The organism is Opitutia bacterium ISCC 52, assembly GCA_014529675.2.
In the GTDB taxonomy this organism is placed as follows: domain Bacteria; phylum Verrucomicrobiota; class Verrucomicrobiia; order Opitutales; family UBA2995; genus UBA2995.
In genome coordinates this window covers 3,517,959-3,633,301 of the sequence record CP076040.1, presented here as the reverse complement: position 1 = coordinate 3,633,301, position 115,343 = coordinate 3,517,959, and the positions used below count along the sequence as shown (strand labels likewise).

Annotated in this window: 87 protein-coding genes (2 of these 87 cut by a window edge); 51 read left to right on the top strand and 36 right to left on the bottom strand. The window is 49.7% G+C overall.

Annotated features, from left to right (window positions below; translation table 11 throughout):
* The 7 genes from GA003_15405 to GA003_15375 form a co-directional block, all read left to right on the top strand.
* Nucleotides 1-701, top strand: the 3' portion of a protein-coding gene (locus tag GA003_15405) for a DUF1501 domain-containing protein (protein QXD27391.1). The gene continues 793 nt to the left of window position 1, outside the view; the window shows 701 of its 1,494 coding nt (coding positions 794-1,494); its start codon lies off the left edge, out of view; it ends in the stop codon at nucleotides 699-701.
* Between the two features lie 231 nt (nucleotides 702-932).
* Entirely contained in the window at nucleotides 933-1,877 is a 945-nt protein-coding gene (locus GA003_15400) for an esterase family protein (GenBank protein ID QXD27390.1), read from the top strand.
* 446 nt (nucleotides 1,878-2,323) lie between these two features.
* Complete coding sequence (locus GA003_15395; protein QXD27389.1) at nucleotides 2,324-3,421, top strand: hypothetical protein; 1,098 nt, start codon at nucleotides 2,324-2,326, stop codon at nucleotides 3,419-3,421.
* 189 nt (nucleotides 3,422-3,610) lie between these two features.
* Entirely contained in the window at nucleotides 3,611-5,041 is a 1,431-nt protein-coding gene (locus tag GA003_15390) for a sulfatase (GenBank protein ID QXD27388.1), read from the top strand.
* Nucleotides 5,042-5,357: 316 nt separating this feature from the next.
* Nucleotides 5,358-6,608 (top strand): beta-lactamase family protein, encoded by a 1,251-nt coding sequence (locus GA003_15385; protein QXD27387.1) that lies wholly within the window; start codon nucleotides 5,358-5,360, stop codon nucleotides 6,606-6,608.
* Nucleotides 6,609-6,628: 20 nt separating this feature from the next.
* Entirely contained in the window at nucleotides 6,629-8,029 is a 1,401-nt protein-coding gene (locus GA003_15380; protein ID QXD27386.1) for a sulfatase, read from the top strand.
* A 238-nt stretch (nucleotides 8,030-8,267) separates the two neighbouring features.
* On the top strand, nucleotides 8,268-9,842 hold the full coding sequence (locus GA003_15375; GenBank protein ID QXD27385.1) for a sulfatase: 1,575 nt from the start codon (nucleotides 8,268-8,270) through the stop codon (nucleotides 9,840-9,842).
* A gap of 130 nt (nucleotides 9,843-9,972) precedes the next feature.
* Here the strand turns inward: GA003_15375 and GA003_15370 are convergent, their stop codons facing one another.
* Nucleotides 9,973-10,890, bottom strand: coding sequence for an alpha/beta hydrolase (locus tag GA003_15370; GenBank protein QXD27384.1), 918 nt, complete (start codon nucleotides 10,888-10,890; stop codon nucleotides 9,973-9,975).
* 131 nt (nucleotides 10,891-11,021) lie between these two features.
* Between GA003_15370 and GA003_15365 the strand changes: the two genes are divergently transcribed.
* The 6 genes from GA003_15365 to GA003_15340 are packed head-to-tail and all read left to right on the top strand — an operon-like array spanning nucleotide 11,022 to nucleotide 17,635.
* Nucleotides 11,022-12,434, top strand: a complete 1,413-nt coding sequence (locus GA003_15365) for an anion permease (GenBank protein QXD27383.1) — start codon at nucleotides 11,022-11,024, stop codon at nucleotides 12,432-12,434.
* 56 nt (nucleotides 12,435-12,490) lie between these two features.
* Complete coding sequence (locus GA003_15360; protein QXD27382.1) at nucleotides 12,491-13,462, top strand: VOC family protein; 972 nt, start codon at nucleotides 12,491-12,493, stop codon at nucleotides 13,460-13,462.
* Between the two features lie 21 nt (nucleotides 13,463-13,483).
* A complete protein-coding gene (locus tag GA003_15355; GenBank protein ID QXD27381.1) occupies nucleotides 13,484-14,227 on the top strand; it encodes a PIG-L family deacetylase in 744 nt (247 codons plus the stop codon).
* A gap of 4 nt (nucleotides 14,228-14,231) precedes the next feature.
* Entirely contained in the window at nucleotides 14,232-14,858 is a 627-nt protein-coding gene (locus GA003_15350; GenBank protein ID QXD27380.1) for a 4-carboxy-4-hydroxy-2-oxoadipate aldolase/oxaloacetate decarboxylase, read from the top strand.
* Between the two features lies 1 nt (nucleotide 14,859).
* Complete coding sequence (locus GA003_15345) at nucleotides 14,860-15,933, top strand: 4-oxalomesaconate tautomerase (protein QXD27379.1); 1,074 nt, start codon at nucleotides 14,860-14,862, stop codon at nucleotides 15,931-15,933.
* A 58-nt stretch (nucleotides 15,934-15,991) separates the two neighbouring features.
* Nucleotides 15,992-17,635, top strand: coding sequence for an arylsulfatase (locus GA003_15340; GenBank protein ID QXD27378.1), 1,644 nt, complete (start codon nucleotides 15,992-15,994; stop codon nucleotides 17,633-17,635).
* 80 nt (nucleotides 17,636-17,715) lie between these two features.
* Here the strand turns inward: GA003_15340 and GA003_15335 are convergent, their stop codons facing one another.
* Nucleotides 17,716-18,564, bottom strand: a complete 849-nt coding sequence (locus GA003_15335) for a hypothetical protein (GenBank protein ID QXD27377.1) — start codon at nucleotides 18,562-18,564, stop codon at nucleotides 17,716-17,718.
* A gap of 268 nt (nucleotides 18,565-18,832) precedes the next feature.
* Between GA003_15335 and GA003_15330 the strand changes: the two genes are divergently transcribed.
* Both GA003_15330 and GA003_15325 read left to right on the top strand, forming a co-directional pair.
* Complete coding sequence (locus GA003_15330; protein QXD27376.1) at nucleotides 18,833-20,230, top strand: sulfatase; 1,398 nt, start codon at nucleotides 18,833-18,835, stop codon at nucleotides 20,228-20,230.
* 189 nt (nucleotides 20,231-20,419) lie between these two features.
* Entirely contained in the window at nucleotides 20,420-22,060 is a 1,641-nt protein-coding gene (locus GA003_15325) for an aryl-sulfate sulfotransferase (GenBank protein QXD27375.1), read from the top strand.
* 79 nt (nucleotides 22,061-22,139) lie between these two features.
* Here the strand turns inward: GA003_15325 and GA003_15320 are convergent, their stop codons facing one another.
* A complete protein-coding gene (locus tag GA003_15320) occupies nucleotides 22,140-23,048 on the bottom strand; it encodes an alpha/beta hydrolase (protein QXD27374.1) in 909 nt (302 codons plus the stop codon).
* Between the two features lie 242 nt (nucleotides 23,049-23,290).
* Here GA003_15320 and GA003_15315 point away from each other — a divergent pair, with 242 nt between their 5' ends.
* Nucleotides 23,291-23,506 carry a hypothetical protein gene (locus GA003_15315; GenBank protein ID QXD27373.1) on the top strand — a complete coding sequence of 72 codons (216 nt, stop codon included), beginning with the start codon at nucleotides 23,291-23,293 and terminating at the stop codon, nucleotides 23,504-23,506.
* Between the two features lie 35 nt (nucleotides 23,507-23,541).
* Here GA003_15315 and GA003_15310 read toward each other — a convergent pair whose 3' ends face one another.
* The 3 genes from GA003_15310 to GA003_15300 all read right to left on the bottom strand — a co-directional run bounded on the left by GA003_15310 (nucleotide 23,542) and on the right by GA003_15300 (nucleotide 28,083).
* Nucleotides 23,542-25,185 (bottom strand): aryl-sulfate sulfotransferase, encoded by a 1,644-nt coding sequence (locus tag GA003_15310; GenBank protein QXD27372.1) that lies wholly within the window; start codon nucleotides 25,183-25,185, stop codon nucleotides 23,542-23,544.
* 229 nt (nucleotides 25,186-25,414) lie between these two features.
* Nucleotides 25,415-26,902, bottom strand: a complete 1,488-nt coding sequence (locus GA003_15305; protein QXD27371.1) for a sulfatase — start codon at nucleotides 26,900-26,902, stop codon at nucleotides 25,415-25,417.
* Between the two features lie 119 nt (nucleotides 26,903-27,021).
* A complete protein-coding gene (locus GA003_15300) occupies nucleotides 27,022-28,083 on the bottom strand; it encodes a hypothetical protein (protein ID QXD27370.1) in 1,062 nt (353 codons plus the stop codon).
* Nucleotides 28,084-28,356: 273 nt separating this feature from the next.
* On the opposite strand from GA003_15300, the gene GA003_15295 reads away from it, so the two are divergent.
* Entirely contained in the window at nucleotides 28,357-29,205 is an 849-nt protein-coding gene (locus GA003_15295) for an AhpC/TSA family protein (GenBank protein QXD27369.1), read from the top strand.
* A 98-nt stretch (nucleotides 29,206-29,303) separates the two neighbouring features.
* On the opposite strand, the gene GA003_15290 is transcribed toward GA003_15295, so the two are convergent.
* Entirely contained in the window at nucleotides 29,304-29,753 is a 450-nt protein-coding gene (locus tag GA003_15290; protein ID QXD27368.1) for a BLUF domain-containing protein, read from the bottom strand.
* 265 nt (nucleotides 29,754-30,018) lie between these two features.
* Here GA003_15290 and GA003_15285 point away from each other — a divergent pair, with 265 nt between their 5' ends.
* Nucleotides 30,019-30,351: a hypothetical protein gene (locus GA003_15285; GenBank protein ID QXD27367.1), complete on the top strand. Its 333-nt coding sequence runs from the start codon at nucleotides 30,019-30,021 to the stop codon at nucleotides 30,349-30,351.
* Nucleotides 30,332-31,027, top strand: a complete 696-nt coding sequence (locus GA003_15280) for a DUF1501 domain-containing protein (GenBank protein QXD30456.1) — start codon at nucleotides 30,332-30,334, stop codon at nucleotides 31,025-31,027. Before GA003_15285 ends, GA003_15280 begins: the two co-directional genes overlap by 20 nt.
* A gap of 30 nt (nucleotides 31,028-31,057) precedes the next feature.
* Here the strand turns inward: GA003_15280 and GA003_15275 are convergent, their stop codons facing one another.
* Nucleotides 31,058-32,017, bottom strand: a complete 960-nt coding sequence (locus tag GA003_15275; protein QXD27366.1) for a glycoside hydrolase family 43 protein — start codon at nucleotides 32,015-32,017, stop codon at nucleotides 31,058-31,060.
* Nucleotides 32,018-32,023: 6 nt separating this feature from the next.
* The gene (locus GA003_15270) at nucleotides 32,024-33,760 is read right to left on the bottom strand and encodes a sulfatase (GenBank protein QXD27365.1); all 1,737 of its coding nucleotides are present in this window, start codon (nucleotides 33,758-33,760) and stop codon (nucleotides 32,024-32,026) included.
* A 236-nt stretch (nucleotides 33,761-33,996) separates the two neighbouring features.
* On the opposite strand from GA003_15270, the gene GA003_15265 reads away from it, so the two are divergent.
* Genes GA003_15265 through GA003_15255 form a run of 3 tightly spaced genes read left to right on the top strand, consistent with a single transcriptional unit; the run spans nucleotide 33,997 to nucleotide 37,076 of the window.
* Nucleotides 33,997-35,301 (top strand): amidohydrolase/deacetylase family metallohydrolase, encoded by a 1,305-nt coding sequence (locus GA003_15265; protein ID QXD27364.1) that lies wholly within the window; start codon nucleotides 33,997-33,999, stop codon nucleotides 35,299-35,301.
* Nucleotides 35,298-35,843 carry a RidA family protein gene (locus GA003_15260; GenBank protein ID QXD27363.1) on the top strand — a complete coding sequence of 182 codons (546 nt, stop codon included), beginning with the start codon at nucleotides 35,298-35,300 and terminating at the stop codon, nucleotides 35,841-35,843. The genes GA003_15265 and GA003_15260 overlap by 4 nt, the downstream gene beginning before the upstream one ends.
* An 18-nt stretch (nucleotides 35,844-35,861) precedes the next feature.
* Nucleotides 35,862-37,076 carry an aminotransferase class V-fold PLP-dependent enzyme gene (locus GA003_15255; GenBank protein QXD27362.1) on the top strand — a complete coding sequence of 405 codons (1,215 nt, stop codon included), beginning with the start codon at nucleotides 35,862-35,864 and terminating at the stop codon, nucleotides 37,074-37,076.
* 165 nt (nucleotides 37,077-37,241) lie between these two features.
* Here the strand turns inward: GA003_15255 and GA003_15250 are convergent, their stop codons facing one another.
* The 3 genes from GA003_15250 to GA003_15240 form a co-directional block, all read right to left on the bottom strand.
* Nucleotides 37,242-38,480 carry a PQQ-like beta-propeller repeat protein gene (locus tag GA003_15250; protein QXD27361.1) on the bottom strand — a complete coding sequence of 413 codons (1,239 nt, stop codon included), beginning with the start codon at nucleotides 38,478-38,480 and terminating at the stop codon, nucleotides 37,242-37,244.
* A 101-nt stretch (nucleotides 38,481-38,581) separates the two neighbouring features.
* Nucleotides 38,582-39,406, bottom strand: a complete 825-nt coding sequence (locus GA003_15245; GenBank protein QXD27360.1) for a hypothetical protein — start codon at nucleotides 39,404-39,406, stop codon at nucleotides 38,582-38,584.
* 7 nt (nucleotides 39,407-39,413) lie between these two features.
* Nucleotides 39,414-39,845, bottom strand: a complete 432-nt coding sequence (locus GA003_15240; GenBank protein QXD27359.1) for a hypothetical protein — start codon at nucleotides 39,843-39,845, stop codon at nucleotides 39,414-39,416.
* A gap of 201 nt (nucleotides 39,846-40,046) precedes the next feature.
* Between GA003_15240 and GA003_15235 the strand changes: the two genes are divergently transcribed.
* Nucleotides 40,047-40,325 carry a hypothetical protein gene (locus GA003_15235; protein ID QXD27358.1) on the top strand — a complete coding sequence of 93 codons (279 nt, stop codon included), beginning with the start codon at nucleotides 40,047-40,049 and terminating at the stop codon, nucleotides 40,323-40,325.
* A gap of 231 nt (nucleotides 40,326-40,556) precedes the next feature.
* Here GA003_15235 and GA003_15230 read toward each other — a convergent pair whose 3' ends face one another.
* The gene (locus GA003_15230) at nucleotides 40,557-42,197 is read right to left on the bottom strand and encodes a glycoside hydrolase (protein QXD27357.1); all 1,641 of its coding nucleotides are present in this window, start codon (nucleotides 42,195-42,197) and stop codon (nucleotides 40,557-40,559) included.
* A 177-nt stretch (nucleotides 42,198-42,374) separates the two neighbouring features.
* On the opposite strand from GA003_15230, the gene GA003_15225 reads away from it, so the two are divergent.
* Entirely contained in the window at nucleotides 42,375-44,339 is a 1,965-nt protein-coding gene (locus GA003_15225; GenBank protein ID QXD27356.1) for a VCBS repeat-containing protein, read from the top strand.
* 23 nt (nucleotides 44,340-44,362) lie between these two features.
* On the opposite strand, the gene GA003_15220 is transcribed toward GA003_15225, so the two are convergent.
* The gene (locus GA003_15220) at nucleotides 44,363-46,462 is read right to left on the bottom strand and encodes a sulfatase-like hydrolase/transferase (GenBank protein ID QXD27355.1); all 2,100 of its coding nucleotides are present in this window, start codon (nucleotides 46,460-46,462) and stop codon (nucleotides 44,363-44,365) included.
* Nucleotides 46,463-46,672: 210 nt separating this feature from the next.
* Between GA003_15220 and GA003_15215 the strand changes: the two genes are divergently transcribed.
* The 3 genes from GA003_15215 (at nucleotide 46,673) to GA003_15205 (ending at nucleotide 49,982) form a co-directional block, all read left to right on the top strand.
* Nucleotides 46,673-47,698 carry an aldo/keto reductase gene (locus tag GA003_15215; protein ID QXD27354.1) on the top strand — a complete coding sequence of 342 codons (1,026 nt, stop codon included), beginning with the start codon at nucleotides 46,673-46,675 and terminating at the stop codon, nucleotides 47,696-47,698.
* Nucleotides 47,699-47,700: 2 nt separating this feature from the next.
* Nucleotides 47,701-48,684: an NAD-dependent epimerase/dehydratase family protein gene (locus GA003_15210; protein ID QXD27353.1), complete on the top strand. Its 984-nt coding sequence runs from the start codon at nucleotides 47,701-47,703 to the stop codon at nucleotides 48,682-48,684.
* A gap of 254 nt (nucleotides 48,685-48,938) precedes the next feature.
* Nucleotides 48,939-49,982: a hypothetical protein gene (locus GA003_15205; GenBank protein ID QXD27352.1), complete on the top strand. Its 1,044-nt coding sequence runs from the start codon at nucleotides 48,939-48,941 to the stop codon at nucleotides 49,980-49,982.
* Between the two features lie 214 nt (nucleotides 49,983-50,196).
* Here GA003_15205 and GA003_15200 read toward each other — a convergent pair whose 3' ends face one another.
* The 3 genes from GA003_15200 to GA003_15190 are packed head-to-tail and all read right to left on the bottom strand — an operon-like array spanning nucleotide 50,197 to nucleotide 54,117.
* Entirely contained in the window at nucleotides 50,197-51,762 is a 1,566-nt protein-coding gene (locus GA003_15200) for a PQQ-binding-like beta-propeller repeat protein (GenBank protein ID QXD27351.1), read from the bottom strand.
* Between the two features lie 12 nt (nucleotides 51,763-51,774).
* Nucleotides 51,775-53,124, bottom strand: coding sequence for a PQQ-binding-like beta-propeller repeat protein (locus GA003_15195; GenBank protein QXD27350.1), 1,350 nt, complete (start codon nucleotides 53,122-53,124; stop codon nucleotides 51,775-51,777).
* Between the two features lie 3 nt (nucleotides 53,125-53,127).
* A complete protein-coding gene (locus tag GA003_15190; GenBank protein ID QXD30455.1) occupies nucleotides 53,128-54,117 on the bottom strand; it encodes a VCBS repeat-containing protein in 990 nt (329 codons plus the stop codon).
* Nucleotides 54,118-54,453: 336 nt separating this feature from the next.
* On the opposite strand from GA003_15190, the gene GA003_15185 reads away from it, so the two are divergent.
* The 7 genes from GA003_15185 (at nucleotide 54,454) to GA003_15155 (ending at nucleotide 62,991) form a co-directional block, all read left to right on the top strand.
* Complete coding sequence (locus GA003_15185; GenBank protein QXD27349.1) at nucleotides 54,454-55,743, top strand: DUF1552 domain-containing protein; 1,290 nt, start codon at nucleotides 54,454-54,456, stop codon at nucleotides 55,741-55,743.
* Between the two features lie 52 nt (nucleotides 55,744-55,795).
* Nucleotides 55,796-58,513 (top strand): DUF1592 domain-containing protein, encoded by a 2,718-nt coding sequence (locus GA003_15180; protein ID QXD27348.1) that lies wholly within the window; start codon nucleotides 55,796-55,798, stop codon nucleotides 58,511-58,513.
* Nucleotides 58,514-58,686: 173 nt separating this feature from the next.
* On the top strand, nucleotides 58,687-58,992 hold the full coding sequence (locus GA003_15175) for a winged helix-turn-helix domain-containing protein (GenBank protein ID QXD27347.1): 306 nt from the start codon (nucleotides 58,687-58,689) through the stop codon (nucleotides 58,990-58,992).
* Between the two features lie 132 nt (nucleotides 58,993-59,124).
* The gene (locus GA003_15170) at nucleotides 59,125-59,952 is read left to right on the top strand and encodes a hypothetical protein (protein QXD27346.1); all 828 of its coding nucleotides are present in this window, start codon (nucleotides 59,125-59,127) and stop codon (nucleotides 59,950-59,952) included.
* Nucleotides 59,953-59,955: 3 nt separating this feature from the next.
* Nucleotides 59,956-60,954 (top strand): hypothetical protein, encoded by a 999-nt coding sequence (locus GA003_15165; GenBank protein QXD27345.1) that lies wholly within the window; start codon nucleotides 59,956-59,958, stop codon nucleotides 60,952-60,954.
* 165 nt (nucleotides 60,955-61,119) lie between these two features.
* A complete protein-coding gene (locus GA003_15160) occupies nucleotides 61,120-61,986 on the top strand; it encodes a DUF1295 domain-containing protein (protein ID QXD27344.1) in 867 nt (288 codons plus the stop codon).
* 171 nt (nucleotides 61,987-62,157) lie between these two features.
* Nucleotides 62,158-62,991: an amidohydrolase family protein gene (locus GA003_15155; protein ID QXD27343.1), complete on the top strand. Its 834-nt coding sequence runs from the start codon at nucleotides 62,158-62,160 to the stop codon at nucleotides 62,989-62,991.
* 4 nt (nucleotides 62,992-62,995) lie between these two features.
* On the opposite strand, the gene GA003_15150 is transcribed toward GA003_15155, so the two are convergent.
* From GA003_15150 to GA003_15120, 7 genes are all read right to left on the bottom strand, one after another.
* On the bottom strand, nucleotides 62,996-63,706 hold the full coding sequence (locus GA003_15150; GenBank protein QXD27342.1) for a LamG domain-containing protein: 711 nt from the start codon (nucleotides 63,704-63,706) through the stop codon (nucleotides 62,996-62,998).
* A gap of 106 nt (nucleotides 63,707-63,812) precedes the next feature.
* The gene (locus GA003_15145) at nucleotides 63,813-66,431 is read right to left on the bottom strand and encodes a DUF1588 domain-containing protein (GenBank protein ID QXD27341.1); all 2,619 of its coding nucleotides are present in this window, start codon (nucleotides 66,429-66,431) and stop codon (nucleotides 63,813-63,815) included.
* The gene (locus GA003_15140; protein ID QXD27340.1) at nucleotides 66,431-67,720 is read right to left on the bottom strand and encodes a DUF1552 domain-containing protein; all 1,290 of its coding nucleotides are present in this window, start codon (nucleotides 67,718-67,720) and stop codon (nucleotides 66,431-66,433) included. Before GA003_15140 ends, GA003_15145 begins: the two co-directional genes overlap by 1 nt.
* A gap of 295 nt (nucleotides 67,721-68,015) precedes the next feature.
* Nucleotides 68,016-69,707, bottom strand: a complete 1,692-nt coding sequence (locus tag GA003_15135; GenBank protein ID QXD27339.1) for a sodium:solute symporter family protein — start codon at nucleotides 69,705-69,707, stop codon at nucleotides 68,016-68,018.
* Nucleotides 69,704-69,946, bottom strand: a complete 243-nt coding sequence (locus tag GA003_15130; protein ID QXD27338.1) for a hypothetical protein — start codon at nucleotides 69,944-69,946, stop codon at nucleotides 69,704-69,706. Before GA003_15130 ends, GA003_15135 begins: the two co-directional genes overlap by 4 nt.
* 157 nt (nucleotides 69,947-70,103) lie before the next feature.
* Entirely contained in the window at nucleotides 70,104-71,129 is a 1,026-nt protein-coding gene (locus tag GA003_15125) for a cobalamin-independent methionine synthase II family protein (GenBank protein ID QXD27337.1), read from the bottom strand.
* Nucleotides 71,130-71,430: 301 nt separating this feature from the next.
* A complete protein-coding gene (locus tag GA003_15120) occupies nucleotides 71,431-72,822 on the bottom strand; it encodes a hypothetical protein (GenBank protein QXD27336.1) in 1,392 nt (463 codons plus the stop codon).
* A gap of 138 nt (nucleotides 72,823-72,960) precedes the next feature.
* Here GA003_15120 and GA003_15115 point away from each other — a divergent pair, with 138 nt between their 5' ends.
* Complete coding sequence (locus GA003_15115) at nucleotides 72,961-73,230, top strand: hypothetical protein (GenBank protein QXD27335.1); 270 nt, start codon at nucleotides 72,961-72,963, stop codon at nucleotides 73,228-73,230.
* On the opposite strand, the gene GA003_15110 is transcribed toward GA003_15115, so the two are convergent.
* Complete coding sequence (locus GA003_15110) at nucleotides 73,216-74,550, bottom strand: hypothetical protein (GenBank protein ID QXD27334.1); 1,335 nt, start codon at nucleotides 74,548-74,550, stop codon at nucleotides 73,216-73,218. The two genes, GA003_15115 and GA003_15110, sit on opposite strands and share 15 nt — an antisense overlap.
* Before the next feature lie 55 nt (nucleotides 74,551-74,605).
* Nucleotides 74,606-75,799, bottom strand: coding sequence for a ferritin-like domain-containing protein (locus GA003_15105; protein ID QXD27333.1), 1,194 nt, complete (start codon nucleotides 75,797-75,799; stop codon nucleotides 74,606-74,608).
* Nucleotides 75,800-75,919: 120 nt separating this feature from the next.
* On the opposite strand from GA003_15105, the gene GA003_15100 reads away from it, so the two are divergent.
* Nucleotides 75,920-76,738 carry a helix-turn-helix transcriptional regulator gene (locus GA003_15100; GenBank protein ID QXD27332.1) on the top strand — a complete coding sequence of 273 codons (819 nt, stop codon included), beginning with the start codon at nucleotides 75,920-75,922 and terminating at the stop codon, nucleotides 76,736-76,738.
* A gap of 188 nt (nucleotides 76,739-76,926) precedes the next feature.
* Here GA003_15100 and GA003_15095 read toward each other — a convergent pair whose 3' ends face one another.
* From GA003_15095 to GA003_15085, 3 genes are read right to left on the bottom strand one after another with little or no spacing between them, the layout of a single operon-like run.
* Nucleotides 76,927-78,216, bottom strand: a complete 1,290-nt coding sequence (locus GA003_15095; protein QXD27331.1) for a DUF1552 domain-containing protein — start codon at nucleotides 78,214-78,216, stop codon at nucleotides 76,927-76,929.
* Between the two features lie 54 nt (nucleotides 78,217-78,270).
* On the bottom strand, nucleotides 78,271-80,622 hold the full coding sequence (locus GA003_15090; protein ID QXD27330.1) for a DUF1592 domain-containing protein: 2,352 nt from the start codon (nucleotides 80,620-80,622) through the stop codon (nucleotides 78,271-78,273).
* Between the two features lie 2 nt (nucleotides 80,623-80,624).
* Nucleotides 80,625-81,359, bottom strand: a complete 735-nt coding sequence (locus GA003_15085) for a hypothetical protein (protein QXD27329.1) — start codon at nucleotides 81,357-81,359, stop codon at nucleotides 80,625-80,627.
* A gap of 272 nt (nucleotides 81,360-81,631) precedes the next feature.
* On the opposite strand from GA003_15085, the gene GA003_15080 reads away from it, so the two are divergent.
* The 9 genes from GA003_15080 (at nucleotide 81,632) to GA003_15040 (ending at nucleotide 94,927) form a co-directional block, all read left to right on the top strand.
* A complete protein-coding gene (locus GA003_15080) occupies nucleotides 81,632-83,101 on the top strand; it encodes a Gfo/Idh/MocA family oxidoreductase (protein QXD27328.1) in 1,470 nt (489 codons plus the stop codon).
* A 281-nt stretch (nucleotides 83,102-83,382) separates the two neighbouring features.
* Nucleotides 83,383-84,060 (top strand): RraA family protein, encoded by a 678-nt coding sequence (locus tag GA003_15075; protein QXD27327.1) that lies wholly within the window; start codon nucleotides 83,383-83,385, stop codon nucleotides 84,058-84,060.
* Nucleotides 84,061-84,183: 123 nt separating this feature from the next.
* The gene (locus GA003_15070; GenBank protein ID QXD27326.1) at nucleotides 84,184-84,711 is read left to right on the top strand and encodes a sigma-70 family RNA polymerase sigma factor; all 528 of its coding nucleotides are present in this window, start codon (nucleotides 84,184-84,186) and stop codon (nucleotides 84,709-84,711) included.
* Nucleotides 84,708-85,787 carry a FecR domain-containing protein gene (locus GA003_15065; protein ID QXD27325.1) on the top strand — a complete coding sequence of 360 codons (1,080 nt, stop codon included), beginning with the start codon at nucleotides 84,708-84,710 and terminating at the stop codon, nucleotides 85,785-85,787. Before GA003_15070 ends, GA003_15065 begins: the two co-directional genes overlap by 4 nt.
* 232 nt (nucleotides 85,788-86,019) lie before the next feature.
* Complete coding sequence (locus GA003_15060; GenBank protein ID QXD27324.1) at nucleotides 86,020-89,466, top strand: TonB-dependent receptor; 3,447 nt, start codon at nucleotides 86,020-86,022, stop codon at nucleotides 89,464-89,466.
* A 98-nt stretch (nucleotides 89,467-89,564) separates the two neighbouring features.
* Nucleotides 89,565-91,415, top strand: a complete 1,851-nt coding sequence (locus GA003_15055) for a beta galactosidase jelly roll domain-containing protein (GenBank protein QXD27323.1) — start codon at nucleotides 89,565-89,567, stop codon at nucleotides 91,413-91,415.
* Nucleotides 91,416-91,513: 98 nt separating this feature from the next.
* Nucleotides 91,514-91,975: a DUF3016 domain-containing protein gene (locus tag GA003_15050; GenBank protein ID QXD27322.1), complete on the top strand. Its 462-nt coding sequence runs from the start codon at nucleotides 91,514-91,516 to the stop codon at nucleotides 91,973-91,975.
* Between the two features lie 56 nt (nucleotides 91,976-92,031).
* On the top strand, nucleotides 92,032-93,513 hold the full coding sequence (locus GA003_15045; protein QXD27321.1) for a glycoside hydrolase family 28 protein: 1,482 nt from the start codon (nucleotides 92,032-92,034) through the stop codon (nucleotides 93,511-93,513).
* A 28-nt stretch (nucleotides 93,514-93,541) separates the two neighbouring features.
* Complete coding sequence (locus GA003_15040; protein ID QXD27320.1) at nucleotides 93,542-94,927, top strand: arylsulfatase; 1,386 nt, start codon at nucleotides 93,542-93,544, stop codon at nucleotides 94,925-94,927.
* A gap of 119 nt (nucleotides 94,928-95,046) precedes the next feature.
* On the opposite strand, the gene GA003_15035 is transcribed toward GA003_15040, so the two are convergent.
* Nucleotides 95,047-96,486 (bottom strand): phosphoesterase, encoded by a 1,440-nt coding sequence (locus GA003_15035; GenBank protein QXD27319.1) that lies wholly within the window; start codon nucleotides 96,484-96,486, stop codon nucleotides 95,047-95,049.
* A 137-nt stretch (nucleotides 96,487-96,623) separates the two neighbouring features.
* Between GA003_15035 and GA003_15030 the strand changes: the two genes are divergently transcribed.
* Together GA003_15030 and GA003_15025 are read left to right on the top strand one after the other, a co-directional pair.
* Nucleotides 96,624-98,090, top strand: a complete 1,467-nt coding sequence (locus GA003_15030) for a sulfatase (GenBank protein ID QXD27318.1) — start codon at nucleotides 96,624-96,626, stop codon at nucleotides 98,088-98,090.
* 123 nt (nucleotides 98,091-98,213) lie between these two features.
* Nucleotides 98,214-99,884 carry a sulfatase gene (locus GA003_15025; protein ID QXD27317.1) on the top strand — a complete coding sequence of 557 codons (1,671 nt, stop codon included), beginning with the start codon at nucleotides 98,214-98,216 and terminating at the stop codon, nucleotides 99,882-99,884.
* 88 nt (nucleotides 99,885-99,972) lie between these two features.
* Here GA003_15025 and GA003_15020 read toward each other — a convergent pair whose 3' ends face one another.
* From GA003_15020 to GA003_15010, 3 genes are all read right to left on the bottom strand, one after another.
* The gene (locus GA003_15020; protein QXD27316.1) at nucleotides 99,973-100,959 is read right to left on the bottom strand and encodes an aldolase catalytic domain-containing protein; all 987 of its coding nucleotides are present in this window, start codon (nucleotides 100,957-100,959) and stop codon (nucleotides 99,973-99,975) included.
* A gap of 95 nt (nucleotides 100,960-101,054) precedes the next feature.
* Nucleotides 101,055-102,614, bottom strand: a complete 1,560-nt coding sequence (locus GA003_15015; GenBank protein QXD27315.1) for a sulfatase — start codon at nucleotides 102,612-102,614, stop codon at nucleotides 101,055-101,057.
* A 118-nt stretch (nucleotides 102,615-102,732) separates the two neighbouring features.
* Nucleotides 102,733-104,196 (bottom strand): Do family serine endopeptidase, encoded by a 1,464-nt coding sequence (locus tag GA003_15010; protein QXD27314.1) that lies wholly within the window; start codon nucleotides 104,194-104,196, stop codon nucleotides 102,733-102,735.
* A 346-nt stretch (nucleotides 104,197-104,542) separates the two neighbouring features.
* Between GA003_15010 and GA003_15005 the strand changes: the two genes are divergently transcribed.
* From GA003_15005 to GA003_14990, 4 genes are all read left to right on the top strand, one after another.
* The gene (locus GA003_15005; GenBank protein ID QXD27313.1) at nucleotides 104,543-105,238 is read left to right on the top strand and encodes a hypothetical protein; all 696 of its coding nucleotides are present in this window, start codon (nucleotides 104,543-104,545) and stop codon (nucleotides 105,236-105,238) included.
* A gap of 106 nt (nucleotides 105,239-105,344) precedes the next feature.
* A complete protein-coding gene (locus GA003_15000) occupies nucleotides 105,345-106,562 on the top strand; it encodes an SGNH/GDSL hydrolase family protein (protein QXD27312.1) in 1,218 nt (405 codons plus the stop codon).
* 2 nt (nucleotides 106,563-106,564) lie between these two features.
* Entirely contained in the window at nucleotides 106,565-110,020 is a 3,456-nt protein-coding gene (locus GA003_14995) for a HEAT repeat domain-containing protein (protein ID QXD27311.1), read from the top strand.
* 17 nt (nucleotides 110,021-110,037) lie between these two features.
* Entirely contained in the window at nucleotides 110,038-111,165 is a 1,128-nt protein-coding gene (locus tag GA003_14990) for a beta-lactamase family protein (protein QXD27310.1), read from the top strand.
* 3 nt (nucleotides 111,166-111,168) lie between these two features.
* Here GA003_14990 and GA003_14985 read toward each other — a convergent pair whose 3' ends face one another.
* The 3 genes from GA003_14985 to GA003_14975 form a co-directional block, all read right to left on the bottom strand.
* Nucleotides 111,169-112,215, bottom strand: a complete 1,047-nt coding sequence (locus GA003_14985) for a purine nucleoside permease (protein QXD27309.1) — start codon at nucleotides 112,213-112,215, stop codon at nucleotides 111,169-111,171.
* Nucleotides 112,216-112,434: 219 nt separating this feature from the next.
* A complete protein-coding gene (locus GA003_14980) occupies nucleotides 112,435-113,868 on the bottom strand; it encodes a sulfatase (GenBank protein ID QXD27308.1) in 1,434 nt (477 codons plus the stop codon).
* A 132-nt stretch (nucleotides 113,869-114,000) separates the two neighbouring features.
* Nucleotides 114,001-115,343, bottom strand: the 3' end of a protein-coding gene (locus GA003_14975; protein QXD30454.1) for a DUF1080 domain-containing protein. Its footprint extends 1,846 nt past the window's final position; the window shows 1,343 of its 3,189 coding nt (coding positions 1,847-3,189); the start codon falls outside the window, past its right edge; the stop codon is at nucleotides 114,001-114,003.

Genomic DNA, 115,343 nt, shown 5'->3' with positions numbered 1-115,343 from the left:
GCATACTGGCTCGTCTGGAACAGCATGAAATGGCCTACCGCATGCAGGCTGCCGTTCCAGAACTAATGGACATCAGCCAGGAGCCCGATTCGACATGGAAGCTCTACGGCGAGAAAGGAAAGATTCCGGGGACATTCGAAGCTTGTTGCCTCAATGCGCGCAGATTGGCTGAACGAGGCGTCAGAAATATTCAAATATTCCACCGCGGTTGGGATCAGCACGATAACCTTCGCACAGAATTGCCCGCCCAGTGCGAAGATGTCGACCGCGGTTGCATGGCGCTTATAACCGACCTGAAGCGTCGCGGCTTGCTCGAAGATACCCTGGTTATTTGGGGAGGAGAATTCGGGCGTACGGCTTATTCTCAGGGAGAATACGGTTCCGATGCCTACGGTCGCGATCATCATCCCCGTTGCTTTACTATGTGGATGGCTGGCGGTGGAGTTAGAGCTGGCATTACCTATGGTCAGACCGATGACCTTGGATACAATATTACGGATGCTGATGGAAACCCGTTGGTAGGAAAGCACCAGCCGTCTAAGCATCACTTTACGCCAGGAGCCGTTCACATTCACGATCTGAACGCCACCTTATTACATTTACTGGGAATGGACCACACCAAGCTGACTTACCGGTATCAAGGACGCGATTTTCGTCTAACTGATGTGCATGGGCATGTCGTCCATGATCTCATTGCATGAGAGCTCAATGATGGCACAACCTATCCTGATCTATGTGAATGGAACAGAACGGAATTGGCCGAGAGAGGGGTGAGTGCCATTCACGTCAGATCAGTACTTTTGACAAGAGGAGGACATCTAAAGGAGTGGGTCTTAAACCTTGAGCTGTATTTCCCTTTGGCCAAAATTAAGTATCAAAGATCAACTCCTGGTCTCTTGATCCTGCCTTACATTGAATACTTAGCCAAGCCCATGAATTCATTTCTACCTATTTCAATTTATATAATGCTGGTTGTGTCGTCCTCATTGGCAGCTCAAACAGCACGTGAACAAACTAAATTCGAGTGGATTAACAAAGATACTAAAAACGCCACCGAGGCTCAGCACCACACCTTGTATTCGGATGCCAACGATGCGGAAGTCGGTTTTTACATATACCTGCCAGAGCACTACGAGCATAACCCGAAAAGCCGCTATCCTGTTATTTATTCACTGCACGGTGGCGGAGGAGATGAATCCAGGAATCTGCGCCGCATTGAAGGTCTTAAAAAGGCGATCCAAAATAAACTGATTCCACCGACGATTATGGTCCTGCCCAATGGAGCAAAGGGCTCAGGCTATCAGGATTCATTTGATGGAAGCCTGATGATAAAAACCATGATCATAAAAGAGCTCATTCCTCATATAGACCAGAAATTCCGAACGATTCCTGAATCGCGCGCCCGGGCCATTCAGGGTTTTTCGATGGGTGGAGCCGGAGCTACGCAATTGGGCTTTCTGCACCCGAATATGTTCAGCTCAATCACCAACTTTGCAAGCGGCGGCATTTTGAAAGTTGATTTTGACCCGACCAGCGAAGAAGCCCGTAAAACGATCCCCTATTTCGGCAATAAATATAAAATGATGGGAAATGACCCCCAGTATTGGAAAGACAATTTAGGCTACTCGATAGTTGAGAAAAACCATGAATTGATCCGCAGAAATCTTGGCATCAGAATCGTCTTCGGCAAAAAAGACAAAGGCCTTGAGGGCGCACAAAATCTAAGCCGCTTCCTGGTTTCCCTGAATATTGAGCACGACTTCATCCTTCACGAAGGCGGACACTCCTGGGGTGAAGAAGTCCATGCCCTCGATTCCTATGCGTTTCACAACCGCCACTTCACGCTCAGCGCAGACGAACTTAAGCTTCTTAAATAAATACGCAGCAGGAAGGTCGAAGCGATTGGAGCATTTTATGATGAAAACCCACTGCTGGTAGCGCTGACGTTCGCGCTCGCCACATCGCTCCATGCCGCCGAGAAATCCCTCTTCTGTACCGAAGAGATTCTTGATGAAAGCACGCTGGATATAAAGATTCTGGAGGACTGGCATCCCATAGGCGCCACGCGACAGAAGCTGATCGAGATCAATGTCGCGGAGATCAAGCCGAGTAAAGATGGGATAGATGCGATGGAGTTGGCGTGGTTCTGGGAGTATTTGAGGCAGGCATTTTCTTTATCCAAATAATACGTGTCCGGCTCTCTGCGCCGCAAAATTCAAAATTGCGTTGGTTGACTTGCTCCTGAAGCATAGGACGCATGATGTTCAAACTATCAATGAGGCACACTCTATTGACATGCTTGTTTGGTCTTATCTTTTTGCCTATGTCCTCAGTGGCTCACCATGGTGTGACCGGGCAGTTTGATCTGGAGCAAGTGTTGACTGTGTCTGGCACTGTGAACCGCGTTCGCTTTGTCAACCCACATGCTTACGTCTACTTCAAGGTTAAGAACAATTCAGGTAAAGAAGAGCAATGGCGCTGCGAGTTGCGTTCAGGTAGTTTGCTCAAGCGCAAGGGTTGGACCGTCGATATGTTTAAGCCGGGAACCACCATTACCGTGTTTGGTTCGCCCGACCGTCGTGACCCGAAAACCTGCTATACCGAAACCATTACCTTAGAAGATGGGACGGTCGTCGCACGGTACGACACGCTGGATACCTCCGGCAATATCGTCGTTGGAGAGCGGGAATTAGTTCGGGAAGACGGAAACCCAAATTTGGCCGGAAATTGGACGGAGCCGATAAAGAATGCTCCTAATCCTTGGGGCCCAAGTCCAAGGTCGGATGGCCCACCAGCCGGAGTTGATTTTGGTAAGGACGGGTCACCTCAAAAAGTTGCTGCACCGCAGGCCGTGGGTTGGGGACAGGAAGCGAGCCAAAACCGGCCACCGTCTTATGAGCTTACAGATCTTGCGCGTGAAGAAGCAGACGACTTTACCCAAGATCAAAATCCTCGTTTTCAATGCGAGCCGACTAACATCATCCTCGACTATGCCTTTGACCAGATGATGAATAAGATCGAACAAACGGGATCCGCTTTGGTCATCACTTACGGGTTTATGGATATGGTTCGTGTCATTCATCTAGTTGGAGATTTTCCTGATGAAATCGAACCCAGCGTCACTGGCTATTCTTTGGGAAAATGGGAGGGTGACACGCTGGTCGTCCACACCAAAGGCTTCAAGCCTGGCTTCCTTATAGCTATTGGTGGACGTGCCACTTCATCCATTCGGCACAGTGACCAGATGGAAATCACCGAACGGTTCACCATGAGCAAGGATGGCACTGAATTGACCCGCGAATATACCATTGTAGATCCCCTTTATTTGGCCGAACCCTACTCGCACTCGAATTCATCTATGTATTCTACAGACAAATTTATTCCATATGAGTGTGAAGAGCTCAAGGACGGTAGTCAGTAGGGTAGGGTTATTTACGAGCTTATGCATTTCTTCAGGATTGGTTTTGCGGTCGTAGAGTTCGATAGATTTGGTCGATTGGATGCTAGGGTTTTCGAAGGGAGAGTAAACAGGTATCGTGCCTTCGAACTGCAGAGAATTTGTCGGAAAAATATTCCGAGGATTAAAGGGACCACAGTAAACTAGTAGCTCATGAAACGATTCGTCATCTTTTGTTTTCTTCTGACTGTGAATGTCGGTGCACTTCTCTTCGCCGATCATCACACAAGCGATCGCCCCAATATCTTTTTTGCCATTGCCGATGATTGGGGTTGGCCTCATGCAAGTGCTTACGGAGATGCGGTGATCAAGACACCTGCTTTCGACAGCATTGCGGCCAATGGTGTGCTGTTTACCAACGCCTATGTTTCCACGCCAACCTGTACCGCATCACGGAATGCGATCCTTACTGGACAGCATTTCTGGAGACTTAAATCAGGCAGCGCCTTGTTTGGTAATTATCCGGAAGGATTTCCGACTTATGTGCAGGTGTTGAAGGAGGCCGGCTATTTTGTGGGGCATTATCGCAAAGGATTCGGCCCGGGTTCGGATGGTGGGAAAGAAGTAGCAGGTAAAAAGTTTAGGAGCCTGGAGGCGTTCCTGAAGGAACGTCCGAAAGATCAACCCTTTTGTTTCTGGTTTGGAGCTTCGGATCCTCATAGACCCTATATTTTGGATTCAGGAATCCGAGCAGGAATGAAGCCGGAGGATGTTGATGTGCCTCCCTTCTTTCCAGATGTAGATGCCGTTCGCAGAGACATTCTTGACTATTACTGGGAGGTGGAACGCTTCGACCGTCAGGTGGGTGAAGCGCTGGCTCTCCTGGAGGCGCAGGGACTTTCCGATAATACCATTTTTGTCATGACGGGGGACCATGGATTTCCGTTTCCTCGTGGAAAAGCCAGCCTCTACGATCACGGTGCACGCGTTCCCCTGGCCATTAAGTGGCATACCCAAGTGCCACAGAACCGAGTCGTAACTGACTTTGTGAGCACCACGGATCTTGCTCCCACTTTTCTGGAAGCAACCGGAGTCGACTACCTGCCTGGCACCACCGGTCGTTCTCTGCTGCCTGTTTTGCGCTCCGAAAAAGAAGGGCGTGTGTCATCGAATCGTGAATACGTCTTGGCCGGGAAGGAACGTCATACCCTGGCTCAATTGGACCATCGGGGAGGTACTCCCATGCGCGCCATTCGCACCGACCATTTTTTATATATTAACAACTTCAAGCCCGAGAGATGGCCATCCGGTCATCCCAATGGAAGTGTTTATGGCCCCACTTATTCGGAAGTTAACGAGAGTCCCACGAAGAGTTATATTATTGAGCATAAGGACGAGCCGGATATGCAGATCTATTGGCAGCTATCCTTTGGGCTTCGACCGACTGACGAGCTATACGACCTTCGGCTAGATCCTTATCAGGTGCATAATGTCGCAGGCCGTACCGAATACGCGGGTACGTTACATCGCTTGAAAGAAAAACTATTTGCCGAGCTAGAGAAATACGAGGATCCTCGAGTCATTGGCGGCGGAGAAGCATTTGATCAGTATGAGTATCTCGGGCGCTTGCGAGGGCAGCCTTAGCTGAATCGGATAAACCTTCTCGCAGAAGCTGGCAAAGAATTGTAGTAATGGTGAGTCTGGCCTGCGAAGTGCAGTTTGACCCTGACCTGGACTACAGGAGCACTTTGGATGCAGTGTTGAGTGCGCGAAAATGTTATTTTGGTTCCGCTATGTTCGGTATATCAATTGAGTTGCCCGTATCTAATAACCAGCCCCGAACATCCAGGTCCCAGCATCCAGTATTTCGGCCCTGTAAGAATTCAGAGTTGGATTACCTTGCTCACTACTTTAGACCCTAAGATCGATCATTTGATACACTGCCCAACTTTTCTCGATCATGAAACGTTTTATACTCTTAGTTCTTGCGCTGGCCTTTGGCGCCTTCGGCTCCTCTTCGGCCCAACCCATGCATACGCCGACGAAAATGCCCATGGCCAAGGCTGAGTCGGTCGGGGTGTCAACCGGGGGCTTAAAACGCATCGACGAAGTTATGCAGGGGCACATTGAGGCGGGGACTATTCAAGGAGCGATCACGGCTGTGGCACGACGCGGCAAGGTAGTTCATTTCTCAACCCATGGAGAAATGGATGTCTTAAAAGGGCGCGAGATGGAACGCGACGCTATTTTCATCATGGCCTCTTCGGCCAAACCTGTGGTTGGTGTTGCCGCAATGATGCTGATTGAAAAAGGGCTAATAAGTCCGAGTGATCCGGTTTCGAAATACATCCCCGAATTTGCCAACATGAAAGTGGCTGTTCTGGCAGATCCAACAGCCAGCATGTCTAAATTCAAAACCCAAGGTAAGAGAAAGATCCCAGAGCACCGTCTTGTACCGGTTGAAACACCTATGACGATTCATCATTTGCTCACTCACACGTCCGGACTTGTTAGCGGCGGCCTAGGGGCGAAAGTCGGTCCGGTGCCTCGACGAAAAGACGACGATACACGCGCAAGCTATACTCTTAGATTGGCAAAGACGCCCTTGGATTTTCAACCGGGCACGCAGTGGAGCTACAGTGCTGGAGCGGGGCTCCATGTGATGTCACGCATCATCGAAATCGCTTCAGGTACCCCATTTGAGGAGTACGTTCAGAAACGGATCTTTGATCCACTGGAGATGAATCATTCGTATTTCCGAGTACCGAGCGACAAGCAATCAAAACGGGTCGTGATCAAAGGTGTTGATCTCTCAAAGAAGAAAGAGGGGTGGGGGGTTTTCAGTTCGACGGAAGACTATCTCCACTTCGAACAGATGCTGCTCAACGGTGGAGAACTTTTTGATCACCGCCTACTCAGCCCAGCCAGCGTGAAGATGATGGGGAGCAACCAGGTGAACGACCTCTATGCAACCAGTAACAAGAAGGGACAAGCCGGGATGGGTTTCGGATACACGGTTGCCGTCACACTGGATCCAGATACTGCAATGAACCATCGAGGGAAAGGTGCCTCTGGATGGGGCGGTGCTGCTGGCACGATGTCATGGACTGATCCTGAAAACGAACTGGTCGCAGTAATCATGTTGCAACAACCGCGTGGCTCGATGCGGAGCGACTTTGCAAAAGCCATTTATCAGGCCATTATTGAATAACACCATTACGACCCATGTTCATGTTCCACCTATTCCGACAATTCCCTCTTTTTGTTGCTCTGGCCTTCATCTCAATGCTCGGCCTTGTGGCTGAGGAAAGGCCAAATTTTCTGATCATCGCCATCGATGATTTGAATGACTACGTGGGAAGTCTGGATGGACATCCGAACGCCTCCACTCCTAATTTAGATCGCTTGGCCAAGCAGGGCGTTTTGTTCACCAACGCGCATTGCGTGTCCCCGGTTTGCAATCCTTCACGCACGGCGATCTGGACAGGGCTGAGACCCACCACGACCGGAATCCACTCCAATCCGATGGGCTGGTTTCGCGAGCAGGAATCGACGCAGGACATTGTCACCCTTTCACAAACTATGCTGCAGAACGGGTATTCGAGCCATGGGTACGGAAAGCTTTATCACCAGGTAAGAAGCTCGGACGACGAGTGGGAGCAATCGGAAGCTTTCTTTTACGGGCCCTTGCAATCTCCTAAGGTGAACTATGATGCAGGCTGGACGTTAACCGATTGGGGCGTTCCTCCGGTAAAGGATGCTGCCAGTCACGATGCGGAGATTGCCCAACATACCATCGACACCCTGCTAGGTAGCCATGACCGTCCCCTGTTTATCGGTTGTGGTTTTTACCGGCCTCATACTCCGATGTATGCCGAGCAAGTCTGGTTCGATCGCCATCCGCTGAACGGAATAGAACTACCCATCGGAGCAGTGGAAAACGATACCGAAGATCTGGTCTATTTTGGAAAACGGGAGCGACGACCACAGGATGTGGAAGCCCCTGGGCTTTGGACGCACGATTGGGTCGAGGACAACGGCAAATGGAAATCCATTGTGCAAGCCTACCTGGCGAGCACCTCGGCCATGGATCACGAATTGGGCCGGGTATTGGATGCCCTGGAAGAAAGCCCACTTGGAGACAATACCTACGTTCTTTGTTTTTCCGATCATGGTTATCACCTGGGGGAGAAACGTCATTGGGGAAAAGCCACTCTGTGGGAGCTGGCTACGCGCGTGCCATTCATCATCGTCGGCCCAGGAATCCCTTCTGGTGTCGTGTGCGACAAACCCGTGGAGCTTCTCAGTATCTATCCAACGGTGATGGACTATGCCGACCTGGATCCACCGCACGAACTCGAAGGTCGTTCCCTCCTTCCTCTCCTGGAAAACGTGAATGCCGATTGGGACCACCCCGCCTGGACCACCTTCGTCGACCATCATGCCTTGCGAACCGAACGCTGGCGCTACATACGCTATGCTTCAGGTGAAGAAGAGCTCTATGACACCCAGAACGATCCCCATGAGCTGAAGAACTTGGCTTACCGCCAGCCAGACAAGCTGCTCATCGGCCAAACGCTCACCCAGTTGCGAACGCAACTAGACGAATTGTTGGCAACGCAAACCAACTGAATAACGGCTTCTAACATGATAACCGCTTGGCCAAGTTCTAATAAGAAATGGCCAGCGATTACTATATCCAGGGCCTATTTTGGTGTATTTTCTTAGTCTGCTTCTTTCTTCGATTCCAATTTTGCCAAGGCATAATAAAATCGTACTTTCTTATTACCCTGCAAATCTGATTCACCAGATAGGACAAAACGACACTGAGAGCCTACTTCGGCTATCTGAACCGCATAGGAGATATACCATGAAACAATTACTCTTTCCAATTCTCGCAATCTTCCTCCTCTGTAGTGTGCGAGGACTAGCCAAGTCACCGAACGTTGTTTTCTTTTTGGTGGACGATCTGGGTTGGTCTGACGTCGCCTGTAACGGCAGTCCCTTCTACGACACGCCTCATATCGATCAACTCGCGGAAGAAGGCATGCGTTTTACAAATGCCTATGCGGCCTGCCATGTGTGTTCGCCGACCAGAGCCAGCATCCTTACAGGAAAGTACCCTGCAACCCTGACCCTGACGGATTGGCTCAATGGAAGAAGTGATCGACCCTATCAGGTCTTGAAGAATCCCGACAAGGCCATGGCTCTCGATCCCGATGAGACCACCCTGGCCGAAGTCTTGAAGAAGGAAGGCTATGCCACCGCCCTGTTTGGTAAGTGGCACTTGGGAAGAAACACCACTCCGACCGGGCATGGCTTTGACTTACATGTTCCCTATTCCGTGAACTCCAACCTTGGTCGACTCGGATTTTATAACCCGAAGGATATTCCCGGGCTCGATGGAGGAGAGTACGTGACCGATCGCCTGGCGGAGCTGGCCGCCAAGTATATTGATGTGAACAAGGACAGGCCCTTCCTTTTGTATATGTCTCACTTCTCGGTGCATGACCCCATTCATGGTCGGCCCGACCTGGTCGAAAAGTATAAGAAGAAACTGGCCGCCATGCCGCCCCAGCCCGGACCGGATTTCATACTCGAAGGCAACCCGGACAGCCCGACCAACCCGAGCAGGGCCGAGCTCGATGAATTGATAAAGCAGCCGGAGTACAGGGATACCTACACCTCCTACGCCAACGACCTTGTGAAGGTGAAACAGAAGCAAGATAATGTTGAGTTCGCCGGCATGGTTGAAAGCGTCGATCAAAGCCTGGGGACACTCATGGCAAAGTTGAAGGAACATGGCCTCGAAGATAACACCATCGTCATTTTCATGTCAGACAATGGCGGCATGTCCGTGATGAATGGCACGCCTCATTTCAAAACCACTCGCGACAAAATTGATACCCGTGCTTCCACATCCAATCTGCCACTCCGTGGTGCCAAGGGCTGGCTCTACGAAGGCGGAATCAGAGTCCCCATGATTGTTAAATGGCCACATCAGGGAAAGGCAGGAGCAGTCAGCGATGAACCGGTTATAAGTACCGACTTTTTCCCTACCATTCTTGAAATGATCGGCGTAGACCATGACACAAGCGGCCTTGATGGGAAGAGTTTCACCCGCTTGGTGCGTGGCGAAAAAATGGAACGAGGACCTATCTATTGGCACTTTCCACACTACAGCAATCATGGGATGCAAAGCCCGGGTGGAGCCATTCGTGACGGTGATTACAAGCTGCTCGAATACTTCGAAAACGGAACCGTTCAGCTTTTTAATCTGACCAAGGACATTGGAGAGCAGAACGATCTTTCAAAAATTGAAACCCGCAAAACCAAAGAGCTCACCGCGAAACTGCATCAATGGCGTAAAGATGTGAATGCGCAGATGATGACACCCAACCCGAATTATGATCCTGCAACAGACCTGTGGTCAGGTGGGGAATAAGGCTCTAACTCTGCAAGGCTTATGGGAAATGAAGAAAGGGCATGCGTAGATGTGGGTGTATGGATCAATGAATCCATTTACCGGATACGCATACGCTAAGGCCAGAGGATACGGTAATTCCTCTGGAGCCCTATTTCCCGAATTTGTCTATAAAGAAGTCTGCTTCTGATTTATACTTTGAATCGGCATTAGGATAGTTGAGGTGATTCTCGACCCCCAGGGCGTCTAGCTTCTCCTTCAAAGTGACTCCAAAAATAACATGGTGAACTTTCCAGGAGGTAGCACGATCACCTTCAGGAATCGAATCTCCAGGCGCCATTCCATAATTCATGTAGGTAGGTGGGTCGTCTGCCGTTACATGATTAATTACCGAAACCTTCTCCGCTATGGGCGCTATTTTTTCTTTATCATTCGTTCCGAAAATTTCGGCTTTATCCCGATGGAGCTCATCGTAGCCAGGTAGATTATTCAGCCACCAATCGAAATCGTTAGTTATCTGACCGTTCAGCGGGGCCACAAAGGCTAATCGTGTCGATTCGCGGGCAATGGGGTCGCTGTTTTTCGGATCAGCCTGATCGTCCTGGTATGCCAACCACATGCACAACTGCGCCCCTGAGGAACCACCAAAGGCACCCATCTGAGTTTTGTCGAAGTTCCACTTGTCTGCATTAGCACGCAAACTCTGAACCGCCCGTTGAGCGTCTTCATGGGCTGCTGGAAGCGGCACTTCACCAGCCAGGCGGTAGTGGATAGCAGCCACCGAAATGCCAGCCTTCAGGAGTTGTTTGAGCGTTTCTTGATTTATGGTGTCTTTGTTTCCTCTCACGAAACCACCCCCGTGGATGTATAAAACCAAAGGTGTGGGCGATGAGGACTCCGCCTTGTAAAAGTCGAACACGTGTCGCTCGTGTTCACCATAGGGCACATCTGAAACCGTGGGTTCGATTCGTGGACGCTGATCGGCAGCCCTGCGCTGGGCGAAGGCTTCCGTTGTGATTGAGGTAAGGCCGAAAAAGTAAATGGTGATATAAATGAGTGTACGGATCATAGTGGTTGCGCTCTAAAGCTTAATAAGACGATTTTGAAAGGTGCTTGTCAACTAGTCACAATTGTTACTATCTCTTGTATCCGAATCAGCCTGCCACAGCCTTTCCGCTCTTCTCTCCATACAAAATTATAATGACTGATGCTACGTTTCTCCAAAAATCTACCAGCCCGGTTAAAGCTTGTATGGTTGCTCTTGCAGCCTTCCTGCTAGTCTTTTTTCTGCCGGTATCTGACTCTCTCAGTGTTGAAGGGCATCGACTAATGGCCCTCTCGATCGCTTGTCTCATTCTGTGGGTAACTGAAGCCATACCGATTCCTGTCACATCGATATTGGCCATAGGCGGTCAGGCATTGGTCGGATCGGCAACCTTGCGTCAGGCTGCTGGCAACTTTATCAGTCCAGTATTTTTCTTTGTCCTGGCCATGTTTTTGTTCGCGGCGGTAGTGAGGGAAACCAAGCTGGACAGTCGATTTGCCCATTGGCTCCTATCCAAGTCTGGTACGGATACGCGAAAAATTCTGCTGGCTTTCATGATTGGAACCGCGGTCGTATCGTCGGTTATGTCAGACGTGCCGGCCTGCGCACTATGGATGGCTCTCGGCTTAGGGATCCTTCAACAGGAGAATTTGCAACCCGGGTCCTCCAATTTCGGAAAAGTATTGATGCTGGGAATCACAATCGCCGCGTTTATTGGTGGAATCGCTACTCCCGCAGGAAGTTCGATCAACATCATGGGGTTGGTCATGCTTTCTGATTTAGGCGGAGGAGAAGTCCCATTTCTAAAGTGGATGGCTATTGGGATCCCCATGGTTGTGTTGCTCATACCCATCTCCTGGTTGGTGCTCTTAAAATTCTTTCCACCTGAAATTTCGAACATCTCTGAAAATCCGGAAGAAAGAGAGGTGTCGAAGGAACCCCTTAGTACCGCCCAAATAAAGGTGATGGCTATTTTTGGTATAGTAATTTTTTTATGGATACTAAGTAACTGGTATCCTAAGGCGCTCGATGTAACCATGATCGCGCTTATCGGCTCGGTTGTCTTTTTTCTTCCAGGAATTGGTGTCTCGACCTGGGATAAGGCGTCGAAAGGTATTGGCTGGGATATTCTATTAATGATCGGAGCGGTTACTTCCATCGGCTTGGCTAGCCGCGATACCGGACTCGCAACTTGGGTAGTATCCGCGATTTTCGATGGAGCTGGAGGGATAAGTGTTCTCTGGCTGATCGTTGCGATCAGTACTTTTACCGTCCTAATTCATTTTGTGGTACCGATAGGGCCTGTGGTAAATGCGGTAATGATTCCGCCCATCGTGGCCCTTTCAATCGCTATTGGCCAACCGCCCATGCTCTTGGCCCTTCCCGTTATATTTACGGCCTCGTGCGCATTTCTGATTCCGTTGGATGCGGTAGCATTGATCACCTATTCAAAAGGTTATTATCGAATGACCGACATGCTTTGGCCAGGACTGGTGATCAGTGTCTTTTGGGTGATCGTTCTTACCGCATTGATGCTATGGGTAGTACCTTGGCTTGGTTTGATTTGATTCCCTAAGAATTATCTAAATCTAACATCAAACAATTAAGAGACTGAATTAAAATAATGGATACGATCCAATGGGATATTGCCCACATGGCGCATGTGGAATTGCTGACACCAAAACTGGAAGAAAGCGTTCAGTTTTTTTCGGAAGTGATGGGGATGTCCATTAGCGATGAAAAAGGTGATTCTGTTTATCTGCGTGCCTACGACGATTACGAGCATCATACCTTGAAGTTGACGGCGCACACCCATGCGGATCTCGGACACTACGCCTGGCGCTTAAGAAGTAACGAAATTCTGGAACACAAAGCGAAGGCAATAGAGGCAAGTGGGCATGGCCTAGGTTGGACAGACGGGGATTTGGGCCAGGGCCGTACCTACCAGTTCAGAATGCCAAGCGGTCAGTTGACGGAAATCTATTTTGAATCAGAGAAATACCGATCCAGCACGGATGACGCTTCGGCTCTTAAAAACACCGCTTCCAAATTTCCCGGCCGGGGTATGAATGTACGGCGTCTCGATCACATTAACTTGTTGGCTCCCGATGTGGGTGCCTTTCAAGACTTTCAGCTCAACACCTTGGGGGGTCGATTGACGGAAACCATTATATCCGACGAAGACCGAGTCCTGGGCGCCTGGTTTTCCGTCAATTCAAAGTCTTACGATTTGGCTGTCACAGAAGATCACCTACAAGGAGCGCGAGGCCGGTTTCATCATGTGACTTACGCAGTCAACAGTCGGGAGGAAGTATTGATTGCTGCGGATATCGCTTTGGAAAACGGAATCACCATCGAAACTGGGCCCCACAAGCATGCTATTCAGCAGACCTTTTTTCTATACCTCTATGAACCGGGAGGCCACCGGGTGGAGATAGCAAACAGTACCGCTCGTCTTGTGTTGGACCCCGATTACAAGCCGATTGTGTGGTCTCTGGACGAACGCAAAAAAGGACAGGCCTGGGGTCTGCAAACCGTTAAGAGTTTTCACACCCGTGGTTCTCCCATGCCGGATGAAACAGAGGATAATGCCTGAATCGGTAGCCTGATCAATTTTATGGAAACCAAAAGAAAGCTATTGGTAGTCGGAGCGCATGCTGCGGATTTTGTCTGGCGAGCGGGTGGCACCATTGCCAAAACAGTGGAACAAGACGGAGAAGTATTAAACCTGACTCTTTCCTACGGCGAGCGAGGTGAGTCGGGCGTGCTCTGGAAGGAAGACCCCAATCGTTCGGTTGAAGATGTGAAGCAACTGAGGCATGAAATGTCGGCCGAGGCTTCCGAAATATTGGGTTGTGAATTCCGCTGCCTCGATTGGGGCGACTACCCTATGGTTGTGAGCGACGAACGTGTCCAGCAGTTGGCGGCCATCATTCTCGAATTTGAACCGAACGTTATCCTGACGCATTCCGCTAAAGATCCTTTTAACCCCGATCATCCGCTAACGTATCAAACCGTAGAAAAAGCGCGCTTGCTTTCAGCGGGTGCCGGTGTCGATGCAGCCTTCAAAGCCATCACGCCTCCACTCTGGTATAGCTTTGAGCCGCATCAACCGGAACTGTCCGGCTTCATTCCCGACACGTTCGTTGATATCACCTCGGTATTCGAAAAAAAGAAAGCAGCGATGGCATGCATGCGAGCTCAAACGTATTTGCAAAGCTACTACACCGAACTGGGTGGAAGGCGTGGTAATCATGCCCGAAGGATTTCCGGGAAGAAACAAGTTGAATTCGCGGAGGCCTTTCAAAGTAGAGTTCCTGTTGTTTTGGACTCCATCGCACCTGACGTTCATTTCGATTAAAGCGATGATCACCGACGAGCAACTAAAAGCCCTCTCGCAGTTTGGAGCCGCCACCCTCCATGAAGCCTTGGGACAAATAGGTGACCTGCCTTACCAGATCAAACCACTGAATCCTGCGATGCGTATTTGTGGCCCAGCCTACACGGTGAAGTGTAAGGCCTATATGAATGTGAATCTGCACCGCGCTTACGCCTATGCGAAGCCAGGAGACGTAATTGTGGCGGACTGCTCGAGCGCCTATGATGCTGGCTACTGGGGAGACTTGCTCACATCAGGGGCCATGGAGCAAGGCGTGGCTGGCCTGGTTATTGATGCGTGTATCCGAGATTCGGACACGATTGAAGAATTGGGTTTCCCGATCTTCTTTCGTGGACTGTGTATCAAGGGAACCGGAAAGGATCCCGAAGGTAGTTTAAACCAAACGATTACGATCGGAGGCATAGTTATTCAGCCCGGAGATATCGTGGTCGGCGACCGAGACGGCGTGGTGATTGTCCCGCAGGACAGAGTTGAAGAAGCGATTGAAAAGGCTGATGCCCGCGAAAAGAAAGAGGCTGCTGTAAGAGCCCGTCTTGAGGCCGGAGAAACATCTTTGAAGATATACGAGTGGGATAAGAAGTTTGGGTACTAGAATGGCCTCGCGAATTCCATACATGCAAATTCGGGGCGGTAGCTCCAAGGGCATCTTTTTCAATACGGCCGATCTCCCAGATTCTGTAGAGGAGAGAGATAGGCTCATACTTGCAGCGATGGAAGGGGTTGGTCCTGGAGACACGCGACAGATCGATGGTCTGGGCGGTGGCGATCCTCTCACTGCCAAAGTCGCGTTGGTGAGTCCTTCGAAGCGCGAGGACGCTGATCTAGACTATTTGTTTTTACAGGTGATCATTGGAGAGGGACGTCTTTCGGCTGCGCAAGGATGTGGCAACATTCTCTCTGGCGTGGTACATTTTACGATCGAGAGCGGAATGCTTGCGCCAACCGATCCCACTACCAAAGCAGTCATTCACATGGTTAATAATGGCGCTTTGTGCGAGGTCACTGTGCAGACGCCCCATTCTCAAATTGCATTGGAGGGCTCTGCGAAAGTAGACGGCGTTCCCGGAACGGGTGCTCCTGTGATTTGCAAGTACCTCGAGACCGTTGGTATCAACTGCGGAAAGTTACTACCGACCGGGAACGTGTTAGACGAAGTCGATAATGTGCAAGTGACCTGTATCGATAACGGCATGCCAGTCATAGCGCTTCGAGCATCAGATTTCGCGATAAGTGGCAATGAAAGCAAGGAGGAGCTGGATACAAATGAAGACCTTAAGAAACGCCTCGAGTCCATCCGCTTGCAAATGGGTCCGAAGATGAACTTAGGCGATGTATCATCACTCTCCGTGCCCAAGATGTGTTTGCTTTCACCTCCACGGTCCGGTGGCCTGATGAACACACGCACATTTATACCACATCAATGTCATGTTGCCATTGGAGTTATGGGTGCATTTTCAGTCGCAGCCGTTGGTTTACTCCCGGGATCAATTGCAGAAGGCATTGCCGAGGAAGCAAGCGACTCTAGCTCTTTTTCCCTGGAACATCCATCCGGGCAATTTGCAGTGACTCTGAAGACCTCCCCGAAAGAGTCTGGTTTGGAGATTCATGAGTCCGGAGCCATTCGCACGGCTCGTATTATTGGTAAAGGAGAGGTATTTATTCCGTGAGCTGATTCACCCAGGATCATTTCCTTTCGATTCGTGCTTACTAAATTATTATATGAATATGCAGACTGTTAAATTATTTCTGATTCTAGTTGTTTGGTGCATTGCGAATTATGCCAACGCAGACGATCAACGTTCGAACCTTTTACTCATCGTAGCCGATGACATGGGCTTCACCGATATTGGATCATTCGGTGGCGAAATTAAAACCCCTCATCTGGATGACCTCGCAGCTTCGGGTATACGTCTTGCAAACTTTCATGCGGCACCGGTGTGTGCGCCCACCCGGGCGATGCTCATGTCGGGAATGGATCACCATGAAGCCGGACTGGGATCGATGCACCTTATGCGTGTATTTGATAATGGCTTAGCACCGAATAAGGAAGCCATTGGTTACGGCACACCGGAGTACGCCGGCTACTTGAGTCAGCGGGTGGCGGCTCTTCCCGAAATCCTTCAGGATGCGGGTTACCATACTTATATGACGGGCAAGTGGGACCTGGGTCGGGCATTGGTTCAAGAGCACATTCCGGCAGGCCGTGGGTTCGAACAATCCTTTGCTCAGTTGACGGGAACAGCCTTGCATCTAATTCCGCCAGACGGAGGTGCCCATGGCGGAATAGCTCGTGCAGAACCCTTTATTTACCGGGAGAATTGGGATGTGGTGAAGGAGCTACCTAAGGACTATTTTTCAACGAAAACATTTACGGACAAAATAATCGAATACATCGATGGCAACAAGGACAGTGAACAGCCGTTCTTTGCCTACCTTGCTTTTTCGGCACCCCATTTCCCATTACAAGTTCCTCTGGATTGGCGTGAGCGTTACAAGAATCACTATGATGAAGGCTATGATTTTTTGCGCGCCCAACGTATTGAGCGGGCTATGAAACAAGGGGTGCTTCCGGATAATGTAAACATGGACCGTTTCGATACCGGGACCGATTCCTGGAATAGTCTCCTAGAGAGTGAGAAACTCTTACTTAGTCGAAAGATGGAGATCTATGCGGCTATGGTAGAGAACATGGACTTTCACATCGGTCGAGTGCTGGATTATCTTGTAACGATTGGTGAGCGAGAGAATACCTTCGTTCTGTTCATGTCAGACAACGGTGCAGCGCAGACTTTCCCTCCTCCGCTCGCCAGAGGCTACGATCAATCCCTGGAAAGCCTCGGTCAGAACAACTCGTTTACAGTCTACGGTCGTGGGTGGGCATCAGCGAGTATGGCTCCCTTTCGAGATGTCAAAAATTCTCTTTACGAAGGAGGCACTCGTGCCGCCGCTATTGTAAATGCTTTTTCATTGAACGACCACGGTAGGGTCAGCCAAGAATACCTGACGGTCCAAGATGTATTACCGACTTTGCTCGACGTCGCAGGTGTCAGTCATCCCGGTAGCAAGCACCGAGGAAAGACTGTTAACCCCGTTCGCGGTAAATCATTTTTTCCTCATTTGAAAAACAGTAATATAGATGTCCGCGGTGACGAAGCGGTTGGCTGGGAATTACACAGCCAACGTGCATTAGTAAAAGGTGACTGGAAGATTTATTATTCCGGAGCAGAGACTGCTGACTGGGAACTGTATAACCTGATTAAAGATCCGGGGGAACAAGAAGACCTCTCAAATCGATATCCGGATCTGAAAAAAGACCTGATAAAGCAATGGTTCAACTATGCGGACGAAGTCGGAGTCGCATTTGAGTAATTGAATAACCAGCAGGAGAGTTGAGTCATGCCTAGGTGCCGAGCCAACGGCAACATGATCCCTGCCCGGCGAAGCGCTTTCTATCTTAATTTGTGCCTGAATAGGAAATCCAATGCTTTCACGTCCGTTGCGTCTCGGAGATCCCTTCTTATGTGATGTTCCTCATCTTTAACTTTTCCAAAGATTATTTCTAGGCCGTCCGGATTCGTATAGGTATACCAAATTATGGATTCCCCTTGTTTCTCAACTTTCGGTTTGGAGTTGGAGTTGTTGAAAGTATTCCAGATGCGGATACGCTCTTCTGCTGAATACATCGTTATCTTGGGGTTTGTGGATCCATGATAGCTCTTATCCTGATCCCCGATTACCTGCATGAGTGAAACGGGTGTTGTTTGGTCGTCGGGCTCGTGAGCATCTTTCGCCATTCCACAACTCATAGGGGCCACGGCAGCAAAGATATGGGTTTCTTTAGCCAATCGATAGCAAAATAATCCCCCGCTTGAATGTCCGGTCGCATAGATGGTTTTGGGATCCGCGATCTTCTGGGCGATCAAGGTTTTGACTACTTGGGAAATAAAACCGACGTCATCATAATTCACAGAATGGAAGTCCTGCTTAAAATTCCATTTTGCGAGTGGTCGAATCGCTTCTGCACTGATGAGAATGAGGCCCCGTTTATCGACGTGCGGACTAAACCGCATGCTGGGTCCGTCCGCTTTCCCTCCTGCACCATGGAAGCAAAAGAGAATCGGGTAGCTTTTATCCGGGGAATAGTTTTTGGGGCTAGTAACAATGAGCCTCCTACTGAAACCATCATGTTCGACCTGAATCTCATTGGTTCCTGCAATAAGTGAAGAAAAATCAGAAGCAAAAGCTCCAAAGGGTGACAAGGCCAGTAGCGAGGACAGGAGAAATAGGTTGAATTTCATATTCCCCAAATTGGTGACGAAATTATTAAACTGCGAGCTATTAACCTGGGGTACTACAACGCTTGTTAAGCTTCTTTTGTTGCTCTTTTTATCAATGTAACTCTTTCGGCTGACTTTGCTATCCGATTTACACCTTGATACCCCTATGCCACCCCTTCAATCTAGCTACTCGAACTTAATCAGAATCTCTTAACTACCCATCCCATTGAGAATAAAACACTTCATACTCCTTGCTACTATTCTACACCTTGGCTGTTTCTGTTCTTTAATGGGTGCAGGTCATGGTAGCTCATCCGACAAAAAGAATGTGTTGCTCATCTGTGTGGACGATCTTCGCCCAGAACTAAAGTCATTTGGTGTCGATTACATACATTCTCCGAATATTGATCGCCTCGCCAATTCAGGCAGAGCTTTTCATAACCACTACGTAAACGCCCCTACTTGCGGTGCTTCTCGTTATACCATGCTCACTGGGATGTACGGCTCCTATGGTAATGGAGCTCTCTTCGCACGAGCCGAGAAGCTAAAGTCTCTCAATGCATCCGTCTCGCCAAGTATGCCGGAGTGGTTCCGGAAAAATGGATATAAGACGGTATCTGTTGGTAAAGTCTCGCATCACCCAGGTGGGTGGGGCGGTGAGGATTGGTATGACCAAAACGTTCTTGAAATGCCAGGAGCCTGGGATCGTCAACTCATGCCCACTGGCCGATGGAAACACCCGCGAGGGGCGATGCATTCGTTGGTTCATGGGGAGATCAAAAAGATCGGATCCTTTTCGGAAAATAAAATGGAGGTCATGCAAAGCGCTGAAGGCGAAGATACTGACTACCACGATGGCTTGATTGCCGAGGAAGGTCTCGAACAACTCGAAGATTTAGCAAAAGCGCACACCCCTTTCTTTCTGGCTATCGGTTTTATCAAACCTCATCTCCCATTTGGATCGCCGGCCCGATATATGGATCCCTACAAAGGAGTCGACCTGCCTCCGATCCCTCACCCAGAGAAGCCTGATTGGGCCAGCACCTGGCACGCATCGGGAGAATTCACCAATCAGTATTTCCATCATGGGCAGGACCCAAACAAGGACAAAGCCTACGCCGATAAGGTCCGACGTCATTACGCCGCCTGCGTTAGCTACGTAGATCACATGGTCGGACGAATCCTCGACAAACTCAAGGAAACCGGCCGAGACAAAGACACCATTGTCGCTCTTTGGGGAGATCATGGCTGGCACCTGGGTGAGCATGCCATCTGGGGCAAGCACTGTCTCTTCGAAGAAGCACTCCGGTCCCCGCTCATCATCTCCGCTCCTGGTATGAATCATCCTGGCACAAAGTCCAACGCAGTCATTGAGACCGTTGATCTCTTTCCCACCCTGTGCGAACTTACTGGCCTGAATAAACCCGATTTCGTTCATGGCACCTCGGTGGTTCCTCAGCTCACAGAACCTACCACGCCGGGCCATACCGCCTACGCATATACTTCGAGAGCGCAGACTCTCCGCACAGATCGCTACCGCTTTACTCTCCATACGGATGGTAATATGGAATTGTACGACCATAGTTCCTCAGCGAAGGAAACGAAAAACCTCGCCGAGGATAATCCGAAGCTGGTGAGTGAATTGAAAAAGGCGCTTGAACAAAAGATAGCGAAAAGAGGTTCTTAATGCTGGAACCGCGTAACTAGAACTGCTAACCACCCACTCTCCGGTTGCCTCCATTAGATCCCGCTTGGTCAGAGGAAGTACAGCCTTCTGCATATTCTGGTTTAGTTTCGCGTTGTCCCTCTCGGATAGTTGGGTACTGTTTCATTTTTTCAAAACCTACCTCCAAGCTCAATCATAAGACCCATTGCTATGACTCGTGTTCTATTTTCGAAATATTTGCTGACTTTGGCTATCCTGCCAGTGTGGTTCGCCGGCTGCAGCCAATCAGGGCCTTCCATCAGTGAAGTGAGCCTTGTGCCAAATCCGAATCCAACGGTGCCACTTGCAGCCGTGCTTAGCTTGTCGGCTGATCAGCCGGTGACTTTGGCAATCAACATCGACGATGGAGACCGACAATGGACGATTGAGCCGAGTTCGGAGCGTTCTAATCAATTTGAAGTGCCTGTGATTGGGATGCGCGCCGCACGCAGTCATACCATAACCGCGACCGTAACAAATGCAGGAGGCAGCTCTGCCACCTCCGCGGCGATGACCTTCGAAACACCCGCGCTGCCAGATGTTTTTCCGATACCAAAAGTGACCGTCCGTAAGCCAGATGCCATGGAGCCCGGTGTGACTTTGTTTAATGTCAATGGACGTTGGGATGCTGAAGGAAATGCAGTTCCTGCGGTCTTCGCACCGGCTGTTATCGTGGATGATCTGGGCGAAGTTACCTGGTATTATTTGCCCACAGACCACAAAATCCATGACGTTCGGCAGATGCCAGACGGCAACTTCATCTATGAAATCTGGCCGGGAACTGGTGGCATGGTCGAAATAGATGTTCTAGGTAATATTCTGCGCCGTTGGCATTTCACAGGAACCGCGACGAATGTAGCCGAAGGCAGCATCCCAGTGGAAACTGGATCTTTCCACCATGATTTCACCAGTCTTCCGAATGGAAACATCCTGCTGCTCAGTAATGAGAACCGAGTCCTTGAAAATTGGTATACCAGTGAAACGGACGCGGACGCACCGAGAGCGACTGCCAATGTCCTGGGTGATGTCATTATCGAAATGACCCTCGATGGTGACGTGCTAAGAGAATGGAAATTGCATGATATTCTCGATCCTTACCGCATCGGTTACAGTTCGCTCGGTACTGGTTTCTGGAGAACGCACTACGAAGAAAAACTCGGTGGTCCCGGGCATGACTGGACGCACGCGAACGCAATTATCTACGAGGAAGAGGACAACTCGTTTATCTTGTCTGTACCTTATCAAGATGCGGTTATCAAAGTCAGTATGGATAGTGGTGAGCTCGTCTGGATTCTCGGAAACCATGACAATTGGAAAGAGCCTTGGAGTGACAAGCTGCTGACACCTGTCGGTGATCTCGAGTGGTCTTACAAGCACCACGCCATTTCCCATACTGAAAACGGAACCTACCTACTGTTTGATAACGGCGTTGCACGAAGCTCACCGTTCGATGATAAAATGGCGCTGGCGGACAGTTACTCCCGAGCTGTTGAATACTCTGTGGATGAAGAGACGATGGAAGTCTCGCAACTCTGGACTTATGGTCCCAAAGACGAACCATTTTATGCGCGGTACCTGGGCGATGTAGATTGGCAACCGAAGACTGATAATGTTCTGATCACCATTGGTGGACAAGAATCAGATGCTGACGGCAACAATGCCGGACGTGGACCCGATACTCAACGTTGGGCGCGTCTGGTAGAAGTGACTCATGAGCAACCCTCTGAAGTTGTTTGGGATATGCGTCTGCAAGATACAGGATTGGGCTGGGCCATTTATCGGGGTGATCGAATTCCCTCTCTCTATCGCTAACTTCGGTAGCCTTGTCTTAGGTAAGGTATGGCAAGTTGATTGGGCGGTGATTCTGTAGGGCGGCGTAGTCGTTGAGGATTTACTTGCCTCGTAAGTGTTTGTCGAACCAGGCAATTTGCGTTTGGTCAATATCGTCTGGTTTGTGGCCTCCGTAATTGAATCCGTGACCGCCGTTTTTCACGCGTATTAGTTTCGAGGGTACGCCGGTCGACTTCAGCTTGGTATGCATGTGTTCGGATTGAGAAAAGTCTACCGTCGGGTCCGCATCGCCATGAACCAAAAGTATGGGAGCATCGTCTTTGGTCACATGGGTTATGGGTGAGGCTTCCGATGCGATTGTGTGCTCTATGGATCCTTCCACGGTTCTTTCCTTTTCCCTTACACCTAGAAAGTAGTTGGCGTCTTGCCCATTGATAAAGTTCGAAGGTGCCGCTCGCGCAACTACGCATTGAACTTTGGCGTTCACCTGATTGATCGGGCTTTGGTCGAGGCGGTTTTCATCGCCATCCAAGACTCCCAGCATACTGACCAGATGCCCTCCAGAAGATCCGCCCAAGGCTCCGATTTTATCCGGTGTAATTCCAAACCGGTCTGCATGGAAACGGATGTATCGAACCGCCCGTTGAACATCCTCTACTTGCGATGGGTATTGAAACCTTGGAGTGGCGCGGTGACTGATGGCAAAGACCGTATAGCCAGCCGCCAACAAGGGCTCGCCATCATTTTTAACATGAGTCTGATGGCTCAGCGCTCGGGCATCATAACCCATGGGCCGGGTCCAACCGCTTCCAGAAATTTGGATGACCCCGTGGCCGTTTGATTCTTTCGGATAATATACATCCATTACCAATGCCAGGCCGGAGTACATGCCGTATATTACATTTCGATCTACATCTGCTGCGTTCTCGAGATCAGGTTGTGCGCTTGCCGAAAGGTGAGACAGTACTCCAAATAGTATTAACAGTTTGATGGATGGACTTTTGAGCATGGTGGTTTTGTTTAAATTAGTAGGATAGAAGTCGAACTATCCTAGGCGAAGGCGTCATGGATTTCAATAGCAGGCTTTTTTTTCTATGGCGATTATTGAAAGGCAAACAACAGCTGTATGGGTAGGGGCAGATTATTGGCGTATTCGTTGGTGAAAAACTTTTTCGAAAAAGTCTGTCACCTAATGACCACCAGGTGGCACTTATAGACGAAACACATAAAATAAATTCCAAAACTTATACCATGAATCACTCACTTGAAACGAACATCATGAACGAAACCAAAGTACCCAATGCCGCCTATGTAGGCATTGCAGCCATTATTGGAGGTGTCTCCGTAGCCATGGTTGCTCTTGTAGCAATCTTTTCACCACAAAATATATCGGTCGCACCCTGGATTGTGGGTGGACTTTCAATTATGGGGATTGCCCTGGGGTATTTCTCCTCGAATAGAGTGTAGGCAGGTCGTGCTTACTGAAGCGTCAAACAGATGTTTTAGGGGTAGAGGCTCGGTAGCCGTTCTGCTTGGAAGCTGAGCCAACCAGCGGGGCGTTTGTCGCTGATCTTCAGCTCAAAGACTTTCTCGGCCGGTGTGGTCCGCGTCACTTCGACAATGCGGATCCAGTTGAACCTGTTAACTCCGTTGCCAAAATTATCATTCTTGTCATAGGTCAGGCCACCAAAGTTGATGAGCACATTTCCAGTTTGGGGCATCCAATCGGCGTCGCCAACGCGCCAAGCGTAATAGCGCTCGTCACCGGGCTTATCCCCGTAAGACCAAATCTCTTCGACTTCCCGATTCTCTTCGTCAATACGATACTCGACTGCACGACTGCGAGACTCGCTCACGGGTAATTTGGGGTTAAACGGGAGTGCGCGATTCATCCCGTTGTCGAAAAGCAAAATCGTTCCTTCTGGAGTATTCATTGGAGCGTGCTGATCTGCATGCCAGGTCAATTCGCCTTTAGGCTTAAGTAACAGAGGCTGCCAATCTGGTCCCCATCCGGTATGGTCACCCATGATCCAGACAATTTCGTTCGTTTCGAGGTCGAGCTTGAGCACAGCATTTTGATAGCGCATCGAAAACAATGCGAATCGTTCCTCTTCATCTAGCGAAACGCTGTTTGCATGTGACCAGTCCCGAGGGGTTCCACCTACATGCCCATAGAGTCCCTGCCAATAGCGGCCGTTCAGCGAACCGTAGCCAATGCGGTATGGATCAATAATATCCAACAATTTGATTTCTCTTACTATGTTTCCACCACGGTCGAATTCGACGATAACATCGCCAATCACATTATCGGTGGCTTTAGGCGCATCCGGATCCGTTTCACTGGTTGGATAATTGTCGTATTTGCGTACCTCGGTGCTGATAGCGAGGATGTTCCCGGATTTCCTTACAGCGAATTCATGATGCAGGGTATCGGTGTCTACATGAATGCTATCTTCATAGATTTGATCCTCTTTCGCTAGATTGGAGTACCAATGGGAAATGATGTTTCCCAACATATCAATCTCGAAGATGCCGACATTCTTTGCGGTGAAAATAAGGTTTCCGTTCTCCAGGCGCTGGGTATCTGCAACCCCCGGTGGAGTTTTGTAGTACCATACCACTTCACCGTCCTCATCCAATGCGATGATCCAATCATTGGGCCGTTTGCTGTCATCGACGGGCACATAGGTAGGTTCAATGAAGGTAAACCCTGGTTCCATTTTATCTGGTTGGCTAACCTTGATTTCGATCGGAGGGAAATCTTCAGGGAGTGGATCGGTTTTGATTTCAATGGGCTCTGACCTCTCCGTTTGTCCGGCGGAATTACTGACCACAACAGTTACCTTATGCGTTCGACCAGCCCGCATGCCTAGAATCGGAACGACATGCTTGGTATCTACAGGCAGATTCGTATCGACGATCCAACTACGATCACCTTCCACAAACTCAAGCGCAACGGTTGTGGCCTGGCTTGTATTAAAACTTACTTCCGCGCTTAACGGTACGGTATCACTCGGATCGAGATCGACTTCCAGATGCTGAATCGTAGGAGAAGACGAAGAGCAGGAGATAAAGAGAAGAGCCATCAAGGAAATGCTGATGGCTGCATTGTGACCTGCAGCAGGAGAAGAAAAGACAGGGAGCATAAGTGGAGTTATTGGATTGTTAGCCCAGTTATGGAACTGGATTTGAGAAAGATGGGCAGATTGAGTCCTAAGAACACCCAGATAGTCAATGCTGAGGAGATCTTGATGGGGCCATAGTCTTCCTCGAGGCGCTTAATTCTTATCCACTTTCGCATCGAATTTGTTGGGAAAGCTGACAAAGGAATTTGTATGAGCAAAACTGTAAAAGCGACAGGAAATCAGTAAAAGACTACCAACCCTGACTCTTTTGTTGGGTCACCTGTCGTCGCCGGTATGCCTCAGCCTGGAGGGCAGCAACAAATCCGTCCAGGTAGCCCGGATTGTCGCGATTCTGAAAGGCGGTAAAGACTGGGTCCCTGGTCCTCTCCATAAATTGGCCAAGGATTTTTCTGTGGGCTTCGATCTCGTCTTGATATTTGGGGTCGTTGATCAAATTAATCAAATTGTCAGGATCATTCTCGACATCGAAGAATTCTTCCACGACGCGATAATCAAACTGGTTTAGGTGTTTGGACCAAACCGGGTCCGTCTCTGATAGTTCAACCATTTCTTGATAAGTAAGGGTCCCCTGGGCGGCAGCTTGGAACTTTCTTCCCTGAACAGCCCAGGGATTAAAGATATAGTTGAACTTCTTGGTCTGAACTCCGCGCATGGGATGGCGTCGACGCCCTGAGCTCTCATTGTATTCTTTGATGACGTAATCCAATTCTGGCTGTTTCTTTCCCTGCAAAACTTTGTAGAACGAACGTCCTTCGAGTCCGTTCGGATGCTCGATGCCTGCGACATCGAGCAGGGTAGGCAACAGGTCGAGCGCCGAGACCATGTGGTCGGTGTCATGGGTACCTGGCTTGATCTGTCCTGGCCAGCGAACCATCCACGGGGTGCGTGTGCTGTGGTGGTATAGGCAGGTCTTGGCGAAGGGCAAAGGCATGCCGTGATCAGAGAGAAAAACAACAACGGTATTATCGGCCTGACCTGATTCAGCTAACGCACGCAAGCTTTCACCGACGCAATCGTCGGCCCGGCTGACGGACATGTAATAATGCGCCAGTTCTTTCCGCACATTAGGAGTGTCGGGAAGGTAGCCCGGGACGGGAATTTCCTCCGGCGTGTACAATTGGCTGGGTACAAAAGGATCGTCCATTTCCTGACGGCGGTTCCAGCGGTAGAATGGTAAATGGGGATCAGAAATGTTGATCAGTAAACAGAAAGGTTTGTCCGCATCTTTAGCCGCAGCGATACCCTCCGCCGTGGTGCGAAAGTAGGAACCCGCATCCTTGATGTGATTCTTCTCTCCTTTGCGTTCGCCCATTATCAGGTCCCAGTTGTAGGGTGAGTAAGGTGTTGTGTGGCTCACTTTTCCAAAGATTCCCGTGAAGTATCCACCAGCCTTCATCAGATCAGCGAGGTGCGGGTAATGCGGTTCGTTAATCGCATAAAAACCCTCCACCAGATTGCTATGGGAAGAGCGTCCTGAAAACATGACATTCCGCCCAGGATAGCAGTTGCCTACCATGACGTGGGCATACTCGAAGCGGAGTCCTTCGGACGCCAGTTTATCCATATGTGGAGTTATGTTCTTCAAGGGACTGCCATAGACACCGACTGAATCGCAGTTCATATCGTCGACGGATATAAAAAGGATATTGGGCCGTTCGGCGTAGGCGGCTGGAATAAACACAGCAAAGAATAGAAGGCGAAGTATGGTGTTGTTCATAGTAAAAGAGTATTGTGGATTTGGGGTTATTGGCTAGCATATTATCTGACTATCCAAGTCATGTCTGGGAGGAATCTTTCCTTTTTATTTCATGGGCCTTCCAGGCATTCTTTCCTCTATCATTGCTTCGGCGGCCGGATGTTGTTTTTACCGCTGAGCTCCTCGCAATTGTAGGGAGAGTAGGGTATGTCGGATATGGCCATCATGTCGCTGCCAGTGGTTTTTCCTACAATGTATAGAGGGTCATTTACGGTGTATTCGCGAACCAGATACTGGTTTTTCTTGTCAAAGTGGAATCGTTCAATCACACGCATCTGGTCACTGTGCTTTACCCCCCTCTGGTGATTCAGGACACCTGCTTCGAATCCGATGGTGTCGACCACCAGGGTATCTCCTTCCCAGCGTCCAATCGAATGACCGCCTGTGCTCGGCTCGATATCCTCGGGGTGCTCATCCTGATCGAGATGGATCGTACGAACGAAATCCATGAAGCCATACTGCATGGTTATAGTAGTGTCGGTCTGCATGATTTCGTTCACGTGCCGGTCGTGATTCCAACCTGCTAAAATATTAACGATGTGGCATCGCAGGATGGGGTCGTCGAATTCCATTTCATAACCTTCCGCCGCCTTGGATCCTTCCGAAGTCGCTCTATATCTTGCCCGTTGCCCCATGCCTCTGCGGCCAAATGACAATGAAACCCAGGCGCCTTGCAAGTTGGGTTGGCCGTTTTCAAGGTGGGTTAGATAATCGCCATTCGAGTTGCGATTCGAAGGGCGTCCTCGTCTACCACTGGTATTGGTCAAATCGGTTCGACGCTCGATGACTGTTCCGTCTTCAAAGGTCAAGGACGTCATGTAGCAATGGTTATCCTCACGTCTTGCCGGTGCACCGCTAACGGTAACCTTTGCTCCTTTAGGAAATAATTCGGGAGTCCAGCCACGGCGCCTCAATTGCGTCCCTGAGCTGAGTTCGCAACGCCAACTCACTTGCTCACCATTTTCCATAACATCGAAATACAGATAGGCGTGTGGATTCACCAAACGTATCCTCGTAATAACACCACTGACCGTAACTTCTTTGTTCAAGTCAAAGTGGGGAGCCGATGCATGATGCCCGTGCAGGCTGCCAGAAACGGCCAACGTGAGTAAGAAAAAGAGTATTCGTTTCGTTGCAGTCATGTAGTGGAATTTGGAGATTCGTGGAGCATTATGGATGTATTCGGTGAAACGCGTCAACCGTTACCCCATCCGGCGTTCTTTGGGTCTTTTCATTGCCCCTTGCAAAGGCTGATTCAGGATATCAGTCTTCTTCTTCTTACCCATGATGACCATAGTGGTGTTAATGCCAGATGGGATTTCAGCAAATGCAACCCATGGAGAACCAGGATGACTATGATCAGAATGCACTCAAGTAACCTTAGAAGAATATTTATAAGTACTGTTTTCTTTGCAATGTTGGCCTGGTCAACGTCACAGGCGCAGGAGAACAACTCCGAAGAAGGTTCACCTTCTGGTGAGCGCGCCGAACGACCACCACGTGCTGAGCGCGCTCAGAGTGAAAACCGACCTCCCCGTGGTGGCGGACCTCGCGGCGGACCCAGAAGAGCACCACCACCACGGTCAACTGACGGATCGCGTGAAGCTGGCACGCCCAAGTATACCGTGGCTCCGGATGGAGTCGGGGTGACCATGCGCGATGGTGCTTCACCCAATCCCTATACCAAAGACACAGTTACTTACGTTCCTTGGGAAGATGGATCAAAAATGAATCCACTTAAGGTGGGCAGTAAACTTCCAAGCGGTTCGGTTGTCTGGACCAAGGAAGGCGAAAAATTGGACCTCAACAAGGTAGCCATGGAAGCACCCACCTTATTGATTTATTACCGAGGCGGTTGGTGTCCGTATTGCAATATACAGTTACACGAACTGAAAGAGAGTGTCCCCGAACTTGAAAAAATGGGATATCAGTTGCTCGCGATAAGTACCGATACCGTGGAAGCTCTGAACGCCTACGATGACTCCGAGATTAACTACCAATTGCTCGCGGACCCCGATCTCAAATTGGCAACCAACCTTGGAATTAAATACAAAGTGGTAAAACAATACCTCGAGCACGTAAAATCGATGCCTGATGGTCGCGCATTCAGTTTAGAGAAACGCAACGGCGGATTCCTGGTTACGCCTTCAGCTTTTGTTCTGGATACTACTGGCACCGTACGATTTGCCTATGTGAACGACAATTATACGGTTAGAGCCAGTCAGGATTCGCTATTGAAAGCTGCTAAAAAGGCATTGGAATAATCGTGGTGTATTAGGCTACTCACTACGCATGAGTATTATCCGATCGGTGAACTACGCCATAAGTCCTGTGGGATTTACCTTAGTCTCTTTAGATAGTCTTACTCGTTGGCTTTGTCCAGCTCGCTAAATAGATCTCGAGCGTCATGAATGAGCGAATACAGGAGTATTTTTTCTTCAGGAATGACCAGCTGATAATCCTGGTGGGGGTATTTTTTCATGAGGCGATGTCTCAAATCTCCATCCACCTCATCGAGATTCAACAAACGCATGCTCCAATCGTAGAAATATGGAGTGGTGATTAGTTCGTAACTGATCAATTCAACATCCTTGTGGCGTTCGTCCTGTAAGATTTTATTGTAAAGTTGGTTTACGTAGCGAACGGGGCCTTCCAGGATTTGCAAAAACTGATCTCCTGTTAATATGAGCATACCAACGATACCTTTTTCATTATTGTGATCCTTGGCCTTCGAAAGGATGTTCTCCAATTCGGTTTTTCGAGGGAAATCAATTTGGACTTTGCTTCTATAGATAAGTCTACAGCGTTTCATGTTGGTTTTAAGGGTAGAATTTTATGGAAGAATCACGGGGATTTTAGTACCCCATAATACAAAATGGGCCATAATCTATGCCATGAATGAATGTAAAGATGCCAGAAAGCAAAATTTATTCAAAAAATTCTTTTGTCTCCTTCAATATATAGGTTCTCCGTCTGAGAAGGGGCAAAAATAGGGTTTAACCGTAGATCACTTATACTCTACTCTTTCCTTCTTAATGATCTGTTCGATTAGATACCCAATAGCCCTTTTGGCTTTCTTGGCCTCTAGCTTATCCACTTCGGGCCAACCCGATGAGCAGCGTGAAGTGTTATTCAATCGCGACATCCGGCCGATCATGTCGGACACCTGCTTCCTGTGTCATGGTCCCGACGCCAGCCCGCGTGAAGCGGATCTGCGCTTGGATACACCCGAAGGAGCTTATGCCGATCGCGATGGCTCACCGGCAATCATCCCGGGTGATCCGGAAGAGAGCCTGTTGACTTGGATGATCAATGCAGAGGATGAGGAAGACATCATGCCTCCACCTGAGCATCACCGCGCGCTGACGCAGGAAGAGAAGGGTTTATTCTATCAATGGATTCAGGAATGAGCAGAGGTTTCAGCAAGTGGGTGATCCGGAAATTCAAGCCCGCATTTCACAATACGAAATGGCCTTTCGCATGCAGGCATCGGTACCTGACCTGATGGACACCAAGGAGGAACCGGATTACATCCACGACCTCTATGGCCCCGATTCGAGAAAGAAAGGTACCTTCGCTGCCAATTGTATTCTTGCCCGCCGGATGGCTGAGAGCGGTGTCCGCTTTGTGCAACTTTTTCATCGAGGTTGGGATCAACACAACAATCTGCCTAAGGATTTGGCGACCAATTGTAAGTCAGTTGATCAACCGGCAACGGCTTTGATTAACGACCTTGAGGAGCGTGGTTTGTTGGAAGACACCGTCGTCATCTTTGGCGGTGAATTTGGCCGCACTATTTACAGTCAGGGCAAACTCACCAAAGACAATCACGGGCGCGACCACCATGGACGCTGTTTCAGTACCTGGGTTGCCAGAGGTGGATTCGAGCCCGGGGTCGACTATGGCGAGACCGACGACTTCGCCTACAATATCGTCCAGGATCCGGTTCATATTAATGATTTTAATGCTACGGTGTTACACAATCTTGGTATCGACCATGAGCGTTTCACCTATCGTCACCAAGGCCTCGACTCGCGCTTGACCGGGGTCGAACACCGCCGGGTTATCAAAGAGATTTTGAGTTAGGCTCGTTAGATTGTTTCGGAGAAGTCAGAATCAGTTTTGATGAAGGTAGCTTGCCGTATCATAATCGACAAAGATCGTATCGATTCCTGAATCGGTTTCTCGAAATCCTATTTCGACCAGCATAGTATGGCGGGGACGTACCGCTTCGTCGGAGGCATGGGTATGGAAAACATAATACATGTCGTCTCCATCCATGAAGATGTCTCCATGTCCGGTTCCGTTTATGCCAAGAAACTCTTTGCGAAGGATGGGATTGCCACTGTGACGGGTCCAAGGGCCGGTCGGGGAGGGTGCGGTTGCATAGCCGACACCATAGTCAACACTCATGAAGTGGTTTGCTGAATAGATGAGATAATAGGTGCCCTTTCGTTTGATGAGTGTGGGCCCTTCTGCAATTTCTTCGGTCGAGTAATCGGGAGTATTCTCCCATGTTTCATTTTGAACCGAGATACAATGTTTCAAGGTGCCTTCCCTAATTCGGCTGAGGTCGCTCTCCATTTCGGCAACGTAGATGTGGTTTCCTTCATGTTTGCGGACATGATAGAGATAAAGTGTTCCATCATCGTCTTGAAACAGAAAGGGATCGATTTCCTGGTGGTCCTCATTCAGCGCTCGAATCTCTTTCTGGATAAAAGGACCAGTCGGGTGATCTGAAAAGGCGACGGCGATCTGTCGGTTTGCCGTATAAAGCATAGCCACTTTTCCCTGATAATCTAATACCTGAGGTGCCCAAAAACCTTCCGTTCCGAATGCTCGCTCTCCAGCTTTGAGCACGTATCCCTCATCATAGGCAGTTTCGGGAACGTACCAGGTTTTTAGTTCTTTTGACGCATAAATCCGAAAACCAAGCTGTGGTGGCGGTTCAGTTCCAAAGAGGTAGTAAACGCCATCATACTTGTAGAGTGCTGGGTCGGCCAAATAGACTTCTTCAGCTAAGCTAGTTATGTAAGCAGTGGTAAGGAGCACCGCACAGACTATTATCGATTTCATGGGTCTTTACCGTTTGGGTGAAATGGAAAAGGTTTGGTCACTTTCGTCGAAGGTGTTTCCATCAGCTGAACTGATCCGGAGACTTACTGAGTCAGATGCGATCACTGGAACGCGCCAGGCGTAGTGGCCGTTGTGTGGAGTTGATTTTGTAATGACTTTCCAATTACGACCATCTTTGTATTCCAGTTTGACAGTTTGAGTGCCTGCCCAGAAGTTGCTCCAGGCGATGTCTGTGGTTTGCCCGGGATGCAACGTTTCTCCTCCATTGGGGTAGTAGAGCTGAATGGCCGGAGGCAGTGGGTGGTCTGCCAGAAGTCTGGGTGTGCCCGACAGGGACCGGTCGTCCCCGACTTCTTTCATGCGGTCTTTAATCAGCTTGCGCATGGAGGCTAGGACATCCGCATATCTTGGATCGTAAGCGAGGTTGTTTTCTTCGTAAGGGTCTTCCTCGATCATGTACAGCTCTTCTTTGGGTCTGGCATGATAGCGATGCATGAACAGGGCAGCCTCCTGGTTCTTTTGGGCTGCTTGCTCCCAGGCGTTCCAGTCATAAAAATAATGCTGGTTTTCTTGACCGGCTCTGGTGTGTCCTTCTCGGAAGACCTTCACATCCATGTGGGTCGTATTGTAGAACTCTGGGAACAGGTTGAGCATGTATTTCCATTTATCCGTTCTTACCGCTCGGATGGGATATACGTTCACGGTCTTGTCGCCTTTGTGGACCGTGAAGATCTCCTTACGGTGGCTGTCGGTTTCACCCAGCAATACGTTTTTGAAAGACTTGCCATCAATACCCTTTGGGATTGGTGCGCCTGCGATGTCGATAAAGGTCGGGATTAAATCAATCCAGCTAACCATGGCATCGGTTGTGGATTGGGGCTTAATCTTTCCGAGCCATACAGCTATGAGTGGAATACGCACGCCCGTTTCGTAAAGCGACCACTTTCCAAACGCCCAATTCTGCCCATGATCGGACGTGTAAAGGATGAGGGTGTTGTCTTCGTCGAGCTGTCGTTTGACAATTTCGCGTACTTTGCCGACCGCTGTGTCGACGTTTTCAACAGACTGGTTGTAACGGGCCATTAATTGGCGCGCTTCAGGGATATCGAAGGTCTTGGGAGGTAGCACCGCATCTTTTGGATTGAAATGAACCTCGTCCGGCTCGATCGGCCAAATCGTATGAGTGTCAGTTGGCCCAATAAACAGGGCCACGGGTTTGGATTTGTCTTCCCGCTTCTCAAGGTATGCTTCCACGTTTGCTGGATCCAGCAGGTTGTTACTACCTGGGAGTCTTACCACTTCGTTGGGGATGACACCTCTTCCATTGCCGTGAGTGACCTTGCCTCGGAAGACCACCTCATAGCCCGCATCAAGTAGTCGCTGTATCAATCCTTCTGAAGGTGTCAGTTTGTAATTTGAATTCTCGTGATTACCTACGACTCCATTTTTATAAGGCATCAGGCCGGACATCAACGCATGTCGGCTGGGGGCACAGGCTGGCGAAGCAACATACGCACGCGAGAAGGTCATGCCCTCATCCGCTAAGGATTGCATGTGAGGTGTTCTTTGCTCCTTGGAGCCATAGACGGTGGAATGATACACGCCATGATCATCAGCAATAATGGCGACGATGTTTGGTTTATCTGCAGCTAGCAGACTCTGTGTGCCGGTTATAGAGAGTATGAATGCCAGGACAGATTTTAAATAGTCACGCATGTCGTTGTGGATGGAAAAAGTTATCACGGTATAACCAGGAAATTTCTTAAAGCGCACGGAGGCAATCTTCGATGTATAAGTGAGCTGGATTAATTGTCGGAATGATTTGAGACTAAAGCGCCTCTCCATTCCGGATCTCTTTTTGGAAGCATATTAAATCCTTGTTCCTAAAATAATCTTTAGGGCTATGGCGAAGACTTGCCACGCTCGTTAAAATAGGAAAGTTTCCAGTTAAGTCGTTCTCGCTCATCATTCGCCGATCTATGTTTCAAACACGTTTTATTTGTTGCTTGTTTGCTTTGACCTTCCCACTTGGGAGTTTCGGCCAAAACTACGACCTCTTGCTGAAGGGTGGTCATGTCATTGACGCTAAAAATGACCGAAACGGTACCTTCGATGTGGCGATTCAAGGAGACCGAATTGCAGCGGTCGAAACGTCCATCCCTGAAAGCGCAGCCTCGAAAGTGGTGGATGCATCGGGTTTGTATGTGACCCCTGGATTGATTGATATACATGCTCACTTATTTTGGGGAACGTCCGAAGGGGCCTATTTGGCAGATAGTTACAGTGCTTTGCCACCGGATGGATTCACATTTCCTTATGGAGTAACGACCGCTGTCGATGCAGGGGGTCCTGGCTGGCGGAACTTCGAACTATTTAAACGCCAAACCATTGATAAATCCAAGACTCGGGTAAAAGCCTTTCTCAATATCGTCGGTGCGGGTATGCGGGGAGATCCCGACGAGCAGGATCTGAATGATATGGATCCTAAATTAGCAGCCATGATGGCGTATGAGTACCCTGAATACATCGTCGGAATTAAGTTGGCTCATTTCAAGGGCCCGGATTGGACACCGGTTAAAAAAGCGGTCGAAGCTGGCCAGTGGGTGGGCATACCAGTCATGGTTGATTTCGGGCGTGCTCAGCCAACCTTGTCCATTGAGCATCTCTTTCTGAACGAGCTCAATCGCGGAGATATCTTTACTCATTGCTTTGCGGATGCGCTGGGACGGGAATCGATTGTAGATCTTTCCGGTAAGTTGAAGCCATTTGTCATGGAGGCCATTGACCGGGGCATCATTATGGATGTGGGGCATGGCGGAGGCAGCTTTCGTTGGAACGTTGCGACCGTAGCATTGGAGCAGGGAATGCGTCCTCAGACGATCAGCACAGACCTTCACACGGGAAGTATGAATGGTCCCATGAAGAACCAGCTCAATGTGATGTCCAAGTTTCTCAATCTTGGCATGTCCCTGGAAGAAGTTATTGAGGCCTCGAGTTGGAAACCAGCAAAGGTCATTCAGATGGATGAAGAACTCGGACACCTCAGTGTCGGGGCTTTAGCGGATGTCGCAATCCTCCGAAAGCATGAAGGCAATTTTGGGTTCCTGGATGTCGCCAGGACACGTTTTGACGGAAAGTACAAATTGGGCTGCGAATTAACGATCTTGGGAGGTGAAGTCGTCTGGGATCTCAATGGTCTTGCCAGTCCTGCTTGGGACGAAGTTAATGTCCCTCGCTCTCCAGGACGCCCGGAAGTGCAACGCATAATTAATCCACCACAATGATAAATAAAATAATCCCCATTCTCCAAACACTACTCTTGGTCACGGCATGGCCTTTTGCTTCCTTTGCCGCAGAGAGTCTTGGTCCGGAAGCCAAGTTGAAAGAACTCGGAATTGTTCTGAATACCGCTGCGAAACCAAATGATCACTTTGTCCCGGCCGTAACTACTGGCAATCTGGTTTTCTTATCCGGGCACGGTCCCAGGAAACCAGAAGGAGGAGCTGTCCAAGGCAAAGTGGGTAAGGACCTTACCATAGAACAAGGTAAGGACGCCGCTCGCCTGACCATGATCGCATTGTTGTCTTCTCTTAAAAACGAAATCGGAAGTCTTGATCGAGTCACACGGGTTGTTAAAGTGCATGGCATGGTCAATTGTCCGACCGACTTTACTCAGCAACCCGCTGTCATAAACGGGGCGACAGCCGTATTAACTGCCATTTTCGGTGATGCCGGAAAACCAGCTCGGGCGGCTGTGGGTATGGGGTCTTTACCTAACAACATTGCCGTTGAGATTGAGATGATCGTCGAAATTGCTCCGGAGTAACTCAAGCCCATTTCATTCATGCTAAGCCGAAGGAAATTACTCAAACGCCTTTCCAGTTTACCTGTGATTGGCGGTGCAATGGCGGGGGGCGCCTTAACTGCCAAAGCTGCAGAGACCGGTCCTTCACGCGACTACTTTGGCGAACTTGGCATCAAACCCATCATCAATGCGGCAGGTGCTTATACCACCATGACGGCCAGCTTGATGCCGGAGGAAGTGCTTGATGCCTATCGGCAGACTGCGGGTTCCTATGTATCCTTAGATGACCTACACGATGCAGTAGGTGAAAATATTGCGGAGCTTGTGGGCTGTGAAGCGGCTATGGTCACGGCTGGAGCTGCCTCTGCCATGACTCTGGCTACCGCTGGGATCCTTACTGGAATAGATGAGGAAAAAGCCAAACGCATTCCGGTTGATCTAAGCGGGATGAAGAACGAGGTGATCGTTCAGAAAGCTCACATCGTGGGTTATACGCATGCCATCACCAATTGTGGTGTTGATCTCGTGGTCGTAGAAACGAAGCAAGAACTGCTCGATGCCATCAACGACCTTACAGCCATGCTATATTTTACCGATGAGCACAATCTCGATGGCCCCGTCCAACACGAAGAATTTGTAAAGATCGGGAAGGATCATGGTATTCCCACTTTCATCGACGCGGCAGCTGGGATTCCTCCTCGTGAGAATCTTTATCGATATACTAAAATGGGTTATGATCTGGTTGCCATCTCCGGGGGTAAGGCCATACGTGGTCCACAAAGCACTGGATTATTGATGGGAAGAAAAGATCTGGTCGTGGCGGCTCGTTTCAACGGTCCACCCAGTTCGGACCGGATTGGCCGAGGCATGAAAGTGAACAAGGAAGAATTGGTCGCTCTATGGATCGCGGTTGAGCGCTTTACCAAGATTGATTACGAGGCGGAATACAAAGGCTGGAAAAACCAGATCGATTGGATGGCCGAAAAGCTGTCTCCGATCAAAGGTATTGCCCTCGAGAGTTTCATTCCGAGTAGTCCCAATACCGCCCCGACCTTAATGCTTACTTTTTCTCCTGGGGCCTTTACCTTATCGGGATTCGAAGTGAGAGATGCACTCATGGAAGGCACTCCATCTGTTGCCGTTGCCCGACCGCGGGAAGACGGTTTCAATATCACTACCTGGATGCTGCAACCGGAACACCTGGAAACGGTCGTTACTCGGGTGAAGGAAGAACTGCAGAAGGCAAGGGCCTAAGGGCGCATTTACTGGGCGCGCTTCAGTGGTGACCCCTTCGAAGATATGGGCTTTATTGAGGGTCAGCTCCGGCGGATGAATGAGCGACTTGATCCTCCGAATGAAAAGTTGGCCGCGAAGCCTTAAATGGATAGTTCTCTCAAAATCGCAGAATTTTTGAATCCTCTATTCCATTGACCACTTGAAAAGCTTCATCCGGTCTTTGATGAGGAAACCATCTTTGAGTAGAACAGGCGCCGCCCAAGTGGGGCTTTCAGCAACTGTATAAACGGCAACTCTTTCATAGTCTTCTGTGTCTGTTTTGTGAACTTCTAGAGTTGCGTCGTCTTTTAGAACCAAGATGTGTCCGGGAATACTGAGGAAGGTGGCATATTCTCCCATGCGAGCTGGCCCGAGCCAGATCGTTTCACCAGTCATGGGGTTGAGGCGAAAAAATTGTCCCCGTTTGAGGTGTGATTTTCCATAGAGGCTATCGCCGTTGATGATGGCAGAGGCCATGTTGAGCGATACACCTCTTTGGTGCCAATTTTCTGTAACCGACCATTTCCCATTTTCTAATTTTGGCTCCAAGCTACGAATGCCTCGGTTTTCTCCACCGATGAGGAGGCGGCCTTGGTAGTGGACGGGAGTAGGGGAATTCTGGCTCGAACCTCGGTGAGGCATATCATAGTCCCAGAGTCGTTTCCCGGTTTGGCTTTCGATGCCTACTACGGCGTCGTGGTTCCATTCCACGATTTGGCGGATGCCTTCAAGTTCGACGAGGATGGGAGAAGCATGGCAGGCCCCGTCATTGCCTTCGGTCCAGAGTTCTTCTCCGGTAGCAACGTCGAAGGCAGCCAGAATGCCACCGCCTGCGCCCCCAAAGTGCATGATGACTTGCTCACCATCAACCAGGGGTGAGTAAGAGGCACCCCAATCGGGATAAGCGTTTCTGAATCGATCGGAATAATCTTTGCGCCACAACAGTTCACCGGAGTCTGCATCCCAGGCAGAGAAAATATTTGTAACACTCAGCGTAAAGAGTCGGCCATCGGCCCAGGTTGGATTCGAGAGTGGTCCATTCCCGTGTCTTGTGCCGAAGTGCTGTATTTGATATTTTACCGGGTAACTTTTTTGCCAGATCACTTCTCCGGATTTTAAATCTATCGCTCGCACCACTTCCTCTCCATTTTGTCGTGCCTGTTGATAGACTCGGTCCTCGACTACGACAGGCATCCCCGAACCTTCACCGACTACCAGGCTCCAATCGCTCGTTAGCGATTGTGGCCATTCAGCTGGAGGTTTAAAGTAATCTACTTGCCCATCTCGATTGGGTCCCAACCAACCAGGCCAGTAAACCTCTGCGGCCGAGACTGATATACCGAAGGAGAGTGCAAAAAGAAACTGGAAGGCGAATTTCCACATAGCTTATTTAACGTTACACTTGCGAAGAGCGTTACATCAACGAGTTAAAATGTTGAAGCTGAGATGCGTAAATAGTCCAAAGATTATCCTGAACTCCATTTTCAATAGACGAAGGCCAGTCCAAACTTCAAGATTTTGCCATGTCCATGATCGAGGGCGTTTCGTCGGGCATGGACTTCCTTCTTGTACATCACTTGGGCGTGGAATTCATCATTGATTCGCAAATACACGTGAGGTCCCACGAGCAATTTCTCATGTCCATCGTCTTCGAATATGAAATCGGTTTCCCACTTCACATGACCGGAAGTTTTAAATAGGCGAAAGTTCAGACCGAGGTCCATGTGAGCCGAAGCTCGAAAGGGTTCTCCGTCTCCGAAGCTCCAGGCGCTAATTCCGGTAGAAAATAAATAGTTGTAGGTCTCTGTTTCGTAACCCGCCGACAATCCAGCTCCCCAGGCACCGTCGTAGACTTCGTATTCATCATCCCCTGACAGTGGTACTCTCACTTGTGGGGCCAATGTCCAGGAGCCACTGCGGCCGTCCAAATTGAAATACTTTTTAAGCGGAAGAGCGAGGGTGGCATCTCCGATTCCTTCATTCCGTTGGGTCATCATCCCGCCGTTTCCGTCCGGCAGCTCTCGACTGGCATGCATGACGAAGGGAAGTTTCGCGGTCATACGAATGGACTTGTCCCAAGTGTAAACGCCTTCGAGGTGAAGGATGTCGACGTCCTCAGAGTATCCTTCGGCAATGATCTCACTTCCCGACATCAAATCGCTTTCTCGTCGCATTTCCTGCACGAGCTGTACGCCCCAGCCATTGTCCCAACGGGGCATCTCATTAAATACCGGTTGATCCGATAACAATGCCGACGGGAGTCCCAGGGTGAGTGTGACCCCGAGGATTAGAATGAAGCGGGACTTCACGTTTGGACTAGCTGTCTGTAATCAGCGGCTTGGTCAAAAGATTGCCTTCATTAAGGCTGTAGGAGTGCACCGGATCGTAACCGGCATCTACAATGGCTTCGGTGAGAGACTCATAATTCGGGGTCTTTTCTTCTCCAATCGCCACCGTGATCAGTTGAACTTTCGTATCGAGCTCCACGCCTTTGTTGAAACGTTTCCGATCCACAAAATCTAGGCTACTGATCATCTTCCGAACACCAATAGCGCAGGACGGGCAGCATAAACCTTTGGCAAATACAACCAATGCATCCGACTCGGCGCTCAGTTTTGCCTTCGCTGCAACGACGCGAACTTCTTCTGTTGCTTCAGGACTGACTTCCATCGCTCCTGCTGAAAGATTGAACGTGGTCAGTGCGACCAGGCTGGTAACGAGTTGGATAAAGTATTTTATAGATTTCATCTTAGGGACTGGAAATATTCTGGCTCAGAATTCCAGGGTCAATGACAAAGAAGAGACTAGCCCGTCAGAATCCTGTTCCATTTTGCGTCCATTTTACGACCGGCCCATTGAATATCCTGTTTTGGGACTTTTCCAAAAAATCCTTAGTCAATTCAGTTATGTCTGTTGTCAAATTGGTGGATAAGTATACTTTTTTAATAAATGCCTCCCGAAAATTCAGAACAAGGCCATTGGTTTGCTGAGCATTTGCTGCCGCATGAGGACATGTTGCGTTCCTGGCTCAAGAGTCGCTTCCCAAGCGGATTAGATGTGAATGATGTGATTCAGGAAGCTTACTTGCGTGTTCTGAAGGCTCGAGACAAGGGGCAGATTCGTGCCCCCAAAGCCTTTCTATTTGCAACCGCGCGCAATTTTGCCCTCAACGCCTTGAGGGCTGCTGCTGTTCGAGGAGAGAATCGATATATGGAGATCGAAGATTGACTGGAGAGTTCAGCTTAATATCCGCAACGCATTCGGAGATGACGACGATATTCCAGTAGTTACCAATCCGGATGGGCAAGTGTCTGTTATCCGTATTCCCAACCCCAGAACCATTTATTTGAGTAATACGTTTAAGTTTTAGTTTGTTAAGTTTAGTCTATAAAAGCCCGGCAGTGACGTTTGACCCGTTGCTGTCGGGCTTTGTGTTTATAACCTTATCCGTTTACTTCTTTAGGGCTGGGGCTTACTCACCTCAACACGATCCCAATACAACGCCTTGTCGGCCCCATTAACTCGGGCTCGAATGATAAGCTGTAACTGCTGATGACCCGAAACATCTACTTGCTGGTGGCGGACCTGATAGGTTTCGAAGTCCTCCTCTGGATCTGATGAAAAATTTAAAGATTCGACCGTCACTGCATCGGAGTCATCCAGTTGATAAGCAATAGACAACGAGTCAGATCGGTCAAAATTTCCGATCTTGATCGCATCCATTGCGATGGAAACTTTTGAGAGATCGGCAACATCGATCTTCTCTGTTTGCCAGATCGTTTCTACATCTGCATCGCTAACTCGAAACTTGCCCTGACTTATGGCTGCGCCTCCCGGAGTAGAGCCAGCATCCAGCGTCGACCAGGCTGTGCTACCACCGTCGTGAATGACTCCGTCGGACAAGTCGAAGTCTTCGCGCCAGATCGTTTTATGATCCTCATTTATCGAAATCTTTGGCAGTGTTTGCACGGGTTCGTTCACATGTTCTCGCCCGTCTGTGAGCCAGCTTAGATTGAAGCGCACAAAATCAATTCCTTCTTGTCCTGCGTGTCCATGATTGTGTGCCAGAGCGATGTCGTAGTTGTCCATTACGACTACTGAGCTATACCCACCTGCTTCATGAATGACTCGTTTGAACGGCCAGGTCTTGCCTTCATCGTAACTGACAAAGCAGGTCAAGTCCCTGCGTTTTACCACGACTGGATTAAACGCAAAAAGGCGGTTCCCATCCGAAGTTTCCATTCGCGTGATGGATCCATGACCGGATTCCCAGATAAGATCATGAACGGTTTCCAGGCCATACCAGGATTCACCCCCGTTTTTGCTATACATAAAGTTGCGGTAGTCTGGATCCAGTCCAGGGTCCAAATCCCCGTGCGAACGGATGTTCATCAAAACGCGTCCATCGCTCAGTTCGACGATACTCACCTCATCCGAACCCTGGACTGCCGTTTCACTTACTTGCCAGGTTTCTCCATGGTCATCGCTGTACCACACCACTGAGAAATGTCGGTCTTCATGAGTCACGATGTGTCCGGGAATGAGCATGCGATGTTTGTATTTCCCTAATTTAAGTTGAATGCCGGGACCAGGATTATTGCGCCACCGTTTCCATTCGGGCCGAAGCAAACTGTCGGGGATACGGATCGGGTCGGACCAGTTATATCCATTGTCATCGGAGGTCATGTAGAAGAGTCGTTTTTCACTCTCGTTGGTGTTCATGAAGTAGAACAGCCGACCCGTCGTTTCGTCCACCACTGGGGCCGGATCCTTCCAGCCTGCGTGGTCTTCATCCAAATGCCCCCACACTGCTTCGTAAGGCCCCCAGGTGATTCCGCGATCGGTACTCCGTCGCATAAGAACATCCTTCTCACTATGGTCGCTTACCGCATAGCGCGCTTCGACAAAGGCCAACAAGTCGCCATTGGGACATTGAATCAGCCCCACATTTCTAAACCGATAAGTATTTCCCGAATGCTCACCGTTTTCAAATAGAGGACGGACCTCGTAGAGGAAGGGTTCTTGATCCTGTGCAGAAATCGGAGTTGTCACAGCGCCAATGATCGCCGTACTGATGAGTGTGAATGTAATGAGCTTCATAATGCTCAATTTAGGAAGAGAACATGCCTCAAGGCAATAACGACCGTATATTTTTCCTGACACCAGACACAAAAGTGATCAAGTTTGTGTGAGTAAATGACAAGGGGACTCTACAAAGACATTTTCGTTTTGGTTTTCAGATCCACTCTTTTATTTTTTTGGCTGAGCTTACCATCCTTGCTTAGCGCGCAGAATGAGAAGACGGATAGCCTCAATGCTACCTTGGTCAGTGGCCAAAGCATCAAGGTCGGTGGAAACCATGGTGTGGGTCCTATTGCATCCATCGGAATCAGTTCCACTCCGCTGGGCTATGCGTTCGTCTATAGTGGCGAGCGGCCAGATATCTTTGTCAGTTCTGATCGCTGGTATCCAGGCTTTCACTTGTATAAATACATGAAGGATACACCGGAAGGAGTACCGGTTTTTTCTGCACCCATCGAAGTTGAAGTACCGGAGCTTACGAAAATGGAAGACCATTTGCTTCAGGATCATGCAGTGGCCGGATATGTTTTTCAGACAGCGAATGGAGATGTCTTTGGAATCTGGGTACGGCATCAAGAAATAGTCGTCGCACGTTTTGATCGGAATGCCTTGCGCTTTGATGTTGAATCAAGAATCAAGCTGGCGGGATTACCGCGCTTGCCCCGTGCAGCCACGGCTTCCCTTGACGAGGATGGGCAAATGACCCTTTTTCTGAGCGTCTCCAACGACACCCTCTATAAACCAACCCTGGTGCACCACCGCAATGCTGCCTACCGGCCATTCGACGGGTCTGGTATCTGGATGGGCGGTATTCCTCGTGATGCCGTTTACCGGGTGGAACTTTCCTTTTCAGACCAGCCTCAGAATACGAAGGCCGTAGAAATGGTTTCCCACGAGAATGGCGGCCAATTCGGTATTAATGGAATGGCGATTTTGGAAAATAAGGGGGACCCCAGGCTGATCCTCGGCACTATGCTTGGCGGCTTGCATACGCTTTCTGGGTTTATGCCTGGAGATACCATTACGAAACGGCCGATTGTGGATCCGAATGGCATCTCGCTTCGCCATCCGGAAACCTGGACCAACGTCATTGCGTATCCATCCCGTAACCCAAACAGCATGGACATTCTGGCTTCTGGCGAAGGAGGAATGTATTATTACCAACGCTTACGGGATAATGATCTTCTCGATCGCATTTCTTTTAAGCCGATGGGAGAATTACAACAGGTTTCGGCCGAGTTGTTCGGAGGAACTCTGGTGGTTCCCAATATCGTTGATTGGAACGGAGACGGCCGGCTCGACATTGTTGCCGGAAACTCCCAGGGCTTCTTCCTGTTTTTCGAAAACGTATCCAAGACGTCACAACCTTTATTCGCTCCTCCACAACGGATTGCCGCTGCTGGAGAACTCGTGCATATCCAAGGTCAATACAGCAGCATCCAGGGCCCGGGTGAAGCACGCTGGGGTTACACCTGCCCCAATGTATACGATTGGGATGGAGACGGCCTGCTCGACATACTCATGAATGACGTCCGGGGTATGCAAACGGTGTATATAAATGTGGGTACGAAAACCGAGCCTCAACTTGCATCTGGTAAACCTTTATACCTGGAGGATCTGGATATGCATGGCAGCTGGCGTACCCGGCCTGGCATTGACTCGCTGGATGGTCGCAAGGTTTACATCACGCTCAATGATCAGGATCAGTTTCACCTCTACTATCAGGTAGATGCATTCAATCTGGAGGAAGGTGGCAAACTATTACTTGAAGATGGTTCTCCTATTCATGCCAATTTTCTTGATGCTGGTGGACGAGGTCGTACCAAGTTCGAATCCATCGACTGGGATCAAGACGGAGATTTCGATTTAATCGTGGGTACCCCGAGGCACGGCACCGTTCCCGTGGCCGATGAAAGCGGACTTCCCTGGTCGCGCAACAAAGCCGGGGCGGCGGTACTCTTCCTGGAAAACAAAGGCTCCAATCAAAAGCCTGTGTTTGCCTATCCTAAATTACTGCACCATCGCGGAAAACCTGTCCATTTGGGACAACACTCCTGCTCACCTGCAGTCGCTTTTTTCAATGGCAAGCCAGACTTAGTGGTCGGCACTGAAAAAGGACGTTTTATCTACTACCAACACGAGCACATTACCTGGGAGTAATAAATCCGGACCGCGGTGGGAACTTAATCCATTGTTTTTGGAAATCGGGATGGTTGGTTTCCGTTAGGAGCTAGGTTGCGCCAGATCATGTTTCGGTATTCGGCAATGGTGTCGTAGGCTGCCAGGCCGATGGGAGCAGAGCCGATAATGGGGCCGGGGCGTAAATTTACTTTCTTCCCCTGGGTATCAACATCGATGATTTTCTTATCGTCGATCCAGCACTGAATGTGTTCATCCACCACGCGCAATTTACAGCGGTACCAACGCTCCTTCTCAAAGGTCATTTCCACAGTCGTTTCGTTGTCATCTGCGGAACTGCCATTGATGTCCGAAATGCCAACGACCGTACCGCCCCAGCCGCCGACGATCCAAGTGATGTAGCTCTCCTTTACGGGAACAGTCAGTCCCAAGAAAAAATCATTACCGTCTGTGAAGCGCGCTTCCAGCTCGATCTCGAAGTTGGTTCTCGCTGGTGGTTCCTTGTTCCAGGTAACCCCGCTGATGTAGGATCCCCAACCGGTATTCAGAACACCATCCCACATGTAGAGATCGCCTTCATAGGCAAAGGAGGATGCTTTCCAGGGGTCGAGCTCGTTGCCTACGAGCATGTCGATTGAATCGACGACCTCAAAATCGGACTCTGAATTAATTTGTTTCGCTTTGATTCGGTCCCGATCGATTTGACGGACAGGAGTCGGTGACCCTCTTCCTGAAACATCGACGGGCTTACTTGGATCGAAGTCTAGGTTGGTGGGGGGTAGTTGTGCATTCACTTCCTTTCGCCAGGCGTCGAGTTGGGCCAATAGGTCGGCGGCTTTTTGAGGATGTGAGTTTGATAGATCGTTTTTCTCTGAGATATCTTCTTTAAGATGGTATAGTTCGATATGATCGTCGTTGAGGAAGTGGATGAGCTTCCAGTCTCGAGTGCGGATCGCAGAGTGAGGTACAGCCCCTTCGGAATGATAGTGCGGATAATGAAAGAAGACTGCGTCACGGTCGAGTTCAGCATGGGTATCGCTGAGAAGCGGAACCAGTGACTTTCCATCCAATACCTTATCTAGTTCTGTTGAAGGTTTAATATTCGCCAGATCTAACAGAGTGGGAAACACATCCACCGTAATGATCGGTTCATCTGAAATACCTGGCTTGGAAACACCAGGAGCTAGCACGATGCCAGGAACACGAACACCTCCCTCGTAGGATGAACCCTTTCCTTCTCTCAGAGGCGTGTTGTCGGTAGGACGACCGTCGCGGTCGAGACCACCGTTATCACCGGTTAGTATGATGGTGGTATGTTCATCGAGTTTCAGGTCTTTCAACTTTGCCCGGAGACGACCTATCGATTGATCCACTGCTTCCACCATGGCAGCGTATTTGGCGTCTGTGTGAGTCATGCCTGATTTGATCTGCTTTTGAAAATAGGCAGTGCGATCGGCTGGAGCTTGAATGGGCGTGTGGACGTTGTAATAGGGAAAGTAGATAAAGAAGGAATCGTCTCGCCAATTTTCTATGATGGCTAGGGCCCGGTTGGTCAGCTCATGTGTAAGGTACTCACCCTCATCGGCTCCGGGCAGATCCAGGCGGTTGGGAAGAAAGTAGCCGCCAGGGGGAACGCCCCATTGGTTGCCAGCAACATTGATGTCGAATCCATGTTCTTCTGGGTAGTAGGGGCGTGTAACTTCCAAATGCTCGGAACGCGGAGTCAGGTGCCATTTGCCGATATGAGCGGTTTTGTAGCCATGATCTCGCAGAGCCTCAGCGATCGTGGTGTGTTCATACTCTAGGCGTTGAGTCCAATCCGGAATGAGCACAGGTGTATTGTTCACGGTTTTTCCTGGAATGAAATCGGTGACGTTTGTTCGTCCAGGATACTGACCGGTCATCATGGCCGCACGGGTAGGCGAGCAGACCGTGCAAGCTGCATAAGCATTGGTGAATCGTACCCCTTCTTCGGCCAGGGCATCCATGTTGGGGGTTTCATACAGGTCGGATCCGAAAACCCCGCCGTCGGTCCATCCCCAATCGTCTACGAGTAGGACGATGAAATTTTGTCTTTCGGATTGAGCTTTGGCAGACAGCAGATTGAAGAGACAGAGTCCGATGAGGGCGTACACGTTGTTCATGCAAATTCGGGAAAGAAGTGGTGCAGTCGGCATCGTTCTAAATCCTTATCAAAAGTAGGGTTGCCACAAGGCAATTGTGATTGAGGAAAATGGCATGTGAACTTGGTCAACCGTTGAAGCTCAAATCACTTGAAAAATTACAGGTTTGTGAGTTAGTTTTACGCTGACGAAAGTCGGGATTTGATTAGAGATATTTACAGGAGGAATACTATGAAAAGACGCGAATTTATAGAGACGAGCGCTAAGGGGATTCTGGCCGCTAGTTTGATGCGCAATATGAGTCAGGCTGCTTCGATTAAGGCTGGTGGATCAGATAAGCTGGGAGCCATTCTTCCGACGCGCCCACTTGCAGGGACAGATGACGAGCTGACCCTCCTCTCAGTGGGTGGTTACCATGTTGGACTGGTAGAAGAGCGTGCCTCGCAGGCCGTGATTGAAACGGCATTGGAGGAAGGAGTTCGTTTTTTCGATACTGCGCATAGTTACCAGCAAGGTCGGGCCGAAGAGCGGTATGGCAAGTTTCTCTGCCCGAAATACCGTGAGCACGTTTTTCTGATGACCAAGTCCACGGCCAAGACAGCGGATGATTTCCAAGCTGAATTTGATTTGTCGCTCAAACGGATGAAAACCGACTATGTGGACCTGCTCTACATTCACTCACTGTCCACAATCGAAGATGTGGATATTCGGAAACGGAACGGGGTCTTCGACAAGGTCCGTGAGCTGCAGGCGCAGCGACGCGTCCGTCACCTGGGTGTCTCCTGTCATACCCACATGACGGTAGCCCGCTACTTTCTGGAAATTACCCGGGATGATCCATTCGTCTGTTGTTTTCAAACTCCCGTCAATTCGGTGGATGCTGGATCTCCTGGTAACAGCTTTACCACCCAGGTAATTCCTCAGGTCATCCGACAGGGGCTTTCACACATTGGCATGAAGTCCCTAGCTGGAGGAGCTCTCACTGGGCAAAAACTGGCAAGTCGCGATGCGAAGGTAGAGCGTTGGCCGATTCCTGGCGACATCAGCCTGGAGGAAAATTTTCAGTTCATTCTCTCTCAACCGATCACAGCTCTGGTAAGTGGCATGGAGACCCCTGACCACGTTCGGCAGAATGCCAGAATCGCCCGAGAATTTGTTAAATTATCGGATGCGGACAAGCAGAGGATTGTTGAAAAAGTGGCTGCTCTGCAATACTACGAAGATACCCGAACAGAAATCTACAAGACGGTTATTTGAGTATGGAAAAGGTTTTTTTAACTGGTGCCTCAGGTCGGATTGGCGTTCGCCTTGGCCAATTGCTGTTAAATGATGGTTTTGAAGTGATTGGGCTGGACCTTGCTCCCGCTCGGTTGGCTCACGAGCAGTACTCTCATGTGCAAACCAATTATAAGGATGGCGTGGATCTGAATGATTGCCTGCAAGGGGTAGCTTATGTGCTTCATCTGGGAGCGATGATGTCCTGGCATCCACAGGATAACCCACAGATGTTCGAGGCGAATGTTTCGGCCACGCAAAGCCTCTTGAGTGCTGCGAAGGATGTCGGAGTGGGGCGATTTGTGTTTGCCTCTTCGGGAGAAGTTTACCCAGAAACGGCTGCGAAGGTATTCCCCATTACTGAGGACATGCCCATGAACCCCACTTCATTTTATGGACTGACCAAAAAGCTGGGTGAGGAACTGGTCTCTTTTTATCAGAGGCAAGGATTGGAAACGGTGATACTGCGTTTTCCGCATACCCAATCCGCAGACGAGGTGCTGGATCCTGATAGTTTCTTTTCAGGACCGCGGTTTTTCCTTGAGAGCAAAATTAAGCAGATGGAATTTTTTGGAAACACAGTCGTGGCGGAGAAATTGGAAGCCCTTCGTGGGGATGATGGCCCAAAGATGATCATTCAGCATGGCGAGGAGGATGGATTGCCTTACCAGATGCACATCGCGGATGTAAGAGATGTGGCCCATGGTGTCTATCTTGCCATGACTCATCCGAAGGCTGCGAATGAGATCTTTAATCTCGAACCGGACGACGTGGTCGAGTTTGACAAAGCCTTACCCAGGATGGCTGAGATCACAGGATTGCCCTTGGTCAAAGCCTACATGCCCGGCAAAGCCGTTCACTACAGAACGAGCAATGCCAAGATCAAGGAGTTGCTCGGCTTCCAACCGGAACACACGTTCATGGGAATGGTGGAAGAGAATGTCAAAAAGCTGAAGGATGAAGGCTGATTTCTTTTTGTTCAGAAATCGGCGCTCTCGGCGATAGCGCCCTACCCAGAATGAATATATGCGGCTCAATTGGCAGTGTAGGATTGCCGAATAGGTTTTCAGTTTATCCTGCTTAATTGTAGCCACAGTCGTGAGACTGTGGATGGAGCGTTCAATAGTGCTGGAATTGTGAACTTTCTGAAGGAAAATCAGTAGCCCCATTTGACGGTAGAGGATTATTCGGACATGATAGAGCTATCGACCCAAGTCCAAGCATGAACACAAAATCGCGAAGCCCCGTTTACCTAATTCCCTTTCTGCTCCCGCTTGCCATCTGGATGGGGTGTATTCCAGTCGAGGAAAACGATTCAGCCATCCCTTTCGAGACCTTCACGAACTGGGAACGAGTGGAAGGCGCCAGTCCCTTGTTTACCTCACCGCCGGATCAATGGGCGGCTGCCGCCCATGCGATCGTGGTGGAAGAAACGGTGCACTATTTTTGGTCTATGCGGGATCCGAAAAACTTTTGGGATCTGCGGCATAGCTGGGCACCTAAATCTGATCTTCGGCAACTCGTTCATGATCCCGGTAATCCCATCCTGACACCTCCCGCCACGGGTATGGACAGCAAGTCTATTGAGTATCCGAATCCCTTCTTTAATCCTCACGACGGAAGGTATTATATGTATTACCTGGTCAAGGAAGATGCCCCAGGGATCGCTCCAAAGCAGACGGGGTTGTTGTTGAAAGGAGATGACTTCGGAGATTGGAAGCGTGCGCAAAGTACCCCGGTTATTGCGTCCGAGTTCCCACACGAAAAACAGGTGGCTGGGCATACGTCGACGGCCATTGTCGGGGATACGATTCACATCATTTATACGGGCATGGAAAGTTGGAAACACAATCCGACTATTTGTTACGCTACCGCTCCGGTGAGTGACCCAACGAATATTACCAAGGATCCAAACAATCCTGTTTTTGCCGGCAGTGCTGCCTGGGATTCGGAGGGTGTACGTGAAGCGGAGCTCCTTAAAGGCCCCGAGTACTTTCACATCTTTTATGGTGGGAGAGGAGAGGATCGCATTTATCAGGTCGGGCATGTGCGAACCAGAGATTTTAAGACCTTTGAGGCCAATCCCTACAATCCAATCTTCACAACAAATGAAGATCCCAATGCCTGGGACTCAGAGGGCTTGCTAACACCCCAGGTTTTCGAGCTGGGTGACTACTATTATATGCTCTATGCTGGTGTTCACGGGGAGGGCGCTTGGGCGAGTGGCCATTGCCAATCCGGCTTGGCGCGGGTGCCGAAAGAGTGATGCTGCTACCGGTTTTTAGAGACACCCCGCCAGAAGCGTGGATGTAGGCGAGAATATTTTATAGCGTTATTGGGCTTCGTCTGAGTGTGTAGGAAGGGAGCTTGCTCCCGATTTCACTATGTCAGAACAATATTTTTCGGGAGCAAGCTCCCTTCCTACATTGAAATAGATCGGAGAACCGTTCGTGTAATTCACGAGACTGGTTGTCTACAAATTACTCCTGAATACAGATCAACTCTTTGATGGTCAGTGCGTAGAGCTTTCCGTCGGCGAAGGTAATATTGGTACGATTAAAAGCGTCGCCGAGTGGGCCCAGGTCATTGATGGCTTTGATAGCTGATTCATCGAACGTCTTTGCTTCCCAATCGATCGCGTGAACCATGCCATTCATCATGGGCACATAAAGGGTATCTCCTACGGCGGTGGAAATGGCTGCAGCGACATGCCCCCAACCATTGCCGCGTGCGCGAACATCTCCGAGAAGTTTGAAGCCTCTTGAGTTGGTTACATGGTTCGTTTGGAAGGTCCAGTAGGAGGGTTCGGTAGGAACATTAAATGATTTCTCCAGAGGACCATCCAGGTCGGACTCATTCCAGACGAATCGATCGGCTTTGCCGGGCTTGCGAAGCAAGCTGGTGGGTAGTTGAAGGTATTCAACTTTTGCTGTATCCAAATTTACACGACCGAGGTAATTGCTTTGGTAATTGCGAAAGTAGTGAAACTTACCAACCAGGAGATTTGACTGGTTGCTAATCTCATAGGGACGCTCTGAAGACTTGATCGTCTCCTTGGTAGACTTCCACTTACTACCGACGCGTTTGCGCACCGAAACGTTTTTAATGATGGATGTCTTCTTGGTTACTTTCCCAGATTTTAGGTCTACCCACCAATGCTCTTCATCGTGAATGATAGGAATCATACCCTTGTAGACGGGGACTGTTTGCCGGCACTCCCAGAGGTCGATCGGAAGCTTCCAGATCTCGGATCCATCTTTTAGGTCTACCAGGGAAATCCCCAAGGGTTTTTCCGGGGGAGTGTGTCCTCCTCCACGGCCAACCACCATGACGTTCCGGCCGTCGTCGAGTTTCAGTGGTAGCGGTTGGCTACCGATGTTGGCACCACAGGTGGTCGCCCAAATCGGCTTTCCCGTTTCGATGTCAATGGCCTGCATCTGCGTCCATTCAGAAACGTGCAATTCTTCCTCTGGGTGTGGGTAACCGCCCTTTTCGTCTGGGGGCCAATTCATTTGAATATAGACCAGTTTATTGTCTACGAGGAATGGAGATCCTCGGTAAGCTGAGAGCGCTTCTCTTCTCCAGAGTCGATTGCCATAGAGATCAAACCCTTCGATGGCTCCTGCAGCGTTGAAGAAGGCGACGATGTTGCCATTGGTTACTGCGGGTAGTCCCGAAGCATCGCCAAAACTACTTCCGGTTTTTAGCAGGTGGGTGCCTTTGATTTCTTTGGTCCAAATGACGGAGCCATCTTTCGCACTGCAGCAGTAGGCAATGATGTCTTTTGAAAGTTCCGTATCCTCATGAACCGGTTTATTGATCGTGAAGAAGAGTTTGTCCTCCCAAATAGTGACCGAGCTTTGGCCTAGCTCCGGCAGCGTTTGTTTCCAGGCGATGTTTTGGTCCAGCGCTACACTCCATTGATTCGGAGCTGATGCATCCTCAATAACAAAGTTGCCATTGGGTCCGCTTGCCTGGTACCAGTTTGCCAGAAGCGAAGCGGCTGCGGTGAAGAATGTGAAAAGGATTAGGAGGTATCGTTTCATGATTTGATACAATTAGCGAATGGCTATGAGACTTTTGGTGGTTCGGAAATAGAGCGCGCCCTCTGATATAGCGGGAGTGGCGAAACAAGGTTCGCCCATGGGATTACTGGCGAGCAGATTGAATTCTGGACCGGCTTCAAGGACATGGACGGATCCACCTTCAGAGGCGCAATAAATTTTGCCGTCCGAAGCAATGAGCGAGGCTATGATCGAGGCTTTTGGTGGTAACTTTTCTACAAAGACTTCTTCTCCAGTTTTAGCATTGAGACAACGAATGGTGCTGTAGTTGCCAAGGTAGATGTAATCACCATAAACAACCGGCGTCGACATGTAGGAACCTCCTTTGAGGGTGCTCCACACCATGTCTGGGGTGGTGGGACCTTGTTTGGAAGGCGTGATGTCTCCACGGGCTTCTGGCTTTACCACGTAGACGGGTGCCTTGCCTCCATGCGCACTGACCACGTAAATCCAGTCATTCGCGATAAAAGGTGTTGGGATTGGATTGTCACCGCCATCATGAATTTTCCAGAGTTCCTCCCCGGTAAACAGATCGTAGGAAATGACCCAGGGCCAGCCATTGATGACCACTTGCGTAGTATCACCCTCTTCATGGATGAGTGGAGTTCCCCAGCTACGTTCTGAAATGTCTTTACGGGGCACGCGCCAGAGTTCCTCTCCGTCTGATAGTTTCAATGCGACCAGGAAGGGGTTGGCTGGATCGTCACAGGTGAGGACGATGTGATTCTTATGAATAGCAGGTGAACTGGCGTACCCCCAACCGATGCTGTATTTACTGATGTTGATAACGCCGAGGTCCTTGGACCACTTGAGGTTTCCATCGAGATCATAGCAGTGAAGTCCCTCGGAACCAAAAAAGGCTACGATGTTCTCACCGTCTACGGCTACACTCGTGTTGGCCTGGGTGGCTTTGACGTGGCGGGTTGCTCGAGGGGTACCTTTCCAGGCCGTTTTCCTCCAAAGTTCTTTGCCGGTCTTCTTATCATAGCAGAGCACCAGCCAGCTGTGTGTGCGTTCATCGTCTGCTGCAGTGGGTCGTCCTCCGCGACCGAGCATTAATTCCGCCTCGTTGTCCGAAACCGCCGTGCAGAGAAAAATGCGATCACCCCAGACGGTTGGACTCGAGTGGCCAAGACCCGGAACCTCACTGCGCCAAAGCACACCTTCAATGTCGCCTTGTTCGGGGTCCGCATTCCAATGGGTCGGTAGTGGGTAGCCTTCTGTAACTCCGGTTGCGCCCTGGCCTCGAAACATGGGCCAATTTTGAGATGGATCGGAAGCTTGCAGGCAGACTGATAGAAACAGGCTAAATCCGTATGGAGTAAGGCGTTTTAGAATCGTCATGACTTATTTCTTTTGCGGAAGGTTTTGGTAAACTTTGTTTCTCGTGCCGGAGTTGGCAACCGCGATATCTAAGTACCCATCGAGGTTAAGATCGCCCGTGGTTAAATTGTAGGTGCCGTCAGATGCTTCGCCGAAGTGGACGCTTCTGAATGCCTTGCCATTCCCCTGATTAAAATAAACGGCGTTTGCTTCGGATACATTTCCAACAATAATATCTATTGATCCGTCATTATTCATATCCGCTGCTGCAAGGGAATAGGTCTTTGCATCTTTGCTTCCAAAGGAATGGCTTTCGCGGATGCCTCCTGTTCCGTCATTGAGGTATACTATATTGGCTTGCCCAATGTTGCCAGCTACCCAGTCGAGATGGCCGTCTCCATCCAGATCAGCAATTGCCACCGCTCGTGTTTCATCGTGACCACTGCCGAATGGCTTTCTTTCGAATTTCAATTGTCCTTGGTTTATCAATACAACGTTCTGTTGCGAGTCGCGATTAGCGAGGGCAAGGTCCGGCAAATTATCCTGGTTCAAATCTGCCACTTCTACATCGATCGTTGAATCCCTCTGGTTGCCAAAGGTAATGGCTTCCTCAAAACGCGCTGATCCATCATTTAGGAAAAGGCGATTGGGTCGGCCTCGTGCGTTGGCCAGGATATCCACATCACCATCCAAATCCAGATCCGCTAAAGTCAGGCTGCGAATGCTTGACGGTTCTCCAAACGATCCATGGTGTTTGAAATGTCCATCGCCTTCATTGAGGAAAATGGCATTGGGAGCCGTATCATTCCCGACTGCGATATCCAGGTCGCCGTCGTTGTCGAGATCGGCCAGTTCAGTGGCGTAGGAAGTAGCGAGATCGCGACCGAGAGGGCGGGCCAGGTTGAAGCGCCCCTTTCGTTGATTGAAGAACACAAAATTCTGTTGGGGCCAATGCCGGCCATTGGCGACTGCTATATCGGGATCACCGTCACCATCCAGATCCCCAATACGCAGCGATGCACTGAGATTCTCCTCCGTTCCGAGGAACAGACGGCTATGGGTCTCAAAACGCCTCAGCTCGAGATCCTCTGCAACCAACTGTGCGATCGAGCACAAGGATAGAATAACAGCTGCTAGGGTAGAGTTAGGCATTCACGAAAGACAATCTTCAGCTAGCTAGATGGTCAAAGTGCAAATTGAATAAATCCAGCCATAGTGAGGCCTTGCATGGGCCAATGATGGATAGTCAACGGTTTACCTCGTTGCGGTTTGTTCATGGCCTGATTTAGTTGCAAGAATCGACGATTATGGATCTAAATAGATTCCACTTAGCCTAAGAACTACCCTTTGATGAAAAACATTTACTTCAATTTCTCTAAATCCCTTTCTCGCCGTACGTTTCTGAAAGGTGCAGGTGCAGCCATGGCATTACCGTGGCTCGATGCTATGACACCCGCTTTTGCGGCTTCAGTGGCTAACCAACCTCCTCGGCGCTTTGTGGCATTTACTTTGGCCTTAGGCCTTCACGGCCCGAATCTCAATCCGACGGAAGCTGGTCGTAACTATACGCCCTCGCCTTACTTGTCTGAGGTAAAGGATTTGCTCGGAGACATGACTGTCGTCACCGGTTCTTCTCACCCCGGTGTGAGTGGCGGTCACCAGGCAGAAGGCAGTATTTTGACCGGGGCACCTTACTCACGGAATGCGGCCTTTAAGAATTCGATTTCACTGGATCAATACCTTGCTAAACATCAAGGGCATCATACGCGTTTCCCATCGTTGGTTCTAGATCTCAATGGGACGACCAGTACTTCCTACACTGAATCAGGAAGTATGATCCCGGCGCAGCAATCCCCGTCGAAGGTCTTCAACCAGTTGTTTATAGCTGACACTCCCGAAGAGCAGGCGCGACAAGTTGAGCGCCTGAAGGAAGGTCGCAGTATCATGGACGTGGTCGCGTCTGACGTGAAACGCGTTGAGAAAAAACTCAGCAAAGGGGACCGGGAGAAGATGGACCAGTATTTCACTTCGGTTCGGAATTTTGAAAAACGCTTGGGTGAAGCAGAGGATTGGGCAGCTAAGCCCAAACCCCAAGTCAATGCTCAAGCACCGGTCGACATTGAGAATGCCGATGCCATTACCGACCGCAAAAAACTGATGATGGATGTCGTCCTTCTGGCGCTACAGACGGATTCCACTCGTTTTATCACCGTGCATTTGAATGGGGAAGGCGGGGCCGTCCCTCTCGAAGGTGTGGCCGAGGGCTACCATAGTCTTAGCCACCATGGTCTTGATGAAGATAAGCTGGACCAATTGACGACCGTAGAAACCGAATTGGTGCGGAAGTGGGGAGACTTTGTTAGGGGGCTTAAAGGGGCTGAAGAATCTAACAGCTCACTGTTGGACTCCACCAGTGTGCTTATGACCTCCAACCTCGGCAACGGTAGTTCCCACGATAACCGCAATATGCCGGTTGTGCTGGCAGGTGGTGGATTTAAGCACGGTCAACATTTGGCATTTGATAAAGAAAACAATTACCCCTTGCCGAACATGTTCCTGAGCATTTTGCATCGCCATGGTATACACGACGACAAGTTTGCTACCAGCACGGGCACTATGACTGGCCTGGAAATGGTCTAGCTGTTGTGTTCTGTAATCAGTAAGCTGTAATCAGTTTTTAAATACGTTGCTTGTGGACTTTCGAAAAAAGAATTGCGGCGGATCGAGACGGTCTCGCTCTACCATTTTTGAACTGTTGATTAAGGTAGGGCTCGATCGCCGTTTCGAGCGAAGCGACACCAACACGAGCCATCTCAGAAGTGTAGGTTATACGCTTTTGTTGGCGATCGGTATTCAATACCAATCAAATGCCTCAACACCGGCAGAGCTACCCACATCCATCCGGGAGTTTTTCGACCTCAATTGCTATGAGTGTCACAACAGCGTAGACAAAAAGGGCGAACTCGATCTGGAGTCTTTGACTTTTGATCCCACGAATCACTCGACCTTAGACCTCTGGGCGTTTGTGCATGACCGCGTTCGGGACGGAGAGATGCCACCTCCTGAAGATTCCTTGGTGGAGCCGGAAGAGCGACAAGACTTTCTGCGTGAGTTTGAAAAGGTCCTTCACGACGTGTCTCGCGAGCAGATTGTCGCTGAAGGTCGGGTTAAATCTAGGCGCCTCAATCGTATCGAATATGAGAATACGATCCAGGATCTGTTAGGTGTTAAGATTCCTCTGCAGGAAATACTTCCAGAGGACATGACGATCGATGGCTTTGGCAATATAGCCGAGGGACAATCCGTTTCCTATCATTTGCTTCAAAAGTATCTGGAAGTGGTAGACTTGATGCTGGATGAATCGTTCGATCGGGCCGTGGAGCCTCCGCCTGTTGCTAAGGAACCATTGTCAAAGCACCTGCGACTGACCGAGGTGGACCCCTTTGCGAGATCAAAATTGCCAACGATCTTTTTCTATGAGGGATATAAGTGTTTCCTCACCGGTGAAAAAAAGACATATCGCTATGAGAATGGTCAGTTTGTGGATGCGATTCTGGATCTGGACCTACAGGGTACCCTTGAAAAGAATGCGGAAATTGAAGAATTGCTGACCAAAGGGCCTTACAAACGGATTTATCCAGCCAATGAATTGGGAGTCGGGCCGGAGCGAAATGATCCGAACGAACGCCAGGGAATCCATAAAGATGGGTTCGTATATAGTTATCCAACGACTTTTGGTTTTCATGGACGCATGGCAGGAACCCGGGTTCCCTCAACCGGTTGGTACCGAATAACCGTGCGGGCAAAGGCTCACAACCCACCGGAAGGAAGGAATGTCTGGGGACGGATTTACACCGGCATCCTTCGAGCCAAGGCACCGGCGGTTTATTGGGTCGGAAAATTTGAAGCTACTGACGAACTGCAGGATTTCACCTATGACGCCTGGATTCGAAAGGATCACATCATTGGCGTTCAGCCGATTGATAAGACCATCGAGTGGCAATCGTCTAAAAAGATGGCTAGTACGGCTATTATTGATGATGGCTCTACTGGAATAGCCACCCAGAGTATGGTGGTTGAACGGATACATCCAGGGCTCGAAACACCCGAGCTGAGAAAGCGCCTGTTTGGCAAACTCAAGGTTCGGGACGGCGAGTTGCTGAGCCGGAGGCCTGAGTCAGATCTAAAGCGACTGATGACCGAATTCGCTGAGCGTGCCTTTCGTCGTCCCGTGAGCAACTATGAGCTAGAGCCATACTACGCTTTTGCAAAGGATGCACTGGACTCGAACGGTTCATTGCTGAAAGCCCTGAAGGCCGGGTATCGCTCGATTCTTTCTTCTCATCGTTTTGTCCATTTCTCCGAAGATCCGGGACAATTGGATAATTACAATATTGCAACGCGTCTCAGCTATTTTTTGTGGAGCAGTCCGCCGGATGATGAGCTGCTGGAGCAAGCGAAAAGGAAGCGTTTGTCACGTCCCCGGTACCTGGCTGCCCAAGTGGAACGCATGCTGAACGACCCGAAAGCCGATGTCTTTGTAAAGAACTTCACCGATAGTTGGCTCGAACTGCGTGACATCAATTTCACCATTCCCGATGCTAAGCTGTATCCAGAATTTGATAACATTCTGGTACATTCCATGTTGGACGAGACGCGGGCGTTCGTGAAACACATGATAGATGAGAACCTCAGCGTGACGAACGTGATCGATTCGGATTTTGCGATGTTGAACGAACGGTTGGCCAAGCATTATGGTATCGAATTTGGCAAGGATACCGGGCTACGCAAAGTAGCACTCAGTGAAGAGGACCACCGTGGTGGCATCATAACTCAAGCCAGCGTGCTCAAGGTGACGGCGAACGGCACAACGACCTCTCCAATCGTTCGTGGAGTATGGTTGCTGGAACGTATTCTGGGAAAACATGTGCCTCCTCCTCCCGATCAAGTGCCGGCTGTTGAGCCTGATATTCGAGGGGCGGTTTCTATTCGTGACCAGTTAGATAAACACCGGAATACGCCATCGTGTATTTCCTGCCACCAGATGATTGATCCTCCGGGATTTGCCTTGGAAAGCTACGATGTGATTGGCGGCTGGAGAGAAAACTACCGCGCTATTCACGATAAAGGTTCCTGGGCAGACGGCCCCGTTGTGGATGCCAGTTATCACATGCAGGATGGGCGGCCATTTGAGAACGTGGTTGGTTTCAAAAAACTTGCTTTAGAGGACACCGAGCAAATTGCCCGTAACCTGGTAAACCAGGTTGCCATGTATGCCACTGGAGCCGAAATCGAGTTTGCTGACCGTCGGGAAATTGACCAGATCGTCGAAGCGTTAGCGGATGATGGTTATGGATTCCGCTCTCTGATTCATGCAGTGACGCAGAGCGATATCTTCTTATCTAAGTAAGAAGTGAACTCAGTATTGAGCTTGTGTCGTTGTTGAACTACTATTTTAAACCTGTGGTAGGTGTCCGTATGTTTTCATGATTGCTCTATAAGCAACTTTTATTTTATATGCCAAACAAAGCATGAAATTAGTATCATGTAATTTGATTCAGATTAACCCAGCCTAGATTTAATGTGAGCGATACAACAACGGGAATCCAAGTAAACAGCCACTCGGGCTGGACGTTCTTAACTAATCATACCCATGTTCTTGTGTGTTTAAGGAGAGATCCATCGACCACAGTTCGCATCCTAGCACTTCAAGTCGGGATTACCGAGCGATCGGTCCAGCGGATTCTTTCCGACCTTGAAGGCTTAGGTGTTGTTAGCCGAACTAAAGAGGGTCGAAGAAATCGTTACGATCTTAACGAGTCATTCCTGCTAAGGCATCCATTGGAAGCGAATCATACTCTGAAAGAGCTTTTGAAGGCTGTATCGTAGGTTCCTTTCTCAGGTAGAAATCGAGTCGGGAGTCTCATTCAGTGTATGATGGATCTTGATTGAAGGGAAGGTCTGGTTTATCCGATCCCTATATAAATTGACAGCGGATGACCTGAAGATAGTCATAGGTAAATGAGGGTTTTCATGTTCAGTCTATATCCACTTCTTTTTGTTATCGGATGCTCCACTCCAGTTGAAAATCTGAAGGTGTCACTGTCGCATGGCCAAGATGAAACGGCTGGAGATGACATGCCATGTTATATCGTTACTACTGCTTCTGCTACCTTCTACCTGGAGAAGAACGGTGGTGGGTTATCGAGCATGATTGATGCGGATGGTGTCGATTGGCTGGGGTTTCACGATGAAGAAGGGTCTGGCTGGAAAGGCGAATATCGTGGCTTCCCCAATTCTATCCATCGTCAGGACGGTAGTTATTTTCATGCGCTCAACGCAGGAACCGAACCATCAACCTCAGTAGTCGAAATCGAGTCTGATGATCATGTCCGCATCGTATTCACTTCCGGAAATGGTAAGTGGGAGGGACGCTGGGATTTTTACCCTGATCGCTGCGATTTTACGATGAGCCAAGTAAGTCCGGGCTACAAATACTGGGTGCTCTACGAAGGAGTCCCAGGGGGAGCAATGGATGAGACAGATTTCTGGTATTCGTCCGCTGATGAAAATAAACACCTGATCGATGAGAAACAACTAGGTGATTTGCCGGGGCCTGAATGGATTGCATTTGGTGATAAGGAATTTCCTCGAATGGTCTATTTACTTCATCACGAGGACGATGAACATCCGGATGTTTATTTTAACCGGCCCTACATGACCGTGTTTGGATTTGGACGAAGTGATAAAGGAAAGTTTCTGGATACGCCTCAGACGTTCTCAATCGGATTTATAGAGTCCATTAATTACGGGAAAGTAGCAGGCACCATTCAGGACGTACTTCGCTGAGTCATGGCTAAAGGTTCTTCATTCGTTTTGCTGGTTTTATGTGGTATCTGTATTGTTAATACATTGTGCGGAAATGAGTTTGTTTGGAAATCGACCGAGGGAGTAGCAGGGCTTCATTTTAAGACTCGTGACATGGAGGGTGTGCTGGTGGGGCAGGACACGCGCGACCTTGGCAGAGGGTTTGCAAAACATGGTATTCGAGGATTACTATACAAAGGACATGATCTGAGTGCGCCTGAACCTCCTGTGGGTGGAAAGCGCAAGCACCAGGGAGTTTTAAATCTTTATCGAGTCTATTCATCCACGGATTCATTCGGCTCTCTGCGTGACGATCAGGCGCCATTAGAAAGACTTGATGATGGAGTGCGATTAACCTGGCCTGCTTCGGAGGAACGACCCGTAACCATCTCGGGCACTTGGCGAATAACCGGGCCAGCTCAAATCGATCTGCTTGTTGAAGCTACTCCAACTAACCCCATAAGCAATTTTGAGATTTTGCCGGCCGTTTATCTAGCTGTGCATATGGGGAAATTTATATACCTGGATGGAGACAGTGGCCCGATGATTCATGCACTGCATCCAAACAAGGAATGGGGTGATCCATTGAATTATGCCTTTTACCCGCTTGGAGAGAAGGCGAGAGCATCCCAGGAAAATTCTGGGCGCATTCATTCTGACTGGAAATGGAGATCGGTAGTTCCGAACGAGCGTGCTGCGCTGCCGATTGTCTTTGCTGGGGATGACAATGTTCAGGTCGTTTTGATGGGCGAGGCGAATTCAATCAGTGCTGTCTGTGCCACTCCACTGCCCACCATCGGCACACCTGAAGATTGGAACTCCGTAGAGCAGCATAGTGCATTGTACTTCAGTGTCTTTGGACATGATGTTGAGCCGGGTCATACATACATGGCTCGCATGCGTTTGCAGATGATTGATAAACCTGCTGATGTTAAAGAAGCTCACCATCAATTGTACCAGGCATTCCTCGCTGAAACGCTTTAATCGTTTAGTCAACCTAGGTTTTAGGCTCTATCAGGAAGTAGAGACTCCATTCTTCCAGATTACTTTTGAACAGCTTCAGTAACCGTTAGCCTATGCACAATACTTGCTGCTATCTTGATAAATGTAAGTTTCTTTCCCATTGTGTTTGGAGTTCCGACTCATATTATGACCAAAGACGAACGTATCGCTCTCGTATCAATGCCTGTAGTTATCTTGATAGGTGTTGGATTTGCTGTTGCTGGAAGTGTCGGGGGTAACAAGGTATTAGGCCTGCCGCTCTTTGCCTTTGGAGTCTGTGTCGCATTCCTTATCCAGTGGGCAATGTTCATTCCATCCTATCTTGGCAAGACTGAAAAATATTATGATCTGACCGGAGGCATCACCTATCTGACGGTCATTATTATCGGGGTCGTATCTAGCCCGACCATGGATATGCGATCCCTGCTTTTAGCCGCTCTTGTTTCCATCTGGGCCATTCGATTGGCTACCTTTTTATTCAGGCGGATTCACAAGGCCGGAAAGGATGAACGGTTCGATACGATTAAATCATCCTTCTTGAGATTTTTGCTCGCATGGACTCTTCAGGGGTTGTGGGTCACATTTACCCTGGCTACTGCGTTGGCCGCCATAACAAGCCCCATCAAACAATCACTGGGATCGTTTGCTGTCGTTGGGTTAGTTTTGTGGGTAATTGGTTTTGGATTCGAAGCAATCGCCGATGCCCAAAAATCAGCCTTTAAAGCGGATCCGGCCAACCAGGGTATATTTATCCAATCTGGACTCTGGTCCAAATCCCGGCATCCCAACTATTTTGGAGAGATCGTAATCTGGATTGGAGTAGCCATCATCGCGTTCCCTGTCTTACAGGGCTGGCAGTATGCCACACTCATCTCGCCAGTCTTTGTCATGCTCCTGCTGACCAAAATCAGTGGTGTTCCCATGTTGGAGAAACGGGCGGACAAAACCTGGGGAGGTCAGCCCGAGTATGAGGACTACAAAAAACACACGCCAGTGCTGATCCCCAAGTTGTAGTAATAGATTGGTTCGATACTTGGAAGACGAGGAGCAGCATTCCGTTATTGAATAGCGGATGGGCACATCTACGATGCGACCATGATGATGTCCCGCTTAGCTTTAGTTTTTGCCCTCATTTGTGGCTGTGCTTCTATTTCAGGTTGTAGCAAACAAGACAGCCTTCCAATCGTGGATACGCACATTCACCTTTACGATACCACACGTGCTGAGGGAGTTGATTGGCCAGTGGAATCGGACACCGCTCTCTACCGCCCGATTCTTCCTCCCGACTTTGCTAAAGTATGTGATGAGAATGGTATCACAGCTACTTTCATTGTCGAGGCCAGTTCCAGATTGGAAGACAATCAGTGGGTACTTGATTTGGTGAGGGATGAACCGGATCGCTATATTGGATTGGTCGGAAGCCTGGAAATCGGTACGGACGATTTCGCAGCTAATTTGAAACAGCTTTCACAAGACACCCGCTATGTCGGAATTCGTATGCGGGACCGACCCCGAGGAGACAACTATTTCAATGAGGCCGTTTGGCGAGACTTGAACGTCCTAGCTGAAAAGGGAAAGACTCTGGATCTCCTCATGCATAACTTTACGCTTCAGGAGGTAGATCAGATCGCTAAGAAGCTTCCTTCTTTGAAGATTCTGATCAACCACGTGGCTGGGATCAAAATTGACGGAAAACCGGTAGATCTGGATTGGGCACAGGATCTCGCTCAAGCAGCAAGCAATCCTAATGTGCACTGCAAAATATCCGGATTGTTCCAGCAGTCTCAAATGCAACCCTCTCCTGTGGATTTGGCTTTCTATAAACCGGTGCTCGATGAGCTATGGAAAGTCTTCGGCGAAGACCGTTTGATCTACGGAAGCAATTGGCCCGTCACTATGCGCGGTGGAAGTTACGGCGACTACAAAGCCGTCGTGATGGAATTCCTGGAGCCAAAAGGGGAGGCAGCCATGAAGAAGGTGCTGGCCGAGAATGCCTACGAGTTTTACGGATTGGAGTAGACAGCTACTTTTTTCGCCAGATCTTCACGTCGTCCACGTGGGCGTTATAAGGGACCAATAATCTTAGGAGGCCTTTGGTCGGGTGAGCGAATCCTTCCGACTTGAAGGAGCCGACAGCGTTCCCGTTGATGCTACAAATGAGTTCATCGTCAATGACGGTGGCACGGACCGTGTGCCATCTGTTGGTTTCGAGTGTATGGGGGAAGCTGATACTCTTACTGGCGACCATGGCCTCTTGCTTTTTAGTGAGAGTCCCTTTTGCTCGGGCATTGCGAATCGTGAGATCCATCTGGGCGGTCTTCTGATCGATGAGCTGAACGTCCTTGGTGCCGATCGTGACTTTGAAAAGATGGCCGGCCCAGACGGACTTTAATTCCATGTCCGCGAAATTCGCGGTCAGTGCATCACGTTCATCTTCGAACATGAAACGAAGACCAATGGTGCCATCCTGAAATTCGAAGGCCTGGCGGAAGGAGGTCGCGTGATTGGCCTCGGCATGGGTGTAGATGTAGACATGCCCATCCCGCAGGTCGATCTGCTTAAATCCCTTAGCGGTTTTGTCACTGCTGGTGGTCCAGTTGTTGCCAGGCTCGTCTTTTAACTCCTGGTACTCCGAGCGATCAAAGGTGTCGTGGAAAATGAGTTCCCCGTATTCGCCAGCGAGGGCGGAGGAAAGAAACAGAGAGAAGAAAAGAGTTACAATATAGGGATTCATAGAAAATAAGTTGCGGCACTGCGGGGACGCAGTGGCCCTACCTTTAAGTGCTAGAAGAGGTAGGGGATCGCGTCCTCGCGATGCCGATATCATTTTTTAAGCAGAACTATTTGGTCCCAAAAGTCTCGCTCGTAACCAGCGCAAGAAACAAATCCTGAAAACCATTTCCGTTCCTGTGGTTTTCCTTCACGATCTTCTCAATCTCGTGCCGCTCCGCATAGTTGGGAACACGTCCGGTGGCGTAGGTCAGGAGCTTCTCTGAGATGCATTGAGAAAATAGATCGATGTTGTCTACGAGCCAGGCTTTGAAGTCAGTGATATCATTGATTTGAGTTCCATCAGGAAGCACACCCGTTGAGTCGATCGGCACATCAATTTTGGGCCATAGTTCGCGCCAATTGCCCACGGGATCAAAGTTCTCAAGCATGAATCCGATGGGATCGATGAGCTTGTGGCAGGATGCGCAAGAGGTGTCTCCCATATGGGCACCCAACATTTCGCGCGGAGTGGTTGCTCCGCGAGTATCAGGTGTAAGAGCTGGCACACTTTTGGGTGGTTCGGGGGGCGGGGTTCCCATGATGTTCTCAAGAACCCAAACGCCTCTTAGCACGGCCTGGGTATCCACACCATTAGCTGTGGCGGTCAGGATTGCCGATTGGGCTAGGAGTCCGCCAAAGCGCCCGCCACGGTCCAGTGGTAATTTTCGTAAACCGTTTTCAGAATCCATGGAGGAACTGGATTCCTCGTCCCATTCTGATTGGGTGTATTGATAATTATCCTTCGCAAAGGTCGGAGTGGTGTAATGAAAATCCGGATCGATGAAATCGGTCATCGGAAGATTCTTTGTGAGGATCTCTGTAAAGAAATGTTCTACCTCTTCCTCGGCGATGGCGATTTCGGCTTCAGAGAATTCAAACTTCGGATCGGGCATGATCTCGGGCAGCAACTTGGTGTCGAGCCACTGGCCAGTGAAACTCTGGACCATGGCGTTGCCCGGTTCCTTGGGCATGAGGCGAATGGCTTCTGCCCGCAGAGTTTCAGGATCTGACAACTTTCCGGTCTTGGCCAGTTTGAGTAGTTTTTGGTCAGGAGGTGCCTGGGTTAGAAAATAGGATAGACGGCTAGCCAAGTCATAATCATCCAGCTCATCCGGGCTAGCTAACCGATACAGAAAGCGAGGAGAGATTAGAATATTTCGCACGAGCAAATGCATGGTATCGTCAAAGGAATTACCTGCTTCCCAGTGACGCTTCGCAATCCCCAGGTACGTATCGATACTCTGTTGATCCACCGGTCGGCGAAAAGCCTTTGGCAAGAACCTTGTAAGCATGTCTCGTGTAAACGCTTCATCAGACTGGCCAGGTTTGCGTGTTCCGACAAATTGCTTTTGTAGCTTTTGAGCCAACATTTCGCGTGGCCCATCGACCATTTTTAAAGGACCTTCGATGGTTGCGCTATGAAACTCTATGGCTGGACCATTCGTGAAGTAGTAGTGGCACAGTATGTCGGCGAAATTAAACATACCGGTGTTGGAGTCGGCGAGTTCCAGAAATTTGACCGTGAGAGGATCGTCCATGGTCGCGCGACTCATATCGAGGTCTGGATCCTCGAGTGCTTTGGAGAGGAACTCCCATCCACTGCGTCCACGAATAACGGATGTGCGAATCTTGCTGAAATCGCCGTTCGGAAAGACGGTGTGCTGCCAGGCAGCTAACCAACGCTTATCTTTTTCAAACCATTCGCGCATGTGGTTGGCGAATTTGGAATAGTCGTGGGCCATGTCCGCATTCATCCAGCGAAAGAGCAATGTCTGACCTTCGTAGAGCTCTGCTTCGAAGGTAATGGTTGTGGGTTCCGTTGAGGGAACATCAATGACTTTGAGCAGGCGAAAGACATCTGCGCGGGAGCGATCACTGGCACTGAGCTCACGAGCACGGATTTCCAGCTTCATCGGGCCTCCCCAGGTCGGCTTATGCTTGGCTGCGCTCACCGTGACTCGGTAAGTCCCGGATGACATAATTTCCATGCGGCTGGGCCAGGAGCAGCTGCGAAAAATTTCGTGCCCACGCGAAACGAGCAATAAGGCATCGTCTACCACTTTACCGGCGGAGAAACTGAGCACCATATCATTGGGACCGGCGGTCCGTGTCGTAGGGGGCGGTGCCTTGCGGGCGGGTGGGTAAATAGTATCTGCAATCTGCCCAGCTACTTTGGTGTAGGCTTCCATGAGGGGCGGGGAAAGGACCAGGCCTTCACCCACGTTGTTGAAACCGTGGTATTCAGAGTCTTTGGGAAATCCTAGGGGAAGTTCGTAGTCGGGTAGGTCAAAAAGATCCCTGATAGTCGAGCGGTATTCTTCTGCACTGAGCCTTCGGGGTAAGGTGCCGCCGATAGGAGTATGGTGCAGTAGCTTTTCATCTAACCAGGTGAGCATTTGGATGCGCTCTTCCTTCGTAGGCTGATCTTCATCCTCTGGTGGCATGAGGCCATCTTTAACCATTCGAAGCGCACCTTCCCACAGGTCTCGTTGCTCTCTGTCGTTCCAGTCGACCGAGTAGTGGTCAAGGTTGAGATCCCCCTTCATTTCCACTTCGTCATGGCAATTCAGGCAGTAGTTAGAAAGGATGTTGTAATGCGTATCCGAAATAGGGGTACTTTCGTTTGCGCTCAGGGTTACGGCCGCTGAAGTTCCAATCAGCAGACTTATCAAGCTCTTCGATTTCATTAGCTGAAGAGGTGATTCAGATTGCGATTGGCGTTGGAGAACTCATTGGTCTCAACTCCTAGTCGTTGCATCAAAGTGATATATAGGTCACCCAATAGTGGCGCATCTGGTTTGGCAGAATCGATCGCAATGTGGCTGCCATGATTAAATCCACCGCCTGCTACCATGGTTGGAAGATTGGCGTTGGAGTGACGGCTGGCATCACCCATGCCGGTACCGACCAGGATAATGGTTTCGTCTAGTAAAGATTTTCCATCGGGGCGTTTCTTCTCCTTCAGCTGGTCGAGGAATCCGCTTAGGCAATGCATGTGAGTAGATTCGATCGATACCAGGTCACGGATCATCTCCGGATCGTTTCCGTGGTGAGATAGACCGTGGTATCCTGAACGGAGTGGTTGCCCATCGAAAGAAAAGACCTGTCCGAGCCCGTCGATGAAGAAAGAAAGCACTCGGCTTGAGTCGGTCTCGATCGCCAGGGCCATGAGGTCATACATCAATACCTCGGCCTCCATGAGGAGGTTGGGTGTGATGGGATCAGAATCGGGTAACTTGTAATCGGTAGTCGGGAGGGGATCGTTGATCTGTGAGATCTGGCGTTCCATTCGTTTTTCCACTGAGCGCATGGAATCGAAATACTCTTCCAGTTTTTCCCCATCGTTTTTAGGGACGGCCTTCTGTAGGCGCATGGCATCCTCCAGAACAAGGTCGAGAGAACTCTTCCCGCTACGCAGCATGTATTCCATGCGAGCCTTATCGGCTTCTGACATGAATAGCTCTTTATAGAACACGCTCGGGCGTTGAGTCATTGGTAAGCCGATACCCTGTTTCGTGAAACTCATGTTCTTGCTGCCTTCGCCGGTGCCCGCAGTCAGCTGCACAGAGGGAAAGCGCGACTTCTGGCCAATCTGATCAGCCACGATTTGGTCCATTGAGTAGGCCTTCGGAGTGTTTCCGCAAAGAAAGTTACTCCAGGCGCCATGACCATTGGGAGCCCGGTGATCCAGGCCGGAGAAGACCGTAAAGTCGTCCTGGTGGCCTGCCAGCGGTGCCAGGGTGGGCGGTAAGTTATAGCCTTTACCGACTTCTTTCGGGAAAAAGGCATTCTGGTGCCAGCCGAGGTAGGCCCCGATGGAAACCAGGTTTTTAGCGCCCTTGGTGGTAGCAGCAGCTTTTGTGAGCGGTGCAGCAATAGATTCAAGGGATGGCAGGGCGATCATGGCGCCTGCTGCGCGTAGAAATTGTCGTCGACCAATGGTATGGTGACCAAAACGGTTGGGCTTTGTGGTCATTGTAGTTCTTAGGTTATGTAGATACATTCGATTAAGGTCCTACCACATTTAGGTACCGCATGCCAGCTGGAAAAGGCAAGCTGGGGTCGACCGTTGACCTCGATAAATAGTGGGGTTTTTTGACAATTTTGTTACAAGCTTTGGAGCCTACCCAGAGACGCAGTAAAAAGTTGGGATTTAATGGATTCTAATCGTTGAAGGCTACGAACAGGTGCCCATGGCCAATTTCTCGGCTGTGATTACAGCCGACCAGATAGATAAACTGGTGGAGTATCTGAAAGGGCTTTAGCGCTTTTCACCTTGTGGGCCCTAGGTCGGTTTTCAAATCTCTCTGGAAAGATTGGATATGTTCCTTGTCGGGAGGAGTTGTGTATTTACTGACGATGGCAAAGACAATCGAGTTTACTACGATACCGATAAAGCCGATGTCGAAGAGTTTGCCTAATGTTCCGGTGATGCTGCCAAAGGTGTTTCCGAATCCTTCTCCAAAGAGCAGAGTGGGGAATGGGGTGAAAATAAAGACCACCACGATACCACTGATGATACCCCAGATGGCTCCGGTTTGAGTACCTTTCCGAAGGAAGAGGACGTCGATTGCCAAGGGTAGCAACTGCCCCGAGAAAGCGATGGCTACGAACATCAGCTGAGCAATGAGCGCAAGCGGTTGGAAATCAGGATTGTCTTCGCCGACACTTACCAGCCAAAGAGCTAACAATGTGGCCACAACAATAACTCCTCGACCGAACCAGGTCTTTTCCCGATCACTTGCTTTCGGGCGAACGTATTTATCATAGACGTCTCGGGTGAGGACAGCACTCAAGGCATGCAGGTTACTGTCTGCAGTCGACATGGAAGCGGCCATGATGGCGACCATGATTACCGAAACAACCACTCCGCCAATTCCGACTCCGAGTAAGAGCGGTATGTGCTCTTGAAGCATTGCGACCACTGCTTGATCAAACTCCGATGCAGAGGAACCGACTGCCGGGTGGGGCATCAAGGTTCCGGTTTCTGCCGAGGGAGGATACAGGACGCGCGCACCCAGTCCTACGAGCATGACACCAACCAGGAAGCCGGCCGGCAATACGACGGCAAAGATCAGGGCACTTTGCTTCAGTGTTTTCGTCGAACGAGCTGCGTAATATCGCATCCATTGACCGGGCTGGATCATGGTTCCAAGGGAGGCAAATATACAGATCGTCATCAGTTTCCACGGGGTCCAGCCTCCGGAGGTCCCGGGCAACGAACGAGCATCGCTTGGAAGGTCAGCCAGTTGCTGAAAGAAGGATGAAGGTCCACCCATAGCCATAACGGTAGCGATACCTGCAATCATCATGCCCGACAACAAGAGGATTCCTTGCACCACGTCGGTCCAGGCAACGGAACGCATACCGCCAATGAGAACATAGAACATGGTCAGGATGGATAGTGCAATCGTTCCAGCTTCAAAGATACTGTATTGGGTCCCAAGAAGTGTGATGGTCTCGGCATCCGGAAACATGCGCTGAGCCAGATAACCACCAGCCTTGATCTGCATGATGATGTAAGGGATCACATAGAGAAACCCGACTAATGCCACGAGTGACCTTAGCAAGGCCGAGCCACCGTAATAATCTGCTACCAAGTCCGCGGGGGTCACGTAACCACGAATGCGACCCAGTCGCCAGATTCGGGAACCCAGGATATAGATGGCGGCTCCCGATACGGGCAGGTTTAAGGCGAAAAACAGAAATGCCATACCATCCTTGTAGATGACTCCGGGGATGCCGAGCATGGCTGCACTGGAAAAGAAAGTGGCCATGATGGTCAGCACGGTTACGAGAACTCCCTGCCCTCGACCGGCCAGGTAGTAATCCTCCTCGGAAGCCGAGCTCTTCATGTATGCCACGATCCCGAAGGCCAGGAGCATGATCATGTAAAGGATGAGTACAATGATGGGTGTCATGCCCATCTCTGTGGCTGCGAAGTATGGAGTGATAGCCATCATACCGCGCTTTCCTTCCAAATGGTCTTGTATGCAATTAAAACAATTAGCCCTTCAATCGCGCACCAGAACAGAGCCCAAAGATAAAGCGCGGGTAGACCCAGAATGGTTCCGCCTTCCGCAGCGTATCCGTTGATAAGATACAGGCCAGGCCCTGGACCCATAAAGAGGGCAAAGAAAAATGCGATTAGAAGATTGCGAGAGAGCTTGGAGCGAGGTGATTTGGAGTGCTGTTGATCCATGGGGTGTGGTAGGTAACTGTAGGAGGGGCTTTACGCCCCGATTTCTCGAACGGCTTCTGTACGATCGCGGGATCAAACCGCTCCTACAGTTTTGAACAAAAGCTTAATGTAGGATTTTGTTCATCCTCAATCAAACCCTAACTCTTTTGAAAGAGACTTAGAGCCCTAAATACAAATTCCGGCCTTTGACCAACGACTCCATCTTGCGATTGGCGATGGAGCGTTTAAGCATCCAGAAACCACAATCAGGGTGAACCCAACCGATACGGCCTTCGCCGACATAGCTGGTAGCCGTTTCGATGCGCTTGGCCACTTCTTCAGGGGTTTCCACATGGTTGACCTTGATGTCGATGACTCCGATGCCGAGCTTGATGTTTGGATTCACTTCCTTGAGTGCTTCCAAATCATCCTCGGGGCGGTGGGCTAATTCAAGGACCAGGTGATCTGTGTGAAGTCCGTTTAGAAAATCGATCAGTGCTTTCCATCCACCCGCTTGAATGGATTGGCCGCCATAGTTACCAAAACAGAAGTGCACGGCTTTCTGGCCCTGGACCTTATCGAGGATGCGGTTGATTGCCTCTTGCGCGAGCGGCGCATTCTCCGGACTGCCTGGAACATTGGCTTCGTCCACCTGAACACAGGCAGCTGGCAGTTCACTCACTTGGTCAGCCAAAGCATCAGCAATGGCCAAGGTCATGTCTTCCAGATTTCCGTAATGGTTATCAAGCAGTGTGCGAGCCAGCATGTAAGGGCTGGTTAGTGTAAATTTGAGCGGGCCGTTGGCGACTGCTGCTGAACGCAAACAGGCTTCGTGCAGGTCGAGTGTGCCTTCTCCGATGGGGCCACGAACGACGCCGGCTGGCTTAAAACGAAAGGCCATTTCCTGTTTCAAGCGGAATGAACGGGCATCAGTCAGTCCAACAGAAGTATCAATACCACCCAGGCGGGAAATGAAATACTCAATCATCCCGTTGGTATCCGGATGGTTGGTATCAAAGCGGTAGAGCTCCCCGTCGGTGGGCAGATCAATGCCGTAGCGCTGCTGTGTGTGGATCACGGTTGCAGTGGCGTCTTCTACCGCCTGCTCACTCGGTAAAGCCGCCAGCCAATCAATGGGACTGTATGAACCCACGGTGGTAGTCAGGATTTCTGGTTCAGTGGGTAGATCTGTAGATTTGCTCATCGGGTAATCTAGTGTGAAGTGATTTCTGGGTTCTTTGAAAAATGATTAGGTTCGGAGAGCAATTGTCCCAAAAATGCAGCGTTTCTACAATTCACAGATCGGGTAACAAGCATTTGCGGATCGGGCAGGTGAAACGGGGCGGGGGACGAGATGCGCGGGGAGTAGCACAGGCATCTTGCCTGTGTATTGGAACATGGATGTTATTGCTTCAGGTAATTTAACAACTTAGATAAAGACCGATGCTTCAAGGGACGGGAGCCTACTTGGAAAAAAACAGGCAAGATGCCTGTTCTACTTTAGTTTAGAAATGACTCTCGTCGGTTCCAAATGGCATCTCAAGCAATTCACTCACATCCAGCCTTCCATTCTGGATGTTCAAGCGAACGAAATCCTCCTCTCGAGTGTAGAGACGGGGAAAACTAGTCAAAGCGTTTGCTTGTATCTCATCGTTGAATACAGATAAGCCGGTGAAATAATGGTGGCCATTGCGCTCGACACTTTCGATGCCCAGGGTGGCTTGGACGACCAGGTCGAGATGGTTGGCAACTGGGCCGATATTGGCCAGATCTTCTCCGCTCATGAGATATTGTTCTCTTCCTGCCTGTTGGTTTTTGAAATTGATCAAGCAACGGTTCAGAATGCCTTTAAAGACGCCTTTGCAATTTTTGTGACTGGTCCCTTTGTAGCCAAGCTCGAGGGCGCGGGGTGCAGAGTCCAGACTGGCATCGGATTCATCGATGATGATGGGGGGAGCGTATGCCCACGCTTTTAGTGCAGTACCAATGTCGTCAGTAAGTGCCAGATCCCGGTGGAAGGGTTGTTCTACAAATATGAGCTGTTTGAAGAATGACCGCATTCGTTCGGAGGTCTGTAGCTCATTCCAAAAGGTTCGGAAGGAATCTACGTCTTTAAACTGTTCGTTGCCGTCCAATGTGAAGCCGACATCATTGAGTTCCAGTTTTGCAATGAGTGCTTCGATGGCTTCCAGGCGTTCAATGTCTTTATCCAGAATACCGTTCACTTTGATCTTTAGATGCCGGACACCATAGAACTGAATACAGGCTTCGAGTGATTGGGGTAAACCATCGTTCAGGCGTTCGTCTTCTGGGATGTCATCTTCTGCCAGTGGATCAGCCATGCCCACCGTATGCCTTACGATAACGGATTTCAGGGGTGCAGATAAAAGGTCTTTCGGTTGCAGGCTAGCTAGCTCTGGGCGAAGGCTGTCCCATGCTATACCAAACGCATTTTCCTGGAGCAAGGTTGGGAAGGTGCTGTTTTGAAAACGACAAAAGGTATCGATCAAAGCTCGTTCAATTAAGGAAGTACCAAAGTGTGCGAGTAGAGAGGGAATCCCTTCCTGTTTTGCCCATGTGTCTTGTTCTCGGTAGAGCCGTTGCCATATGTTGAATACGGAATCACCGCTGATGGCCCGGGCATGCTCACCCGCTTTTTCAATGACCCTCAGCATGTCATCAATCTCTTCGAGAGGATCTTTGTCTGGTTCTTTAGTAAACCATTTTGGGGGCAAGTGATCTGCGGAAATCCCTTTCTGGCTTACTCCGTCAAAACGGGCCTCGATTCGAACAAAGAGATGAGGCACATGGGTCATGGTCGCGATGCCATATTTGAACGGCATACGGGTGGAGATATCATGCCGCACAAGGTCGACTGACAGGATTTGGATTTCCATGGAGTGATAAACTCTAAGTTATTCGTGAGCTTTACAATTCCAGGATTGGAAAACTTTTGCGGCGATCAAGTTTGGGCCGCCTGAAGGTGATGGGAGCAATCGCAGTTGCTTATACCATTTTAGAATAGAAATGACAAAATGGTGCAGCTCAATCTGGAAGCAGCGCAAGGCGCGTCTGCCGGATTGTATCCAGATACTGCCCGGCAGGCGGAACGCGGCGAGCATCCAGAAGGAGTGCATCCCCTTGGGATAGATGGCATTTTGGCGGGAGCGGCGTTCGCTGTGTTCGCCTGGGCCCAACCAAACACAGCAGCCTTCCCACTACGCCCATTGGGCTTCGAGGGACACGTGCTCATGCCAAAAAATCCATTCTGCCATTACATCATTTCTATTCTAAAGTGGTATTAGTTCTTCTATCGTAGAATCTATTGCCGTGGGTATTTCCGATCGTTGGTGGATGCAGTGGCTTTCGAAACCAAGAAAGGATGCAGCGTATTGAATTCGATTTTCAAAATCCCCGTAGCTCAGGACCAGGTGGGTGCCTAGTAAAGTATTGAGAACTGCTTTGGATGAATCTACGTGCAAGCGAATCTGGGTGTGGCATGCTGGGAGTTTGTCCCGACGTTCGGTAGTGCCGACATGGCAGACCATTTCTCTTTCATTAACACTCAACCGAACGGCGGATGCGATCAGGTTACCTGGCAGTTCGACTTCCGGTGAAACGCCCCGTCCGCTTTCATGATGGCGCATGAGTTTAAAATTCAGTTGGGCACCGCAAGCGCAAGTGGGTGCCGTGCAGTGAGCCAGATCGATGATGTTGTCGGGGTGAATGATAGGATTTCCTATCCAAACGAAATCTGCCTCCATTGCTTTAAGAAGATACAGCGTCAATCCGGCATCCAGGTCACGTTCACAGGCACCGATCTCGGTTGCCGAATCATTCAGTGCGCTCAGGGCCAGACAGCTGGTGGTGTCAATGTCACCGATCATGGCGAAGCAAGCCATGGATAATCCATCAGCTTCATTTGTACCCAACATATGCTTCATGGCCAAGGTGACTCGATTGGCTTTAATAATATCCTTATTCCCAATCCCAATCAGGCCTTTGTTTCGACCTATCCATTGTTTGGCCTCTTGCTTTGCTTCTTCTTCGCTTATCGTTTCGTAGATGCGATAGAGCTGATCTCTCTCGATCGAAATGACCTCGCATCCAACTCTTCTGCGAATGGTATCCGGTGAGCGACAACTGTTGATGACCCAAGGTTCGGTCTCTCCGATTTTTAAAAAGCGAGCATGCTTTAGACGGCTGACTCCCTGCCACGCGGTTGCGTAGTCCAGCATTTCGGCAGGTGAGTTTAACCATTGAATGGATTTCCCAGCCATTCGGCAATGGGCATAAAAGTCGGTGCTCGCTGGATGAGCGTTGGCATGCATCAGAGGTCCTGACAAATCCACTGGAAGCGCTTCTGGTAGATAGGCATTCAGCAGAGCCAGGTGTTGCCGAGATGAGCTTAGTTCCTGCATCCAAGGTTGGACGCCTCCGCTGAGTGCGATTACAATGCAAGGATCAGTGCCCGAATCAGTTGTGTGCTCTTCACTCTCAATTCGTATGACTTTCCAGCGCGTTTGATCACGAAGCTTGAAGGCTTCCTCAATCGCTTGGAACAGCTTCTGCCGATTGTCAGCGTCGGGCCAATAGACAGGAGAAGCTAAAAGTAAGACTTTCATTGGGTAGTTTGTTTCTAACTGCTTTGCCTTCATGATGTCCTCCTGGTTTTTCGTGTTAAAAAGGTGCGCTGATGTCCTCCACTTTTGTGCCTCGAACTTTTGTAAGGTGATCTTTTACTTCGCCAATGATGTCATCGATATCGCGGTAGTCATCTTCGAGTAGAAAGTCGCACCACTTGGATCCGTAGCGCACGTGGTTGATTTCATCGGACCAGTCCTGATCGGCGAAAAGTTGGCTGCGGGGATCTCCGTTTTCTTCGTACTCGATCATGCGCTTTGGCTTGCGTGGCATAAAGTAAGCCTCGAGTCCACGGGTGAGGTAAGCGACTCGGTGTAAGATAGGAAGGCCCTCTGACTCTTCAAAGAGAATCGGATTTACGCGATTCGGATCTACGCCAAGTTCTTTCAAGCGAATGGCCCCGAACTCACTGTGGCGTGCTTCGTCCCAGAAATGACGACTGAAATCTGCATAGAAGTCCCAGGGGTAATCACCATCGGATCCATCAAACAGGATACTGGCGAGCAGGGCTGCTGCGTAGAACTCATTAAAGAACACCCTGAATTGTTCGATCGTTGCCTGACGCGTATCCATCTGCTGGCGGTTTTCATAGCTGGCGAGTTCACCCACCTCGATAGCATCATCGAATACAATCGTTGAAGGGCGTTCGAATCGTGGGCCGGTAAAGACCGATGGCTTAGGATTTTCGGTTGTTTGACTGTGAATACCTCCCTGCTCATTTAGAAGGCTGGTCAAATGGGATGCCCAAGGCGATGATTCCAGATCTAGGTTCAGCGAACTGAACCATTCCATTTGCTCTTCCAGTTTGTGTTTAATTCTTAGAAGTAGACGTACCTCGTTGGCATTGCCTGAAGGATCGAGTTGTTCGATGTCAGCTGACAGTGTCTTCAATAGCGCACGGGTGACGATGCCGTAAAATCCCATCAGGAAATCTTCATCCGTGGGTGCATGAAGTGCCTCATCGAGCAGTCGTTTCAATTGTGGGCGGATGCTGGCACTTGGATTTCCTCCCCGCATTTCTTTAAGTCGAGCCAGTAGCCAGCTTACATGCTCCGAGCAGTCATACAGATGATAGGCCAACTTGTATTTGTGCTCATAGTTTCCAATGCGCAGAAACCAACCAGCCAGAATGCGAAGCCGTGCCTTTTCGACGGCTATGTAATTTCGCAAATGTTCCGCCGACTCGGCAATGTTGAGGCCACTTAGACTATTCGCCGATTCGGAATCCAAAGAAGATGTCTCAGTAGTAAGCATCCAACCAAGATACCTCATACTCCCGAGATTTTCAATTTGAGGAGCAGGCGAATTGTATTTGTAAATCGGGCAATATTTTTTATCTTATCTTAAATTATGCCCATCCAAGGTCAGATAAGCCCGGTCGAGGTACGTTTTCGTGAGTGTGGCTATGCCTTTCTGGAGAGTCACCATGAAGAGGGATTTTTTATGGATTGGCGCAGTGATTCGTTCCCCAAAGTGCTCATGTTTGTGGGTGGTGAAGGGATTTTGGAGATGGAGAATGCCAGCTTTGCTATTCGGGCACCGATGGTCTACGTGATTCCTCAAAAGCAAAAGCACCGGATTGTGGATGCCGCAGGAAAGCCACTGTCTGTCTACGGGATTTGCCTAAAGGAGCCACCATTCCCCAGCGAATCTTTGGTAGAGGCTGTTTGTGGAGCGTTTCGTATGGAAAACGATCCAAGGCGTATGCAGCGTATTGAAGAGTGGTTGCGTCAGTTGATGGCTGAAGAGCGGCAACAGCCGCGGGATTTTGAAGACGCACAACAATGTCTTATTAGCTGGATTCTCTTGGAGCTGGCTCGCGCTCCTAAGAACGAGGCTTTTCAGGTGGCTGATTCTCGGTATCGGGTGGAGACCTACATCGTTGCTTTGGAAACGGAGTTTTGGAAAAATGAAGATATGGATACGGTGGCCCGGACCCTGGGGCTCGGCCGTAGACGGTTTACTCAGCTCTTTCGCGAATTGGCTGGAGAGAGTTGGCAAAAACGTGTATCCGGTTTGCGGATGCGTTATGCGGCGGATTTATTAAAGAGTTCCAGTATCTCCATCCGGTCCATTGCCTTTGAGTGTGGTTATAAAGACCTTTCACATTTCTATCGTGTCTTTAAGCAAGCACATGGTATGAGTCCTGGTCAATTTCGAATCAATTAGCCTTACTTAACGTTTACCCCAAGTATTGTTCTCTATGAAAGCCCCACAATTATTTCTTAGTCTTCCAATGGTTTTGTTAATGCTCGCTCTGTCTGGCCGAGCTCAGGAGGCCCCGAATGTTTTATTTATCGCTGCCGATGATTTGCGGAATGAGTTGAATTGCTTAAAATCAACTGATAGGTCAATTCTTAGGTCATTTCCAGGCTCGTCATAGTGCCGGTACTCGTGGCAAACTTATCGGTCTCCAGGCCTACACGTTGTAGAGCGCTCACGAAAAGATTGGGAAGTGGGTAGTTGTTATCCTGATCAAAAGCGATGTGCTGACCGTGTTTGAAGCCGCCTCCGGCAAACAGAACGGGCATATTCTGGTTATTGTGAGAACTAGCGTTGCCAAGATTGGAAGTCATGAGGACCATGCTGTCATCGAGCAAATTGCCGTCTGCTGAAGGCGTTTCCTTCAGTTTGCGAACGAACCCACCCCAGGCTTTGACCAATTCTGTTTCAACGAGCGTCAACTGGTCGATCTTGGTTTCATCCAGACCGTGGTGACTGAGTGAGTGGTAGCCCTCTTCAACTCCTTCGATGGGAATCGCTCCCCCGTTGCCATTCAGGTGCAAGGTCATGAATCTGGTCGAGTCGGTTTGTAAGGCCAGATACATGATATCCAGCAGCAGTCTCTTTTTGCGAATGACTGCATTATTGTCGGCGATATTGATCGGCCGGGTCATATCGACTTTAGGCTTCGGGCGTCCCGCCCATGCTTCGGCCTCGGAAAGGCGGTTTTCGAAATTGCGGACGGAGGTGAAGTATTGGTCGAGTTTTTCGCGGTCGGCTTTTCCAACATCCCTTTGCAGGCGTTTCGCGTCGTCAGATACAACATCCATGATGCTACGTCCTTGTCGCAGTCGGGACTTCTGCTGTTTGATGGCTGCCGGTGTTTCAGTGACAAACAGCATGTCGAAGAGTTTCTCTACGGAATACTCTGCCGGAATCATACTACCGTTTTCGGTATAGGAGGGACTGTTGTTGGTGTCGACGTTCAGAGCCAAAGATGGATAGCGCGTATAATGTCCCAGATGTTTCGCCATGTATTGATCCACGGATATCGAGTTTCTGAATACACCATTGGGGAAGTAGGGAGCACCAGTAAGAATACTGCCTTCCGCTTTGTGTCCACCGGATACCTGCGGGTGCGAAGAACCGGTTACGATCGTCATATCGTTTTGCAGGTCCTTGATCTTATCCAGGTAAAGGGACGGGGTGTAATCGAATCCCGATTCGACGGGATTGAGGTTCGGAGCGTGAAGGCCAAGAGCGAGGCTTACACTGACGAAGCGTTTCGGTTGGGTCGCGGCGGATGAAGCTGCAAAAGCCGGAAGCATCGAGTCGAGCCAGGGAAGTGCCATGGATACCCCCGCGCCTTTGAGGAAAGTTCGGCGGGATACGTTTTTGGAGAAGCTAAAATGTACGCGTTTCATAGGTTGGGTAGCTGATGTGAATCAAAAAGTTTAGGTGTGATGTATAGCATCAGATTATTTGTTGAGAAAAATGGGGCTCTGCACCACGGCGTGGATGAGTGATCGGAAGCCGTAGCTTTCGTCTGAAATATGATGAATAATATCTTCCATGACTTCACGGTCGGCAAACTCAATACTCGCACCCGTTGAGTAGATAATACACTTCTCTACCAGATTGTGAGCAATCTTTTCCGGATGGTTTAGCAGAATGCGTTTGAATCCCTCGATGGAATGGAAGGCCGTTCCATCCGGCATTTTAAAACTCGGATCCACCACCGGACCATTTTGCCAGCGTCCTTTCTCCTCGATGGCGCGATAGTTTTCCCGCCAGCCTCCGATGACATCGTAGTTTTCCAAAGCAAATCCAGGCGGATCAATTTTCACGTGGCAGGCTGCACAATCCGGAGTGTTCCGGTGTTTGTCGAGTTGCTCGCGAATCGATTGGGCACCGCGTATGTCTGGTTCGATGGCTGGAACATTCGCCGGGGGAGGCAAGGGTTTTTGGCCCATGATTTTTTCCATCATCCAGACTCCGCGTACCACGGGAGAGGTCGTTGTGCCATTAGCCGTGACTTTGTGAACGCTCGCGTGGGTGATGATTCCACCTCGGCGATGTTCGGGCTTCAATTCGACTTTCCGGATTTCAGTTCCACTGACTCCTTCAATTCCGTAGTGGTGGGCGAGTCGTTCATTGAGCATTGTAAAATCCGAATCGACCACATGGGTGACACTTAAATTGTCACGAATCATTTCTTTCAGGAACGCGTGCGTTTCACCGACCATCGCTTCTTGCAGAATGAGATCAAACTCAGGATACAATTTAGAATCGGGAGTTGTGAAATCGATGTCCTTCAGGTTGAGCCATTGATCAGAGAAATGCTTGATGAACACCTGCGATCTCGGGTCATCGAGCAGGCGGTTTACCTGTTGTTTTAAGACCGATGGTTTGCTCAGCTTCTTTTTCTTGGCCAGACTAAGCAGCTTATCGTCTGGAAACGTGCCCCAAAGAAAGTAGCTGAGTCGTGAAGCGATACTATATTCATCGAGCTTCCCAACAGGTTCGTTGAAATACAAAAAGCGGGGTGAGCAAAGTAGAGCACGATAGCCGCTGTAGATGGCCTCTTTTAGAGGAAGTCCTTCATCGAGTGTCTCAAGTGCGAGCCCCAGATAGGGTGCTAATTCCTTTTTGGAAACGGGTCGTCGGAAAGCTTTGACGGCAAACCGTTCCATGAGTCGGGCCAAATCACGTTTTGGATTCGAACTGATCAGTTGCCGGTTTTCTACCTTGAGGTTTCCGAAAAGCTGGCGTCGAAGATCATTCGGTGTAGTGCCTTTGTAAATACGCTCCATCTCGATCCAATCCATCGCGACTTTGGGTATGCTTGGATCGGTGAAAGATTCCTCGCTGAGGCTCCCGGCACCAGGACGTTTCAGGGTATAGTCAAAGGGTCGAATCTCAAGTCTGTGGCCTTCGAGGATCCAGGCAGTGAACTCATACACCTCAGGCTCTAGGTTGGCCTGGAAACTTCCTACCCAAAACATGAGCGGTGCTTTTGCGTAACAGAAACCGCTCCTGACAGATGTCCACACACCTCTTCCTTCTGGCGGATCAATGGCACGGGCACTGACACGGATGCGGTAGTACCCGCTTTCCGGAACGGTGGTTTCATTCATGCGACCCTGGTAGTTGCCCGAATTGGAGAAGGAAACGGCCAGGTCATTCCACAACCATGGTCCTCGGTTCCGGTTAGGAAAAAACGCAATGTCAGTAGCATCCAGTTGGAGACTAAACGGGTTGGCTGGTGCCAGTGCGCGTTTGAAGGCTTCGTCCAATCCTGCATCCGCCGCTGCCAGGTAGGTTTGCAACAGGTGGTAGGACATCTGTTGCGCATCAGCTACATTATTAAACCCCTCCTGTGTGGCATCCTCGGGGATCAGCCCACTCAGCGGAATATCAACACCCAGGAGATCCTGGACCGTCTTTTCGTATTCGGCTCGATTGAGGCGGCGAGATCTTACGCGCCCCACCTCTTGCTGCTGTTTCGTGGATACCTCGTGGAGTGTTTCTCCTAAGGCCGCGATAAAGTCAGATTTCTCATCGGCTGGAGGTTGCATGTCCTCCTCGGGGGGCATCTCGCCATTCAGGACGCGGTCAAACATCAGCGTCCATCGATTCATTGAACCGAGGTCGCTTGGATCGAACTTGGCATTCTCAAGATCGAGCCCGCCTTCCTTATCGACTTCGTTGTGACAGTCGAAGCAGTTCAGGTCGATGAAGTCATAGACTGTTTCAGAAATGAGATGCTCCGATTGAGCAGAGACAACAATCGGTACGAATAGTAAACTAGTGAAAATCAGTGAGCGCATATTTAGCTCTTTGCTTTCTCGGGTTTGAGAGTTTTGTGCGGAGTTGGCTCGATCTGGCGAAGATGACTTGCCCAGTTTAGATTTATGGAATCTTTGATCGACCAAATCTTGATATCGTCGAGTTCAACTCGTCCGCCACGAAATCCGGCTACTCCGAAGCCATCCTTCTTAGAATCCAGGCTCGGATGTTTTCCGTAGAGTGTCGGGCCATGAGAAAAGCGGATCAGAACTTCGTCACCTTTAATTTCGGCTAACGCGTGGTACCAGGTTCCGGGATCCAACTTAAAGTTTGCGTTGTGATCCAATTGTACGGCTTCTCCGTTAGCCAACAACTGCGCTCCCTGTTCACTCCAATAAATACGAGCTTTGTGGTGTCCGAATTCAATAAAAGGACACAAGGGCGTTTGATCCCCTTTAAGAAAGCGGATTGAAAATTGGATGGCATACTCTTGGGGACAATATGGAATCGAGAGACGGGGCTCGAGTCCTTGGTGATGATCCTGGCTGGCTTGAAATGCTTTGGTGGAAGGTTGTCCACGCAACACTCCCTTTTCTATAGACCATCGGGTGTGCTGTCGGGGCTTCCAATTTTCTTTTTCAAGGGGTGTAGATTTTGCGAAATTGGCATCGAGCACCAACTTATCCAATTGGACCAGTTGAGGTGATAGGGATTCAGCAGTAGCTGGTTGCAAAGCAAAGCCAAACAACAAGAAGCCTAGGGTAAATCTGTATCTCATTAGGGTAGGGACGGTAGATTATCAATGAACCTAGACCTGTTTGCTCCTCTTTCGCAAGCGGTGAAATTTGTTCTTTGACGACTCATGAATAGATATTTTGTGCCTTTGTGATTCGTTTTTGTCGGTATGATTTCGTTTAAACTCACTCTGGTTTCAGGGTTTTCCTGCCCTGGATCCCTGATTCTGGCGGGTGAAACCCGTCTTGGAACGATTTCAAGCTGCCCTCAAATCTCCGGCTGGACAAATGAGATTCGATTCCCACACTGGGTAGCATGTCAGAACTACCCACTAATAATACTCCTGAAGAGACTTCTTCAAAAATTTCCCGTCGTAAGTTCGGTAAAGTGTCCGCCACCGCTGCCTCAGCGGCCTTTGGCTTTCAGTTTATTCCAAGTCACGCTTGGGGAAAATTAACTAAACCCACACTGGTTGCCATCGGTGCCGGAGGTAAAGGAAATGCCGATACCCGCGGCTGCCAAGATGCCGGCTTCGATATTATCGGACTCGTGGACGTGGTTGACTCCAAGAAGTTCGACTCTAAGGCGATGAACAATCGTCGCCTGAAGTCTGTCGCCGAAGTGCGCGATCGTTACCCGAAGGCTCAATTTTGGACCGACTACCGTGAAATGATCGCGGAGATGGAAGGCAAAGTAGACGCAGTAACCGTAACACCGCCTGACCACCATCACTTCCACGCGTCTGCGTTGGCGATGCAGGCTGGTATGCACGTCTATTGTCAGAAGCCCTTGACCCACGGCATTTGGGAAGCGCGTAAGCTAGCCGAGATTGCAGCCGAAACCGGTGTGAAAACCCAAATGGGTAACCAAGCGCACGCCGAAGACCACATGCGTCGTTGTGTGGAACTGATCCGTGCTGGAATCATCGGCAAGGTGAGAGATGTCCACATCTGGACCAACCGTCCGATTTGGTCGCAAGGATTTCAAAAGCCACCCGCGAAGCAGCCCGTTCCGGAATGGATCGATTGGAAGCAATGGGTTGGACCCGCTGCACACGTTGATTATAATGAGAACATCGCACCCTTCTCTTGGCGTGGATGGTGGGAATACGGCACCGGTGCTTTGGGTGACATGGCTTGCCACATTATGGATATGCCACACTGGGCATTGATGCCAGGTGCACCCAAGAACGTTACCGCAGAACAATCTGGTGCCACCGATATCTCTCCTCCCATTAATTCGAAGATCACTTGGGAGTTCGAACCTAATCAATACACCCATAGTCGCGGCGTTCGTTTCAATTGGTATGATGGTTACCTCGATGCCAAGTTCGATCGCAAGACATGGAAACTCGTTAAAGGCAGTGAAGAATACAATCACCCATCAGCTGAAGTTTTGGATGGTCGTCCATTTGATGACTACGGTTGCGTAATCATCGGTGAGGAAGGAAAAATGTTCTTCCACCGTCACAACGAAAACTGGGTGATTAATCCAACCACAGCCGTGGACGGATTTACCTGGCCGGCGAATTCGATTCCTCGTGCCACGAACGAAGAGAATTACGACGAGTTCTATGACGCCGTTGTAGGTAAGGTCGTTAAATGCCAATCCAACTTCGATCATGCAGGACCGTTTACTGAAACCATTCTATTAGGTGTAGTCGCTCAGCGTTCTCCGAATGAGAAGCTTCAGTGGAATGCCGAAAAGATGGAAATCAAAGGCAAGCCAGAGCTAAAGAAATACATCCAGCGCAAGTACAGTAAAGGCTGGAAGTGGAAAGCTTAGTTCTCGTTTTAAAATAAACTTTCAAAGGGCAGTCCCAATCGGGGCTGCCCTTTTTTATACCTGTGGGCGACAACTTGTTGGAAATGCTACTGGCACAGCTGTAGGAAGGGAGCTTGCTCCCGATGGAGAGTTTCAAGGGCTGTTCAAATCGGGAGCAGGATTGCCGTTTCGTACGCTAAAGCAACACGAGGTTTTTGTTTTAGGAAAAAGTAATCTGCCCTTAATTCCTGTTTCCCCAATTTTATCTGGAACAGCCCCCGACTTCATGGTCGCATGAGTTCATGTCCTTGTGGGAAAATGACGAAGAACTGTTTCAATTAGCCCGGCGCGAATTATTCACGGCCGTGGTGGGAGACGTGCTGGACAAGATGGGGCTGCTCAAACAGTTCCTACCGCCGTCTATCAAGCCGCTTGATCATTCCATGGTAGTGATCGGTCGGGCCATGACAGTGCTAGAGCAGGACCTAGATCAGCAGGAAGACGAGTCTGGCCAGAATGATTTTGGACTCATGTTCGATGCCCTGGATGGCTTGCAAGCCAACGAAGTTTATATCTGTAGTGGGGCTTCTCCTAGTTACGCTTTGTGGGGAGGTCTCATGAGTACGAGAGCTCTTAAACTCGGCGCTGTAGGAGCCGTCATGAATGGTTACTCACGCGACACCCCTGAAATTCGCGAACTTGAATTTCCTACATTTTCAATGGGAACTTATGCCCAGGACCAGGGGCCACGTGGAAGGGTGGTTGATTATCGGTCGCCGATTGATTTTAGCGGAATCCCAGTTGCCTCAGGTGACATCGTTTATGGGGATTTGGATGGCGTTCTGATTATTCCCGCAAATGCCGTTGAAGAAGCTTTTGCGAGTGCCTTGGAAAAAGCACGGGGTGAAAAGCTCGTTCGAAAGGCGCTGGAAGATGGAATGCCCGCGAAAGAAGCCTTTGAGGAATTTGGTATTATGTAACCGGATACAGTCTTGCCGCGAGGTTGAATGAGTCGATTCTCGTTTATTAGATTGAATACCCAAAAAGTTTTTATGGCCTAACACTCAACCGGTGTGCTAAAGGCTAGGGCTTACATCTTAATCATGCCTCCCGAATTTTCAGAGCAAAGCCATTGGTTTGCAGAGCACCTGCAGCCGCATGAGCCTATGCTGAGGGCCTGGTTGAAAAGCCGTTTTTCCAATTCTGTCGAAGTGGATGACATCATTCAGGAGGCGTTTGTCAAAGTCCTGAAGGCTCGGGAATCCAGTGAATTAAGATCTCCCAAGGCCTTTCTATTTGCCACAGCGCGCAACATGGCGCTCGACGTAGTGAGGCGATCAAAAATTATTCAATTCGATTCTTTACCCGAAAACGAACTTTCGGACGTCATAGATATTGGTGACTCCATTCAGGAGTCTATCGAACACACTCAGGAGTTAGAATTATTAACCAAGGCTATTCAGTCATTACCAACCCGTTGTCGGCAGATTTTTACCTTAAGAAAAGTATATTGCATGTCCCAGCCAGACATTGCCAAAGAATTGGGGCTGACGGTAAATACCGTGGCCACTCAGTTAAAAATTGGCGTCCGTAAATGCAGCGCTTTTATGCACGAGCATGCTAGAAAATGAATAACCACGATCCATCCCCTGAAAACAATCGTTCCGAGGAAGAGGTTCGAATCGACGAGGAAGCACTCGATTGGGTCATTAAACTCGACGGTAACGTCTCGCCTGAGGAGCAGGACGCATTTTTTGAATGGTTGGCGACCGATCCGCTCCAAGGAGAGTGGTTTGCCAATCACCAGCGTGAGTACAAGCAATTTGATTTCTTAGTGGAGTGGCTTCCAGAACATGCCGAACGGCCAAACCCCGATTTGTTGGCTACTCCTTTGATTCGGCGAATCTGGTTTGTGCGAGTTTCTGCCATGGCGGCCGCAGCGGTCCTATTTTTGGGAATACTTTTCTGGGCACTGCCGGACAAGGATGGATCATTTAATGGATTCCTTCCCCAAAAGGGGTTGATGGCTATGGAGTATCAGATCCATAGACTCCTGGACGGATCCATTGTTGAACTCAATAAAGGTGCTCAGATTGGCATCCGCTATTCCTCAGGAGAACGACGGATAGACCTGTTGTCGGGTGAGGCCTACTTTGAAGTAGCTAAAAATCCGAATCGGCCATTCATCGTTAGTGCGCGTGGTATTGATGTTAAGGCGGTTGGTACGGCCTTTAATGTAAAATTGGAGGAAGACTCCCTTGAGGTGATCGTTACACACGGAAAGGTGCTGATGGATTCTTCGGCGCTTGTTGCCACTAGCGACCTTGCGGACACTCTGGAGCCAGTAGAGATTAACCCAGAGTTAGAAGCTGGCCAACGGTCGCTTCTTTCATTCGTAACCGAGACGGTCCTGCCTCAGGTCGAAAAGGTTTCGGAAGAAGAAGTTGATGAGGAGTTGGCCTGGAAGCACCAGGTTCTGGAGTTTGTTGAGAGACCGTTATCAGAAATTGTAGCTGAGTTTAATCACTATAATACGCGGCAAATATCCATCGAAGATCAGGAATTGATGGATGTGGCGATCACTGCCACATTTCGTTCCTATAATCTCGACGGATTTGTTCGCCTGCTCGAATTGATGGTGCCTGTGAAGGCCACTGTGGAAAGTGATGAGTCAATCACCCTGGTCCAACGTTCAAGCGCTCAGTAAGGCAACTTAAGCCCGAAAATTCTATTCCTTACAACTCATTCTCCGTAGAATTGTGACGTCAAGGTTGACCCCCGGAAAATAAAATTTCATTTTCTTCAACAGTTTTTCACCTGAATTGAAAAACGGATCGTCTCTGGAGCAGTAGACTGTTGCTCCATGACTACAAATGAACCGAACTATGCGTTGGTTAATGCCCTGCGGCTTAGGCTATTTTTGCCTATTGCTCGTTTTCTTGGGTACACTTCTTACTTCATTGCATGGTGCGGATCACGTAGCTTTGGAAAAACATGTCTTCGAGATCAAATCCGGGGAGGCTACATCGACCTTACCTCAAGTCGCACATCAGGGCAGCGTAGACGTTATGTTCGCCGTGGGAATTGCGAAAGGGGTGCATACGAACCCGGTCGATGGAACCTATACTCCCTTGGAGGCATTGGAAGTTATGCTGGCGAATACGCCGCTTACAATTGTGGAGGATCGGGAGACCGGCGCCTTTGCGGTTACCCGTGTTTCTGAGGAGGTAAAGTCCATGCCTGAGCCCGACCCGACAACTACACAACTCGATACAGAACCTAGAACTACTCCAGAAATGACCAACAAAAAAGGAATATTTAACTCCCTCCTCAGTGGGGTTGCTGCCGTACTTACCTTTAGTGGTAATGCCGCAAACGCACAGGAGGCGGATGAGGAAATCGTCACGCTTCAAGCCTATGAAATATACGGTGCCGCGCAGGCAGCATCAGTGGAAAGGCAAAAACAATCTGACATCATTGGCAGCTATCTCAGCTCTGATGCACTCAGCGAACTACCGGACGATGATTTGGGTGAGGCTCTGTCACGTCTTGCCGGTGTCAACGTCGTTGGTGGGCAGGGAAATGCTGAGGGAAGTGTGACCATTAGAGGAGCGGATGGGCAGTACAACACCATCCGAATCAATGGTGCTTCGCAAGCCAACGCTCGTCTGGGCTCCCGGAATTTTGATGTTACTCAAATCCCTTCCGAAATGGTATCAGGTGTTGAGATCATTAAGAGTATTACCGCTGAACATCCCGCTGATTCGATTGGAGGATCCGTAAATGTCGAAACGGCCAATGCCTTTGACCTTGGGCGCCGAACCTCCCGTTACAAATTCGAAGTTCGCAATCGCGATCAGGGTGACGAGAACGGCTGGGGTGTGAACTTTGTGCATTCTGACATACTGGATGCTTTTGGAGGAGAGAATAACCTCGGTATCTTGTTCAACGTCAATTATGTCGATGAAGACCTGGTCGAATGGTCTACTCAAAACCGTTTTCTCGACCAAACCAACCGTACGCCAAATGGCTCGGATCCTAACCGGGACAGCTTTCTTGAGCAGACTGTACTGGCTGTGAACCCCAATGCCTCCAATCCCATCTGGGACCGGTTTGATCCGAATGAAGTTCGCACCACACGGGATGAGTTTACCTTCAATGCAAGCATTGATCTACTTCTCTCGGATACGACCTCGCTCTACTTTCGCCCGTGGTATCAGAAAGAACGGGATGTCCGGGACAGCTTTGCCTTTCGGGTTGATCGTTTGGAGCGCGCGTTCCGCGGAAATTACTGGTTCCTGGATGATTCTGGCAATCCCTTGGGTGAATGGATCGAGGATGACGATGACCCTGTATTGGGGAGTGAAGGTGATACCTTTGTTCAGGCCACTGACGGCAGCGGAAATATCATCGTTACTCCGGATTTCGAAGCCAACTGGGATGGCCGAGTGGATCGTATCATCACCGGCAGAAATATCGACAGCGAAACCTACACTTTTGACTTCGGCGGCGAAACACAGTTAGATCGAGGGCTCATCGAATACCGCGTTCTATTTTCCACGGATGAAGGTGACAATTTCCGACGCCAATGGCGTTTTCAGGAGGATTTTCGCAAAACCAATGCTGGAGACCCACTGCGAGCACGTTGGTATGGCGCCACTCCCTTACCCTCCTTTAGCGTATTTGAAGTTACTAAAGGCCGAGGGCATGTCCCTTCCAACGGAGGTGTGAATGTATTTAGTGATGCCAACCGTAGCTTCACCAACACCTCCCCGCGTTTCCTTTATGAAAATGTGACCGAGGATGTACTTCTGGCCAGTTTCGACGTTGAGCAGGAGGTGAGTGACTTCCTGGTCCTGAAAGCGGGTGCACGTTTCCGTAGCGCCAAGCGCGACAACCAGACCACTGAGTTGTTCATCAACCCCGTTGAAGGAAATAATAAAGTATATCCGGCCGGTCAATTTGCCGATCCGGCAGATGGCAACTTTACCCTTTGGGATGGCACTTATTCGGATATCGCTGGTCCATTTGTGAGAGCGGATCCTGCCTATGATTTCTTCTTCAGCGACTATCAGTCCAGTCCTGACAACTGGGAGTGGAACCGCTCGGATCTGCGGGACGCAGCCGACACGGCGGAGTTACAGGAAGACATTACTGCTGCTTACATGCAGGGAACGTTTCGCTGGGACAATTTTACTTTGGTGACCGGCCTTCGTGTGGAGACAACACAATTGGATACGACCTGGAAACCCTCTAATTTCATTATTGATGGCAGTAATATTCCTAACCTCAATTCGGACCAGCAGGGAATTCTTAATGAAATTCTGCAGGAAGGCGTTCAGGATCTCGGATTTGTCGGACCGGATGGTACCTTCTCTTTTGGTGATATCGTAAATGATATTCGTCGCACCAACAGCTATGACAACGCGCTTCCGAGTGCAGTACTATCCTATCGAGCCGGAGACAGTGGACATGTGTTCCGCTTTGCCTGGACGAACACGCTTACTCGTCCAGATTACCGGGAACTTATTCCCTTTGACTTGGGAGAAGCCAATCGTCAGTTGCAGGCAGCCGGCGTACTCAACCTGACCAATCGGGACGATGAGTTCGACCTGGGAAATCCAAATCTGTTGGAGCAGACCTCAGAAAACTTCGATCTGGCCTGGGAGTATTACTTTGGTCCGCAACAACGTAATATGGTTTCAGTGACCGCTTTCAAAAAGGATCTCGAAGACTTTTTGCTCGAATACACCTTCCAGCGGGAGATTGAAGTGTTGGTGGATCCAGAGGATCCAAGTCTTGGAACAGAGTTCGTTACCTCTGATACTCGATTTTGGTCCAACGCTTCAGAGCGTAGTATTGAGGGGGTCGAGTTCACAGGGTATTTCAACTTTGAGGACATGTTCCCCAATATTGACCTGCTTCATGGCCTGAGCTTTGTTCCCAACTACGCCTACATCACGGGTGACCAGAATGACCCGATCTTTGACGAAGATAGGTTGGCGGACGGTGAATTCGATATCTTGGGATACCAGTTCACGGACTCGCTGACGAACCAGGCTAAAGAGATCTACAACCTCCAGCTGTTCTACGAACAACAACGTTTCAACGTGCGTCTCTCCTACAATTGGATCTCCAGTTTGCAGCGGACACCGTCCACGGCGGCTATCTCGGCCATCACGTTCGACCGGGAACAGGAAAACCTGGACCTGTCCATTCAGTATCGCTTATTCGCAGACAAAGACATCCGTGTGTTCTTCGAAGGTGACAACCTATCGGACACACCGAACGATGAACGCTACATCGGGCCGAATGCTGGGCTGTTCACGACGTCCTATCAGACCATCGGTCGTCGATACGTATTGGGCGTAAGAGGATCTTTCTAGTATCACTTATTGAGAAGTCCCCGGGAGTTGTCCCGGGGACTTTTTTTTGATGCAAAGGTTTTGTAGTGATGGTTACCTAATTATCATCTATGGTCATCATGAGAATTGTCCTGATAGTGAGTCAGGTATTTGCCGTTCTTAGCTTGTTTGGAAATGAGTGGCAGCCGACTGACATACGTATTGCCTCCCGTTGGGCCAAGGAGCTAACTCCCGAAAATGTTTGGCAAGAGTATCCGCGGCCGCAATTTCAGCGTGCGGACTGGTTGAACCTGAACGGTCTCTGGGACTTTGCCTTGCAGAAAAAAGCGGATCCGCAACCTGAAGCGTTCGAGGACAAGATCCTCGTTCCGTTTTGCGTCGAATCTTCCCTTTCTGGTATCGGTGGAATAGTAACCCCGGAGGACCGGCTATGGTATCGGCGGACCTTTCGGTTACCTGACGACTGGGATGACAAGGAAGTGGTTCTCCATTTCGAGGCCGCCGATTACGCAACTGTAGTCTGGCTCAACGGCGCCTACATTGGGTCGCACAAGGGAGCCTTCGACCGCTTTTCATTCAAGCTTGGACCCTTCCTGAAAAAAGAGGGGCAACAGGAACTGGTGGTTGCCATTGACGATCCGACCAGTTTCGCAGCCCAGCCCCGGGGAAAGCAAAGCCTCCACGAGGCCAAGATCACCTACACCCCCGTGAGTGGAATCTGGCAAACGGTATGGCTGGAAGCAGTGTCACCTGAAGTCTACCTGGGAGAAGCCAGAGTGATTCCCGATATTGACCGTGAAGTAGTATCCATTCTCCCATTACTCGATGAAGCTTCTCGAACGGGACACACGGTGCAGGTCAAAGTGTCGGCCGGCAAGAATACCGTGGCGGAGACGTCCGTTCCCGTGCACGAGCGATCCGAGATAAAAATTCCCTCACCCCGCTTATGGTCACCGGACGACCCGTTCCTTTATGATTTGCACCTGACCCTGCTCAACCCGGAGGGGAACATCATTGACGAAGTCGACAGCTACTTCGGCATGCGCAAAATCAGTCTCGGCGACCGGAACGGTTCGAAATACCTATTTTTGAATAACCAACCGCTTTTTCACTACGGTCCACTCGACCAGGGCTGGTGGCCGGCCGGGCTTATGACGCCTCCCTCGGACGAAGCCATGCGCTACGACATCGAGATCACCAAGCAGATGGGTTTCAATATGATCCGCAAGCACGTCAAGGTGGAGCCCGACCGCTGGTACTACCACTGCGACAAACTCGGCATGCTGGTTTGGCAGGACATGCCCTCCGGGATGGCAGCCGTTGACGTAAATGCAAAAGGAAAGTCCAAACCCGTTCCCCGCGCTCTCAAGACCGGGCCGGATGCGCACCGGACCACGCTGGATGCGGCCCAGTTTGAATGGGAACTCAGGCGCATGATCGACCTTCATTTCAATGCACCCAGCATAGTCATGTGGGTTGTCTTCAACGAGGGCTGGGGACAGTATGATACCCTGCGGGTAACCGAATTCGTGGAGACCTACGACCCGTCACGGCTGATCAGCGCGGCCAGTGGCTGGGCCCATCGTCCGATCGGGGATATACATGACATCCACTCCTATGAGGTGGAAACGCAGGTGCCACCCAGGTTCATGGACAAGGCGTCCGTGCTTGGCGAATACGGGGGCATCGGCTGGCCCATCGAGGAGCATATCTGGGATCTGGACAAACAATATTGGGGGTACCAGGTATTTTACTCGGGAGAAGAACTGGAGCAGGCCTACCGATCGATGTTTGACCAGATGCTGGACATGCAACGCAACAAGGGATTGTCAGCCGCTGTCTACACACAAATCACAGATATCGAAGGCGAAATGAACGGCCTGATGACTTACGACCGGGAATTGATCAAGATCCCCTTGGAGTCTCTCCGGAAGATTCACAGCCAACTGTATGTTGAATCCGATGAGTGATTGGACTATTTTGTGCATCCAAAAGTAATTTTTTTCGGTATTAGTTTAGTATGAGAATCTTGATGATGGCGGGGTTATTGATAGCGAGTTGTTCCTCGGTGCAAGCAGCGGTCACGCTAAGCTATGAAGATCCTGAGGAGTTCTCAGATTTTGAGTATGCAATCACCCAGCAAACCGTATCAACTGAGGCTTTCAGCAAAGAGATAATTAAATACTTGGAACGAGCGGTGGATAACTCATTCCCGGAAGGAGTGACACTCGCCATTCATTTTCAAGATATTGATTTAGCAGGTAGTTTTGAGCCTTGGCAGAGAATCCCTCTCGATGAAGTACGCTTTTATAGAGATCACTATCCACCAAGAATTAGTTTGAGTTATCAATTGGTTAACGCCTCAGGTGAGGTATTAGCTGACGGGGAAATCCAACTTAAAGATTACAGCTATCAGATGGGTGTATCCAGTAGGAATAGTTCAATTGACAATTTCTACTATGAACGACGCCTGTTGGAGCGTTGGATCAAAGGTGATCTTGCTAAGCTGGTATCTAAAGGAGAAAATTGAGATCATAGGATTTATGTTCGATTTAATGCTCCGCAGGGCATTTTACTTTTGATCCTTTGAATATTTCAGAAGACGCTTTGGGCATGTTCTCGATTCGGCATCTTTCACAGTATTTCTGTTTTATCTGCTTGGTCATGTTTCTGGCCTCCAACGGTTTTTCTAAAGATCCGGAATCTGATTCTACCTATGTGGATGGCACCCTGAAGCCCAACATCAATGCCGTTGTGGGTGCTGATGAATCGCAAATTTTTTCGTGGGATAACATGGAGAAGCTCCGGCAATCCATCGTAGTTCCAGAATTTCCGGATCGAGAGTTCCTCATTCAGGATTTTGGCGCCATTCCCGATGGTATAACCGACTCGACCGAAGCCTTTCGCCGAGCCATAGCGGCCTGTGCCGAAGCTGGTGGAGGGAGGGTCGTAGCTTCCGGAGGAATATTCTGGACCGGACCGATTCATTTAAAAAGCCAGGTCAACCTGCATGTTTCGGAGGGAACTACGCTCCGTTTTTACACCGACCCCAAAAAGTTTCTTCCCGCTGTATTGACCCGCTACGAGGGAGTGGAAGTCATGAGCTACTCTCCCCTGATTTACGCTTACGGAGAGACCAACATTGCAGTGACCGGCAAAGGGACCCTCGATGGAGGAGCGGATGACAGCAATTGGTGGAGCATGATTCCTCCTAAACTCAGTCAGCTCGACCGGGAACCGGATCATACCAAGCTGCAGCTGTTTGAGATGGCTGAAAAAGGCGTTCCTGTAGCTGAACGGAATTTTGGGCTGGCTTCAAAATTACGCCCCAGCTTTATCGAACCCTATGCCTGCAGGAATGTGCTGATTGAAGACATCACCCTCATCAACGCTCCGTTCTGGATGATCCATCCGGTGCTATCAAAGCATGTAACCGTTCGCGGAGTCACCTGCACGAGTGCGGGCCCGAACAACGATGGCTGCGATCCGGAATCGAGCGAATATGTGCTGATAGAAAACTGCGAGTTTAATACCAAGGACGATGGCGTGGCCATCAAAGCCGGTCGCAATGCCGATGGCCGTCGAGTCAACCAGCCAACGCGCAACGTGATCATTTCCAACTGCATCATGAACACCCAGCATACTGCCATTGCCATTGGTAGTGAGATGACGGGCGGGGTGGAGAACATCTATATCGAGAATTTGACCTGTAGCAAAATACAACGGGTATTTCGTATTAAAACCAACAGCATGCGCGGTGGATTCGTGAGGCATATTGGACTTCGCAATGCGACCATCGAGGAAGCTACGGGAACGCTCATCAATTTTGTCACCAATTATGGGAAGGAAGAGGGGCCCTTCTATCCCTTGGTGGAGGATATTCATCTGAGTGACATTCATTGTCTTAAAAGTGAGCAAGCCATCGAGTTTAAGGGCACTGTCGACATGCCTATAAATAACCTCAGCCTTAAAAACATCTCGGTGGATGTCTCGGAGGAAGCATCATTGTTTTATCATGTACTCAACATGACGTCTGAGAATGTGCAGATTGGTGTGGTCTCACCTTAAGATCCGGTGCTTCAATGAAATTACCAGTATGAACCATTCAACTTTCAGATCCGCATCCCTTGGATGCTTTGTCATCCTAAACGTTCTTTTGTTTTCTGCCTGTGGTCAGGTGGAAGAATCGGTATCAACTGCCTCGAAGCCGAATATCATCTTCATCATGGCCGATGATATGGGTTACGGTGATTTGGGCTCTTATGGCCAGACGGTGATTCAAACGCCTCATCTCGATCAAATGGCGAAGGAAGGAACGCGATTTACTAATGCCTACGCTGGTTCAACCGTGTGTGCTCCATCCAGGTCAGTGCTCATGACCGGCAAGCATACCGGTCACACTACCGTGCGTGGAAACTTCGGAAAGTATGGTGTTGTAGGTTTAGCAGGCGGCAAGGGTAGGGTGCCTCTTGAAGCCGACGATGTAACCGTGGCGGAAGTGTTAAAAGAGGTAGGTTATGTAACGGGGATAACCGGCAAGTGGGGACTCGGTGAACCGAACACAACGGGCCATCCCAATGAGCAGGGCTTTGACGAATGGTTTGGTTACCTCAACCAACGTCGTGCGCACTCCTATTACCCGACCTTTATCTGGAAGGATAAAATGAAGGTTGAGTTTCCGGACAATGCAGATGGAAACCAGGGAACCTATACGCATGATCTCTTTACCGATTTTGCCCTCGATTTCGTTAGCCGTCACCAGGACGAACCTTTCTTTCTCTATATACCTTATACGATTCCTCACTCGCGTTACGAAATTCCGGATACGGCACCCTATACGGATATGCCATGGACGGATGATGAGAAAGTGCAGGCAGCGATGATCACCCGTCTCGATCGTGATATCGGCAGCTTGTTTAAACTGCTTGGTGATCTCGATATCGACGAGAACACACTCGTCTTTTTCTGTTCGGACAACGGAGCCGCAGAACGTTGGGAAGGCCGATTTGATGCATCTGGTTCTCTCAAAGGACGTAAGCGTGATATGTATGAAGGAGGCATCCGTACACCGATGATTGTCCGCTGGCCGGGTAAGGTGGCAGCAGGAGAAACAGATGCTACTGCCTGGTACTTTGCGGATGTGCTACCGACTTTGGCAGATCTTGCAGGTGCAAATGCGCCATCCGACGTCGATGGAGTGAGTGTTCTCCCAACCATCCTGGGAAAAGATCAGGACTTAAGCAAACGCACCCTCTACTGGGAATTTTTCGAAAGTGGCTTTCAGCAGGCGGTCCGTCAGGGCAATTGGAAAGCCATTCGATTGAAAATTGGAGAGCCGCTTGAGCTGTACGACCTATCCAAAGATGAAGCTGAAAACAACAACGTTGCTGCTCAACACCCTGAGATAGTTGCGAGCTTTGAGGCCTATTTGAAAACGGCTCGTTCTCCTTCGAGAAACTGGCCTGTGCCCGAGTTGGATTAGAACTGTAGGAGCGGCTTTACGCCGCGATCCTCTTGCAACATTTTACGGTTAAAGGCGCTGTTTCAAAAAGGGAATGCGACAAGTCATTGGAAAGCTCGGTATTGATAATCCATATCCGCTTACTTCACCTCGACGAAAATCGGATTTGAGTAAAACCACAGGTCCGACCAGGGGTCTTCACCAAGCGGATCTTGCTCAGGTTCCAATTCCTGGCCGTTCGTACCTCTGATTCTTATATAGCTATTGCTATTGATGTTTTCCAATCGGTAGCTCATGACCCGGTAGGGTCCTTCATTACGCCATACCTTTTCAGAAAAGCGGGTCACGACTTTTGTGCTTGGATTGGTATCCGTGCTGCGATCCGAGAGGTGACCATTCACTTGTCCTGTAATCAAATCAACACGCGCGACTGATGGATTCTGCTCTCCAGCATTGAGTGTTGAGGGATCAAGAAATCGAATCGTCACTTCCACATCGGCTCCGGATGTTACTTCAAGGGTTCCGCCAATCTCGGAAGACTCGCCGCCGCTACTAGCAGTTACTTGCAACTCCGATATCAGGTCACCCAGTGTAACGAAGACGCGGCCGTGGCGGATTCCATTCAGGATGTCGTCATGATTCTTTTCTGCCCATACGTAGGTTTTTGAATACTCGCCAGGCCAGAAATCGGAACCACCTTCACGCCAGTGGATGTGGGAGTCTGAATTAGCTGTGATCCACCAACGGCGGCCTTCGCCGAGCATGGAATCCCAGAAACCTCCCAACCGAGCGGTCATCTGATCGAATCCGCCTATGGTTGGAAACGTTTTGTAGGATCCTCTGGCTTCCTGCTTGATGGAACCGTCGGGGTTGAGTGCCTTCGCCTGATGACCTGGAGCCCCTGACATGCCGACCGCGATTTCGGGAGCGGTGTCGTTCCAGTCGCGTAACTCTGCCGGATGATCTTTTCCGTATTCACCCAAACCGGTGGCAGAACGAGAAGGGTGGTTGGCCGTGATGAGTGGTTTAACTTCAAATTGGTCCATTGCCTTGAGAGCTTCCAGCATGCGCGGTTCTGTATCCCAACTCTTGTCTGCCGGGTGTGGCTCGTTCTTGGCAAACCTGGATTCGATATCGAAGAGACGATCCACTTCGTCATGGGTATGTGGGATAATGAGACTCGAGTGATCTGCTCCAGGCGTGTCGAACTCCATACCATAAAATTGAATCACATCTGGCACCGTCTGCCTGGATATTAACAGCTCTGGGTAAGCGATATCCCTATTTACCTTACTGTGATTAGGGCCTCCGTGATCGGTGGTTACTATCCAACTTAGACCGTGGTATTTCCCCATAACGGCGTTCATCGGGGTAGGGTAGATGGCGTCACCTCCGAGCTTGGGTGTGGGTGGATTTGTGGTTCGATCCCAGCCAACGCTGAACCGAGAATGAATGTGGTGGTCACCGGCCAGCCATTGGCGATCGGAATCAGCCGTGTCAGGCTTACTTGGTTGGGAACAGGAAAATCCTGTAAGACTTAGGCATAGGGCAAGGGCGATTCGAAGGTATTGTGAGCACATAGAATTAGGGATAGAAATGGAGGATATCGCTCTATTTACCTGGTGAGTCAACTGTCGGGAACACTTTCTCTTAGTTAACGTTTTTCAGATTGGACTCGTCAGACCATTATTTGGTCTTTCATCGTAAACTCCGTAATATGCGAAACTTAAACACCATTTTCCTGTCTCTTTTTTGTCTGATTTTCAACCTTCTGATTGCCCAGGCGAAATCACCGAATGTCCTATTCATTGCGATTGATGATCTCAACGACTGGGTGGGAGTGATGGACAGCCATCCGCAGGTGAAGACACCAAACATCGATGCCTTAGCCAATCGAGGAACCTTGTTTACGAATGCACACTGCCAGGCTTCGGTTTGTAACCCATCCCGTACCAGTGCGATGACAGGGCTTCGTCCTTCGACGACGGGTGTCTATGGATTAGCACCCTGGTTCAGGACGGTTGATGAGTTGAAAGATCTGGTGACTTTGCCGCAGCATTTTTCCAAGGCCGGTTACAAAACCTACACGGTTGGTAAGATCTATCACGGCCGGAGTTGGAATAGCATGGGCGTGAAAGAATTCGATGTAGTGGGAAGTACGAAACCGGGTCTTCGACCGAAAAAGAAACGGGTGGCGACACCACGAGGAGGGGCTGGAATGGACTGGGCCGTGTATCCCTATGAGGAATCAGATCACAAGGATTGGAAGACGGCTACTTGGGCAGTCGATCAGCTGGATAAAATGGCTGATGATGAGCCTTTCTTTATGGCGGTCGGCTTTGCTCTTCCACACGTCCCCTTGTTCGCTACCCAGAAGTGGTTCGACCTTTATCCGGAAGACGAGGTGCTCTTGCCCCGCATGCTTTTGGATGACCGATCCGACACGCCTCGCTTTAGCTGGTATATTCATTGGAAACTTCCGGAGCCACGGCAGAAGTTTCTGCTTCAAGCGGGGGAACAGATTAAAATCGTGCATGCCTACCTGGCGAGTGTGAGTTTTATGGACAGCCAGGTTGGACGTGTGCTTGAAGCACTGAAACGGAACGGCCTGGAAGACGATACCATCGTTGTCCTCTGGTCCGACCATGGATACCATTTGGGAGAAAAAGAGATTACTGGAAAAAATACCTTATGGGATCGATCGACCCGAGTGCCTTTGGTCTTTGCGGGACCGGGAGTAAATGGAAGTCAGCGAGTAACCAGGCCCGCCGAATTGCTCGATATGTATCCTACACTTAGTGAGTTGTGTGGTTTGGATATTCCCGATCATTTGGAGGGTATGAGCTTGGTGCCGCAGATTAAGAATCCAAAGGCACCGCGTACCCGACCTGCCATTACAACGCACAATCATGATAACCATGGCGTGCGAACCGAAGACTGGCGTTACATCCAGTACGCCGATGGTTCTGAGGAACTGTATGACATGGTTAATGATTCCAATGAATTTTGGAACCTGGCTGGCAATGGGGACTATGCTGCTATCAAGCGGCAGATGAAAACCCACCTTCCTAAGAGCAGTAAAAAGCCTGTTCCAGGTAGTGCCAATCGAGTGCTTATCTACGAGAATGGCATCGCCAATTGGGAAGGGGAAGATATCGACCCAAATGAGCCGATCCCAGAGTAGTTTTTTGAGAATTGTAGGAGGGGGTTTATCCCCCGATTTTAGGATAGTGCTCCGAACGATCGGGGGATAAAGCCCCTACAATTACCTTGTCTCTCTTTAAACCTCTTCACGATAATCCCATTTATGTCTATCCTAGTTAAGTTCTTCTCTTCATTCTGTCTGCTTACATTAATCGGAACCACTGTCTTTGCAGAGAAACCCAATATCCTCTACGTTACCTTCGACGATATGAATGATTGGGTGGGTTGCCTCGACGGTCATCCTCAGTCACAGACACCACACATCGATCGCCTAGCTGAGCGTGGGGTACTTTTTACCAACGCTCATTGCGTGGTTCCAGCCTGTAGCGGTTCGCGTGCGGCGAATTGGAGCGGACTAAATCCGGTCAACAATTTGGTCTACGGCAATGGTCAGAAACTTGAGAAGACGATGCCCAAAGCTATGGTTATGTCCAAGGACCTGGAGAATCAGGGATACGCGACTTTTGGAACGGGTAAACTCTTTCATGGAGGTAACGAATCTCGCTTTCAGGAATACGGTCCCGATTACAACAAGTGGTGGCCGATAACGGATGAAGAGAAGATCATTCCACAATCAGCGATCGATGCGGGAGGCCCCTATGTTAAACATTACATTCCGCGCCTGGGTATTACCATGCCGTTGAATCAGATGCCTCGGGATCGCAATCCTGGTTCGACCACCATCGAGTCATTTGACTGGGGTGTCATTGATCGTCCAGACGAAGAATTCACGGATACGCTATGTGCTAACTATGTGATCGAAAAGCTTAACCAGAAGCATGATCAGCCATTCTTTCTAGGGCTTGGAATTTATCGCCCGCATCAACCGCTTTGGGCTCCCAAGCGTTTTCATGATTTGTATCCACCCGAGACCGTTCAACTGCCTGCTGTTTACCAGGATGACTTGAAGGATGTATCTCGGATTGCCCAAGAGTTTGGTCGTTTTGCTGTAACCAGTGGTGCCCACAAAACAACGGTGGAGTGGGGGCAGTGGCAAAATGCCGTGAGTGCGTACTTAGCCAATATCAGTTTTGCCGATGAACAATTGGGCCGTGTGCTGGATGCCTTGGATGCGTCTCCTTACGCCGACAATACCATGATCGTTGTTTGGTCCGACCACGGATGGCAGTTAGGAGAAAAAGAGCACTGGGGAAAATTTACAGCTTGGGAAGGGTCCACCCGAGTCCCACTCATTGTTGTGCCTCCGAAGAATGCCAAGTTGCGTGGTTTCAAGCCAGGATCTAGAGTCGATCAGCCAGTATCTCTGCTCGATGTGTATCCTACAGTGATGGATATGGGAGGTCTTGATAAACGCAAAGATCTGGACGGTCATTCACTCCTTCCACTGATCAAGAACCCAGAAGCCAAGCGAGAGCATCCAGCCATTACTGCCATCGGTCGAGGTACCTGGTCGATTCGTGATTCTCAGTACCGGTTTATTCAATACTTCGATGGATCACGAGAACTCTACGATTTGGAGAATGATCCTGAAGAGTGGAAGAATCTCTACGGGGATAAACAGTATGCCAAGGTTGTGAGCAAGCTAGCCAAGCACGTTCCAGAGGATCCGAATTGGAAGCACTTTGTTTACTACGGTGAATTCAAGGCTGTGATTCCTGCCGATGGCTCTGACCTACTTCTCTATGGTCCAGGTTCGCAGATCGTCTATGAATCCAAGAGTGTGGCCAAAGACTACCCGGAAGTGGTCCAAGCGATAAAAACCTATCTCAAAGACAATCGAGTCACGGACAAGTATGTCCGGATGGATGGGTGAGGTAGATAGAATTCTTGCTCTTCGTCTTACTCCTTCTCTTCCTCTGAATAATTCAGATCGCTGGTGCCAAACTAATAAGTTTGGAAAATTAAATATCTGCCATCGCTCGGTCGTAGAAATCCAAATAATCGTCGGGTGCATCGCCTTCGCGTACAGCCATGGCGCTTCTTGGATGACGATTGAGTTGGCCGGTGATGTGATAGGGGATAGAAGGCCCCCAATCGAATTCCTCTTTCAAAGGAAGGATGGTGTTTTGGATGACATCCAGAATCGGACGGAGCTTGAACTTAGGATTTCTCAAGAAACCAAGCAGTAGCTCCATCGGGCAGTTTCCTGCACCTCGACCGAGACCCATCATGGTGGCGTCGATACGGTTGCTTCCGAGAATGATCGCTTCAATTGTGTTAGCGAAAGCCAGTTGCAAATTGTTGTGTGCGTGCATGCCCACTTCCATGCCGGTGCCTTCGATTGCTACCATGTATTTTTTGACCAGGTAGTCGACTTGTTCACGAAAAAGATTTCCGAAACTGTCTACTACAACCAGCGCATTGGCGGGTGACTGGGCTACGATCTCCAGTGCCTGGTTGAGCTCCAGCTCCTTCACGATCGAGATGGCCATGATGTTGAAAGTCGTTTCGTAGCCCAAGTCATGACAGTGCTGTACCATCTCGGCTGCTTCTGAGATTTGGTGGACGTAGCAAGCGACTCGAATCATATCCAGAACGCTGTCTTTGGCCGGAATGATCTGGTTCTTCCAGTCACTCTTTCCTCCAGCGTCGGCCATGGCGCAAAGCTTCATGCCTGTTTTCTTAAAACTGTGATCTCCTACCACACGGCGCATGTCTTCTTCGTCACAGTGACGCCACGGACCATAGGTGTCCTTAGGAAATTGCTCGTGTGAGTTCTTATATCCGATCTCCATATAATCGACTCCGGCTGCAAGGCAGGCATCGTATACTTCACGTACTTGTTTGTCCGAGAAGTTGGAGTTGTTCATCAGTCCGCCGTCGCGAATCGTGCAATCGGTGACTTTGAGTTCAGGGCGGTAGGTTATCCAGGGAGCTGTATCTGTCATAATTAGAAGCGTGTATAAGAGGAAATTTGCTAGATGAATGATAGCGGCCAAGCAAGCTTGGTCTCAGTAAATTCAAATTAAGAAAGGCTCTGTAATTAATTCTTTTGCTGGAAGGCTGGATTGTATTCTCCGCGTTTTTTAAATCCTGGATAGAATCGCATGCCACCAAACCTTGGATACGATTCGAATATGTCACCCTTTCCATGGACGCGTGGGTCGCCTTGCGCTTTGAGTTGAGACAGCAGTGCCTTACTCAGTTCGGTACGAATGGATTCATAGTCGGGATTGCGTGCCAGGTTATTTAGGCACCCAGGATCCTTGGAGATATCATAGAGCTGTTCTTCAGGTCGTCTTCCAAAAGCCAGATGAAAGAGGTCCGGATAAGTGTCTTCATTCTCATAGATAAAGGTTTTGCTCGGGGAGGGGTCGATATCAGGATAGCCTACACCCATCGCCTTGTAGTCTCTGGAAAATGAACCGGTGATGTGGGCTTCATCCAGGCCTTCTGGTATGGGGTTTCCTGCAGGCCACCTATCGGGCTTTATATTCCAAACATAAAGGTAGTCCTCAGTGCGAATGGCACGAGCAGGGTAGCCAAAATTGTCGGGCCTTGCATGGGAATGTCTTTCGCGTCCGGTAAGCACATAGGGCCGGTGAGGAGCCATATGTTTAAGGAAAGGCATGAGGCTCTTGCCGGTGATGCCTGGAAATGGATCGACGTTGGCGAGCTCGAGAAAAGTGGGGGCCAGATCAATCAGGCTGACTGGAGATTTGGAAATGCGGCCTCCGGGGAAAAACGCTTTCCCGGAAACGACCAAAGGCACGTGTGTGCCAAATTCCTGAAGGTTGGCTTTTGCATAGGGAAAGGGCATTCCGTTGTCCGCAGTGATCACCACGACAGTATTCTCCAATTCACCGATAGCTTCGAGCTTGGCAATGATACGTCCTAGATGCGTGTCGAACCAATCGATCTCCAGTGAGTAATCGAGAACGTCATTTTTAATCAGCTCTTCCTGGGCGGGCAGGAAGGCAGGGACGGTCGCTTCCTCCAGTTGTTTGCCTGCCTTTTGACCGGAACCATATTCGTAGACCCTGTGTGGCTCTTTGCAGCCATACCAAAAGAAAAAGGGCTGATCGTCTGTACGCTTATCCAAGAAGTCTTCGAAGTTGGCGGCGTAATCGATGTCAGACATCCCCTTTGCTGGTGGTGTCAGCTTCTTGCTGCTGTATTCGGTGCCTACTGGATTTCGTTTCCAGCCATTGTCTTTATAGTTCCCCGGGCTCCAGGCTTTGCCGGTCCAGCCCACGTGGTAACCAGCTCCTTCGAGGGTTCGGGTAAAGACGGGAAACTTTTTTGGGAAATGACTGCCGTGGGTGCCGGCTTCTTCGATCTGCCAAATGTTTCGCCCGGTCAGGATGGCGGCTCTGCAAGGACTGCATTGGGGAGCAGGCGCAAATGCATTGTGAAAGAGCACACCTTGCTGTGCCATTCGGTCAAAGGCGGGTGTGTTTACTCCGCTCGTTCCGTAGGCCGAGGCATAAGGGTAGGATTGATCATCGGCAATCGCGAAGAGGAAGTTGGGGCGGGCCGTTGCCAGCGGGGAGACGCAGAGTAGGGCGTTTGCCAGGAGGAGGATGCTTCGAAGAGTCGACATAATGATTTTGGGTAAGACCAGACTAGTGAATGAAGTTAAGACAACTAAGCCGCGCTTTAGGAGAAAAAAATAGGGGCCGCGATAGCGACCCCTATTGGAAAAGTGAATGTCTTAACGGTTACTCTACCCGAATGGGTAGATAGCCAGTGCGACCGCGATTGAAGATGTAGAGTTTGTTGACTCCGGTTTTAATCTGCTCACGTGCTTCGCGTATGGAGGTAATTTCGGTGTCGTTTACTTCCATGATAACCATCCCCTCGGCCAAGTGGCGAGAGTAGGGCGATTCCGGACTGACCGATGAAATGATGATACCTGTGATATTGAGCGGGATCCGGAACTGCTTGGCTTTTTCTTCATCAATGTCAGAAACCTCAACGCCATCGATGAGCTCATTCGCCGACATGGCAAAGCGACCGGATGCGGTTCCAACGTTGATTTCCAATGGGATTCTTTCTCCGTTTCGAACCACCTCTAGTTGAACTGGTGTTCCAGGAAGCGTATGACCGATGCGAATACGGAATTCATTGCTGGAATCAACGGTCTTGCCATCCACGGCTATCACTACGTCTCCACGCTCCATACCGCCTTCGTCAGCGGCTGAACCTTCTTCCACGTCGTTAATTAAAACGCCCTTGGATTCTTCGATTCCAAATGCTTCAGCCAGATCAGGAGTTAGGTCAGAAATACTTACACCGAGGAAGCCACGACGGACTTCACCGGTTTCTACCAATTGAGTGACGATATTGGAGGCCAAGTTGGAAGGAATAGCGAAGCCGATGCCAATGTTACCACCGCTTTGAGAAAGGATAGCAGAGTTGACCCCGATGAGTCTGCCGTAGGAGTCGATAAGTGCTCCACCCGAGTTACCAGGATTGATAGACGCGTCGGTTTGAATAAAGCTTTCATAACCGTCGTCTCCATAAATACCAATCTGACGTTGAGTTGCTGAAATGATACCTTGGGTCACTGTGAGACCGACTCCGAGTGGATTACCGATCGCGAAGACCACATCGCCCACTTCAATATTATCACTGTCGGATACCTTAATGGCTGGCAGATCATCTGCCTCCACTTTGAGGATAGCTACGTCGGTGCGAGGATCGCGCCCTACGATAATGGCTTCAAGTTCTCGTCCATCTGAAAGTTGAACCAATACTTCGTCGGCATCTTCGCCGCGTTGGTCCATCACAACGTGATTGTTCGTAACGATGAATCCATCTTCGGAAATAATAACTCCAGATCCCACGCCTTGTGGCATTCTGCGTTCTTCAGGCTCCGTTTCCGGTTGCTGTTGATCGGGGGCAGGAAATCCGAAGAACCTCCGGAGCATTTCATCCTGAGGGGACAGCCCTCGCGATTGGGAAACACGGACGATCGTTGCCGTGTGAACCGATACGACCGCCGGTGTGGCCGTTGACAGCATATTCGCATAGCTGTGTGGCATGAAATTCTGATTTCGATCGATGGATTCTTTTTCAATCTGAATATCGATCTGTAGATCTTTGAGATCGTCCGCAGCGCAGGCAGAACCAAGCACCAGGATCAGGCTAGATAAGGTCAATAGGAAGTGTGACTTTTTCATTGTTATGGGAATGGTAAATAGGGCTAGTTGCCTCTGAATCAATACTTAGATTTTGGTTTCTCCGATTCGTTCAAAAATTTCGGAATAAATGTAGGATGCGTCGATTGGGTGGTTCGGAGAATACTTTAAAGTAGTAATCAACTGAGACGAATATCTATTTGTTTTGTTCCGCGTATGTCGCAGGGGTATTGAGATTACCTGTTATTGACTTCAATTCCACTCCTTCCACCTACCGGTGGTGAGGTCTACCATGCGTGTCAAAAGTAGTGAAACCTTAGAGGCAAATCAGGGGTTCTACTGATTTAACTACGGTTGACCTCAACCGCTTGAAATTTAAAGTAATGGTATGATTCGCCGTGTTTCAGCGTTTATTATGATGATAGTGATTGGCTTTTTTTCGGGCCAAGTAGCTCACGCAATTATTAAGGTAAAAGACCTCGAGTCTCAGTACGGGGAGCTCCAAGGGCATCTAAAAATGTCCAATAAAACCGTGCTTCTCTTTCCCTCGGCGAAAGTGAATGTTTCACACTCTACCGGACTCATATCTGTTGAGCCCATCCAGGTGATCGCATCGGTACCGGTTCCAAGAACGCCGGCTGCTCCAGATATTCGAGCCATCAAACGAAAGATCGATCGTTTGTCAGCTTATGAGCAGGTAAGGTACTGGAAGCTGCATCAAATACGTTATCCAGCTAGCAATGTGGAGCATGAGCTCAATAGGGCGTTGGACTTGGTAGAGGCGATTCGAAAGCAGTCTATTGAAGATCGTCAAAAACCCATGGACACACCTGTGGTAGCGCAGCGTAGTTATCGTCGTTCTCGATCTTCCAGTTCTTTTTACTATCCGAGCTACGGTTACAATTCTGCTTATCGTTATCGAAGGGCACTTCGTAAAGATACTCAGATCGAATTGGATCGCATTTATCAACCGCCTGTAGCTGAGAGTTGGAATACTGCTATGGGTATGGCTGATCGGGGTCGATCCGAAGCGCTAAGGCATGTTGAAGGTGGCCGTTCGGCGATTCTGGGAAATACGCGATAGCTCTTAATCAGCATTCCCGATGTCTTAGAAATTTCCCGCTCTGTAATTATAAGGAACTGGACTCCATGGATGTGAATTCGTTCACTTAGGTTTTCTATCCCTATTTATGAAATTTCAATCATGGTCGGTGTTCCGGCTACTTTTCATTTTCAGTTGTTGGATGGTCGTTCTTTCAGGTGGTGTATCAATGCATGCACAATCCGCGAAAACGTTCGAATTGGAAGATGGCGATCGTGTTGTATTTGTCGGTAACACCTTTGTAGAACGTGCCATTGACTATGGTCATATCGAGACAGCATTAACGACCCAGTGGCCTGACAAAAATATAACCTTCCGAAACTTGGGTTGGTCAGGTGATGATGCGAGGGGCCGCTCTCGTCGATTCTTTGGTCCGGTTGAAGATGGGTTTAAGCATTTGGAAACACACGCAGCTGGATTGGCTCCCACAGTGATATTCGTCTCTTATGGGTCGATGGAATCCTACGAGGGCAGGGAAGGTCTGGCAGACTTCGAGGCAAACATGAACACCTTGTTGGACATGCTGAAGTCTACGAATGCGCGGATCGTCCTACTTTCTACTATCCCACAAGAAAATATGGGACCTCCGCTTCCTGACCCAGCGGATAACAATACCAATCTTAAGTTGTACGCTGCATCTATCCAATCCCTTGCGGCGGAACGGGACTGCTGGTTCATCGATCTATTTAGCTATATGGAAGAGGCACTCAATCTGTCGAATTCGCCATTGACCGATAATGGCGTTCATCTGAACCAGGAAGGTTATCAAGTCGCCGCTCAAGGGATCTTAACTGGGTTGGGATTTCCGTCTTTCACCAAAACAGTCCAAATCGATGGACAAGGGAATGTGAATTCCGCAATGGATACGCGGGTTCAACGCGTGCAAGTTTTAGGCAATGGCTTACTCTTCACTCTGCAAGATAGAGGGCTAGGCAATGGCAAAAAGCTTAAGCTCTCTATCCCTCGTTTATTTAATGGGAGTTACAATCTCCGGATAAACGGTCGAAATCTAGGCACCTATAGTTCTCAAGAATGGGCAGCGGGTATAGAGCTTCCTTGGACACCCGAGGTGGATCAGACGGCGCTTCTGATGCAAACGATCGTCAAGAAAAACGAACTCTACTTTCACAAATGGCGACCTCAGAACGAAACCTACCTTCGTGGCTTTAGGAAACACGAACAAGGTCAGAACGTGACCGAGCTTGAGGAGTTCGATCGATATATTGAATTAGAGGAGAGTAAAATCGCCGACCTGAAGCGCCCGCGCACTTATACCCTGCAACTTCAACGCGCAATGGAGAGATAATTATGAGAGCTTCGAATTTTATTTATAGTGTTGTCCTTCTCCTCGCCTGCGGATCTGCCGTTGCACAACGAGCGTTGACTGAGATTCCCAATTCCGATCCTGCCTATCAGTTGAGTCTCCTAAAACCGGCAGAGGGATTTGAAATTAATCTGTTTGCTTCGGATCCCATGATCGCGAAGCCCACCGCTATGGCATTCGATCGAAAGGGTCGTCTCTTTGTGGCGTGCACTCCCATTTACCCCCACATCAAACCCGGTGATTTACCATCTGATCAAATTATTCGACTGGAAGACACCAATGGGGATGGAGTGGCTGACAAGCATACTGTGTTTGCTGATGGTTTACTCATACCCACTGCCGTTCTTCCGAATCCGAATGGTCTTTATGTAGCCAATTCTACAGAGCTGCTATTTTTTGAAGACAAGAATGATGATGGGGTAGCTGATTCACGAAGGATTATTTACTCTGGATTTGGAACGGAGGATACTCATCATATTATTCATACCCTGCGGCAGGGGCCCGGCGGACGGATCTACTTCAATCAATCCATCTACACGCACTCCCATGTGGAAACGCCCTACGGCTATCGGGATCTTCAGGCAGGTGGGGTTTGGCAATTTCGCCCGGAGACTTTGGAGCTGGGTGTGTATTCGTACGGTTTGGTAAATACCTGGGGACTGCAGTTTGACCGCTGGGGACAAACCTTTCAGACCGATGGAGCGGGATCGGAGGGGATCAACTACTCATTCCCAAATTCCGCTTTTCGAGCCAATGTCGGGTACGAGCGATTTCTGGACGGACTGAATCCTGGACAACCCAAGCTCTCAGGCCTGGAGATTATCGATGGACATCATTTTCCCGAGGCGTGGCAGGGCCGGCTTGTCACCAATGACTTCCGTGGGAATCGCATTATCTCATTCAAGCTTACCGATTCGAACAGCGGATATATTTCACGCCAACAGGAAGATCTTGTGACTTCGACTCACGGAGCGTTTCGTCCGATTGATGTGCAAAATGGTCCGGATGGTGCTTTGTATGTGGCAGACTGGTATAACCCGATCATTCAGCATGGTGAAGTAGACTTTCGGGATGAGCGCCGCGACCATACGCACGGTCGTATTTGGCGAATCACCGCTAAAAATCGATCGCTACAAAAGGCACCAGACTTTGCCACCTCCTCTGTGACCAGGTTGCTGGAAAATCTTAAATCGGTAGATGCCTATGTTCGGGATCATGCGAAGCGAGAACTCAAGTTCCGAGGCGCTGAGGCCGTGTTTCCCGCGCTTTCCGAATGGATCAAAAGGCTCAATCATGGGCACCCCAACTATGAAGAGTTTTTGCTGGAGGCGCTTTGGGTTTCCCAATCACTGGATCAGATCAATCCCCAGGTTCTGGAAACCATGTTAAGCTCCGATGATTTTCGAATGCGTGTGGCGGCTTTGCGTGTGCTAGAAGAACGTCCAGCTAATTACCCGACCATTATGAGTCGCCTCGAGAATGCGATTGTAGATGAATCCCCACGTGTTCGTAACGAAGCCATCCAAGTGCTTCGAAAACTTGGGACCGAGGAAGCTGCTCAATTGCTAGTAAAAGTGTTGGACATGCCAATGGATGAGAATCTCGATTTCTCGCTTTGGAATGCCATGCGCGGCTTGCAATCTGTTTGGTTACCTCATGCCCGGATCAATCCGACTTTCTTTGGTGATAATCTAAGCTACTTGTTTTACGCGATTCGTTCAGTTGAAGTGGAAGAAGCCATTCAACCCTTGGAGCGTCTGTGGAATAGAGGAGGTATCGGAGATGACTATAAAGCGGAAGCGATGGTTCTATTGGCCGAACGTGGAAGTCCTTCCATTTTGAAAGACGTGGTGAATGATGTCGTCGGGTATGCAGAGACGGATCCTGAAGGCGCAGCGAGAGCATTAGCTGCTCTGGGTACGGCCGCCAGGCAAAGAGGGGTGAAGCCAGATGCTGATCTGGATATCGTTTTGCCGCTGATAGCTCACACCAGCGCTCCCATTCAAGTGGCGGCTATCCAATTGGCTGGGAGTTGGAAACTGGAACCATCTATTTCTGCCCTCAAAGCGATTATTTCCAACCCAGATACAAGAAGTTATATCCGGAACGCCACTGTTGAATCTTTGCTCGGTATCGGAACGACAAATGCAAAAGCTGCGTTATCTGAATTGGCTGGGTCCAATTTGCCGACCGCGACAAAGATCGAAGTAGCGGCAGGCTATGCTTCTGCAGACCCCAAGGAAGCGGTGGACCTGGTCGTAAACCTTCTGGAAGGGTTGGGGAAGGATGATGATGGAACTGCGTTAGTGGTGCCTTATATCGCGAAAAAGCAGTTGCCTGCGATCCTGGCCAGGGCTCTAAAATCGAGTGCCCTCAATACCGATGCAACTACTCGTCTTCTCCGTCGTGTGAGCACCGCTTCGATCGATACTTCTTCTCTCCAATCCGCTCTTCAAAAAGCAGCGGGTATTGAGCCGGTTAACATGAACCTCTCTCCCGACGAGATGGCTGCCATGGTCGAATTTATTGAAGCCAACGGAGATGCCGCTCGAGGCGAAGAAGTGTATCGCCGCGAGAATTTGCTGTGTATGACTTGTCACGCAATCGGTGGAGCAGGTGGAAGACTCGGCCCCGATTTTACCAGTATTGGTGCCAGTGCTCCGGTGGATTATCTCATCGATTCTCTTCTGCAGCCGCAGAAGCAAATCAAAGAAGGCTACCATGTCGTCATGGTCACGCGAAAGGATGGAACGGTCGCTGCAGGCAAACTGGCTTCGGAAAATGATACTTCCATCACCTTACAGGATCCTGCTGATCAGTTGATTGAAATTCCCAAGTCAACCATCGCGTCTCAGGAGATGAGCCCCATCTCATTGATGCCACCTGGCCTGACTGCGTCGCTTCGCAAAGACGAGTTTTCCGACCTGGTAAAGTTCATGTCCCGTTTGGGGAAGGAAGGTGACTTTAAAGTAGGTTCCGAACGATTGGTACGAACCTTTCGTTCCCTGGATGATCAAGAGGGTGACCTGGGCTATGCCGATATTATTCGGCATAATCCTATGGCGTTTGTTACTTCCGACGATTCTCGGCTCGTGTGGAATGCGTCATACTCAAAAACCAACGGAGATATTCCGTTGGACGAATTCCCTCGAGTTAGAGGGCAAGGGCGGGAAACGCTTAGTTATTTTCGTTTTCATTTGGACGCTAAAAGACCGGGCAATTCCATTTTGAAGTTTAACGATGCTGAAGGCCTCCATGTGTTCGTGGGGGGAGATAAATTTGAAGAGGTCAGTTGGGAAACATCCATTGTGCTGCAGCCTGGCATTAATCAGATTACGGTTGGTGCTTCTGCCCTGAATCGAAAGAACCGTACTTTGCGTATCGAAATAGTGGATGCGCCAGAGATTCCTGCTCAAGTGCAAGTCATTTACGGAAAATAACTCCGATCCCCAAAACCATGAAACCTATAGCTCTTTTCTTCCTCGTTGCGCTATGGGTACCCTTACGCGCCATTTCGGCTCCAACTGCTGCGCAACTAGACAAAGCTGCCGAGGGACTCCAATCTCTTATCGATAATGGAATGCTTGTGGGTGCTCAGTTGGCGATAGGTCATGAAGAGCAAATTCTGCTGAATAAAAACTTCGGTGTTCGTTCCATTGTAGATGACACACCGGTAGATTCAGAAACGATGTTTTGTATCGGCTCCTGTTCCAAGCCGATCGCATCTGCAGTCGTCATGACTTTAGCGGATGACAAGCTACTGTCGCTGGATAAGGGAATTTATACCTGGTTGCCAGCGTTTGGTAATTTGAAAATGTCAGACGGAGCATCCACGCGTGCCCCAAACATGGCCGAGTTGTTGAACCACCATAGTGGAATCTACTCGCAGAAGAAAGGCATGACTCGACGACAATCGAAGTGGATTCGAGACTTCCGCTTAACGCTCCAGGAATCGGTCGATGCCATAGCTAAAGAGCCGCTCTACGCGTTACCCGGTTCAGAATACGCCTACAGTGGGGCGGGGTATTGTGTAGTGGGGCGCGTTGCTGAAGTAGCCGCCGAACAAGCATTTGAACAGCTGTTACAAGCTCGTATATGTGAGCCGCTTGGACTGGAGCATACTTCCTATTTCCCATCGCGTAAAAATAAGAATGTGGCGTCAGGTTCATTGAAAGGGAAAATCAATCCCACCACGCCTCATTTGTGGAAGCCTTTTCAACTACCTTTGATTGGAGGCAGCCTCTATTCGACTTCGAGCGATAGTGTTGTATTTCTTCAATCCGTTTGGAAACAAGCATCTACACACGAAGAGATCTTGATGAGTCAGAAACAGTTCGAAGACTACACAACGCCCCTAAGCGATAAACAACGGTACGCGTTTGGCTGGGGTCAGATGATGGCTAATGGAAAAGCCTTTGGCATTTCCCATTCCGGTGCCCTGGCATCCAGCAGGGCCCTGTTCCAGATCAATTTAGAAAAAGACGTCTACCTCACTCTGCTTTATACCGTTTCAGGGACTAGCAGTATGGATGAGGTTAAAAAAGGAATCGGTAACGTAGTACGGCCGATCACCGGAAAGCGTTAGTCCTTAGCGAGTCGGAATCTTGTCTTCGTATTTCTCCCAATTCGTCAGGAGTTCCTGAACGACGGTATTGCCAAGACTAAAGGCTGCTTCCAGAGATTCGATAAACGCCGATAACGAAGCACCTCGTTCACGAGCCAGACTTTCGTAAGCAGTCATACCCGGAGAGGGCATCGTGTAGTTGGCGGCCGTCCTGAGGATCATGACCCGGTCGTAGTCGACCTTCCCGGCATTATCGAGATTCTTAAGGGCCTGAAGCGTTCCGCTGTCCTCCATGGCTTTGGTGACAAAGTTGCCTTTCCCCTCCGTCCAGAACGAGGTCCAGTCATTGCCAAATTGTGTCATCTTCTCCCCGTGCCAAAATGTAGAATCTGCCAAGTGACTGCCGATAAGGACGAAGGGCTTTTTCTGGGCATTGGGAAAGCCCACAAATTCAGCCCGTCGGTGTTCGAGTTCAGGACGATCTTTCAGAGGTACGTCCTTGGTAAGCTGATACGCCCATTGCATGAGTCCTGGATTGAGCTTAAACAATTGGCTTGGATTGACCGGTTCTCCATTGCGGTCAAAGGGGCGTGGTGATCGCAACGGCGTATAGCCTGTTGTCCAATCGTCAGGGATTTCTCGCGCATCAATTTCATGGGCCAACCCACCATCGATGACATAGTCTGTCCAAACAGCACTGCCCATGGATCCATCGTGTGGGTCAATGCCACAGATACCAGCGACCAGCCAATAGGTGTTGCTGAAATCAAATCTCGAATCCATGCCCAAGGCCATGACAGAAGCCGCCGCATTGGAAACGCCCATGCCGGTTGTGATCAACAGGAGCCCGTCGCCGTTCGTGTAAATATCCGAACGTCCAGCAGGGAAGGGGAGGCGTTGGTCCAAGTTAAGACGTTCAATCCAGAATTGGCGTTCACCCGGACGTTCACCCTCGTGCTCGAACATGGTGAGCACAACGACCTTGATCGGGATGGGATCAGCGGCTTGGGCTGTGAGGGATAGGCAACCAAGGAAACTTAAGAAGAAAAAAGACCAACGGAGCAAGTTCATAACTGACCACAGTGAAGTACACGAAGGTGACGATCAATAGCCGATGTAGGATCGTGCTAATAGTCTGAGTCTCGGCGCCCTCGGCGTTTCGAGCGAAGCGACACCAACAGCCACCCTACCATTGAGAGAAAAGGTAGGGACCGATCGCCGAGCGGTCCGTGGTCGGGCAGGAAGAAACTCATTCTTCGCCCTTCCGCCTGCATCTCTAAGCTCTTTAACTCACCTCGGTCGCCAAACCGGTTCAATCATCTGGCCGTTCATATCCTCCCAGGCTTCCAGCATCTCCTTCACCTTGGACGGTTCAGTAGAGGCCAGGTTATTCGACTCACTGATATCTTTCGCCAGATTGTAGAGTTCCCAATCGTCGCCTTGTCCGCGTCTTGGATTACGCAGGAGTTTCCAATCCCCTACACGAATGGCAGTGCGTCGGTCGATGCGCCAGAAGAGGGTGTCGTGCGGGCGGGCTTTATTCTTCCCGGTGAGGTAAGGGATCAAATTGACGCCATCAATTTTTCTTTTCCGGTCCACTTGAGCATTAGAGATGGCTGCAGCGGTGGAAAAAATATCGAGAGATACTACCGGGTTTTCGTAGACCTCGCCTTTCGGTAAGGTTCCTTTCCATTGGGCCAGGAAGGGGACGCGGTTACCTCCTTCATAGACACTGCCCTTACCATCGCGAAGCGGCAGGTTGCTCGAAGTAAGCTCCCGGGTCGGTCCACCATTATCGCTGATAAACCATATGAGCGTGTTTTCTTCCAGGTCATGCTCGCGAAGCTTGGCGAGGATGGCGCCTACACTGTCATCGAGATTGGAAAGCATAGCGGCAAAGATCCGTCGTTGAATGTCCTCGATATGAGAAAATTTTTCCATGTAGGCATCGGCGCCTTGTAAGGGACTGTGTACCGCATTATAGGGTACGTAGAGAAAGAAGGGTTTATCGGCCTGCCGGTCGATGAAGGACAATGCTTCACGCGTAAAGGCATCGGTCAGGTATTCTTCTTCCTCAACTGGCTGACCGTCTCGATAGATGGGATTGTCCGCGTCATAATCCGGTTCCGTGTTTCCCATGTGAGTGGTGTAGATGAGTTTTCCATCTGCACTTATCCAGCGACCTTCACCTCCGCCGGGGAGTACTTTCCGGCGCAACCACGTGGTGGTTGTATCTGTATAGGGTTGAGGCACGAAGTAGTGACCTTCATGCAAAAATCCAAAGAACTCATCAAAGCCTCGACGAATGGGGTTGTATTTGGCGGTTCCTCCCAGATGCCACTTGCCGAACATGCCTGTTACGTAACCGGCATCGACCAGGATATCGGCGATCGTTTTTTCTCCCACTGGTAGTCCGGCTCCGGATTCTTCGTTCCTGGCACCGATCGGATTAAACTCATAACCAAAACGGGTTTGATACCGACCTGTCATCAGTCCGGCTCGCGAGGCACTGCAAAAGGCAGCCGTCACATAACCCTGAGTAAAGCGGACGCCGTTTTCCGCCAGAGAGTCGATGTGTGGCGTTGGGATCTCGGGATTTCCCTGACAGCCCAGTTCACCGTAACCAAGATCGTCGGCTACGAGGAGAACGATATTGGGTTTTTCAGTGGCTAGGAGGCTGGAAGCTAGAGCCAGAAGCAAAATCAGTAGAATGGGGCGAGTCATGGGAAGATTATGTTATACAGAATGTGGATGTTGTTGTGAATCAATACACCTGAATTGAAATTAAATCAATTGAATGTAACATCGGTGGAGACTCAGTTGATGGGTCCACGGTGTCACCACCGTGGCTACATTTTAGTTCGACTGAAAGCGTTTGTCCTCGGGATTACCTCCGCTGAGCACGTAGGCGACGAGATCATAAATTTCCTCTTTCTCCAGGCGACCGAGTAACATGGGAGGCATGGGTGAGACAGGAGATGGATCGATGCTCTTAACCATTTTCCGGTCCACGTTGGTCCGTTGGTTCGGGTTCGTGAGATCGGTGTTAACAACTATCACATCGCCTTTTAAGTTTACGATGACTCCATGCACGGCTGTTCCATCCAGCATGCTCACTTGAGCAGGCACAAATTGTTCATTGATTTCTTTGCTCGGATTTATGATTTGGTCGAGGAAATCATGCGGTGAATAACGACCTCCCGCTGAAGTAAGATCGGGACCCGTGGCACCGCCTTCGTTGTTGAATCGGTGACAGGAGTAACACGCTGTAGCAGCGAACATTTTGCGACCACGGTCAAAGTTGCGGTCGATCATATTGTCGCCTGCTTCGGATAGGTCATCCAGTTTCCAGTCAGTGAAGTTGGTGCGACCAGCCAAGGCTGACATAGCAGCTTCTAACGATGACTTTACTTCAGGCTCGCGGGCGAGGAGTTCTACCAGGTCGGTTTTTTCCTTACTGGTGAGGGTTAATTCGGCATCCTTACGAATGTTTTGGATGAAAGCGACAAAGCTAGCTCCACCGCGGAAATTAGCTGCTTTCAGAAACCATTCGAAGTAGGAGGTGCGCAGTGCGTTTGTCCATCCGGTTTTGAGCATGCGGAGGGAACGAGCATATTCCATCTGTTCTTCTTGCGTGGCCGCGTCTTCAAGAAGTGCGATCGCCTTTTGCGCTACGCTTGGAGCTTGGAGATAAACCAAGGTCTCACAGAGCAGGCGGTTCGATTCCTGGTTGTCGGCAGGGAAGTGTAGATCGAGCTGACTGATGATTTTACCTGCGAGCTCAGTCTCAGCGCCGCGAAAACGATTAAGTGCCACATGGTAGGTGCGTACCAAGGCCTGACGGTTTTGTTCATCCAACGATCCATAATCGATGTCGGCGAGCGCGCCCAAAATACGGGCACCTTGCATGTTATTTTGTGGAATGTCGCCATCTACACGGTGGAAGGGGTCAATACCACGTACTCGAGTCAGAGCGAGTAATGCCTGGATCTTCTTGCCTGCGTTTTGCTCACGGAAAGCGCGGCGTCCCCAGTTGGCAGCGGGTTGGCTCTCCAGAGCACTGCGCGCTGCATTCCGAATAAATGGATCCTTGTCGTCCAGGTAGCGCCAGGCCAGTTGCACAGCCCGGTCATCTTCTTTGCCATGGAATTGCTCCAGCACGATACGAACATCGCGTGCATCCTGTCCGGCAGATTTTT

Excerpts from the sequence above, each read along its gene's own strand:
- GA003_15025 (QXD27317.1), top strand. The coding sequence starts at position 98,214 with ATGTCTATCCTAGTTAAGTTCTTCTCTTCATTCTGTCTGCTTACATTA.
- GA003_15100 (QXD27332.1), top strand. The coding sequence starts at position 75,920 with ATGCCCATCCAAGGTCAGATAAGCCCGGTCGAGGTACGTTTTCGTGAG.
- GA003_15160 (QXD27344.1), top strand. The coding sequence starts at position 61,120 with ATGACCAAAGACGAACGTATCGCTCTCGTATCAATGCCTGTAGTTATC.
- GA003_15330 (QXD27376.1), top strand. The coding sequence starts at position 18,833 with ATGGGTGCAGGTCATGGTAGCTCATCCGACAAAAAGAATGTGTTGCTC.
- GA003_15325 (QXD27375.1), top strand. The coding sequence starts at position 20,420 with ATGACTCGTGTTCTATTTTCGAAATATTTGCTGACTTTGGCTATCCTG.
- GA003_15210 (QXD27353.1), top strand. The coding sequence starts at position 47,701 with ATGGAAAAGGTTTTTTTAACTGGTGCCTCAGGTCGGATTGGCGTTCGC.
- GA003_15200 (QXD27351.1), bottom strand. The coding sequence starts at position 51,762 with ATGAAACGATACCTCCTAATCCTTTTCACATTCTTCACCGCAGCCGCT.
- GA003_15135 (QXD27339.1), bottom strand. The coding sequence starts at position 69,707 with ATGATGGCTATCACTCCATACTTCGCAGCCACAGAGATGGGCATGACA.
- GA003_15115 (QXD27335.1), top strand. The coding sequence starts at position 72,961 with ATGGTGCAGCTCAATCTGGAAGCAGCGCAAGGCGCGTCTGCCGGATTG.
- GA003_15315 (QXD27373.1), top strand. The coding sequence starts at position 23,291 with ATGAATCACTCACTTGAAACGAACATCATGAACGAAACCAAAGTACCC.
- GA003_15130 (QXD27338.1), bottom strand. The coding sequence starts at position 69,946 with ATGGATCAACAGCACTCCAAATCACCTCGCTCCAAGCTCTCTCGCAAT.
- GA003_15220 (QXD27355.1), bottom strand. The coding sequence starts at position 46,462 with ATGAACAACGTGTACGCCCTCATCGGACTCTGTCTCTTCAATCTGCTG.
- GA003_15260 (QXD27363.1), top strand. The coding sequence starts at position 35,298 with ATGATAAATAAAATAATCCCCATTCTCCAAACACTACTCTTGGTCACG.
- GA003_15345 (QXD27379.1), top strand. The coding sequence starts at position 14,860 with ATGGCCTCGCGAATTCCATACATGCAAATTCGGGGCGGTAGCTCCAAG.
- GA003_15075 (QXD27327.1), top strand. The coding sequence starts at position 83,383 with ATGTCCTTGTGGGAAAATGACGAAGAACTGTTTCAATTAGCCCGGCGC.
- GA003_15365 (QXD27383.1), top strand. The coding sequence starts at position 11,022 with ATGACTGATGCTACGTTTCTCCAAAAATCTACCAGCCCGGTTAAAGCT.
- GA003_15140 (QXD27340.1), bottom strand. The coding sequence starts at position 67,720 with ATGACCACAAAGCCCAACCGTTTTGGTCACCATACCATTGGTCGACGA.
- GA003_15255 (QXD27362.1), top strand. The coding sequence starts at position 35,862 with ATGCTAAGCCGAAGGAAATTACTCAAACGCCTTTCCAGTTTACCTGTG.
- GA003_15395 (QXD27389.1), top strand. The coding sequence starts at position 2,324 with ATGTCCTCAGTGGCTCACCATGGTGTGACCGGGCAGTTTGATCTGGAG.
- GA003_15055 (QXD27323.1), top strand. The coding sequence starts at position 89,565 with ATGAGAATTGTCCTGATAGTGAGTCAGGTATTTGCCGTTCTTAGCTTG.
- GA003_15035 (QXD27319.1), bottom strand. The coding sequence starts at position 96,486 with ATGTGCTCACAATACCTTCGAATCGCCCTTGCCCTATGCCTAAGTCTT.
- GA003_15080 (QXD27328.1), top strand. The coding sequence starts at position 81,632 with ATGTCAGAACTACCCACTAATAATACTCCTGAAGAGACTTCTTCAAAA.
- GA003_15340 (QXD27378.1), top strand. The coding sequence starts at position 15,992 with ATGCAGACTGTTAAATTATTTCTGATTCTAGTTGTTTGGTGCATTGCG.
- GA003_15085 (QXD27329.1), bottom strand. The coding sequence starts at position 81,359 with ATGAGATACAGATTTACCCTAGGCTTCTTGTTGTTTGGCTTTGCTTTG.
- GA003_15070 (QXD27326.1), top strand. The coding sequence starts at position 84,184 with ATGCCTCCCGAATTTTCAGAGCAAAGCCATTGGTTTGCAGAGCACCTG.
- GA003_15390 (QXD27388.1), top strand. The coding sequence starts at position 3,611 with ATGAAACGATTCGTCATCTTTTGTTTTCTTCTGACTGTGAATGTCGGT.
- GA003_15360 (QXD27382.1), top strand. The coding sequence starts at position 12,491 with ATGGATACGATCCAATGGGATATTGCCCACATGGCGCATGTGGAATTG.
- GA003_15170 (QXD27346.1), top strand. The coding sequence starts at position 59,125 with ATGAGGGTTTTCATGTTCAGTCTATATCCACTTCTTTTTGTTATCGGA.
- GA003_15275 (QXD27366.1), bottom strand. The coding sequence starts at position 32,017 with ATGAAATCGATAATAGTCTGTGCGGTGCTCCTTACCACTGCTTACATA.
- GA003_15120 (QXD27336.1), bottom strand. The coding sequence starts at position 72,822 with ATGGAAATCCAAATCCTGTCAGTCGACCTTGTGCGGCATGATATCTCC.
- GA003_15150 (QXD27342.1), bottom strand. The coding sequence starts at position 63,706 with ATGAATCCCTATATTGTAACTCTTTTCTTCTCTCTGTTTCTTTCCTCC.
- GA003_15205 (QXD27352.1), top strand. The coding sequence starts at position 48,939 with ATGAACACAAAATCGCGAAGCCCCGTTTACCTAATTCCCTTTCTGCTC.
- GA003_15355 (QXD27381.1), top strand. The coding sequence starts at position 13,484 with ATGGAAACCAAAAGAAAGCTATTGGTAGTCGGAGCGCATGCTGCGGAT.
- GA003_15375 (QXD27385.1), top strand. The coding sequence starts at position 8,268 with ATGAAACAATTACTCTTTCCAATTCTCGCAATCTTCCTCCTCTGTAGT.
- GA003_15005 (QXD27313.1), top strand. The coding sequence starts at position 104,543 with ATGATTCGCCGTGTTTCAGCGTTTATTATGATGATAGTGATTGGCTTT.
- GA003_15010 (QXD27314.1), bottom strand. The coding sequence starts at position 104,196 with ATGAAAAAGTCACACTTCCTATTGACCTTATCTAGCCTGATCCTGGTG.
- GA003_15125 (QXD27337.1), bottom strand. The coding sequence starts at position 71,129 with ATGAGCAAATCTACAGATCTACCCACTGAACCAGAAATCCTGACTACC.
- GA003_15030 (QXD27318.1), top strand. The coding sequence starts at position 96,624 with ATGCGAAACTTAAACACCATTTTCCTGTCTCTTTTTTGTCTGATTTTC.
- GA003_15000 (QXD27312.1), top strand. The coding sequence starts at position 105,345 with ATGAAATTTCAATCATGGTCGGTGTTCCGGCTACTTTTCATTTTCAGT.
- GA003_15230 (QXD27357.1), bottom strand. The coding sequence starts at position 42,197 with ATGAAGCTCATTACATTCACACTCATCAGTACGGCGATCATTGGCGCT.
- GA003_15185 (QXD27349.1), top strand. The coding sequence starts at position 54,454 with ATGAAAAACATTTACTTCAATTTCTCTAAATCCCTTTCTCGCCGTACG.
- GA003_15295 (QXD27369.1), top strand. The coding sequence starts at position 28,357 with ATGTTGGCCTGGTCAACGTCACAGGCGCAGGAGAACAACTCCGAAGAA.
- GA003_15290 (QXD27368.1), bottom strand. The coding sequence starts at position 29,753 with ATGAAACGCTGTAGACTTATCTATAGAAGCAAAGTCCAAATTGATTTC.
- GA003_15310 (QXD27372.1), bottom strand. The coding sequence starts at position 25,185 with ATGCTCCCTGTCTTTTCTTCTCCTGCTGCAGGTCACAATGCAGCCATC.
- GA003_15350 (QXD27380.1), top strand. The coding sequence starts at position 14,232 with ATGATCACCGACGAGCAACTAAAAGCCCTCTCGCAGTTTGGAGCCGCC.
- GA003_15145 (QXD27341.1), bottom strand. The coding sequence starts at position 66,431 with ATGAAATCGAAGAGCTTGATAAGTCTGCTGATTGGAACTTCAGCGGCC.
- GA003_15165 (QXD27345.1), top strand. The coding sequence starts at position 59,956 with ATGGCTAAAGGTTCTTCATTCGTTTTGCTGGTTTTATGTGGTATCTGT.
- GA003_15380 (QXD27386.1), top strand. The coding sequence starts at position 6,629 with ATGTTCCACCTATTCCGACAATTCCCTCTTTTTGTTGCTCTGGCCTTC.
- GA003_15320 (QXD27374.1), bottom strand. The coding sequence starts at position 23,048 with ATGCTCAAAAGTCCATCCATCAAACTGTTAATACTATTTGGAGTACTG.
- GA003_14985 (QXD27309.1), bottom strand. The coding sequence starts at position 112,215 with ATGAACTTGCTCCGTTGGTCTTTTTTCTTCTTAAGTTTCCTTGGTTGC.
- GA003_15370 (QXD27384.1), bottom strand. The coding sequence starts at position 10,890 with ATGATCCGTACACTCATTTATATCACCATTTACTTTTTCGGCCTTACC.
- GA003_15095 (QXD27331.1), bottom strand. The coding sequence starts at position 78,216 with ATGAAACGCGTACATTTTAGCTTCTCCAAAAACGTATCCCGCCGAACT.
- GA003_15335 (QXD27377.1), bottom strand. The coding sequence starts at position 18,564 with ATGAAATTCAACCTATTTCTCCTGTCCTCGCTACTGGCCTTGTCACCC.
- GA003_15305 (QXD27371.1), bottom strand. The coding sequence starts at position 26,902 with ATGAACAACACCATACTTCGCCTTCTATTCTTTGCTGTGTTTATTCCA.
- GA003_15240 (QXD27359.1), bottom strand. The coding sequence starts at position 39,845 with ATGAAATCTATAAAATACTTTATCCAACTCGTTACCAGCCTGGTCGCA.
- GA003_15090 (QXD27330.1), bottom strand. The coding sequence starts at position 80,622 with ATGCGCTCACTGATTTTCACTAGTTTACTATTCGTACCGATTGTTGTC.
- GA003_15215 (QXD27354.1), top strand. The coding sequence starts at position 46,673 with ATGAAAAGACGCGAATTTATAGAGACGAGCGCTAAGGGGATTCTGGCC.
- GA003_15110 (QXD27334.1), bottom strand. The coding sequence starts at position 74,550 with ATGAAAGTCTTACTTTTAGCTTCTCCTGTCTATTGGCCCGACGCTGAC.
- GA003_15400 (QXD27390.1), top strand. The coding sequence starts at position 933 with ATGAATTCATTTCTACCTATTTCAATTTATATAATGCTGGTTGTGTCG.
- GA003_15020 (QXD27316.1), bottom strand. The coding sequence starts at position 100,959 with ATGACAGATACAGCTCCCTGGATAACCTACCGCCCTGAACTCAAAGTC.
- GA003_15040 (QXD27320.1), top strand. The coding sequence starts at position 93,542 with ATGAACCATTCAACTTTCAGATCCGCATCCCTTGGATGCTTTGTCATC.
- GA003_15300 (QXD27370.1), bottom strand. The coding sequence starts at position 28,083 with ATGACTGCAACGAAACGAATACTCTTTTTCTTACTCACGTTGGCCGTT.
- GA003_14995 (QXD27311.1), top strand. The coding sequence starts at position 106,565 with ATGAGAGCTTCGAATTTTATTTATAGTGTTGTCCTTCTCCTCGCCTGC.
- GA003_15265 (QXD27364.1), top strand. The coding sequence starts at position 33,997 with ATGTTTCAAACACGTTTTATTTGTTGCTTGTTTGCTTTGACCTTCCCA.
- GA003_15195 (QXD27350.1), bottom strand. The coding sequence starts at position 53,124 with ATGACGATTCTAAAACGCCTTACTCCATACGGATTTAGCCTGTTTCTA.
- GA003_15015 (QXD27315.1), bottom strand. The coding sequence starts at position 102,614 with ATGTCGACTCTTCGAAGCATCCTCCTCCTGGCAAACGCCCTACTCTGC.
- GA003_15235 (QXD27358.1), top strand. The coding sequence starts at position 40,047 with ATGCCTCCCGAAAATTCAGAACAAGGCCATTGGTTTGCTGAGCATTTG.
- GA003_15385 (QXD27387.1), top strand. The coding sequence starts at position 5,358 with ATGAAACGTTTTATACTCTTAGTTCTTGCGCTGGCCTTTGGCGCCTTC.
- GA003_14980 (QXD27308.1), bottom strand. The coding sequence starts at position 113,868 with ATGACTCGCCCCATTCTACTGATTTTGCTTCTGGCTCTAGCTTCCAGC.
- GA003_15065 (QXD27325.1), top strand. The coding sequence starts at position 84,708 with ATGAATAACCACGATCCATCCCCTGAAAACAATCGTTCCGAGGAAGAG.
- GA003_15250 (QXD27361.1), bottom strand. The coding sequence starts at position 38,480 with ATGTGGAAATTCGCCTTCCAGTTTCTTTTTGCACTCTCCTTCGGTATA.
- GA003_14990 (QXD27310.1), top strand. The coding sequence starts at position 110,038 with ATGAAACCTATAGCTCTTTTCTTCCTCGTTGCGCTATGGGTACCCTTA.